Source organism: Photobacterium sp. GB-50, from assembly GCF_003026755.1.
Lineage (GTDB): Bacteria > Pseudomonadota > Gammaproteobacteria > Enterobacterales > Vibrionaceae > Photobacterium.
On sequence record NZ_PYNX01000001.1, the window covers coordinates 346,029 to 461,371 of the forward strand.

Annotated in this window: 108 protein-coding genes, 1 other RNA gene and 1 pseudogene (2 of these 110 cut by a window edge); 37 read left to right on the forward strand and 73 right to left on the reverse strand. The window is 40.6% G+C overall.

The genetic code is table 11. The features are described 5' to 3' along the window. Both znuB and C9J41_RS01480 read left to right on the forward strand, forming a co-directional pair. Nucleotides 1–549, forward strand: partial view of a zinc ABC transporter permease subunit ZnuB gene (gene znuB, locus C9J41_RS01475; RefSeq protein WP_105060634.1) — the 3' portion only. The gene continues 237 nt to the left of window position 1, outside the view; the window shows 549 of its 786 coding nt (coding positions 238–786); its start codon lies beyond the left edge, outside the window; its stop codon occupies nucleotides 547–549. A gap of 141 nt (nucleotides 550–690) precedes the next feature. After that, a complete protein-coding gene (locus tag C9J41_RS01480; RefSeq protein WP_107294118.1) occupies nucleotides 691–2,748 on the forward strand; it encodes a PhoX family phosphatase in 2,058 nt (685 codons plus the stop codon). A 71-nt stretch (nucleotides 2,749–2,819) separates the two neighbouring features. Here C9J41_RS01480 and sucD read toward each other — a convergent pair whose 3' ends face one another. From sucD to sdhC, 8 genes are all read right to left on the reverse strand, one after another. Continuing rightward, nucleotides 2,820–3,692 carry a succinate--CoA ligase subunit alpha gene (sucD, locus tag C9J41_RS01485; protein ID WP_005370551.1) on the reverse strand — a complete coding sequence of 291 codons (873 nt, stop codon included), beginning with the start codon at nucleotides 3,690–3,692 and terminating at the stop codon, nucleotides 2,820–2,822. Continuing rightward, the gene (gene sucC / locus C9J41_RS01490; protein ID WP_005370549.1) at nucleotides 3,692–4,858 is read right to left on the reverse strand and encodes an ADP-forming succinate--CoA ligase subunit beta; all 1,167 of its coding nucleotides are present in this window, start codon (nucleotides 4,856–4,858) and stop codon (nucleotides 3,692–3,694) included. Before sucC ends, sucD begins: the two co-directional genes overlap by 1 nt. A 147-nt stretch (nucleotides 4,859–5,005) precedes the next feature. Further along, nucleotides 5,006–6,211 (reverse strand): 2-oxoglutarate dehydrogenase complex dihydrolipoyllysine-residue succinyltransferase, encoded by a 1,206-nt coding sequence (gene odhB / locus C9J41_RS01495; protein ID WP_107205581.1) that lies wholly within the window; start codon nucleotides 6,209–6,211, stop codon nucleotides 5,006–5,008. A 27-nt stretch (nucleotides 6,212–6,238) separates the two neighbouring features. After that, nucleotides 6,239–9,070 carry a 2-oxoglutarate dehydrogenase E1 component gene (gene sucA / locus C9J41_RS01500; protein ID WP_107205580.1) on the reverse strand — a complete coding sequence of 944 codons (2,832 nt, stop codon included), beginning with the start codon at nucleotides 9,068–9,070 and terminating at the stop codon, nucleotides 6,239–6,241. Between the two features lie 117 nt (nucleotides 9,071–9,187). Further along, nucleotides 9,188–9,901, reverse strand: coding sequence for a succinate dehydrogenase iron-sulfur subunit (locus C9J41_RS01505; protein WP_005370542.1), 714 nt, complete (start codon nucleotides 9,899–9,901; stop codon nucleotides 9,188–9,190). A 15-nt stretch (nucleotides 9,902–9,916) separates the two neighbouring features. Next, nucleotides 9,917–11,683, reverse strand: coding sequence for a succinate dehydrogenase flavoprotein subunit (sdhA, locus tag C9J41_RS01510; RefSeq protein ID WP_107205579.1), 1,767 nt, complete (start codon nucleotides 11,681–11,683; stop codon nucleotides 9,917–9,919). Continuing rightward, nucleotides 11,684–12,031, reverse strand: coding sequence for a succinate dehydrogenase, hydrophobic membrane anchor protein (gene sdhD, locus C9J41_RS01515; RefSeq protein WP_045148138.1), 348 nt, complete (start codon nucleotides 12,029–12,031; stop codon nucleotides 11,684–11,686). Beyond that, nucleotides 12,025–12,426 carry a succinate dehydrogenase cytochrome b556 subunit gene (gene sdhC / locus C9J41_RS01520; protein ID WP_107205578.1) on the reverse strand — a complete coding sequence of 134 codons (402 nt, stop codon included), beginning with the start codon at nucleotides 12,424–12,426 and terminating at the stop codon, nucleotides 12,025–12,027. Before sdhC ends, sdhD begins: the two co-directional genes overlap by 7 nt. A gap of 390 nt (nucleotides 12,427–12,816) precedes the next feature. Between sdhC and C9J41_RS01525 the strand changes: the two genes are divergently transcribed. Continuing rightward, a complete protein-coding gene (locus C9J41_RS01525; RefSeq protein WP_107205577.1) occupies nucleotides 12,817–14,106 on the forward strand; it encodes a citrate synthase in 1,290 nt (429 codons plus the stop codon). 84 nt (nucleotides 14,107–14,190) lie between these two features. On the opposite strand, the gene C9J41_RS01530 is transcribed toward C9J41_RS01525, so the two are convergent. Together C9J41_RS01530 and C9J41_RS01535 are read right to left on the reverse strand one after the other, a co-directional pair. After that, a complete protein-coding gene (locus C9J41_RS01530) occupies nucleotides 14,191–14,949 on the reverse strand; it encodes a Nif3-like dinuclear metal center hexameric protein (protein WP_107205576.1) in 759 nt (252 codons plus the stop codon). 155 nt (nucleotides 14,950–15,104) lie between these two features. Continuing rightward, a complete protein-coding gene (locus tag C9J41_RS01535; RefSeq protein ID WP_107205575.1) occupies nucleotides 15,105–15,302 on the reverse strand; it encodes a DUF2517 family protein in 198 nt (65 codons plus the stop codon). A 127-nt stretch (nucleotides 15,303–15,429) separates the two neighbouring features. On the opposite strand from C9J41_RS01535, the gene C9J41_RS01540 reads away from it, so the two are divergent. Beyond that, the gene (locus C9J41_RS01540; RefSeq protein WP_107294119.1) at nucleotides 15,430–16,218 is read left to right on the forward strand and encodes a DUF1853 family protein; all 789 of its coding nucleotides are present in this window, start codon (nucleotides 15,430–15,432) and stop codon (nucleotides 16,216–16,218) included. 55 nt (nucleotides 16,219–16,273) lie between these two features. Here C9J41_RS01540 and pgm read toward each other — a convergent pair whose 3' ends face one another. Beyond that, entirely contained in the window at nucleotides 16,274–17,920 is a 1,647-nt protein-coding gene (gene pgm, locus C9J41_RS01545; protein WP_107259387.1) for a phosphoglucomutase (alpha-D-glucose-1,6-bisphosphate-dependent), read from the reverse strand. A gap of 37 nt (nucleotides 17,921–17,957) precedes the next feature. Continuing rightward, entirely contained in the window at nucleotides 17,958–18,503 is a 546-nt protein-coding gene (gene seqA / locus C9J41_RS01550) for a replication initiation negative regulator SeqA (RefSeq protein ID WP_107245703.1), read from the reverse strand. Between the two features lie 104 nt (nucleotides 18,504–18,607). Between seqA and C9J41_RS01555 the strand changes: the two genes are divergently transcribed. From C9J41_RS01555 to fldA, 3 genes and pseudogenes are all read left to right on the forward strand, one after another. After that, nucleotides 18,608–19,372 carry an alpha/beta fold hydrolase gene (locus C9J41_RS01555; RefSeq protein WP_107294120.1) on the forward strand — a complete coding sequence of 255 codons (765 nt, stop codon included), beginning with the start codon at nucleotides 18,608–18,610 and terminating at the stop codon, nucleotides 19,370–19,372. Between the two features lie 166 nt (nucleotides 19,373–19,538). Then, nucleotides 19,539–19,755, forward strand: a pseudogene (locus C9J41_RS21865) (DUF2788 domain-containing protein). 193 nt (nucleotides 19,756–19,948) lie between these two features. Further along, the gene (gene fldA / locus C9J41_RS01565; RefSeq protein ID WP_107205571.1) at nucleotides 19,949–20,476 is read left to right on the forward strand and encodes a flavodoxin FldA; all 528 of its coding nucleotides are present in this window, start codon (nucleotides 19,949–19,951) and stop codon (nucleotides 20,474–20,476) included. Nucleotides 20,477–20,549: 73 nt separating this feature from the next. Here the strand turns inward: fldA and C9J41_RS01570 are convergent, their stop codons facing one another. Beyond that, nucleotides 20,550–21,035, reverse strand: a complete 486-nt coding sequence (locus tag C9J41_RS01570; protein ID WP_107245705.1) for a DUF4442 domain-containing protein — start codon at nucleotides 21,033–21,035, stop codon at nucleotides 20,550–20,552. A gap of 192 nt (nucleotides 21,036–21,227) precedes the next feature. Here C9J41_RS01570 and fur point away from each other — a divergent pair, with 192 nt between their 5' ends. Both fur and C9J41_RS01580 read left to right on the forward strand, forming a co-directional pair. Beyond that, on the forward strand, nucleotides 21,228–21,674 hold the full coding sequence (fur, locus tag C9J41_RS01575) for a ferric iron uptake transcriptional regulator (RefSeq protein ID WP_107205569.1): 447 nt from the start codon (nucleotides 21,228–21,230) through the stop codon (nucleotides 21,672–21,674). 143 nt (nucleotides 21,675–21,817) lie between these two features. Next, complete coding sequence (locus C9J41_RS01580; RefSeq protein WP_107294121.1) at nucleotides 21,818–22,858, forward strand: linear amide C-N hydrolase; 1,041 nt, start codon at nucleotides 21,818–21,820, stop codon at nucleotides 22,856–22,858. Between the two features lie 93 nt (nucleotides 22,859–22,951). Here C9J41_RS01580 and glnS read toward each other — a convergent pair whose 3' ends face one another. The 3 genes from glnS to nagE form a co-directional block, all read right to left on the reverse strand. Beyond that, nucleotides 22,952–24,616: a glutamine--tRNA ligase gene (gene glnS, locus C9J41_RS01585; RefSeq protein ID WP_107205567.1), complete on the reverse strand. Its 1,665-nt coding sequence runs from the start codon at nucleotides 24,614–24,616 to the stop codon at nucleotides 22,952–22,954. A 284-nt stretch (nucleotides 24,617–24,900) separates the two neighbouring features. Further along, the gene (locus C9J41_RS01590) at nucleotides 24,901–27,564 is read right to left on the reverse strand and encodes a beta-N-acetylhexosaminidase (protein ID WP_107205566.1); all 2,664 of its coding nucleotides are present in this window, start codon (nucleotides 27,562–27,564) and stop codon (nucleotides 24,901–24,903) included. A gap of 170 nt (nucleotides 27,565–27,734) precedes the next feature. Beyond that, complete coding sequence (nagE, locus tag C9J41_RS01595) at nucleotides 27,735–29,225, reverse strand: N-acetylglucosamine-specific PTS transporter subunit IIBC (protein ID WP_107245595.1); 1,491 nt, start codon at nucleotides 29,223–29,225, stop codon at nucleotides 27,735–27,737. A gap of 257 nt (nucleotides 29,226–29,482) precedes the next feature. Between nagE and nagB the strand changes: the two genes are divergently transcribed. From nagB to asnB, 5 genes are all read left to right on the forward strand, one after another. Further along, a complete protein-coding gene (gene nagB, locus C9J41_RS01600; protein WP_107205564.1) occupies nucleotides 29,483–30,283 on the forward strand; it encodes a glucosamine-6-phosphate deaminase in 801 nt (266 codons plus the stop codon). A gap of 18 nt (nucleotides 30,284–30,301) precedes the next feature. Then, nucleotides 30,302–31,438, forward strand: coding sequence for an N-acetylglucosamine-6-phosphate deacetylase (gene nagA / locus C9J41_RS01605; protein WP_107294122.1), 1,137 nt, complete (start codon nucleotides 30,302–30,304; stop codon nucleotides 31,436–31,438). 2 nt (nucleotides 31,439–31,440) lie between these two features. Continuing rightward, nucleotides 31,441–32,655 carry an ROK family protein gene (locus tag C9J41_RS01610; RefSeq protein WP_107205562.1) on the forward strand — a complete coding sequence of 405 codons (1,215 nt, stop codon included), beginning with the start codon at nucleotides 31,441–31,443 and terminating at the stop codon, nucleotides 32,653–32,655. 115 nt (nucleotides 32,656–32,770) lie between these two features. Further along, complete coding sequence (locus C9J41_RS01615) at nucleotides 32,771–34,363, forward strand: cation:proton antiporter family protein (RefSeq protein WP_107245596.1); 1,593 nt, start codon at nucleotides 32,771–32,773, stop codon at nucleotides 34,361–34,363. A gap of 320 nt (nucleotides 34,364–34,683) precedes the next feature. After that, on the forward strand, nucleotides 34,684–36,354 hold the full coding sequence (asnB, locus tag C9J41_RS01620; protein WP_107205560.1) for an asparagine synthase B: 1,671 nt from the start codon (nucleotides 34,684–34,686) through the stop codon (nucleotides 36,352–36,354). A gap of 78 nt (nucleotides 36,355–36,432) precedes the next feature. Here asnB and C9J41_RS01625 read toward each other — a convergent pair whose 3' ends face one another. From C9J41_RS01625 to htpG, 4 genes are all read right to left on the reverse strand, one after another. Next, nucleotides 36,433–37,737, reverse strand: coding sequence for an inosine/guanosine kinase (locus tag C9J41_RS01625; RefSeq protein ID WP_107205559.1), 1,305 nt, complete (start codon nucleotides 37,735–37,737; stop codon nucleotides 36,433–36,435). 147 nt (nucleotides 37,738–37,884) lie between these two features. Then, nucleotides 37,885–38,862 carry a ferrochelatase gene (gene hemH / locus C9J41_RS01630; protein ID WP_107287078.1) on the reverse strand — a complete coding sequence of 326 codons (978 nt, stop codon included), beginning with the start codon at nucleotides 38,860–38,862 and terminating at the stop codon, nucleotides 37,885–37,887. A gap of 225 nt (nucleotides 38,863–39,087) precedes the next feature. Continuing rightward, nucleotides 39,088–39,732, reverse strand: a complete 645-nt coding sequence (gene adk / locus C9J41_RS01635; protein ID WP_105060657.1) for an adenylate kinase — start codon at nucleotides 39,730–39,732, stop codon at nucleotides 39,088–39,090. Between the two features lie 141 nt (nucleotides 39,733–39,873). Continuing rightward, a complete protein-coding gene (htpG, locus tag C9J41_RS01640; RefSeq protein ID WP_107205557.1) occupies nucleotides 39,874–41,775 on the reverse strand; it encodes a molecular chaperone HtpG in 1,902 nt (633 codons plus the stop codon). A gap of 193 nt (nucleotides 41,776–41,968) precedes the next feature. On the opposite strand from htpG, the gene C9J41_RS01645 reads away from it, so the two are divergent. Together C9J41_RS01645 and C9J41_RS01650 are read left to right on the forward strand one after the other, a co-directional pair. Then, on the forward strand, nucleotides 41,969–42,838 hold the full coding sequence (locus C9J41_RS01645; protein WP_107205556.1) for a transcriptional regulator: 870 nt from the start codon (nucleotides 41,969–41,971) through the stop codon (nucleotides 42,836–42,838). After that, on the forward strand, nucleotides 42,829–43,374 hold the full coding sequence (locus tag C9J41_RS01650) for a regulatory protein ToxS (RefSeq protein ID WP_107205555.1): 546 nt from the start codon (nucleotides 42,829–42,831) through the stop codon (nucleotides 43,372–43,374). The genes C9J41_RS01645 and C9J41_RS01650 overlap by 10 nt, the downstream gene beginning before the upstream one ends. 72 nt (nucleotides 43,375–43,446) lie before the next feature. Here C9J41_RS01650 and recR read toward each other — a convergent pair whose 3' ends face one another. The 5 genes from recR to C9J41_RS01675 all read right to left on the reverse strand — a co-directional run bounded on the left by recR (nucleotide 43,447) and on the right by C9J41_RS01675 (nucleotide 48,026). Continuing rightward, the gene (gene recR / locus C9J41_RS01655) at nucleotides 43,447–44,046 is read right to left on the reverse strand and encodes a recombination mediator RecR (protein WP_107205554.1); all 600 of its coding nucleotides are present in this window, start codon (nucleotides 44,044–44,046) and stop codon (nucleotides 43,447–43,449) included. A gap of 3 nt (nucleotides 44,047–44,049) precedes the next feature. After that, a complete protein-coding gene (locus C9J41_RS01660) occupies nucleotides 44,050–44,379 on the reverse strand; it encodes a YbaB/EbfC family nucleoid-associated protein (RefSeq protein WP_107205553.1) in 330 nt (109 codons plus the stop codon). Nucleotides 44,380–44,416: 37 nt separating this feature from the next. Beyond that, entirely contained in the window at nucleotides 44,417–46,639 is a 2,223-nt protein-coding gene (gene dnaX, locus C9J41_RS01665; protein ID WP_107205552.1) for a DNA polymerase III subunit gamma/tau, read from the reverse strand. A 276-nt stretch (nucleotides 46,640–46,915) separates the two neighbouring features. Then, nucleotides 46,916–47,461, reverse strand: a complete 546-nt coding sequence (apt, locus tag C9J41_RS01670) for an adenine phosphoribosyltransferase (protein ID WP_005370463.1) — start codon at nucleotides 47,459–47,461, stop codon at nucleotides 46,916–46,918. A 130-nt stretch (nucleotides 47,462–47,591) separates the two neighbouring features. Continuing rightward, the gene (locus C9J41_RS01675; RefSeq protein WP_107294123.1) at nucleotides 47,592–48,026 is read right to left on the reverse strand and encodes a YbaN family protein; all 435 of its coding nucleotides are present in this window, start codon (nucleotides 48,024–48,026) and stop codon (nucleotides 47,592–47,594) included. A gap of 571 nt (nucleotides 48,027–48,597) precedes the next feature. Here C9J41_RS01675 and C9J41_RS01680 point away from each other — a divergent pair. Beyond that, complete coding sequence (locus tag C9J41_RS01680) at nucleotides 48,598–48,945, forward strand: hypothetical protein (RefSeq protein WP_005370461.1); 348 nt, start codon at nucleotides 48,598–48,600, stop codon at nucleotides 48,943–48,945. Between the two features lie 78 nt (nucleotides 48,946–49,023). Here the strand turns inward: C9J41_RS01680 and C9J41_RS01685 are convergent, their stop codons facing one another. Beyond that, nucleotides 49,024–49,659 (reverse strand): DUF2057 domain-containing protein, encoded by a 636-nt coding sequence (locus tag C9J41_RS01685; protein ID WP_107294124.1) that lies wholly within the window; start codon nucleotides 49,657–49,659, stop codon nucleotides 49,024–49,026. Between the two features lie 131 nt (nucleotides 49,660–49,790). Next, nucleotides 49,791–50,756, reverse strand: coding sequence for a porin (locus tag C9J41_RS01690; RefSeq protein WP_107294125.1), 966 nt, complete (start codon nucleotides 50,754–50,756; stop codon nucleotides 49,791–49,793). Between the two features lie 699 nt (nucleotides 50,757–51,455). On the opposite strand from C9J41_RS01690, the gene dinG reads away from it, so the two are divergent. The 6 genes from dinG (at nucleotide 51,456) to C9J41_RS01720 (ending at nucleotide 57,711) form a co-directional block, all read left to right on the forward strand. Beyond that, a complete protein-coding gene (dinG, locus tag C9J41_RS01695) occupies nucleotides 51,456–53,534 on the forward strand; it encodes an ATP-dependent DNA helicase DinG (protein WP_107259378.1) in 2,079 nt (692 codons plus the stop codon). 21 nt (nucleotides 53,535–53,555) lie between these two features. Further along, a complete protein-coding gene (locus C9J41_RS01700; protein WP_158259263.1) occupies nucleotides 53,556–54,329 on the forward strand; it encodes a TSUP family transporter in 774 nt (257 codons plus the stop codon). 26 nt (nucleotides 54,330–54,355) lie between these two features. Further along, on the forward strand, nucleotides 54,356–54,907 hold the full coding sequence (priC, locus tag C9J41_RS01705; protein WP_107245602.1) for a primosomal replication protein PriC: 552 nt from the start codon (nucleotides 54,356–54,358) through the stop codon (nucleotides 54,905–54,907). A 2-nt stretch (nucleotides 54,908–54,909) separates the two neighbouring features. Then, nucleotides 54,910–55,818 carry a histone deacetylase gene (locus tag C9J41_RS01710; protein ID WP_107294126.1) on the forward strand — a complete coding sequence of 303 codons (909 nt, stop codon included), beginning with the start codon at nucleotides 54,910–54,912 and terminating at the stop codon, nucleotides 55,816–55,818. A 15-nt stretch (nucleotides 55,819–55,833) separates the two neighbouring features. Further along, on the forward strand, nucleotides 55,834–55,995 hold the full coding sequence (rsmS, locus tag C9J41_RS01715; protein ID WP_107205544.1) for a pleiotropic regulatory protein RsmS: 162 nt from the start codon (nucleotides 55,834–55,836) through the stop codon (nucleotides 55,993–55,995). 189 nt (nucleotides 55,996–56,184) lie between these two features. Beyond that, nucleotides 56,185–57,711, forward strand: a complete 1,527-nt coding sequence (locus tag C9J41_RS01720; RefSeq protein WP_233220289.1) for an EAL domain-containing protein — start codon at nucleotides 56,185–56,187, stop codon at nucleotides 57,709–57,711. Between the two features lie 82 nt (nucleotides 57,712–57,793). Here C9J41_RS01720 and C9J41_RS01725 read toward each other — a convergent pair whose 3' ends face one another. The 3 genes from C9J41_RS01725 to C9J41_RS01735 all read right to left on the reverse strand — a co-directional run bounded on the left by C9J41_RS01725 (nucleotide 57,794) and on the right by C9J41_RS01735 (nucleotide 60,923). Continuing rightward, nucleotides 57,794–58,282 (reverse strand): hypothetical protein, encoded by a 489-nt coding sequence (locus C9J41_RS01725; protein ID WP_005370451.1) that lies wholly within the window; start codon nucleotides 58,280–58,282, stop codon nucleotides 57,794–57,796. A gap of 362 nt (nucleotides 58,283–58,644) precedes the next feature. Further along, the gene (locus C9J41_RS01730) at nucleotides 58,645–59,559 is read right to left on the reverse strand and encodes a hypothetical protein (RefSeq protein WP_146151670.1); all 915 of its coding nucleotides are present in this window, start codon (nucleotides 59,557–59,559) and stop codon (nucleotides 58,645–58,647) included. A 47-nt stretch (nucleotides 59,560–59,606) separates the two neighbouring features. Next, entirely contained in the window at nucleotides 59,607–60,923 is a 1,317-nt protein-coding gene (locus C9J41_RS01735; protein ID WP_107205542.1) for a sphingomyelin phosphodiesterase, read from the reverse strand. 192 nt (nucleotides 60,924–61,115) lie between these two features. On the opposite strand from C9J41_RS01735, the gene C9J41_RS01740 reads away from it, so the two are divergent. Beyond that, nucleotides 61,116–62,498, forward strand: a complete 1,383-nt coding sequence (locus C9J41_RS01740) for a trypsin-like serine protease (RefSeq protein WP_107294128.1) — start codon at nucleotides 61,116–61,118, stop codon at nucleotides 62,496–62,498. Between the two features lie 104 nt (nucleotides 62,499–62,602). Then, a complete protein-coding gene (locus C9J41_RS21770) occupies nucleotides 62,603–62,959 on the forward strand; it encodes a hypothetical protein (protein WP_107205540.1) in 357 nt (118 codons plus the stop codon). A gap of 299 nt (nucleotides 62,960–63,258) precedes the next feature. On the opposite strand, the gene ffs is transcribed toward C9J41_RS21770, so the two are convergent. Beyond that, an RNA gene (gene ffs / locus C9J41_RS01750) (signal recognition particle sRNA small type) lies at nucleotides 63,259–63,355 on the reverse strand. Nucleotides 63,356–63,516: 161 nt separating this feature from the next. Continuing rightward, a complete protein-coding gene (locus C9J41_RS01755) occupies nucleotides 63,517–64,251 on the reverse strand; it encodes a hypothetical protein (RefSeq protein ID WP_107205539.1) in 735 nt (244 codons plus the stop codon). A gap of 67 nt (nucleotides 64,252–64,318) precedes the next feature. Between C9J41_RS01755 and C9J41_RS01760 the strand changes: the two genes are divergently transcribed. Next, the gene (locus C9J41_RS01760) at nucleotides 64,319–64,630 is read left to right on the forward strand and encodes an MGMT family protein (RefSeq protein ID WP_107205538.1); all 312 of its coding nucleotides are present in this window, start codon (nucleotides 64,319–64,321) and stop codon (nucleotides 64,628–64,630) included. A gap of 78 nt (nucleotides 64,631–64,708) precedes the next feature. Here C9J41_RS01760 and C9J41_RS01765 read toward each other — a convergent pair whose 3' ends face one another. Further along, nucleotides 64,709–65,131 carry a YbaY family lipoprotein gene (locus C9J41_RS01765; RefSeq protein WP_107205537.1) on the reverse strand — a complete coding sequence of 141 codons (423 nt, stop codon included), beginning with the start codon at nucleotides 65,129–65,131 and terminating at the stop codon, nucleotides 64,709–64,711. A gap of 125 nt (nucleotides 65,132–65,256) precedes the next feature. On the opposite strand from C9J41_RS01765, the gene tesB reads away from it, so the two are divergent. Beyond that, nucleotides 65,257–66,114 carry an acyl-CoA thioesterase II gene (gene tesB / locus C9J41_RS01770; protein ID WP_107205536.1) on the forward strand — a complete coding sequence of 286 codons (858 nt, stop codon included), beginning with the start codon at nucleotides 65,257–65,259 and terminating at the stop codon, nucleotides 66,112–66,114. A 72-nt stretch (nucleotides 66,115–66,186) separates the two neighbouring features. On the opposite strand, the gene C9J41_RS01775 is transcribed toward tesB, so the two are convergent. Further along, nucleotides 66,187–66,648: an Lrp/AsnC family transcriptional regulator gene (locus tag C9J41_RS01775; protein ID WP_107205535.1), complete on the reverse strand. Its 462-nt coding sequence runs from the start codon at nucleotides 66,646–66,648 to the stop codon at nucleotides 66,187–66,189. A gap of 161 nt (nucleotides 66,649–66,809) precedes the next feature. Here C9J41_RS01775 and C9J41_RS01780 point away from each other — a divergent pair, with 161 nt between their 5' ends. Together C9J41_RS01780 and queC are read left to right on the forward strand one after the other, a co-directional pair. Continuing rightward, nucleotides 66,810–67,880 carry a PLP-dependent cysteine synthase family protein gene (locus C9J41_RS01780; RefSeq protein WP_045148102.1) on the forward strand — a complete coding sequence of 357 codons (1,071 nt, stop codon included), beginning with the start codon at nucleotides 66,810–66,812 and terminating at the stop codon, nucleotides 67,878–67,880. 289 nt (nucleotides 67,881–68,169) lie between these two features. Then, nucleotides 68,170–68,865, forward strand: a complete 696-nt coding sequence (gene queC / locus C9J41_RS01785) for a 7-cyano-7-deazaguanine synthase QueC (protein ID WP_107205534.1) — start codon at nucleotides 68,170–68,172, stop codon at nucleotides 68,863–68,865. A gap of 91 nt (nucleotides 68,866–68,956) precedes the next feature. Here the strand turns inward: queC and prmB are convergent, their stop codons facing one another. Further along, the gene (prmB, locus tag C9J41_RS01790; protein ID WP_005370403.1) at nucleotides 68,957–69,889 is read right to left on the reverse strand and encodes a 50S ribosomal protein L3 N(5)-glutamine methyltransferase; all 933 of its coding nucleotides are present in this window, start codon (nucleotides 69,887–69,889) and stop codon (nucleotides 68,957–68,959) included. A 53-nt stretch (nucleotides 69,890–69,942) separates the two neighbouring features. Between prmB and smrB the strand changes: the two genes are divergently transcribed. Further along, the gene (gene smrB, locus C9J41_RS01795) at nucleotides 69,943–70,473 is read left to right on the forward strand and encodes an endonuclease SmrB (protein WP_107205533.1); all 531 of its coding nucleotides are present in this window, start codon (nucleotides 69,943–69,945) and stop codon (nucleotides 70,471–70,473) included. Nucleotides 70,474–70,530: 57 nt separating this feature from the next. Here smrB and C9J41_RS01800 read toward each other — a convergent pair whose 3' ends face one another. Beyond that, nucleotides 70,531–70,893 (reverse strand): hypothetical protein, encoded by a 363-nt coding sequence (locus C9J41_RS01800; protein ID WP_233217609.1) that lies wholly within the window; start codon nucleotides 70,891–70,893, stop codon nucleotides 70,531–70,533. Between the two features lie 37 nt (nucleotides 70,894–70,930). Beyond that, complete coding sequence (gene sixA / locus C9J41_RS01805) at nucleotides 70,931–71,401, reverse strand: phosphohistidine phosphatase SixA (RefSeq protein ID WP_107205531.1); 471 nt, start codon at nucleotides 71,399–71,401, stop codon at nucleotides 70,931–70,933. 339 nt (nucleotides 71,402–71,740) lie between these two features. Here sixA and C9J41_RS01810 point away from each other — a divergent pair, with 339 nt between their 5' ends. Next, the gene (locus C9J41_RS01810; RefSeq protein WP_107294129.1) at nucleotides 71,741–74,506 is read left to right on the forward strand and encodes an insulinase family protein; all 2,766 of its coding nucleotides are present in this window, start codon (nucleotides 71,741–71,743) and stop codon (nucleotides 74,504–74,506) included. A 192-nt stretch (nucleotides 74,507–74,698) separates the two neighbouring features. Here C9J41_RS01810 and fadJ read toward each other — a convergent pair whose 3' ends face one another. Together fadJ and fadI are read right to left on the reverse strand one after the other, a co-directional pair. After that, nucleotides 74,699–76,819 (reverse strand): fatty acid oxidation complex subunit alpha FadJ, encoded by a 2,121-nt coding sequence (gene fadJ, locus C9J41_RS01815; protein WP_107294130.1) that lies wholly within the window; start codon nucleotides 76,817–76,819, stop codon nucleotides 74,699–74,701. After that, a complete protein-coding gene (gene fadI / locus C9J41_RS01820) occupies nucleotides 76,819–78,129 on the reverse strand; it encodes an acetyl-CoA C-acyltransferase FadI (protein ID WP_107205528.1) in 1,311 nt (436 codons plus the stop codon). Before fadI ends, fadJ begins: the two co-directional genes overlap by 1 nt. 604 nt (nucleotides 78,130–78,733) lie before the next feature. Here fadI and C9J41_RS01830 point away from each other — a divergent pair. The 4 genes from C9J41_RS01830 to C9J41_RS01845 all read left to right on the forward strand — a co-directional run bounded on the left by C9J41_RS01830 (nucleotide 78,734) and on the right by C9J41_RS01845 (nucleotide 83,203). Beyond that, nucleotides 78,734–79,297 carry a sigma-70 family RNA polymerase sigma factor gene (locus tag C9J41_RS01830; protein ID WP_107205526.1) on the forward strand — a complete coding sequence of 188 codons (564 nt, stop codon included), beginning with the start codon at nucleotides 78,734–78,736 and terminating at the stop codon, nucleotides 79,295–79,297. Then, nucleotides 79,290–80,006, forward strand: a complete 717-nt coding sequence (locus C9J41_RS01835; protein WP_107245614.1) for a DUF3379 family protein — start codon at nucleotides 79,290–79,292, stop codon at nucleotides 80,004–80,006. The genes C9J41_RS01830 and C9J41_RS01835 overlap by 8 nt, the downstream gene beginning before the upstream one ends. 264 nt (nucleotides 80,007–80,270) lie before the next feature. Beyond that, complete coding sequence (locus C9J41_RS01840; RefSeq protein WP_107294132.1) at nucleotides 80,271–81,506, forward strand: outer membrane protein transport protein; 1,236 nt, start codon at nucleotides 80,271–80,273, stop codon at nucleotides 81,504–81,506. Nucleotides 81,507–81,859: 353 nt separating this feature from the next. Next, entirely contained in the window at nucleotides 81,860–83,203 is a 1,344-nt protein-coding gene (locus tag C9J41_RS01845) for an outer membrane protein transport protein (RefSeq protein WP_199190628.1), read from the forward strand. A 95-nt stretch (nucleotides 83,204–83,298) separates the two neighbouring features. Here the strand turns inward: C9J41_RS01845 and C9J41_RS01850 are convergent, their stop codons facing one another. The 10 genes from C9J41_RS01850 to ccmA all read right to left on the reverse strand — a co-directional run bounded on the left by C9J41_RS01850 (nucleotide 83,299) and on the right by ccmA (nucleotide 91,400). Further along, entirely contained in the window at nucleotides 83,299–84,099 is an 801-nt protein-coding gene (locus C9J41_RS01850; RefSeq protein ID WP_107290582.1) for a VacJ family lipoprotein, read from the reverse strand. Between the two features lie 68 nt (nucleotides 84,100–84,167). Next, nucleotides 84,168–85,457, reverse strand: coding sequence for a c-type cytochrome biogenesis protein CcmI (ccmI, locus tag C9J41_RS01855; protein WP_107205521.1), 1,290 nt, complete (start codon nucleotides 85,455–85,457; stop codon nucleotides 84,168–84,170). After that, nucleotides 85,454–85,969 carry a cytochrome c-type biogenesis protein gene (locus C9J41_RS01860; RefSeq protein ID WP_107205520.1) on the reverse strand — a complete coding sequence of 172 codons (516 nt, stop codon included), beginning with the start codon at nucleotides 85,967–85,969 and terminating at the stop codon, nucleotides 85,454–85,456. Before C9J41_RS01860 ends, ccmI begins: the two co-directional genes overlap by 4 nt. Continuing rightward, nucleotides 85,969–86,523, reverse strand: coding sequence for a DsbE family thiol:disulfide interchange protein (locus C9J41_RS01865; RefSeq protein ID WP_107205519.1), 555 nt, complete (start codon nucleotides 86,521–86,523; stop codon nucleotides 85,969–85,971). The genes C9J41_RS01860 and C9J41_RS01865 overlap by 1 nt, the downstream gene beginning before the upstream one ends. Continuing rightward, nucleotides 86,516–88,498 carry a heme lyase CcmF/NrfE family subunit gene (locus C9J41_RS01870; RefSeq protein WP_107245615.1) on the reverse strand — a complete coding sequence of 661 codons (1,983 nt, stop codon included), beginning with the start codon at nucleotides 88,496–88,498 and terminating at the stop codon, nucleotides 86,516–86,518. The genes C9J41_RS01865 and C9J41_RS01870 overlap by 8 nt, the downstream gene beginning before the upstream one ends. Further along, nucleotides 88,495–88,980, reverse strand: coding sequence for a cytochrome c maturation protein CcmE (gene ccmE / locus C9J41_RS01875; protein WP_107205517.1), 486 nt, complete (start codon nucleotides 88,978–88,980; stop codon nucleotides 88,495–88,497). The genes C9J41_RS01870 and ccmE overlap by 4 nt, the downstream gene beginning before the upstream one ends. Next, nucleotides 88,977–89,183, reverse strand: coding sequence for a heme exporter protein CcmD (gene ccmD, locus C9J41_RS01880; protein ID WP_045082746.1), 207 nt, complete (start codon nucleotides 89,181–89,183; stop codon nucleotides 88,977–88,979). The genes ccmE and ccmD overlap by 4 nt, the downstream gene beginning before the upstream one ends. A gap of 7 nt (nucleotides 89,184–89,190) precedes the next feature. Next, nucleotides 89,191–89,922: a heme ABC transporter permease gene (locus tag C9J41_RS01885; RefSeq protein WP_107259356.1), complete on the reverse strand. Its 732-nt coding sequence runs from the start codon at nucleotides 89,920–89,922 to the stop codon at nucleotides 89,191–89,193. 153 nt (nucleotides 89,923–90,075) lie between these two features. After that, complete coding sequence (gene ccmB, locus C9J41_RS01890; RefSeq protein ID WP_107205921.1) at nucleotides 90,076–90,744, reverse strand: heme exporter protein CcmB; 669 nt, start codon at nucleotides 90,742–90,744, stop codon at nucleotides 90,076–90,078. Nucleotides 90,745–90,752: 8 nt separating this feature from the next. After that, a complete protein-coding gene (gene ccmA, locus C9J41_RS01895) occupies nucleotides 90,753–91,400 on the reverse strand; it encodes a cytochrome c biogenesis heme-transporting ATPase CcmA (RefSeq protein ID WP_107205515.1) in 648 nt (215 codons plus the stop codon). 115 nt (nucleotides 91,401–91,515) lie between these two features. Between ccmA and C9J41_RS01900 the strand changes: the two genes are divergently transcribed. Beyond that, nucleotides 91,516–92,376, forward strand: a complete 861-nt coding sequence (locus C9J41_RS01900) for a hypothetical protein (RefSeq protein ID WP_107294133.1) — start codon at nucleotides 91,516–91,518, stop codon at nucleotides 92,374–92,376. Nucleotides 92,377–92,379: 3 nt separating this feature from the next. Beyond that, nucleotides 92,380–92,688, forward strand: coding sequence for an EscU/YscU/HrcU family type III secretion system export apparatus switch protein (locus C9J41_RS01905; protein WP_107294134.1), 309 nt, complete (start codon nucleotides 92,380–92,382; stop codon nucleotides 92,686–92,688). Between the two features lie 3 nt (nucleotides 92,689–92,691). Here C9J41_RS01905 and C9J41_RS01910 read toward each other — a convergent pair whose 3' ends face one another. From C9J41_RS01910 to fliH, 24 genes are all read right to left on the reverse strand, one after another. Beyond that, a complete protein-coding gene (locus C9J41_RS01910; protein WP_107205512.1) occupies nucleotides 92,692–93,126 on the reverse strand; it encodes a DUF2802 domain-containing protein in 435 nt (144 codons plus the stop codon). Beyond that, nucleotides 93,126–93,620 carry a chemotaxis protein CheW gene (locus C9J41_RS01915; protein ID WP_005370336.1) on the reverse strand — a complete coding sequence of 165 codons (495 nt, stop codon included), beginning with the start codon at nucleotides 93,618–93,620 and terminating at the stop codon, nucleotides 93,126–93,128. Before C9J41_RS01915 ends, C9J41_RS01910 begins: the two co-directional genes overlap by 1 nt. Nucleotides 93,621–93,644: 24 nt before the next feature. Continuing rightward, the gene (locus C9J41_RS01920) at nucleotides 93,645–94,595 is read right to left on the reverse strand and encodes a chemotaxis protein CheW (protein WP_107294135.1); all 951 of its coding nucleotides are present in this window, start codon (nucleotides 94,593–94,595) and stop codon (nucleotides 93,645–93,647) included. Then, nucleotides 94,585–95,364, reverse strand: coding sequence for a ParA family protein (locus C9J41_RS01925; protein ID WP_107259343.1), 780 nt, complete (start codon nucleotides 95,362–95,364; stop codon nucleotides 94,585–94,587). The genes C9J41_RS01920 and C9J41_RS01925 overlap by 11 nt, the downstream gene beginning before the upstream one ends. A 10-nt stretch (nucleotides 95,365–95,374) precedes the next feature. Beyond that, a complete protein-coding gene (locus tag C9J41_RS01930; RefSeq protein WP_107205509.1) occupies nucleotides 95,375–96,541 on the reverse strand; it encodes a chemotaxis response regulator protein-glutamate methylesterase in 1,167 nt (388 codons plus the stop codon). A gap of 76 nt (nucleotides 96,542–96,617) precedes the next feature. Further along, on the reverse strand, nucleotides 96,618–98,831 hold the full coding sequence (locus C9J41_RS01935) for a chemotaxis protein CheA (protein WP_107294136.1): 2,214 nt from the start codon (nucleotides 98,829–98,831) through the stop codon (nucleotides 96,618–96,620). 9 nt (nucleotides 98,832–98,840) lie between these two features. Then, nucleotides 98,841–99,560 carry a protein phosphatase CheZ gene (locus C9J41_RS01940; RefSeq protein WP_107205507.1) on the reverse strand — a complete coding sequence of 240 codons (720 nt, stop codon included), beginning with the start codon at nucleotides 99,558–99,560 and terminating at the stop codon, nucleotides 98,841–98,843. Between the two features lie 48 nt (nucleotides 99,561–99,608). Beyond that, nucleotides 99,609–99,980, reverse strand: coding sequence for a chemotaxis response regulator CheY (cheY, locus tag C9J41_RS01945; protein WP_199187030.1), 372 nt, complete (start codon nucleotides 99,978–99,980; stop codon nucleotides 99,609–99,611). Between the two features lie 64 nt (nucleotides 99,981–100,044). Then, nucleotides 100,045–100,767 (reverse strand): RNA polymerase sigma factor FliA, encoded by a 723-nt coding sequence (locus C9J41_RS01950; RefSeq protein WP_045082753.1) that lies wholly within the window; start codon nucleotides 100,765–100,767, stop codon nucleotides 100,045–100,047. Then, complete coding sequence (locus C9J41_RS01955; protein WP_005370324.1) at nucleotides 100,760–101,650, reverse strand: MinD/ParA family protein; 891 nt, start codon at nucleotides 101,648–101,650, stop codon at nucleotides 100,760–100,762. Before C9J41_RS01955 ends, C9J41_RS01950 begins: the two co-directional genes overlap by 8 nt. Continuing rightward, nucleotides 101,643–103,355, reverse strand: a complete 1,713-nt coding sequence (gene flhF / locus C9J41_RS01960; protein ID WP_107245623.1) for a flagellar biosynthesis protein FlhF — start codon at nucleotides 103,353–103,355, stop codon at nucleotides 101,643–101,645. Before flhF ends, C9J41_RS01955 begins: the two co-directional genes overlap by 8 nt. A gap of 50 nt (nucleotides 103,356–103,405) precedes the next feature. Continuing rightward, a complete protein-coding gene (flhA, locus tag C9J41_RS01965; RefSeq protein ID WP_107205504.1) occupies nucleotides 103,406–105,502 on the reverse strand; it encodes a flagellar biosynthesis protein FlhA in 2,097 nt (698 codons plus the stop codon). Between the two features lie 362 nt (nucleotides 105,503–105,864). After that, nucleotides 105,865–106,995: a flagellar biosynthesis protein FlhB gene (gene flhB / locus C9J41_RS01970; protein ID WP_107294137.1), complete on the reverse strand. Its 1,131-nt coding sequence runs from the start codon at nucleotides 106,993–106,995 to the stop codon at nucleotides 105,865–105,867. A gap of 23 nt (nucleotides 106,996–107,018) precedes the next feature. Further along, nucleotides 107,019–107,801, reverse strand: coding sequence for a flagellar biosynthetic protein FliR (fliR, locus tag C9J41_RS01975; RefSeq protein ID WP_107205503.1), 783 nt, complete (start codon nucleotides 107,799–107,801; stop codon nucleotides 107,019–107,021). Between the two features lie 20 nt (nucleotides 107,802–107,821). Further along, nucleotides 107,822–108,091: a flagellar biosynthesis protein FliQ gene (gene fliQ / locus C9J41_RS01980; protein WP_005370314.1), complete on the reverse strand. Its 270-nt coding sequence runs from the start codon at nucleotides 108,089–108,091 to the stop codon at nucleotides 107,822–107,824. Between the two features lie 33 nt (nucleotides 108,092–108,124). Next, the gene (gene fliP, locus C9J41_RS01985) at nucleotides 108,125–108,973 is read right to left on the reverse strand and encodes a flagellar type III secretion system pore protein FliP (protein WP_107205502.1); all 849 of its coding nucleotides are present in this window, start codon (nucleotides 108,971–108,973) and stop codon (nucleotides 108,125–108,127) included. Continuing rightward, the gene (gene fliO, locus C9J41_RS01990; protein ID WP_107205501.1) at nucleotides 108,960–109,409 is read right to left on the reverse strand and encodes a flagellar biosynthetic protein FliO; all 450 of its coding nucleotides are present in this window, start codon (nucleotides 109,407–109,409) and stop codon (nucleotides 108,960–108,962) included. The genes fliP and fliO overlap by 14 nt, the downstream gene beginning before the upstream one ends. Before the next feature lie 8 nt (nucleotides 109,410–109,417). Then, nucleotides 109,418–109,807, reverse strand: a complete 390-nt coding sequence (gene fliN, locus C9J41_RS01995) for a flagellar motor switch protein FliN (RefSeq protein ID WP_107205500.1) — start codon at nucleotides 109,805–109,807, stop codon at nucleotides 109,418–109,420. 16 nt (nucleotides 109,808–109,823) lie between these two features. Continuing rightward, nucleotides 109,824–110,873, reverse strand: coding sequence for a flagellar motor switch protein FliM (gene fliM, locus C9J41_RS02000; protein ID WP_107205499.1), 1,050 nt, complete (start codon nucleotides 110,871–110,873; stop codon nucleotides 109,824–109,826). A 7-nt stretch (nucleotides 110,874–110,880) separates the two neighbouring features. Then, nucleotides 110,881–111,363, reverse strand: a complete 483-nt coding sequence (gene fliL / locus C9J41_RS02005; RefSeq protein ID WP_107205498.1) for a flagellar basal body-associated protein FliL — start codon at nucleotides 111,361–111,363, stop codon at nucleotides 110,881–110,883. Nucleotides 111,364–111,416: 53 nt separating this feature from the next. After that, complete coding sequence (locus tag C9J41_RS02010; RefSeq protein ID WP_107294138.1) at nucleotides 111,417–112,868, reverse strand: flagellar hook-length control protein FliK; 1,452 nt, start codon at nucleotides 112,866–112,868, stop codon at nucleotides 111,417–111,419. Nucleotides 112,869–112,988: 120 nt separating this feature from the next. Beyond that, on the reverse strand, nucleotides 112,989–113,429 hold the full coding sequence (gene fliJ, locus C9J41_RS02015; RefSeq protein WP_045148062.1) for a flagellar export protein FliJ: 441 nt from the start codon (nucleotides 113,427–113,429) through the stop codon (nucleotides 112,989–112,991). 31 nt (nucleotides 113,430–113,460) lie between these two features. After that, a complete protein-coding gene (fliI, locus tag C9J41_RS02020; RefSeq protein ID WP_005370306.1) occupies nucleotides 113,461–114,783 on the reverse strand; it encodes a flagellar protein export ATPase FliI in 1,323 nt (440 codons plus the stop codon). Next, nucleotides 114,780–115,343: the 3' portion of a flagellar assembly protein FliH gene (gene fliH / locus C9J41_RS02025; protein ID WP_107205496.1), read on the reverse strand. 240 nt of this gene lie beyond the right edge of the window; only the last 564 of its 804 coding nucleotides appear in the window; its start codon lies beyond the right edge, outside the window; the stop codon is at nucleotides 114,780–114,782. The genes fliI and fliH overlap by 4 nt, the downstream gene beginning before the upstream one ends.

Consider the following 115,343-nt stretch of genomic DNA (forward strand, 5'->3'; position numbering starts at 1 on the left):
GTAGCCACAGATACTTTACTGGGTATCTTAGCCCATAGCGCTTTATCGCTAGGTCTGGTTGCAGTGAGCTTCCTCGACAATGTTCGTATCGATTTAATGTCATATCTATTTGGTGATTTATTGGCTGTAACCACTAACGATCTATTATGGATATATTGCGGTGGTGCTGTCGTTTTAGCTTTATTGATTTATCTATGGCGACCACTACTTTCGATGACTATTAGTGAAGAAATGGCTCAAGTAGAAGGCGTGAATGTCGATTTAATGCGCCTATTACTGATGTTAATGGTGGGTATGGTAATCGCTGTTGCGATGAAATTTGTTGGGGCATTGATCATTACATCATTACTTATCATTCCTGCCGCGACCGCTCGACGTTTTTCACACAGTCCAGAATCAATGGCCGTATTTGCGTCAATTATTGGCGCGATAGCTGTGGTTCTTGGTCTTGCAATGTCATGGCATTACGACACGCCAGCAGGCCCTTCTGTTGTTGTATCTGCCGCTGCAATGTTTATGCTTAGCCAACTAAAACGCACTGCGCGTTAACCTTATCTTCATTACTTGGGTAGCTGACAATATTATTTAAATATAAATTTCACAATAATAGATAAATTCTGTCACTACCCATTCTTACTATCTTTCCTGTTCAACTTATTAAATAAATAATAAACACAGGAAAGCAAAGCAATGAGTAAGGAAACGTTCGATCCTTCCCGCTATAACACCAGTAATAACAAAGCATTTGAAGATGTACTTCAAGCTAACTTGCAACGCCGAAGCATCCTCAAGGGTGGCTTAGGTATGAGTGCAATGTCAGCTCTTGGTGCATTAGGTCTTGCTGGTTGTAACTCTTCAGGTTCAACTGAAGCAACGTCTAAGGTAGCAGATCGTTCTCAAGCTGTTTTAAATTTCGATTCTATCCCTGGTTCGTTAACTGATGCCGTTTCTATTCCTTCTGGTTACACCGCACAAGTATTAGTCCCTTGGGGTACACCATTAAATGCGACTGCAAATGCATGGAAAAATGATGGTACAAATAACAGTACTGATCAGTTAAATGCATTAGGTATGCACCATGACGGTATGCACTTTTTCCCATTAAACGAACAATCTACTGATGGATTACTTTGTATTAACCACGAGTACATTGATCAGCAAGCACTGCACTCAAACTGGGACAAAGATGCCGAAAGAGCAAAAGAAGTACGTACTGATATAGACGAAATCCGCAAAGAGATAAACGCTCATGGTATTTCTGTTGTTCGTATCCAACTTGAAAATAACCAATGGAAGTTAATCGACAGCGACCCACTTAACCGTCGCTACACCGGTGCAACTGTAATGGATTTATCCGGCCCTCTCGCACATTCTGAGTTAACCGTCACTCGCTTCTCACCTGACGGTAGTCAAGCACGGGGAACACTCAACAACTGTGGTAACGGCTATACTCCGTGGGGAACTTACCTCACCTGTGAAGAAAACTGGCCGGGCTATTTTACTAATACTGGTACACGCACTAAAGAGCAAGATCGTATTGGTATTTCGGGCACAGGTAAGTATTTACAAGGTCGCTATAAGTGGGAAACGTTAGCAGGCCATAATGAAGAACGTCTTGATGAATTTGCTCGTTTTAATTTGGCACCGACAGGTACTTCATCACTTGACGATTATCGAAATGAAGCCAATGGTCATGGCTACATTGTTGAAATTGATCCATATACAAAAAACTCTCGAGCTAAAAAACGTACCGCGTTAGGGCGTTTCCGCCACGAAGGCTGTACCTTTGGCAAACTAGAAGAAGGTAAGCCTGTTGTGTTTTATTCAGGCCATGACTCACGCTTTGAGTACCTATACAAATTTGAGTCAGCAGCATTATGGGATCCCGCTGATGCTTCACCTTCAAACCGCTTATTAACCGGTGATAAGTATATGGATGAAGGCACACTATATGTTGCTCGATTTAATGAAGACAGTACCGGAACTTGGCTGCCGTTAACCCTTGATAGCCTCACAACTTCAGGTGATACACTGGCTTCACACTTTAACTCATTGGCTGAGATCATCATTAATACTGCAGGTGCCGCTGATTTAGTTGGAGCAACACCAATGGATCGTCCTGAATGGGCAGCAGTGGATCCATTTACGGGTTCTGTTTACCTCACCCTAACCAATAACACTAAACGTAAAGACAGCACTAACCCTGCCAACCCTCGCCTAAATAATAAATTTGGTCATATCATTCGCTGGGATGAAGGTGAAAATCCAACAGAGTTTAACTGGGATATTTTCGTTTTTGGCTCACCAAGTAATGGTGATGAAGAGACAAACCGCTCAGGTTTAACAGATCTAAATCAGTTTGCTAGCCCTGATGGATTAGCGTTTGATCAACGAGGTATTATGTGGATTCAAACCGATAATGGTGCTGATGAAGTTGAAGAGTACACCAATGATCAAATGCTTGCGGTAGTGCCATCTCAGTTACTGAATGAAGATGATAGTCAAACAGTTATTGCTAGCTCAAATCAGGCAGAGCTAAAACGCTTCTTTGTTGGTCCAAATGGTTGTGAGGTCACAGGTTTCACCATTAGCCCTGACTACAAATCTCTGTTTGTTAATATTCAACATCCGGGCAATTGGCCATATAGTGATAATGCCGCCGAAGCAGCACCTAGCGGTACAGAAGTTCGACCACGTTCATCAACGGTCGTTATTCGCCGTGAAGATGGTGGTGAGATTGGTGTTTAACGCTCTGTATTACTAATCAATAAAAAAGCCCTGCAAATGCAGGGCTTTCATTTTCAATGGGTAGGTAGAGATTACCAGTTAGTTACTTCACGTAACGCTTTACCGATATCTGCTAAACTTTTTACTGTCTTAACGCCAGCTTCTTCAAGTGCAGCAAATTTATCTTCAGCCGTACCTTTACCGCCAGAAATAATAGCACCTGCGTGACCCATACGCTTACCAGGAGGTGCGGTAACACCCGCAATGTAAGAAACAACAGGTTTTGTCACGTTCTCTTTAATGTAAGCTGCTGCTTCTTCTTCAGCAGTACCACCGATTTCACCAATCATTACAATCGCTTCTGTCGCTGGATCTTTTTCAAACATTTCAAGGATATCAATGAAGTTTGAACCTGGGATTGGATCACCACCGATACCTACACATGTAGATTGACCAAAGCCTTCATCTGTTGTTTGCTTAACCGCTTCGTAAGTCAATGTACCTGAACGCGATACGATACCTACTTTACCAGCCTTATGGATATGACCCGGCATGATACCAATCTTACACTCATCTGGTGTAATAACACCCGGACAGTTAGGACCAATCATACGAACGCCAGCTTCATCAAGGCGAACTTTAACATCTAGCATATCCAGTGTTGGAATGCCTTCTGTAATCGTTACGATAAGCTCGATGCCAGCATCAATTGCTTCTAAGATTGCGTCTTTACAAAACGGCGCGGGTACATAGATAACTGTCGCTGTTGCACCAGTCACTTCAACTGCTTCACGTACCGTATTAAATACAGGTAGACCTAGGTGTGTTGTTCCGCCTTTACCTGGAGAAACACCACCCACCATTTGTGTTCCGTACTCAATCGCTTGCTCTGAGTGGAATGTACCTTGTCCGCCAGTAAAGCCCTGACAAATTACTTTGGTATCTTTATTAATTAAAACTGACATTATTTACCCTCCGCTGCAGCAACAACTTTTTCCGCCGCTTCTGTTAACGAAGTCGCAGCAATAATATTAAGACCACTATCTGCAAGTTTCGCTGCACCTACTTCTGCGTTGTTACCTTCAAGGCGAACAACAACTGGTACTTTAACGCCAACTTCTGCAATAGCGCCGATGATGCCATCAGCAATCAAATCACAACGTACAATACCACCGAAGATATTAACCAATACGGCTTTTACGTTGCTATCAGAGAGGATAATTTTAAATGCTTCAGTAACACGCTCTTTGGTTGCACCGCCACCTACATCAAGGAAGTTAGCCGGCTGTCCACCGTGCAGGTTAACGATATCCATCGTACCCATTGCAAGGCCTGCACCATTAACCATACAGCCAATGTTTCCGTCGAGTGCAACGTAATTTAATTCCCACTGTGCAGCATGTGCTTCACGCTCATCTTCTTGCGATGGATCATGCATTTCACGGAGTTTAGGCTGGCGATACATTGCGTTAGAATCGATATTAATCTTACCGTCTAGGCACAATAGGTTATTATCACCCGTGATAACTAGTGGGTTAATTTCAAGCAATGCAAGGTCATATTCAGCGAACATATTTGCTAAGCCCATAAAGATCTTAGTAAATTGTTTAATCTGATCGCCTTTAAGACCCAGTTTGAATGCAAGCTCACGTCCTTGGTATGGCTGAGGCCCAACCAATGGATCAATTGCTGCTTTATGAATAAGTTCAGGTGTCTCTTCTGCTACTTTTTCAATTTCCACACCACCTTCAGTTGATGCCATGAAAACGATACGGCGAGAGCCACGATCAACCACTGCACCTAAGTACAACTCATTGGCAATATTAGATGCTTCTTCAACTAATATTTTGGTTACTGGCTGACCATTAGCATCTGTTTGGTAAGTTACTAGATTTTTACCTAGCCAGTTTTGAGCAAACTGTTTAATACCATCTTTGGTTTCATGTAATTCCACACCGCCCGCTTTACCGCGACCACCAGCGTGAACCTGACATTTAACTACCCACTTACTACCACCAATTTTACCTGCCGCTTCTGCCGCCTGTTGTGGCGTATCGCAAGCGTAACCTTCTGGTACAGGTAAACCATATTCAGCGAATAGCTGTTTTGCCTGATATTCGTGCAAATTCATGATGTTCTATCCGTTTTCTTATCCCTTTGGGACTTGTTATATCCATACGAGGTACTCTTGGGAACCTCTTCGTGATTAGATTTGGCAATTTGACTAACTGTCATTAACAGGCTGAATAATGAGCATTTATCCAGCCTATTTACCAAATTATACGTCTAGTAGTAGACGTGTTGGATCTTCAAGTAACTCTTTAATCGTTACTAAGTAACCCACTGATTCACGACCATCAACTAAACGGTGATCGTAAGATAACGCAAGGTACATCATAGGCAAGATTTCAACTTGTCCATTCACCGCCATAGGGCGATCTTGGATTTTATGCATACCTAAAATCGCAGCTTGTGGTGGATTAATGATCGGCGTCGACATCAATGAGCCAAACACACCACCATTAGTGATCGTAAAGTTACCACCTGTTAAATCTTCAACGGTTAACTTGCCGTCACGACCTTTAATTGCAAGTTCACGAATACCCTTCTCAATTTCAGCAAGGCTTAGCTTATCGCAATCACGTAGAACAGGCGTTACCAGACCACGAGGTGTTGATACTGCAATGCTTACATCAAAGAAGTTGTGATAAACAATATCATCACCATCAATAGATGCATTTACTTCTGGGTAACGCTTTAGTGCTTCAACCACAGCTTTTACATAGAAAGACATAAAGCCAAGACGAATACCATGACGCTCTTCGAAGATATCTTTGTATTGCTTACGAAGATCCATGATTGGTTTCATGTTCACTTCGTTAAACGTTGTTAACATCGCCGTACTATTTTTAGCTTCAAGCAGGCGCTCAGCTACACGCTTACGTAAACGTGTCATAGGCACACGTTTTTCGCTGCGGTGCGCTAGTGGCGTATCAACAACAGGTGCTTTTGTCACAGCTGATGCTGATTGATTCTTTAAGTATGCTTCTACATCTTCTCGAGTAATGCGACCACCAACACCAGAGCCTTTAACAGCACCTGCATCAATACCATGCTCACTTAACAAACGACGAACGGCTGGGCTTAATGCTTCACTTGTTTCTTCTGTTAAAGAGGCGGTGTTACGCTTATTCGGTGACGCTTCAGCTTCTGTTGGTACATCTTTTGTTGGTTCACCAGCAACTGCGCCAACTTTGATTTTACCAATCAACTGTTTAGTAAGAACAGTCGTACCTTCACCTTCAAAAATAGCTTCTAACACGCCATCTTCAGGAGCTGGAACTTCAAGTACTACTTTATCTGTTTCAATATCAACCAATACCTCATCACGAGATACGGCATCGCCAGGTTGTTTGTGCCAAGTGGCAACGGTTGCGTCAGCCACAGATTCCGGGAGGTCGGGAACCAGAATTTCGATTGTCATATCGGTTTTGTCCTTTTTGTTCCAGTTCTAATTATTATTTTGCTCTTGAGGAGCAATTGTTAAAGCGTCTTCTATAAGTGCTTTTTGTTGTTTCAAATGCACCGACATGTAACCTACCGCCGGTGAGGCTGATGCTGGACGTCCGGCATAACTTAAACGCGCACCTGCTGGTAACGCAGAATAGAAGTTATGTTGACTTGAATACCACGCGCCTTGGTTTTGCGGCTCTTCTTGACACCAAACAAAATCAGTTACGTGCTTATATTCAGCAATTGCAGCTTCAACGTCTTCTTTCGGGAATGGGTACAGTTGCTCGATACGAACAATCGCCACATCCTCTTGTTCATTCTTGCGGCGTTGCTCCAGTAAATCGTAATAAACTTTACCTGAACAGAAAACCACACGTTTCACTTTATTTGGTGCTAAATCATCAACTTCAGCAATCGCAGGTAAGAAAGTACCGTTAGCTAAATCGTCTAACGTAGATGTACATAACGGATGGCGCAGCAATGATTTTGGCGACATTACAATTAATGGTCGACGCATTGGACGAACCACTTGACGACGGATCATGTGGTAAACCTGTGCAGGTGTTGATGGAACAACAACTTGCATATTTTGCTCTGCACACAATTGTAAGTAACGCTCTAAACGTGCCGATGAGTGCTCTGGGCCTTGACCTTCATAACCATGTGGTAGCAGCATGGTTAAACCACACATACGCCCCCATTTTTGCTCACCAGAACTGATGAATTGGTCAATCACAACTTGAGCACCATTAGCAAAATCACCAAATTGCGCTTCCCATACCGTCAAACCACTAGGCTCAGCCGTTGCGTAACCATATTCAAAGGCTAATACCGCTTCTTCAGATAACACTGAGTCGATCACTTCAAACGGACCTTGTCCATTGTGAAGATTAGCTAACGGCACATAAGTACTAGCATCTTCTTGGTTATGCAGTACAGCATGACGATGGAAGAAGGTACCACGACCAGAATCTTGGCCTGTAATACGAATACGATTACCTTCGTCAACTAATGTGGCATAAGCCAATGTTTCAGCCATACCCCAATCAAACGCTTTTTCACCCGCAATCATAGCGACGCGATCGTTATATAGCTTTTGAACACGGCTCTGTAAAACATGACTATCTGGATATTGGCAAAGGCGAGCACCTAACTCTTTTAAACGCTCAACAGGCACTTTGTTATTCCAATCAACTGTCCAGTCATGGCCTAAGTACGGTGACCAATCAACTGTATGAAGATGCATTGGACGCCATTCTTTTACCACACACTCGCCACGATCTAACGCATCACGATATTCATTGACTAAGCTTGTTGCCGTATCTAAACCAAACACGCCAGTGTCGGTTAAGTAATCGGCATAAATCTTACGAGGCGTAGGATGCTTTTTGATCTTTTGGTACATAAGAGGCTGAGTTGCATTCGGCTCATCCGCTTCATTGTGACCATGACGACGGTAACAAACCAAATCAATAACAACATCACGCTTAAATTCATTACGGAAATCAAACGCAAGTCGAGTTACAAAAGCAACCGCTTCAGGATCATCAGCATTAACGTGGAAAATAGGTGACTGCACCATCTTAGCGATATCAGTACAGTATTCTGTCGAGCGGGTATCATTTGGATTAGAGGTCGTAAAACCAACTTGGTTATTGACGACAATACGAATAGTACCGCCAACACCATAACCACGTGCTTGAGACATATTGAACGTCTCAGCAACAACACCCTGTCCAGCAATCGCTGAATCACCATGGAGTGTAATAGGTAATACTTTAGAACCCGTATCATCACCTAAGCGATCTTGACGAGCGCGGACAGAACCCACAACAACTGGGTTTACAATTTCAAGGTGAGATGGGTTAAAGGCAAGAGCAAGGTGAACATCGCCACCTGGTGTAGCAAAATCTGCAGAAAAGCCTTGGTGATATTTTACATCACCCGTACCCCAGCTTTCGCCGTGCTTACCTGCAAACTCATCAAATAAGTCTTGTGGCTTTTTACCTAATACATTAACTAACATGTTTAGGCGACCACGGTGGGCCATGCCAATAACAACTTCGCGTACACCTTGAGAACCAGCGTGACGGATCAGCTCTTTCATCATTGGAATAAGTGCATCACCACCTTCTAATGAGAATCGCTTAGCTCCAGGGAATTTCGCGCCTAAATAACGCTCAAGACCTTCAGCTGCGGTCAATTCATCAAGAAATGAAAGTTGCTCTTCTTGTGAGAAGGAACCGTGCCCCATTACCGATTCAAGACGTTGTTGGATCCAACGCTTTTCCTCAGTATCTGTAATGTGCATGTATTCTGCACCAATAGAGCCACAGTATGTTTTCTTTAACGCAGCATAAATTTCAGAAAGCTTCATGGTCTCTTGACCAACAGCAAACGAGCCTACGTTAAATGTTTCATTAAAATCTTCATCAGTAAGATTATGGAATGCCGGATCAAGATCTGGAACTAAATCACGCTGCCATAATCCTAATGGATCAAGTTTTGCATTTTGATGCCCACGGAAGCGGTATGCATTAATCAGCTGCAATACCTTTACTTGTTTCGCATCTACATCTGGATCACTGACGGTAGCACTTAAAAAGTTGGTTTCTTTCGCTAAACGTCGGAAATAATCACGAACACGTGAGTGAGGTTGTTCTACAGCAGTCTCATTGACTACCGGTAATTCAACAAAAATATCACGCCATTGCTCGTCAACTAATTCTGGGTCGCTAAGATACAACTCGTAGAGATCTTCTACGTAAGTCGCATTGGCGCCAGCTAAATGTGAAGACTCAAGCCATGCCTTCATAACGCCGTTCTGCATTATTTTCCCTTAACCACTAGTTATCGCCGTTTACACCGATTGTTTAATCAGAGCATTAAGGCCGGATCAATTACTCATTCATTGAATTAACGTCACCGGCATATCGATATTATTTTTTTATACTGCTCGTTTAAGCAGCATTGATTTAATGTGACCAATCGCTTTTGTTGGATTTAGTCCTTTAGGACAAACATTTACACAGTTCATTATGCCATGGCAACGAAAAACACTAAATGCATCATCAAGATTTGATAATCGTTCATCTGTTGCTGTATCACGGCTATCAATTAACCATCGATATGCTGCCAATAAGCCTGCAGGCCCAATAAATTTATCAGGATTCCACCAAAATGATGGGCATGATGTCGAGCAACATGCACACATAATACATTCGTACAAACCATCTAACTGCGCGCGATCTTCAGGCGCTTGGAGGTTTTCACGAGCCGGTGGAACTGCTCCATCATCAATTAAGAAAGGTTTTACTTTTGCATAATTGGTGTAGAACTGTTCCATGTCGATAATCAGATCACGAACAACCGGTAATCCCGGTAAAGGGCGGATAACAATCGTGCTCTTATCCATTAAAGCTGATAATGGTGTAATACAAGCTAAACCATTTTTACCGTTCATATTAATGCCATCAGAACCACACACACCCTCACGACATGAACGACGGAAAGACAGCGTAGAGTCTTGCTCTTTTAACAGAATAAGTGCATCAAGCACCATCATATCTGAGCCTTCTGGCACTTCTAAGGTATACCCTTTCATGTGTGGTGCATTATCCACATCAGGGTTATAGCGATATATTGAGAAGTTGAGTTTCATCTTATCTATCCTCCCTTAGTAAGTACGTGCTTTCGGCGGGAAAGCTTCACGATGAACTGGCGACATGTTTACATCACGCTTAGACATAGCTTCTGTCTCAGGGTTGTAAATAGAGTGGCATAACCAATTAGCATCATCACGTTCAGGGAAGTCGAAACGAGCATGAGCACCACGACTTTCAGTACGGTAGTTAGCCGCGACTGCCGTTGCCATTGCTGTTTCCATTAAGTTTTCAAGCTCTAAGCATTCAATACGTTGTGTATTAAACTCAGAAGAAGTGTCATCTAAACGCGCATGCTTTAAACGTTCACGAATTTCTTTTAGCTCTGTAAGACCCGTTGCCATCGCATCACCTTCACGGAAAACCGAGAAGTTGTTTTGCATACAACTTTGAAGATCTTTACGAATTTGAACAGGATCTTCACCTTTTTGCGTAGTGTTCCAACGGTTAACACGGGCTAAAGAGGCTTCTATATCAGAATCTGTGGCAGGACGAGCTTCTGTTTGTGCAGCCAACGTTTCACCTAGATGTAAACCCGTTGCACGACCGAAGACGACCAGATCAAGTAATGAGTTACCACCTAAACGGTTAGCACCATGCACAGATACAGATGCGATCTCACCACAAGCGAAAAGACCTTGTACTTCTTGATCAACACCAGATGCTGTTTGTTTAAGGGCTTGGCCTGATACCTGAGTCGGTACCCCACCCATCATGTAATGACAAGTAGGAATAACTGGAATCGGCTCTTTAACAGGATCAATATGGGCAAAGGTACGCGATAATTCACAAATACCAGGTAGACGCGATTCAAGAACATCTTTGCCTAAATGATCAAGTTTCAATTTAATGTGAGGTCCCCATGGGCCATCGCAACCACGACCTTCACGGATCTCAACCATCATTGAACGTGCAACCACATCACGACCAGCCAAATCTTTAGCATTAGGTGCATAACGCTCCATGAAGCGTTCACCATCTTTATTTAAAAGATAACCACCTTCACCACGACAACCTTCAGTTACCAGTACACCCGCGCCAGCAATACCCGTTGGGTGGAATTGCCACATTTCCATATCTTGCATTGGAACGCCAGCACGAAGCGCCATACCAACACCGTCACCAGTGTTAATGTGCGCATTTGTTGTCGAAGCGTAAATACGGCCAGCGCCGCCTGTTGCAAGGATAGTAGCTTTAGATTTGAAGTAACAAATCTCGCCTGTCTCCATACACAAAGCAGTACAACCTAAAATTGCACCATCTTGGTTTTTTACTAAATCTAACGCATACCACTCAGAAAAAATCGTCGTTTGATGCTTAATATTTTGCTGATAAAGCGTATGAAGTAACGCGTGACCAGTACGGTCAGCAGCAGCGGCTGTACGCGCAGCTTGCTCACCACCAAACTCTTTAGACTGACCACCAAATGGGCGTTGATAGATAGTACCGTTGTCAAAACGCGAAAACGGTAGCCCCATTTTTTCTAATTCAATAACTGACTTAGGGCCATTTTGACACATGTATTCAATAGCATTCTGATCACCAATGTAATCAGAGCCTTTTACTGTGTCATACATATGCCATTGCCAATTATCTGGGTGTGAATTACCCAGCGCAACAGTAATACCGCCCTGCGCAGATACAGTATGAGAGCGCGTAGGGAACACTTTTGATAGCAAGGCACATTTTAGTCCTTGCTCTGAAATTTGTAATGCGGCACGCATACCCGCACCACCAGCACCGATAACAACGGCATCAAACTCACGAACTGCAATGCTCACTTACACACCCCACACAATAAAGAAACCCGCAAATAGGTAAACAAAAAGAATTGCTACAACAACAAACTGCAATCCCACTCTTAAAACGGCAGGTTTAATGTAGTCTGTTAACACTTGCCACAAACCAATCCAAGCATGTACAAGAATGGAAACCAAAGCCAACATAGTAAAAACTTTGGTACTGATTTGATTGAAGAATGCACTCCAAGTTTCAAACGTTAGCTCAGGGCCAAACGCAAAGAAACCAACCATATATACGGTGTAAAGGGTCAAAATGATCGCTGTAGCGCGGATCAGAATAAAATCGTGTATACCATTACGGCCGACGGAAGATACGTTATTTACCATACTAAGCCTCCTGCAAATACTGCTAGTACAGCGACAATTGCAAAACTAACTTTGGTACTTGCAATGCCTGTGTCCATTTCTTCGAAATAACCTAAATCCATCAACAAATGACGGACACCTAAAACAATGTGATAAAACAATGCGGTCAATACTCCCCACAGGATAAATTTCACAAAAAAGCTATCAGTAACACTAACAGCGGATGTAAAACCTTCAGGAGAAGATAAAGATAGGTTTAGCAGCCACAGCAAGATGGCAAGGGATACGAATGTAATCACACCTGAAACGCGGTGTAGGATTGACGCTATCGCAGTAAGCGGAAAGCGAATCGTTTGTAGGTCGAGATTGACAGGTCTTGGCTTTTTTACTTTCACGGTTTGCCCACTCAGCTCCATTGAAGCAATTTATTTTTTTATTAAATTCTCTGAGATATACGTACAAGCCAACAAACAAGTGCAACAAAAATTCAATATTAGGTTATTATTATGTTGAGCAGACGTTGTAAACGTCATTACCTAACTCTTAAAAATAAATGACACATGTTTGTAAAATCCTGGCGGGTAGTATAACCAGAGACCTTGCCTCACTATACGCCCCGTAACATTCAAAAACAATTCCAGTTACATGATGTCAAACACGATTCTCATAAATTAATACTTTTTGATTTAAAGTTATTAACAAGCGCACACAAAGAAGCACAATAATTGACAAAAGTTGCGCCTGACGGTACAACAAATGCACATCCGCATCGGATTAGGATTATAAAAATAGCAAAGGAGATTGTTATGGCAGATAAGAAAGCTACTCTTCATGTTGAAGGGAAAGCACCTATCGAACTGCCGATTATCGGGGGCTCTGAGGGCCAAGATGTAATTGATGTGCGTAAACTTGGTGCAAACGGCTTTTTTACATTTGACCCAGGTTTTCTAGCAACAGCCTCGTGTGAATCTCAAATTACATACATTGATGGCGAAGAAGGAATCTTGCTTCACAGAGGTTTCCCGATTGATCAATTAGCCAATAACGCAGACTATTTAGAAGTTTGTTTTGTCTTGTTATACGGTGAGGTCCCTACCCGAGCTGAATACGAGCAGTTTAGAACAACAGTTACACGCCATACCATGGTGCATGAACAAATCGCGAGCTTTTTCCATGGCTTCCGTCGTGATGCACACCCAATGGCTATAATGTGTGGTGTTGTTGGTGCTTTATCTGCGTTTTATCATGACTCTCTTGATATTAACAACGATACACACCGTGAGATTGCAGCATTTAGATTGTTATCTAAGATGCCGACATTAGCGGCAATGTGTCATAAGTACACCATCGGACAACCATTTATTTATCCTCGTAATGATCTTGATTACGCGGAAAATTTCCTTCACATGATGTTTGCAACACCTTGTGAAGAATATGAAGTAAGCCCTGTCGTTGCGCGTGCTATGGATAAGATCTTTACCCTACACGCAGATCACGAGCAGAATGCTTCAACGTCAACGGTTCGTCTTGCGGGCTCTTCTGGTGCTAACCCATTTGCTTGTATTGCGGCAGGTATTGCATCTCTTTGGGGGCCTGCGCATGGTGGTGCTAATGAAGCTTGTCTTAAGATGCTTGAAGAAATCGGAACTGTAGAAAACATTCCTGAGTTCATTGAGCGTGCAAAAGATAAAGATGACCCATTCCGCCTAATGGGCTTTGGTCACCGTGTTTACAAAAACTACGACCCTCGTGCAACCGTGATGCGTGAAGCTTGTCATGAAGTGCTTGAAGAGCTGAAGATTGAAGATCCATTACTAGATGTTGCAATGGAACTTGAGCGTATTGCGCTTTCTGATGAGTACTTTGTCAGTAAGAAATTATACCCTAACGTAGATTTCTACTCTGGTATTATTTTAAAAGCGATTGGTATTCCAGTATCAATGTTTACGGTGATCTTTGCGATGTCTCGTACCATTGGTTGGATTGCTCACTGGAACGAAATGCACAGTGATCCAACAAATCGTATTGGTCGACCTCGTCAGCTTTATACTGGTGAATCATTTAGAGAATTTAAGCCTCTTCATGAGCGCGAATAAATTTTCTTGAAAGTGATGATAAATAAAAAGGTTGAGTTTAAATACTCAACCTTTTTTATTTCATCTATCAAAAGACTAGCTAGCCTATACTGGGTTATCGATGTCGATAAACGCCACATCAAAGTTATATTCTTGTGCTAACCATTCACCTAATGCTTTTACACCATAACGCTCTGTGGCGTGATGACCCGCAGCAAAATAATGAATACCTAATTCGCGTGCAATATGCGTGGTTCTTTCAGATACTTCACCCGAAATAAAGGCGTCACAGCCTTGCTGAACGGCTAATTCAATATAATCTTGCCCGCCACCAGTACACCACCCCACTTTTTTTATTAAATGAGATGAACTCGGTGCGATATGTAATGGTTCACGTTGAAGTGCCATCGCAATTCTTGCCGCAAAATCCTCACCACAGATCGCTTGATCTAACTCACCATAAATAGCAACTGAACGAGGATTGCCTAACTCTAAACCACCAGTGATGTCTAAATCTAAACGTTGGGCTAACTGTACATTATTGCCAACTTGCGTATGTACATCTAATGGCAAATGATAAGCATATAAATTAATCCCATTTTCAATCAACGCTTTAATACGTCGATATTTCATACCACGAATTTCAGCAGGCTCACCTTTCCAAAAAAAGCCATGGTGGACAACAATTGCATCGGCTTTCTCTTCAATAGCTCTATCAATCAGTGCCTGACAAGCCGTTACGCCAGTAATAATTTTTTTAACGTCGGGTTTGCCTTCAACTTGTAACCCATTAGGACAATAATCTTTGATCAAGTGAGGAGAAAGAAACTCATTAAGTACGGTTTCTAAAGCAAAATTATTCATCTAATGTTGTCCTTAATCTTATAACTAAAATCTTTTTTAATACTACGATATTAGTTTACTAAAGCTATCTTTATATTAAGAGTTTTCTCTGTATTAACAGTAAATAAATGGTATAAAAAAAGCTGCCAATGGCAGCTTTTAATATTACATGGAAATTATTTTAAGCCTTGCTCAATTTTTTTAAGCCATACAGGCTGAGCGCTAGTTTGCACCCAGTAGCGATGTAAGAAACTACCCATACGCGTACGTTTATTGACAGGTAATAAAAGTAAAACAGGTAATGAAAGCAGTCCTGCTAGTACAACAAAAACGCGACGAAAAGTAATATTGAACTTTGAATACTGAGTGTACATAACAGAATCTCTTTATGACTAAATCTGTCACCACTTTAATCGAGTTTATGAAATATTACTACAGATTTTCGTGTAACTTTTCGTCAATATTGTGTCATACGCCTATATACAAGCGAGTTATGTAAGAATGTTACAAAAAGAAATAGATAAACAATTAACGAAGGATTATCTCGCTGCACTCAATATGCCAAATTTAATCTCATCATACGACTATGTCTGTGACGACACTTGGTTTGAGGTATTTAATCGCGACGCACAACTTCCCTGCATAGCGCCCTATACTGGAAATCGCCGCTTAGGGTTTTACTATCAATGGCTATGGCAGCAATTAATTATTTCTCACCCTCATTACGAATTGATGGAAGAAGAAGTCCAACTTCATTGGCATAAACAGACTGTTGGCTCTATTGATTTTCTGGTTAAAAACTTACGGACTGATGAAATTGAACATTGGGAAGTCGCCATCAAATTTTATCTCGCCTATAACAATAGCTGGCCAGGACCAAATGCTAAAGACAATCTCGATAAGAAAACCAATCGAATGATTGAACATCAACTCAGACTGAGTGAGCATGATGCATTTAAAACTACCTTTGATGAACAGCCAACCAAACGTCGACTCATCATGCAGGGGCGATTATTTCACGCTTGGCCTGAACCTCAGCAAGGCTCAACTATTATTATCAACCCAAAGGCTAACACAGGATTATGGTGTTATCAGTCTGATGCTGCACATCTAGTTTTGAAAGTATTGACGAAAAAACAGTGGATCGCGCCACCAGCTTTCGCTGAACTTGATGAGTACCTCTCCCCAAATAAAATCACGGTACCAACACAGGCTGTTGATAAAAAAGATAGAGTATGGTTTATCGTTCCGAATCACTGGCCAAAGCATAATAGTGAATTGAGAACATAAGCTTCATATATAAAAAAACGCCCATTGTGGGCGTTTTCTTTATCCATATAACAGGTTATAAACCTGCGTCGGCAAAGACTTTACTGACAATTTCCTGTGCTTCTTGCTCAATAAGCGCTAGATGTTCTTTGCCCTTAAAGCTTTCACAATAGATTTTGTAAATATCTTCTGTACCCGATGGACGAGCAGCAAACCAACCATTTTCAGTCGTCACTTTTAAACCACCAATCGCAGCACCATTACCTGGCGCATGAGTTAGACGTGCGGTGATTGGTTCACCAGCTAGTGTTTCAGCTGAAACCATTTCGGGAGAAAGCTTACTTAATACCGCTTTCTGCTCTTTATTCGCGACAGCTTGCAAACGAGAATATTCTGAACGTCCAAACTTATCTGCTAACTCTTCGTAATATTCTTGCGGTGTTTTACCTGTTACAGCAGTGATCTCTGCAGCTAACAAACACAGTAAAATACCGTCTTTATCTGTTGACCAAGGCGTGCCGTCTTTACGTAAGAAAGATGCACCCGCACTTTCTTCACCGCCAAAACCTAACTTACCGCTAAATAAGCCATCAACAAACCATTTAAAACCGACTGGAACTTCAACAAGTTCGCGGCCTAATGCTGCAACAACACGATCAATCAACGCACTAGATACTAGTGTTTTACCCACTGCAACTTGCTTAGCCCAATCGTTACGATGACGGAATAAGTAATCAATACATACGGCAAGATAATGGTTAGGATTCATTAAACCTGCAGGTGTTACGATGCCATGACGGTCGTAATCAGGGTCGTTACCAAACGCTAGATCGTAATTATCTTTGTACGCCAGTAACCCAGCCATTGCATATGGTGATGAACAGTCCATACGCACTACGCCATCTTTATCTAATGACATAAAACGAAATGATGGGTCAATAGATTCATTAACAAGTGTTAGATCTAGCGCATAATATGCGGCAATTTGACGCCAGTATTCAATACCAGAACCACCAAGAGGATCTACACCCAACTTCAGCTCTGATTTTTGAATCGCGTCCATATTTATAACATTTACAAGATCTGCGACATACGGTGCAACTAAATCTTGCTCAACAACAAGTTGTGAAGCTAAAGCGTCGACAATAGATACACGCTTAACATCTACCAAACCGTTTGCAATGATTTCATTAGCACGGCGTTCAATCGCTGTTGTTAATTCACTTTCAGCGGGTCCACCATGGACAGGATTATATTTAATACCGCCATCTTGAGGTGGATTATGTGATGGCGTGATAACAATACCATCAGCTTTATCATCATGTGCTTTGTTGTAACAAAGGATAGAGTGAGAAATGCCAGGTGTCGGGGTATATCCCTTACCTTGTTGAATAACAACTTGAACATTATTAGCAACAAGTACTTCTAATGTTGAAGTAAAAGCAGGCTCTGATAATGCATGGGTATCTTTTCCTAAAAAAAGTGGCCCCATCACTCCATTTTCAGCACGCACTTCAGCAATGGCTTGTGCAATGGCCCAAATATGATGCTGATTAAATGTGCCTTTATCTGCTGTTCCTCGATGACCTGAAGTACCAAACTCTACTTGCTGCGATACATCTTGAGCACTTGGCTCTATAAGAAAATAATTAGCGATAAGTGCTGGAATGTTATGCATATCTTCTTGCTGAGCTCGTTGCCCAGCACGAGGATGAATAGCCATAGTTTTATCCTTGTTATTTGACCTCAATATCTGACAATTAGATTTCGCCACATACCTTATCAATAATGTCTGAACCAAATCCCATCTTAGTCATCAGCTGGTCAATCATTTGACGCTTACGCTCAGTATTTGTATTTGTAATCACCCAGAATGGTGTTGATGGAATCGACTTAGGTTTCGTCGTTTTACCACTTGCTAGTAACGTTTCTTCATCATGAGCAAAGTAAACGCGGGTACGACCTTTAATTGCAGCAGCTTCAGCAAAGCCTTCTGCATCAATGCTATACAAAGAAGACAAGATCATCATAAAACGACCAATTGCTTTTTCTTGTGCGGCAAATTCATCAGAGATCAATACTGTTCGCATTTCTTTAACACGATCCATCGTTGGTACATTGCCAGCATCTTTACTAACAACGATCCCTTTCGGACGAACAGGCATTACCACAGCAGGCTGCTGTAGTAGTTGCTCTTCAGGCACCATAAGCAAGCGACGCAAAATATCAGAAGCACTTTCACCAATATGTTGAGTTTGGCTAGCAATATAACGATATAGTTCTTCGTCTACTTCAATAGTCTTCATCGTATTATTCATTATCGTTCCGTTAAAAAATCTGGCTACGATTATAGCTTGATCCGAGGTTATACTCTACGGTAAATACCACAACTAATTAGAGAAAATAGTCAGTGAATCTTCATTATCAAGTTGAAGGCGATGGAAAAACGATCATTTTGATCCATGGCTTATTCGGCAGTGCTGCTAATCTAGGGCTTTTAGCCAGATATTTGAAAAATAACTATAAAGTAATTAGCGTTGATCTTCGTAACCATGGATTGTCCCCACACAGTGATCATTTTACCTATCAGGATATGGCACAAGATGTGCTGAATGTGATCAACCACTTAGATATTGATCAATTTTCGGTAATTGGTCATTCAATGGGTGGAAAAGTAGCCATGGCATTGGCTGCATTAGCACCAAATCACTTAGAACATTTGGTTGTATTGGATATGGCTCCGGTTAGCTATCAAACACATCGGCATCAAAATGTGTTTAATGGTTTACAAGAAGTGAATAAACATACCATTACCAAGCGTAGTGAGGCCGAACAGTTTCTTGCTCAATATGTTGAAGACGCCAGTGTTAGACAATTTTTACTTAAATCTCTCGCCAAACAGGGTGAACATTACCAATGGCGATTTAATGTTGATGGAATTATTGCCAACTACAGCACCATTATGGGCTGGCAGCCTGCTGTTGAACCATTCAAAGGCAAAACATTATTTATTAAAGGTCAAGAGTCTGACTATATTGAGCCTAAATATCGCGATGAAATTATGCGTCAATTTCCTCAGGCCAAAGCACATATGGTGGCAAATACTGGACATTGGCTCCATGCCGAAAAACCTGAAACGGTGACCCGTATCATCACAAACTTCCTTGATAAATAACATGCTTATCTCGTTGTTAGCATGCTCATTAACAACGAGATATTGCATAACCACAATGTTAAATACTTTTTTAACTATGCTATAGTCTCATCAAATGGATATACCTGAATGACTTTAAATACCAAGTATTTTGAGGTTACTTGGGTATATATCAAAAGGATTTGTTATGCTTTATGGATACATAGACTTAATTAAATCTATTGGGCTGGATCTTGTTTTTACCACTATTTTTTCTTTCTCGGTATGGCAATAAAAGATGTCTTAAAACAAGGTAATGTCCATCCTTTTAGACAAAAAGTTGTTCGGCTAGTCTAATTTCTGGCTGTGCTGGATTTATAACCAAAGGCATTATTCAGCTAAGATGGGAAGATACTGGGATTTAATTATTAGCGTTAATTGTGTAACTTATGATGATTATATCAACACCTAAACACTTAGTTCTTGCGGGTAATGCTACCGTTTAGACGAAAAAATATACAAAACGTCAGTAAACAGTAATTATCATTGCACCGTTTCTACTGATTTCTGTAAACTGCGATGCAGCAGTTAACTATTTATATACGGGTAATCTCTACTATGGCAAGCGTTGGACTCTTCTTTGGTAGCGACACAGGTAATACCGAAGCTGTCGCTAAAATGATTCAAAAGCAACTTGGTGACAAGCTAGTTGAAGTAAAAGATATCGCAAAAAGCAGCAAAGAAGATATCGACAACTTTGATCTATTGCTACTTGGTATTCCTACTTGGTACTACGGTGAACCACAGTGTGATTGGGATGACTTTTTCCCAGAGCTTGAGCAAGTTGATTTTTCAACTAAACTTGTGGCTATCTTCGGTTGTGGTGACCAAGAAGATTACGCAGAATATTTCTGTGATGCGATGGGTACTGTGCGTGACATCGTTGAAGGTCGCGGTGCAACTGTTGTGGGTAACTTCTCAACAGAAGGCTTTGAGTTTGAAGCTTCAAAAGCACTTGTTGATGACAACCACTTCGTAGGTTTATGTATTGATGAAGATCGCCAACCAGAGCTTACAGCACAGCGTGTTAAGCAATGGGTTGAGCAAATTTATGATGAAATGTGCTTAGCAGAACTTGCTGATTAATCGCATTGAGATCATCAAAAAAACGCGCTTATCAAGCGCGTTTTTTTATACATCTTTTTAGCGATATTTTCACTCAAGATATCGCATTCGATTCCGTTCGATATTCTGGTTTTTTCCTTACATATAAGGTTCGCTCAACTTGAGAAACTAACTCCCCTCGACTATTTAATACATTGACCGTAAAAGAGGGAAAATACTTATCACCAGATTTTGTTACTTGCTTTATCTCTTCAATACACTGTTCAGAAATCACAAAATCAGCGGTTAAATCACTATCGCCCGGTTGAATAAAGTTGATATTTGCTTGTTTATCCCAGACATAATACTCACGTCCAAGTATGCCCATTAACATCAAAGAATAAACAGGATCTGTAAGTGAAAAAATACTTCCACCATACTGTGTACGGTTTGCATTCTTATTCCACCAGCGCAGCTTCAATTTTATACGAACATATCGAAAATCATCACTGATCGTCATAATCTTAATACCCGCCCCCCAAAAGGGTGGCCATAGATTCAGCGCACATTTCACAACACTTGGCTTATAAACGTTAAACAATATGAAAGCCCCCATCTGGTACGATGAGTTTATATTTACATAAATTTTACATACATTCAAACACTAGAAATTATACATATCTCCTAGTTTCCTCTGCTTTTAAGGTTTATTGTTATCGTTGCGTCACTTATAATAGTTAGAAATGAAAAAGACTACTGCAACACCTTTGCGGATAGCCAATAGGAAATTTTGATGTCAGATAATAATCATGCGCTAAAACAAGCAGGCTTAAAAGTTACTCTTCCACGCCTTAAAATTTTGGAAGTACTGCAAGAACCTGATTGCCAACACATCAGTGCTGAAGACTTGTACAAAAAACTTATCGATATTGGCGAAGAAATTGGCCTAGCTACAGTCTATCGCGTACTCAACCAGTTTGATGATGCAGGCATTGTCACACGACATCATTTTGAAGGTGGTAAATCTGTTTTCGAACTATCAACTCAACACCACCATGATCATCTAGTTTGTTTAGATTGTGGTAAAGTTATCGAGTTTTCAGATGACATCATCGAAGATCGTCAAAAACAAATTGCAGAAAGCTTCAATGTTCGCTTAACAAATCATAGCCTATATCTATATGGTCATTGCATGAAAGGCAATTGCGCCGAAGATGAAACTCTTCACGACCCAAAGTAATACTTTAAAAGAGCCAGTGTATTTCCACTGGCTTTTTTATTTGATACTTAGTTCACCTTTCAAACATTGTTACAAATAACCACATTACAAAATGGTGTTTTTTACTATATATCTATGCCAACTATTTTATATGGATGTTATAGATGAAAGTAAAACCATTAGTACTCGCATTAATCACCACCCTATCTCTTTCAAGCCTAATATCTAACGCAAATGCTTGTACTCGTATCCTTTGGCAAACAGAAGATCATGGTGTCTTTGTTTCTCGTACTATGGATTGGTCTGAATCCACAAACCCTTACTTAGCAAACTTTCCTCAAGGTTCAGAATACACAACGCACCTGAGTAATAAGAACCTTGTTACATCCAAATTTGCTGTCACGGGGATCACTGCTTACGGCGTTCTAATGGATGGTATTAACTCACAAGGGCTCAGTGGTAATATTCTTTATGATGGTGGAATGGATCTCGGCAAAGGGAATAATAAACAAACCGATGGCGCAATTACCTACCTTCGCCATATGTTGTCGCAACATAAAACAGTGAATGATGTTGTAAAAGCAGCCACCGCACTTGCCCCTAACGAAGAATTTATTGAAGGAATTCCTGTTCGCATTGCTCTGCATTTATCTTTCCAAGATCCAACGGGCGACAGCGCTATTATTGAATGGCGTGAGGGCAAACCTCAAATTTGGCATGGAAAACAATATACCGTCATGACAAATCAGCCTGGTTATGCCCAACACCTTGCGAATATTAAACGTTCTGCACGTGGATGGGGCGAACAAGATCAACAATGGAGCCAAACAAATTTAGGCACTGGCGGTAACACTAATCCTGAAGATCGTTTCGTTCATGCCACCTATTTTTCAGAGCACTTAAAAGAACCAACGAGCATCATCAATGGCATTTTAAAGCTCGAGTCAACGATGTTTCGTATTCCTCATGATGCGCCAAACCGCCCTATTAACGGTAAAATGACAGGTTACGCAACAGAGTATTCGGTAAATAGGCATTTACAATCAGGTGAGACTTTCGTTCGCTATCAATGGGGAGATATATTTAGTCAATTTAAATACAACACCCAAGATATTCAAAAATCAGGCAAAATGATTTTCTTCAAATTAAGCAATGCTGAGCTTGCGGGGAATATTACAGAGCAAGTCATTAACTCTGGACATTAATAGCCATGTTATATCATCGATTTAGATAGCTATTAATAAAAAACCGCATCACAAGAGCGATGCGGTTTTTATTAGCTGAAATCAGAGACTGAATTAGTCGCCAATTTTCGCCCAAGTATCACGAAGGCCGACTGTGCGGTTGAAGACTAAATGCTCAGGGCTTGAGTCTTTGTTATCTGCACAGAAGTAACCCATACGCTCAAATTGGTAAGCTTTTTCAGCTTCAGCAGCAACCAATGATGGTTCAACGAAACCGTTAACTACTGTTAGAGAGTCAGGGTTGATCACTGATACAAAATCATCTGCCGCACCAGGGTTTGGTACTGTAAATAGGCGATCGTATAAACGAATTTCTGCTGGAATACCCGCTTCTGCTGATACCCAGTGAATAACACCTTTTACTTTACGACCATCTGCTGGGTTCTTACCTAATGTATCTTTATCGTAAGAACAGAAAATTGTGGTGATATTACCTTCCGCATCCTTTTCGATGCGATCCGCTTGAATCACATAGGCGCCACGTAAGCGAACTTCTTTACCTAATACTAAACGCTTGTATTTCTTATTCGCTTCTTCGCGGAAATCTTCACGCTCAATGTATAGCTCGCGGCTAAATGGCACTTCACGCGAACCCATTTCAGGTTGATTCGGATGATTAGCGACAGTAAGCATTTCTGTCTCACCATCAAAGTTTTCAATCACAACTTTAACAGGATCAAGAACCGCCATTGCACGTGGTGCGTTTTCGTTTAGATCGTCACGAATACAAGATTCTAGTGAGCTGATCTCGATAGTGTTGTCTTGCTTAGTCACACCGATACGCTTACAGAACTCACGCATAGATGCCGGTGTGAAACCACGACGACGCAGGCCAGAAATAGTTGGCATACGTGGATCATCCCAACCATTAACCAATTTATCAGTCACAAGTTGGTTCAGCTTACGCTTCGACATCACAGTGTATTCAAGGTTTAGACGGCTAAACTCATACTGATGCGGTGTACAATCGATAGTGATGTTTTCAAGAACCCAATCGTATAGACGACGGTTGTCCATGAACTCAAGGGTACAAATAGAGTGCGTAATGCCCTCTAGCGCATCAGAAATACAGTGTGTGAAGTCGTACATTGGGTAAATGCACCACTTATCACCCGTTTGATGGTGAGTCGCAAAACGTACACGGTAGATCACTGGATCGCGCATAACCATAAATGGTGATGCCATGTCGATCTTCGCACGAAGACACATTTTGCCTTCTTCAACCTCACCGTTCTTCATTTTGTCGAATAGAGCTAAGTTTTCTTCAACGCTACGATCGCGGTATGGGCTATGCTTACCTGGCTCAGTTAATGTGCCACGGTACTCACGCATCTGCTCTGGACTTAGCTCATCAACGTACGCTAAGCCTTTATTAATTAATTCAATTGCGAACCCGTATAGCTTATCGAAGTAGTTTGATGAATAACAAATATCACCGCTCCACTCAAAGCCCAACCAGTTAACATCGTTCTTAATAGACTCAACGTATTCGATGTCTTCTTTCTCAGGGTTAGTATCATCAAAACGAAGATTACATTGACCCTGATAGTCCTGAGCAATACCGAAGTTCAAACAAATAGATTTAGCATGGCCGATATGCAGGTAACCATTCGGCTCCGGCGGGAATCGGGTATGTACGCTTGTATGTTTGCCACTTGCTAAATCCGCATCAATAATTTGGCGGATAAAGTTAGTTGGACGAGCTTCAGATTCACTCATCAATTACACCTCGTGTGCTTACAGGATTGAGAACTGTATATGATCCATAAATATGGCTCATGACTCAACAAATAGTATGCATTGTTTGTCGATATGGATAAAAAAGCCCCGTAATAACGGAGTTTGTATCCTACCACTATACATTAATGCCCTAATTAGGCGCATTAAAAACATGACCATTAATTTGATAGCCATGATTTTTATCTAACTTAATAAAAAAAGCCGATGAAGGTTTCCCTTCACCGGCTGATATTTTAACAGTTAAAGCGTGTTTACATCGTAACTTATAGTGATGTTACACGGCTGAAACGTTTACCGTCTGCGCTTACTGCACGGATTTCAACTTTACCCGTTACACTTGGTTGTGCTTTCGCATTGTAAGTGTTCCACGTTTTGCCTTCGTCCGTTGAGTATTGTAGTGCTAAGCCAGGCATACTTACGTTCATTGCAAGTTTACCATTTTCAATTTTTGCACCAGGTACTGGTACACGGTACTGAATACCTGCCGCATCAAGTTTAGCTAGTTCACGTTGACCAAGAACGTTAGCAAAACGCTCCCACTCGTTGTGAAGGGCTTTCTTGTCCACAAGGTTTGAGTCTTGTGAGTATTCAACACCTGCTTGGTACTCATTTTCCCACTCACCTTTGTGCCATGCACGCTCAGCCGCTGCTAGTACGCGAGGGAATACCATGTACTCGTATTGATCATCGTTACCTACAGTTTCACTCCAAAGCTGAGCAGACAGACCGTGGAAGCCTTTCGATTCAACCGTACCTTTACTTGCAAAGCCATTGCCATCACGATCGAGTGATGTTTCTGCGTTCTGAGGTAAGTTTGCAGGTGCAAAACCAAACATCTTACGTGTATCTGTTGCACGTGTTGCCCAGTAGTAACCGCGCTCTGATGGATCTACTTCATATGGCATATCCATGTATACGTAATCTGGGTTTGATACTACAACATCATAGCCTTTGTTAGCCCACTCGTATGCAGATGCACCACCACCCCAGTATAGAACGTCCCAGAAGTTCACACGTACGTTATCTGTGTCAAATGCTTTCGCATCTTTCGAGTACTTCAAGCCATCTTGCCATGCTTGGAAATTCTCAATACCCTTGCTATTAACCACAGCACTTACACGCTCAGCAAAGTAGCTTGGTAGACGATCGTAATCACTTACCACACCTTCTGCGATCAATTTCTGACACATTGGTGATTTTTGGTATGGCTTATCTTGCTTAGATTGATCAATTGAACCCGTCCAAGCTGTTTGCTCTGCAGCGTTAATATCTTGGAAGCCTGCATTTAACTTGATGTTCTTCGCTTCATCACCACCGAAATGCCATGTATTTAGCGGCATACCCGCGTCTTTATGCATTGCTTGAATTTCAGTAATGACTTTATCAACAAACTTTGCTGACGAATCCATACATGGGTTAATAAAACTACGCTTATCGTAGAACTGTACTGTCGTTACGTTTGACGTATCTTGTGGATCCATCAAGCGATATTCATTCGCTTCATCCATCTTGCCTTCAGCAGCTAGACGCTTGTAACGCGCTTCCATTGCTACCACCGCTGCACGCGCGTGAGCTGGCATATCAATTTCAGGGATCACTTCGATACCACGTGCTTTCGCATATTTTAGAATATCTAAGTAATCTTGCTTGCTGTAGAAACCTGAACCATCGTTCTCAGATGTTGGGCCTGAGCCTAGTTGAGGAAGAAGACAGCTTGTTTCTGATAAATCATGACAACGCTTACCACCGATTTCTGTCAATTCTGGAAGACCCGGAATTTCGATACGCCAACCTTCATCATCAGATAGGTGGAAGTGGAATTTGTTCATCTTGTACGCTGCCATTTGATCTAGCGTACGTAGGATCGCTTCTTTAGAGTGGAAGTTACGACCCACATCAACCATTACACCACGATAATCAAAACGTGGTGCGTCCAATACATTTAATGTTGGAATGCTGTTATCTGCACCGGTAGACATCAGTGAGATCAGAGACTGCATACCGTAGAACGCACCTTGGTTATCAAAACCAGTAACGGTGGCGCCCTTCTTAGTTACGTCTAGCTTATAAGCACCAACAATTTGCTGATCCTTCTTAAACGAACCCGGTAAAATTGTTACTTTTACTGGGTATTCACCCTGCGCGTTCACACCAAGCTGTGCTAAACGAGCCTCTACTGCAGCCATCATGTCAGCAGGTAGCGTTAGGTTGTCGATCTTAATACCGTTAGCTAGAGAAACAGTATCGCCAGTTAATTTAGTACTTAGCGGTGTAGGTAAAATAGTGCCAGCTACTTCTTCAGAAGCCACTAAGTTTACATCGCTGTTTTTCTCAAAACGTGTTTCTGGTGTCGCTAATACGTTATTATCCGCTTTAACACGCTTAAATTGATCGCCTTTTAATGGCGTTAAGTAATCTGCAGGGTTAGCTGTATCTGTGCTAACAATTGTTTTTGGTTCTGCATTACCTGCTGTTACATATGCACGAGGCATGTAATCATTTTCAAATAAAGTCCAATATTCACCGATGTAAGGGATAACAACCTTTTCACCTTCAGCAAAACCATCGAACTTATCTGTTGGCTCTAGTGTGTGTAGATCACCTGTTACATGAGTAACTTTGAATTGATCATTCTGCACTTCTAGGATTTGACGAATACTGCTGAAGTAAATTTTCCAATCTTTATTCGTCACCGCTGGACCTTTATTTTCCAGCGTTAAATTAATCAAATCACATGATGCCCATTCCGCACCCAGTGTTTTACATGGCAAGCCTTCTTCTGCACCGTGCTGAATAGCGACTTCGTAGTTAAGATCTAGGTTTGACGCTAGGTTATTTACTACAGTTTGATCATTGTTTCCTTTACTTGCACAACCCGTCACCGCTAATGCAATAAAAGATGCTAACGCCGTAAGTTTAATAGTCATGATATATTCCTTTCTCCCGATATCTCTCTAAAAAAGTGAAGAGAAAATCAATACGAGCCCAAACGTTGGGTACTCAAAATGCCGGCCCTATCATTCCATGTTTGAAAATAATAAGGCCGGTTTTATTAAAGGTCTTGCGGTATTACTTAATTACTGAAGAATTCAGGTAATTATGGAAGTTTTACAGAAGATAGATCTTCTGACGCTGGGATTTTCTTCATTTCGCCAGCAACAATTTCAGCTAGAGGGCCAAGGATAACCTGAAGGTTATTTGAACCTAGTTTAACTACACCCATCGCACCTAGTGCTTTTAACGTTTTCTCGTTAGCAAGACTGCTGTCTTTTAGCGTTAGGCGTAGACGTGTAATACAAGCATCAATGTTCTCTAGGTTACCGTGACCACCCAGTGCTTTTAAGTACTGCTTCGCTAGCTCGCTAGTTTCTGCAGAACCTGCAACTGATGAAGTCTCTTCTTCGTCGTCTTCACGGCCAGGCGTTTTAAGGTTGAACTTAACAATCGCGAAGCGGAATACAAAGTAGTAGATGAAGAAGAATGCAATACCTTGAACAATCAGCATATACCACTGAACAGCTAGTGGGTTGCGTGATGACAAGAACATATCAACTAGACCTGCAGAGAAACCGAAACCTGCAATCCACTGCATAGATGCTGCGATGTATACAGATAGACCCGCTAGTGCTGCGTGAATTACGTACAGTACTGGTGCTAGGAACATGAATGCAAATTCTAGCGGCTCAGTAACACCTGTGAAGAATGATGCAAAACCAGCAGCTAGTAGTAGAGATGCTACGCGCTCTTTATTCTTCGCTTTCGCAGTGTGGTACATCGCAAGTGCCGCACCTGGTAGACCAAACATCATGATTGGGAAGAAACCAGCTTGGTACATACCAGTGACACCTGGAGTTGCTGTACCTTCAGCGATTGATTTCGCGCCGCCTAGGAAGTTAGGAATATCGTTAATACCTGCTACGTCAAACCAGAATACTGAGTTTAGTGCGTGGTGAAGACCTACAGGAATCAATAGACGGTTGAAGAATGCGTATAGACCCGCACCTACAGAACCCATACCTTGGATGCTTTCACCAAAATGTACTAGACCGCCGTAAATTGATGGCCAAACAACCATCAAGATACCTGCAATAACGATACCAGCAATAGATGTTAGAATTGGTACTAAACGCTTACCACTAAAGAACGCTAGTGCTTTGTGTAGTTCTACGTTTGAGAAACGGTTGTACAACTCAGCTGATACGATACCGACTAAGATACCTACGAATTGGTTATTGATTTTACCAAATGCAGCTGGAACTGCGCTTGGGTCAATACCTTGGATTTGCGCGACTGCACCCGGTGCAAGAAGCGTTGTTACCACAAGGAAACCTACAAAACCAGAAAGTGCTGCTGCACCATCTTTATCTTTAGACATGCCGTATGCAACACCCACTGCAAACAGTACAGACATGTTATCAATAATTGCCGCACCAGCCTTGATCAAGAAAGCAGCTAATGCAGAGTTTGCACCCCAGCCGTTCGGATCAATCCAGTAACCGATACCCATTAAGATTGCCGCTGCAGGAAGTACTGCAACTGGCACCATTAATGCCTTACCTACTTTTTGAAAATATCCAAGAATATTCACCCTTAGTTCCCCCTATGGTTTTCTTAGATGTAATTAAATAACTGTTTATAAGCTATCTGTATTAAGTTATTCGCAGTTTAAGAAATTAATTTCGCCCCGCAAATTAAAAGCTCATCATTTGTGATCTCAATCACCGACGGAGGTTAGAACTGAGTGATTTTGCTAGCTCGATCATAAAACTTATTTTATCATTCGAAACAAAGGCGCTATGTCGCTAAGATTTTTCCTGTTTTAACTTTCTTCAACGAGGTATCAACGTGAGACTAATCCCGCTAAATAACGCTAAAGATGTTGGTTTATGGTCAGCTCGCTACATCGCAGATCGTATCAATAAATTCGAACCATCAGCTGAGCGTCCATTTGTATTGGGTCTACCAACTGGTGGTACACCACTTGCAACTTACAAACGTCTTATCGAGCTATACCAAGCTGGTGAAGTAAGCTTTAAACATGTTGTTACTTTCAACATGGATGAGTACGTAGGCATGCCTGCAGATCACCCAGAATCATACCGTAACTTCATGTACAACAACTTCTTCAACCACGTTGACATCCAAGAAGAGAACATTAACCTTCTTGACGGTAACGCAGAAGATCACGTTGCTGAGTGCCAACGTTACGAAGATAAGATCAAATCTTACGGTAAAATCAACCTATTCATGGGTGGTGTAGGCAACGACGGCCACATTGCTTTCAATGAGCCAGCATCATCATTAGCATCTCGTACACGAATCAAAACACTAACGCACGAAACGCGTATTGCTAACTCTCGCTTCTTCGATGGCGATATCAACCAAGTACCTAAGTACTCGCTAACTATCGGTGTTGGTACTCTGCTTGATTCTGAAGAAGTCATGATCCTTATCACTGGCCACAACAAAGCACAGGCACTACAAGCTGCGGTTGAAGGCAGTGTCAATCACCTATGGACAGTATCTGCACTGCAGCTACATCCTAAATCAATGATTGTTTGTGATGAGCCATCAACTCAAGAGCTAAAAGTGAAGACCGTTAAGTACTTCCAAGAACTAGAAGCGGAAAATATTAACCACCTTTAATCCTATTAAGGAATATTCATGTACGCGCTTACCAACTGTAATATTTTTACCGGTAGCGAAGTGCTGAATAACCACGCCGTCATTATTGACGGCGTGAACATTCATGCAATCTGCCCGATTAATCATTTACTCGATGGCATCGACACTATCGATCTTCATGGTGCAAACCTCTCTCCTGGCTTTATTGACTTACAATTAAATGGTTGTGGAGGGGTGATGTTCAACAATGAAACCACCGCCGAAGCCATTGATATTATGCACCAAGCCAACCTAAAATCAGGTTGTACTAGCTTTCTCCCTACGCTTATCACCTCCCCCGACGAAGACATGAAACGTGCAGTTTCAGCTATTCGTGACTATCAAGCAAAATACCACAATCAAGCATTAGGCCTACACCTAGAAGGCCCTTATATTAATGTTGTAAAGAAAGGGGTTCACCGCCCGGATTTCATTCGTCCAGCGAGTGACGATATGATTGCGTTCTTGTGTGATAATGCTGATGTTATTACTAAAGTCACTCTCGCACCTGAACTGAATTCACCTGAGCATATTGAGAAACTGATTGATTCAGGTATTGTCGTATCGGCAGGACACAGTAATGCGACATACGAAGAAGCAAGACAAGGCTTCGATCTCGGTATTAGTTTTACTACGCATTTATTCAATGCGATGAGTCCAGTAGAAGGTCGTTCGCCAGGTCTAGTTGGCGCTATTTACGATAGCAGTGAAATCTATACAGGCGTTATTGCTGACGGTTTCCATGTTGACTATGCCAATATCCGCATGGCTCATAAAATGAAGAATACGCGTTTAGTTTTAGTGACCGATGCCACAGCTCCAGCAGGTGCAAACATCGATAGCTTTCTTTTTACTGGGACAAAGGTATATTACCGAAACGGCATGTGTGTAACTGAAGAAGGCACACTTGGTGGTTCAGCACTGACAATGATTGAAGCAATTCAAAATAGTGTTGAACATGTAGGTATCGCCTTGGACGAAGCGATTCGTATGGCCACACTTTATCCTGCTCGCGCTATTGGTGTAGACAAGAAACTTGGGGCTATAAGAAAAGGCATGGTAGCAAATCTTACTGTGTTTGATCGCGATTATCATGTTCAGGCGACAATTGTTAATGGTGAATACAAACAGAGCTAATTATGACAGGCGGACAAATTGGTAATGTTGATCTCGTAAAACAGCTAAACAGTGCAGCTGTTTATCGCTTGATTGACTTGCAGGGCCCTATTTCACGTATTCAGGTGGCTGATGTTAGTCAGCTTGCTCCTGCCAGTGTTACTAAAATAACCCGCCAACTACTTGAGCGCGGCCTAATCAAAGAGGTCGCGCAACAAGCATCAACCGGCGGTAGACGGGCAATATCGCTGACAACTGAATCAGCAGCATTTCATTCTATTGCGGTGCGTATTGGTCGAAATTACATTGAAATAACCCTTTATGATTTAAGTGGTAACCATATAACAGGTACCGCTCACCCATTTTCTTATACCAGCCAACAAGCCTTAATTGATGGTTTACTTGAGCATATCCAAAATTTCATCAGTAATAACCAAAATGTAATGAAAGAATTGGTTGCATTTGGTATTACGCTCCCCGGCTTAGTGAACCCTGAGCATGGTATTGTGGAATATATGCCACATATTGAAATTGATGACTTTCCATTAGCTGACATTATTAAAAAACAATTCGGTGTTATTTGTTTTGTCGGTAATGATATTCGAGGCCTAGCGCTAGCTGAACATTACTTCGGTGCAAGCCGCGATTGTAAAGACTCAATTCTAGTCAGTGTTCACAACGGTACAGGTGCCGGTATTATTGTTAATGGTCAAGTATTCTTGGGCTTTAACCGTAACGTGGGCGAGATCGGCCATATTCAAATCGATCCTTTAGGCGATAAATGCCAATGCGGTAATTTTGGTTGTTTAGAAACAGTCGCAGCCGATCCCGCAATAGTTAAAAATGTTCAACATTTGCTCGACCAAGGCTATCCAAGTTCATTACAAGCGCTTGAAGATATAACAATGCTTGCGATTTGTAATGCGGCAAATGATGGTGATGAGTTAGCAACCCAAGCGTTGATAAAAGTTGGAAATCAATTGGGCAAAGCTCTTGCGATGACCATCAATTTGTTCAACCCTCAAAAAATCATTCTTGCGGGTAACATTACTCATGCCCAAGAGATTGTTTTTCCAGCGATTCGACGTTGTGTTGAAACACAATCACTCTCAAGATTTCATCATGACTTACCGGTTGTTGCATCTGAGCTTTATAACCAGCCGACCATAGGTGCATTTTCAATGATCAAACGCGCCATGTTAAACGGTGTATTATTACAGCTTCTATTAGAAGACTAATCACAGCACCATATAAATTCAGAGCAAAGGGGCGTATTGATTTAATACGCCCCTAATCTCATCAGCTTCACACTATTTCTCCAGATTGTTATCTTGCAAGGATGTTGTACAAGATATGGAATTTATCTACATACTTACCGCTTTTATCATTGGTTTTATTGCTCTACGTTGCAAACTCCCCCCTCTTGTGGGTTTTCTTGTTGCAGGCTTTAGTCTTAACAGTTTTGGCTTTACTTCTACACCTACTTTAGAAACCTTAGCTAACTTAGGGGTAACACTGCTTCTTTTTACCATTGGTTTAAAGCTGGATGTGAAGTCCTTACTTAAAAAAGAAGTTTGGGGTGGTGCTACCTTACATAATCTCTTATCAACAACCTTATTTACCCTCTGTTTATTGGTATTAAAACAGCTTGGTTTAACCATGTTCAGCGACATGGCGTTAAGCCAATTAATTCTTATCGGGTTTGCGCTGTCTTTTTCCAGTACAGTATTTGCCATTAAGCTGTTACAAGAAAAAGGCGAGTTAAATGCAAAGTACGGTACCGTCTCTATCGGTATTCTGGTCATGCAAGATATCTTCGCCGTTATATTCTTGACTATCTCAAGTGGAAAAATGCCAGAAGTGTATGCGCTTGGACTTTTCGCCCTACCGTTAATTCGCCCTATCCTATACAAGATCTTAGACAAAGCAGGTCACGGTGAAGTACTGGTACTCTATGCCATTACTCTTGCGCTAGTGCTCGGTGCAGGATTATTTAAACTGGTTGGTATGAAGCCTGATTTGGGTGCGCTATTGATCGGGATGCTAATGGCAGGACACAGTAAGTCTTCTGAAATGGCAAAATCACTCTTTAACTTTAAAGAGCTGTTACTTGTTTGCTTTTTCTTAAATATTGGCCTGTCAGAAACCCCGACGCTTAATGGGTTACTGATGGCATTTGTTTTACTACTCTTATTACCGCTTAAAGGCATGTTGTACTACGGCATATTCCATTTGTGTCGTTACCGTGTCCGTACCTCAATGCTCGCGACGTTAACACTATTTAATTACAGCGAGTTTGGTTTAATTGTCGGTGGTGTGGCTTATAAGCTAGGACTATTACCGGGTACTTTTTTAGTGGCTATCGCTATTGCCGTTTCTTTTTCATTTTTGCTCGCAGCCCCTCTCAACAGCGTGAGCCATAAACTTTATACAGAAGCATCAAAATGGCTAAAAGAATTTGAACCAGAAAAACTCAACGCCGATGACAAACTGATCGATCTTGGACAATCAAAAGTGTTAATTCTTGGTATGGGTCGAATAGGCACGGGGGCATATGATGAGTTACAAGCACGTTACGGCAAGCAAATCATAGGCGTTGAAACCCGAGAGGAATCCGCAGAGAAGCAACGCAAAGAAGGACGTAATGTTATTCAAGGCGATGCGACTGATCCTGATTTTTGGGCGCGGGTGATCAGCAAAGAACGTATAACTCTTATTTTATTAGCAATGCCTCATAGTCAGGCGAATGTTTATGCCTTGGAGCAAATTAAAGCTCGTCATTTCCAAGGTAAAATAGCAGCAATTGCTCAGTACAATGATGATGAAGAGTTACTGTATGAACAAGGTATTGATGCCGTCTTCAACATCTTCAATGAGGCTGGCAGTGGTTTTGCTCGTAATGTATGTGATCACTTAAAGCCAGACATAACAGCAATCAAATCATAATCCTATAAGTACGCCCCCTTATTTCGCAGCAAAAAATAAACAGTGGTAACAACTACTGTTTATTTTTTTTAAACAAAAAGCCAAACAAATTAGATTTAATTCAGTTAAAGGCGATTTTAATGAATGATATTCACCTAAGGCGTTTTATTTTAATGGATTGAAGATTTTTTATTGCAATTTACTTCAGAGTACGCAATTTTAACAATCAAAGAGAAACGCACATAAATAAAAAGTTTTATTTTCATTATATAAACCTTTCGGTTACATCTGTGTTTCTAAGATTTATGGATATAAAAAGATAACGTTGGAGTGGTATTACTATGTGTTCTGTATTTGGGATCCTAGACATTAAAAGCGACGCAGCAGCATTGCGTCCTATCGCATTAGAAATGTCGAAAAAGCTTCGTCACCGCGGCCCAGACTGGTCAGGTATTTATGCATCAGAACATGCCATTCTTGCGCATGAGCGTCTAGCGATTGTTGGCTTAAACAGTGGTGCACAACCGCTATATAGCCCAGATAAAAAATTAATTCTTGCGGTTAACGGTGAAATCTACAACCACAAAGAAATCCGTGCTCGCTATGAAGGTAAATACGATTTCCAAACAGATTCAGATTGTGAAGTTATTCTTGCGCTATACCAAGATATGGGCGAAGAGTTACTTGAAGAGCTTAACGGTATTTTCGCCTTTGTACTGTACGATGAAGAAAAAGATACTTACCTTGTAGGTCGTGATCACATTGGTATTATTCCGTTGTACCAAGGCTTTGACGAAAACGGTAACTACTATGTTGCATCAGAAATGAAAGCGCTGGTACCTGTGTGTAAAACAGTGAGTGAATTCCCTCCTGGTTGTTACTACGGTAGTGCTGATGCCGAGCCACAACGGTATTACACCCGTGATTGGAATGAATACGCAGCCGTACAAGGTAACTCAACCAGCAAAGAAGAATTAACTGAAGCATTAGAAGCCGCTATTAAGCGTCAGTTAATGACAGATGTACCTTACGGTGTACTACTATCAGGTGGTTTAGATTCATCAATTACATCAGCTGTGGCAAAACGCTTTGCTGCAATGCGTATTGAGGATAATGACCAATCTGAAGCATGGTGGCCTCAACTTCACTCTTTTGCCGTGGGTCTTGAAGGTGCCCCTGATTTAAAAGCAGCGCGTGAAGTTGCAGATAAAATTGGTACCGTTCACCATGAAATGACTTACACGATTCAAGAAGGTCTAGATGCTATCCGTGATGTGATTTATCACATTGAAACTTACGATGTGACAACCATTCGTGCTTCTACCCCAATGTTCCTAATGGGTCGTAAAATCAAGGCAATGGGTATCAAGATGGTACTTTCTGGTGAAGGTGCAGATGAAATCTTTGGTGGCTACTTATACTTCCATAAAGCACCGAACGCGAAAGAGTTCCATGAAGAAACTGTACGTAAATTGCTTGCTCTGAACATGTTTGACTGTGCACGAGCAAACAAATCGTTAGCGGCATGGGGTGTTGAAGGCCGAGTACCATTCCTAGATAAAGAATTTATCGATGTGGCAATGCGTCTGAACCCTGAAGATAAAATGTGTGGTAACGGTAAGATGGAAAAACACATCTTACGTGAGTGTTTTGAGCACTACTTACCAGAATCTATCGCATGGCGTCAAAAAGAGCAGTTCTCTGATGGTGTAGGTTACAGCTGGATTGATACGCTAAAAGAAGTGGCTGAAGAAAAAGTAACGGATCAACAGCTTGAAACAGCGGCTTACCGCTTCCCTTACAACACACCAACAACCAAAGAAGGTTACGCATACCGTGAGATCTTTGAAGAGTTGTTCCCGCTAGAAAGTGCGGCAAAATGTGTACCGGGTGGTCCATCGATTGCTTGTTCAAGTGCAAAAGCGATTGAATGGGATGAGAGCTTTAAGAACGCAGCAGACCCATCAGGTCGTGCAGTAGCAGCTGTACATAACGAAGCTTATAAAAAATAAGTTTGCTCTAAACTGCAGCTAATAAAAAACCGCCAAGCACTAAAATGTGTTGGCGGTTTTTTTATATCTATATGAAACTTAACGTTCCCAGTATGCTTCTTCCAAACTATCTTCACGCTCTGGCAGACCACGAGATAAACGTGGAGAATACTGAGCCAAGACTTCGTAGCTTACACGGTTTGAATATAAACAAACCTGTGAGAACGATGAATAAGTTAGGAAAGAATGTTGGTGCTTACTCGAGTTCGGCACGTTTTCTTTATGGTAGCGGTTTGCAGACATATCATGCAGTAATGCTGAAAGTGCACCATCACCAGCACCGTTAGTATTCTTAATACGCTCAGGACCGCCCATATAAGGAGCAATATGTGAATACGCCTTAATTGGATTCTCACACGCCGTTTTAAGCATTGGTCGGCTAAATTCATAGCGGTTAAACTCAGCAATATCACCTGGAAGTAACGGTAAACTTGTTTCACGCTTAGCGTTATCATCAGTGTAACCTGCGGTATATAAACCTACAGGGCCTGCAGTACAAAGAACAAGATCAACCCATTCTAATGCTTTATCAGCTGCTACAAGCGGATCAGACTCACCAGTTAACGCTTCACCTTCATCTTCATTCATTGCAACAACTGTTACATGATCACGAAGGAAGTCGCGCCACCATTGTGGATCGTCTTGAATAACGAACTTTGTACCTAATGTTAATACCACGGGTACATCGTATTTTTTCGCATATTCAATGGCGCGCATTGTTGCCGCTGGCATAGGATCGCCAGGCTTACAACGCACTAAATACGCCGTTAACACAAGTGCAGACGCATTTTCAAACACATGTTCAGGAATGCTATCAGGTTCAAGTTGGTTCATCTTACCTTCGTTGATAGCGAAGGTACGTTCACCGTCTTTTGAAATAAGAGCAAAACAACGACCAATAGGACCGTCAACAGGTTGAAGGTAGTTCATATCCATGCGGCTTGATGTATTACAAAGGTAACGGTACGCGTAGCTACCGATCTCAATGTCTTTACTCATCACGCCTAAAAGAACAGATTTATCATCCGCTAACACAGAATAGTTGTGTAGCGTATTACCAATCGTGCCACCAGCAAACTCGTGAGTAACAAGGTTGTTCTCTTTTAGCTCTTGATATAGCGCTTCTGCTTTTTCATCAGTAATAACCAAAGAATGGCCTTTACTTAACTCATAGCGTTCCAGGAATTCATCATCCACATAAGCTTCAATATCTACCAATGTTTGGTCAATACCTACAACATGAGTACGTGCTAGACGCTTCTCTTGTTTCGTTTGACTTAAAAGTGGATCGCGAGCATGTACCGGAAAGTAATGCTTAGATTTTCGTTGGCCTGGAAATTTCATGTCTATGCGCTATCAAGTTGTAAATTTTGCGAATTCTATCACAGAATATAGAACATAAAAGCAAAAGCTCTCATTGGTTTTGAGATATATCAACACAAATGAGAGCGTAAACGTTATCGTCAATGTAAGTTACAGAATAAAAACTGACTATTCCCAACCTTGAACATGTTGTTTCACCAAGTTTTCCATCATTGTAATATGTGCCTGGCTATCATTAAGGCAAGGGATCAAATTAAATTCTACCCCACCCGCTTCAATGAACACTTCTTTGCACTGCTCTGCAATTTCTTCAAGGGTTTCTAAACAATCAACAGAGAACGCAGGACACATAACATCAAGGCGTTTTACGCCTTTCTCAGCCAATGATTTTATCGTGCCTTCCGTATACGGTTTTAACCATTCTTCTCGTCCAAAAATAGACTGATAGCTCATGCTCATTTTTTCACGCGGCATCTCAAGCATCTTCGCTAATAGCTCCGTTGTACCATTACAATGATCGGGATACGGATCGCCATTATCAGCATAACGTTTAGGAATACCGTGATATGAACATAATAAGTAATCAGGCTCGCCTTTTTCTGCCCACACCGTTTTAGCCGTCTCGGCTAACGCTGAAATATAATCAGGGTGATCGTAATAATGATTAATAAAGCGCAACTCTGGGATATACGATATGGACTTTAAGTCTTTCGCAATACGATCAAATACAGCAGCTGTGGTAGTACCTGAATACTGAGGATATAACGGTAAAACTAAAACCTTATCACAACCTTGCTGCTTTAGACGCTCCAAACCAGCCTGAGTACTCGGGTTACCATAAGTCATACCCAGTTCAACTGGGGCTTGAAGTATCTCTGTTAATGCTTTTTGTTGGCGTTTTGAATACACCATCAATGGTGAGCCATCTTCCATCCAAACAGATTGATATAATTTAGCAACTTTCGGTGAGCGAATCGGCAAAATTACGCCGTGTAAAATGGGGCACCATAACCAGCGAGTCATATCGACGACACGGTGATCGTGTAAAAATTGAGATAGAAATTGTTTCACCCCAGCCGCCGTCGGTGCATCAGGCGTACCTAAGTTAACTAACAATACACCGTATTTTTTATTGTCTTTATTCATCGGTTTTCGCTCTTATCTGTCCTAAACCAAGCTTTCTGATCAAAAAATATTAATCATGCAACCGAAGCTAAACGAAGGCTGATCGCTTTTAGATCACTTTGATCAGAAAAAGACGTATCCCGCCTTTATTAACCCCTATTTAAACCATAAAAAAACGGACTATACCAATAGGTAAGCCCGTTTTTTTTCATTGTTACAAGCTATCTAAAACAGCCTATATCAATATTAAGCTAATGCTTTTTCTAGCTCAGCGCTCACTTCAGCAACAGGAAGTGTACCATCAAACTTAAGGTATTTCGTGTTACCCGCTGCCGCTTCTTTACCATAGTACTCGATAAGAGGTGCAGTTTGTGTGTGGTAAACATTTAGACGTGCACGAACTGTTTCTTCTTTGTCGTCTTCACGGATAACAAGATCTTCACCTGTTACGTCATCTTTACCTTCAACCTTTGGTGGGTTGTAAACAGCGTGGTAAGTACGACCAGAAGGAAGGTGAGCACGACGACCCGCCATACGCTCAACGATCACATCGTCAGCCACATCAAACTCGATAACGTAATCAACGTTAACACCGTTTTCTTTTAGACCATCAGCTTGAGGAATTGTGCGTGGGAAACCATCTAGTAGGAAGCCTTTTGCGCAATCATCTGCCGCAATACGCTCTTTTACAAGACCAAGAATGATATCGTCAGATACCAATTGACCTGCATCGATCACTGATTTCGCTTGCTTGCCTAGTTCAGTACCCGCTTTGATAGCTGCACGTAGCATGTCACCAGTTGAAATTTGAGGAATACCAAACTTTTCCATGATGAATTGAGCTTGAGTACCTTTACCTGCACCTGGAGCGCCCAGAAGAATGATGCGCATTGTGATCCCCTTTAATAGAGTGGAATTTTTGCAAAAAAGTGAAAATACACTGAATAAGCGAGACTCGCAAGCCCAGTACAATGACTGGGCTTGGTTTACATGCTTTATCAGAATAGTATTTGATACAAGCAAGTTATTTGGTTATTTAATCAGCAACTTGTTAATTGCAGCAAGGAACTGAGAAGGATCTTCCATCGTACCGCGTTCAGCTAACATCGCTTCACCGAGCAAGAATTCAACCCAACGACCAAACACTTCTTCATCTGCTTCATCTGCCATTTTCTTAACCAATGCATGCTCAGGGTTTAATTCAAAAATGTATTGAACCTCTGGCGCATCATGACCCGCTGCTGCTAGCAGTTTCGCCATTTGGGTACCCATTTCGTTTTCATCTGTCACAACAACTGCTGGTGTGTCATGAAGTTTGAACGTTGCACGTACATCTTTTACACGTGTGCCTAAGTAACCTTTTGTTCGCTCAGTCACTGAAGCAAACTCTTTTTCCGTCTCTTTTTGCTTCTCTTTCACTGCTTCATCGTCAAAGCTTGAAAGATCAAGATCAGATTTAGTAATCGCTTGGAACTGCTTGCCTTCAAATTCTGGCAAGTGCCCCATTAGGTACTCATCAATACGATCGTACATCAAAATCACTTCCAACCCTTTAGCACGGAATTGCTCAAGGTGTGGGCTATGTTTCGCTGCATTAAAATTATCTGCGGTTAGATAATAAATCTTATCTTGGTTTTCTTTCATGCGGCTCACGTAATCGGCAAGCGATACTGTTTGCTCTTGTGAGTCATTTTCTGTTGAGCTAAAGCGTAGCAAGTTGGCAATTTTGTCACGATTCGCAAAATCTTCAGCTAACCCTTCTTTTAATACCTGACCAAACGCTTTCCAGAACGTCTGATACTTCTCAGCATCATTTTTTGCCATACGCTCAAGCATTTGCAACACACGCTTGGTACACGCTTTACGTAGCGCTTGAGTTACCTTGTTATCTTGTAGAATTTCGCGCGATACGTTCAGTGGCAGATCGTTTGAATCAATTAAGCCGCGCACGAAGCGAAGGTATGTCGGCATAAACTGCTGTGCATCATCCATAATAAATACACGTTGTACATACAGTTTTAAGCCATGCTGACCATCACGATTATTCAGATCCCAAGGTGCCGTCGACGGGATGTAAAGCAGACTAGTGTAATCTTGCTTACCTTCAACGCGGTTATGTGACCATACCAAAGGCTCTGCGTAATCATGCGCAACGTGATTGTAGAATTCTTTATATTCTTCCTCACTGATGTCGGACTTATTACGTGTCCACAATGCTTGGGCCTTATTGATCTGATCCCACTTTGTTCCTGTTACTTTACCTTCTTCGTCTTTTTCTTCGGTTTGAATAAGAACAGGAATACCAATATGGTCTGAATACTTACCCACGATTTCACGTAAGCGATACTCATTTAAAAACTCTTTATCATCTTCACGTAGATGCAAGATAATATCAGTACCACGATTCGCTTTAGTGATAGTTTCAATACTGTAATCACCTTCACCAGCAGACTGCCAACTTACCGCTTCATCAGCCGCAACATCAGCTGCACGTGTATTAACCGTTACCGAATCTGCCACAATGAATGCTGAGTAAAAACCCACACCAAACTGACCAATTAATTGCGAATCTTTACTTTCATCTTCTTTTAGCTGAGAGAAGAATTCTTTCGTACCTGATTTAGCAATTGTGCCTAAATGCTCAATCGCCTGCTCACGAGTCATACCAATACCATTATCACTAATAGTTAATGTACCCGCTTGCTCATTGATTGATAACTTAACGCATAGGTTAGAATCGTCACCATACAAATCAGACTGTGATAAGGCTTTAAAACGTAGCTTATCTGCCGCATCAGACGCATTTGAGATCAATTCACGTAAGAAAATCTCTTTATTCGAGTAAAGTGAATGGATCATTAGGTGAAGTAATTGTTTTACTTCCGACTGAAAACCACGAGTTTCCTTATTTTTATCAACTACTTGCTCGCTCATCTCTACTCCATTGGAAATTGTTAGGTGTTATTTTTAAGATAAATATGGTCAAACGGTATAATTTCAACCTAAAATAACACGATTTTTATTTTTTATATTTTTTCAGATTCCGTTTTATATTTTTAGATTAAGAAACCATTCAGCAAACTTATAGAACAATGAATAATTAGAAGATCATTGCTAAGGTTAAAAAATGCCCACACACGCAAAAAAGTTTTTAATCGGACAACGATTCATTTTTGATCCAAACGATAACAGTTTAATTGATAAACTAGAAAATAATGAGTTAATTCGTTTAGGCAGTAATGAAAGCCGCGCCTTGAGTCTTCTAATCGAAGATCCAAGCCTCATTATTACTCGCCAGCGTATTCACGATTATGTTTGGCGCGAACAAGGCTTTGAAGTCGATGACTCAAGTTTAACACAAGCTATTTCAACGTTGCGTAAAGCACTAAAAGACTCAACTAAGTCGCCTGCATTTGTAAAAACTGTGCCCAAACGTGGTTACCAAATCATTGCCACTGTCGATCCCTATGTCGATGAAGAAGGCATGGATTCTAATGTTGCAGCCCAAGAAACTTTACCGCATCCAGAACATATTTCCCCTCTTGATACACCAAGTGTTGATGTTACAGATAGCGAGATCGTTGAACAAATAACAGAGGCTGAATCATCGATACCACCCTCGATAGAAACCAAACCGAAGATAACATGGCTTGGTTGGATAGCACTGGCGATCGCTTTAATATTACCGGTTGTTGTTAATTTAAGTATGCCTCCAAAATCGGCTGCTTTTCGTCCACTTCTTCAAGTTGAGGGCGTAAAAATTTATACGCCAATTAGTAATCCAGTGATGAAAGATTGGAACAATATGATCAGTAGTTGCGTCAGTGATTATTTGAAAAATCATCAGGATGAAGGTAAACCAACCGAAGTCATCGTCACTGGTGGACAAAATAATCAACTGTATTTGAATTACTTACATAGCAGCAGTGTACCAATGGAAAACATCACCTTACGTTTACTGACTAGCCATGAGGATAATGTGAAATTATGCCAGTAAATTCTCCTATTACCTTCTCGCATATTATTCGTAAGTATTGGCCTTTTGGGATCCTTGCTATTTCTATCACTGTTTGTAGTTGGGTTTATTTTTCAACAGATTACAAACAAGAGCAGCTACTAATGTCGCGAGAATGGCAAAGTACGACATTTAGTCGCATTGAGCCAACACAACTCGATAATTTAGGCACACTACGTAAAGTAAAACAAAGCAGTAATATGGTGTATTTGCCTAACCATACCTATTCACGTATTACGACGTTAGAGCTGTATAGTGAGAAAGCAACGCCCGTAACGATTCATATTTCTGAATCCGGTCAATGGGATGTCAGTGGTGGCTATCTGCTTACTGAGCCCACAGAGTTTAAAGACGTAACATCTGGTACAAATATTGATTTTGATGATAAGCAACTTAATGTTGTAAAAGATATTTTCAGAATGAATGCGCAAGAAAGCCGTCGGATTGATGTGATAAACAAAAATTCACTGTTATTAACCAGTTTGACCTACGGCTCTAATATTCTTTACTCGCTGTAAAAAATACAGGCTTTAAATAACACATAAAAAAACCGCGCTATATGAGCGCGGTTTTTATTTATTCTCGCCAGACTATAAACGCTGACGCCCTGCTAATGAGTGCGATAGCGTTGTACCATCAACAAGCTCTAACTCACCACCGACAGGAACACCATGAGCAATACGGCTCGCCGGTACATCATATTCATGACATAACTCAGCAATGTAATGCGCTGTGGCCTCCCCTTCAACCGTAGGGTTAGTTGCAAGAATTACTTCACTGATATTTTCATGCTGTAATCGATTTTCAAGACGATCAAGACCAATATCAGAAGGTCCAATACCATCAAGTGGTGACAAGTGCCCCATCAATACAAAATAACGGCCAGAAAATTGTCCTGTTGCTTCTACTGCGACAATATCCGCAGGACTTTCAACAACACAAATTAATCCGTTTTCTTGGCGGCGAGGATTTTCACAAATGGCACAAACATCATCTTCAGTAAATGTTCGACAATCACGGCAATGTCCAATTTCAGTCATAGCCTGACTCAGTGCATCTGCAAGTTGTAAACCACCTTGGCGATTACGCTGTAGCAAACTAAAAGCCATACGCTGTGCTGACTTAGGACCAACCCCCGGTAGACAGCGTAAAGCTTCCATTAAATGCTCCAGTAAGTGACTGGTACGCATTAATTAGAATGGCAGTTTAAAGCCAGCAGGTAGGTTCATACCGCCAGTAACTGAAGCCATTTTTTCTTTTTGTGCTTCTTCGATACGACGAGAAGCATCGTTAAATGCTGCTGCGATAAGATCTTCTAGCATGTCTTTGTCGTCTTCCATTAGACTTTCATCAATTTCAACACGACGAACACTGTGGCTACCAGTGATAGTAACTTTAACAAGGCCAGCACCTGATTCACCAGTTACTTCCATGTTTGCTACTTCTTCTTGCATCTTCTGCATACGCTCTTGCATCTGTTGCGCCTGCTTCATCATGTTACCCATGCCACCTTTACCAAACATATCTTTTCTCTCTCTATCTTGGTCTGGTTAAAAACCTTTAAATTGGTCGAACACTGTCTTCATCCAGTTGAGCGGCAAAACGCTGACAAATAAACATCACATTTTGATCGTTATCTAAGCTCTGTTTTGCTTGTAACAGCTTTTGTTGATACAGCTCTTCACGTAATTCTAACGGTGTTTTTCCTTCTTCACCCAGTACGATATTCAACATGACTGAGTGTCCTAATACGGAACTTAATGCACTACATAATTGTTCTTTCGCACGCTCACCATTTAAATGCTGTTGCGCTGCGCGTAAATGCAATGTGATTTGATCACCTTGCTGCTCAAAAGAAGAGTTCAAGGCTAGCTGTTGGATTAATTTACCCACATCCAACTGCGTCACTAAGTTTGCCCAACTATCCTGATTTGCTGCTTCATTGACAAGTATTTTTGTCATTTCAGGTGTTTTTTCGTGCTCTAGTGCTTTCTTTAAAACACGTGGAGCAACATCGACTTTTTTAGCCTCTTCAGCATCCGGTTTTGCTGTCGGTTTCCAGCGGTATTCTTGATCTTCTTTCTCTTGTAGCTGTTGTGCTGGGAGATTCGACGTCGGCATCGCACGTGAAACACTCGTAGGTATCGCTTTTTGCTTATTCGCAACACGATCTAATACGGAAGTAGCGACTTTTTTAGCTGACGTCGTTGGCGTCTTTTTTACCGATGAAACCTGTGCATCATCATGACCACGCTGTTTCTGGCTGCGTAACCTATTACGTGCCGCCAATAACCCACTAGCTGGCGAGCCTGAACGTGATGTTTCAGCAGGTGCCGCTGGCATTTCAGGTGCACTCATCGGTTGCGATGCCTGTGATACTGGCTCCTGAGAACGTTGTGGCGCAGCAGGTTGTGATTGAGCACTTGACTGAGCTGGTCCCACTTGAGGTTCTGGCATCACAGAATGAGGTGGCATTGGCGCCATATTCATCTCTGGATTAATAGCAACATTAGATTGTTGTATTTGATGCGGTGCGACTGGAGATACAGGCTCCGTATGCGTGGCTTGCATCTGCGCTTTTAACGCTTGTACGCGTGAAACACCTTGTTGCCCAGTAGGGTTTGGATTCGCCGCTGGTACTGCCGCGACTGGCTGAGTGCTAGGAACATTGATCGCTTGTGGCTGGATCCCTGATGAAACAACAGGTCTAAATGCCAACATACGCAATAGCACCATTTCAAGTCCAGTTCGACCATCAGGGGCATAGCCTAAATCTTGTCGACCTTGCACCGCAATTTGATAGCATAGCTGCACATCTTGTGGCGTCATCAATTGGCTTAACAAACTGATACGCTCAGCGTCAGGCAAGGCTTCATCTAAACTCGCAGGTAAAGCTTGATACATGGCTACACGGTGCAATTGACAGGCTAATTCACGCAGTAAGCTGTCCCATTCAACGCCAATATTCGCCAGTTCTTGTAAACTGTTCATCGCAATATTTGCATTTGCTTGCGCAACAGCTTCAAGTAAAAATAACGCTTGATCTGTATCTAATGTGCCAAGCATTGTCGCGACATTATCAATGCCAACTTGGCCGTTTCCCAAAGCAATCGCTTGATCCGTTAAACTTAACGCATCACGCATACTGCCTTCTGCAGCGCGCGCTAATAAACTCAATGCTTTAGCTTCATACTCTACTTTTTCTTCTGTGAGTACTGTTTCTAATTGCGTTTGAATTTGTTGATGATCAAGGTGCTTTAAATGAAACTGCAAACAACGAGATAAAATCGTAACCGGCAACTTTTGAGGATCCGTTGTCGCTAAAATAAATTTAACGTACTCCGGTGGCTCTTCTAACGTTTTGAGTAAAGCATTAAAACTGTGGCGAGATAACATATGTACTTCATCAATCAAGTACACTTTAAAGCGTCCACGAGCAGGCTTATACTGAACATTATCGAGCAATTCACGAGTATCTTCTACTTTGGTACGAGACGCGGCATCTATCTCTAATAGATCAACAAAACGTCCTTCGTCAATTTCACGACACGTTGTACATTTACCACAGGGGGTTGCAGTGATCCCTTCTTCACAGTTTAGTCCTTTGGCGAAAATGCGCGCGATGGTTGTTTTACCCACACCACGAGTGCCACTGAACAAGTAAGCATGATGAAGGCGATTTTGCGTTAACGCATTGCCTAAGGCTGTCAACACATGTGACTGACCAACCACATCAGAAAACTGAGATGGACGCCATTTACGGGCCAGAACCTGATAACTCATTAATAACTACCTTACTCTATCTAGACAGCGTCTTATGAATACACTCGCTTCTATTTCTATTATTCTCTAAACCTTATTTTAGATACCCATAAAACAAATAGTTCGTAGAAAATAAGAGAAATACTAAGACATGGTGTATTGATGGTGAAACCTGCGCTAATGCTAGCATATTGCGTATTTTGGAGCGAGAGAAGAGATAATTGAGAGAGCAATCATTAAGCAAATAAACAGTAAGTAAACATCTGGCTTACTTACTGTTCAATATTCTATTTATACTTAGTGGCCGGGGAAGTCACAAATAGCATATACATTTAAGCCTAAGCCTTGCAGGCGTGCTTCACCGCCGATATCTGGCAAGTTAATAACAAATGCAGCATCATCTACAATACCACCTAAACGACGCACTAAATTCGTTGTCGCTTCAATGGTGCCACCTGTTGCCAATAAATCGTCTACAAGCAATACGCGATCACCAGGTTTAATTGCATCTTTGTGAATTTCTAATGTGTCTTTGCCGTATTCTAACTCGTAACTTTCAGCAATCACTTCACGCGGTAATTTACCTGGCTTACGAACAGGCACAAAACCAACGCCAAGTTCTAATGCTAATGGCGCACCAAACAGAAATCCGCGCGCTTCAGTACCGATAATTTTGGTAATACCTTGATCTTTATACTTTTCAGCTAAAATAGCAATTGTTGCACGGTAAGCTTCAGGCTGCTCCATCAAACTCGTCACATCACGGAATAAGATCCCCGGTTTTGGGTAATCTTGAATTGATTGAATACTATTTTTAATCAAGTTAAGTGTTTCTTGGTTCATAATCGTTTCCGTGCTTTCACAATGCTGATAAGTATCAAGCGAGAAATAAAATGCCTACTCAATCGCAGGCAATATCATCAACTCCGGCAGATAAATATCAAAATTATCTGTCATGAATTATTGTTGCAGTTTATTGGTTTTCCTGCTTGTCAGCAACTAGCTCTGCAGCCATAGTTTTATCAATTACTGTCAACCTATTAAAGAAAAAGAGCAATGTCATCGCCATCACCAACAACATCAATTTATGCCACCATAACGGCACAAGAAAAATAGACAGTGCAAAACTGCACGCTATCATGATGTTACCACGACGTTTTACGGTAGAAGAGACAGCACGATGCTGGTACCAATTATCTAAAATCGGTCCAAAGGTAGGATGATGACGTAGCCAATGATTTAAACGTGGTGAACCTCGCATAAAACACGCACTGGCTAGCAGTAAAAATGGGGTTGTTGGCAACAGTGGTAAAAAAATCCCTATCACACCTAAGACAACACAGGTGGCTCCTGTAACCACATATAAAGATGAGACAACTCTTGTTTTTAAATTGGCATTCTGTCGCATTATCATGCTATTCCTTGTGTCCATTGCTACCTCCATATTGAAGCAAGATATAAGGTTAGTATAGCGATGATTAAAACTTATAAATCAAATAATAAGTAACAAAACAAATTAATCATATGACTAACCTAGTTTAATATAATCCCAAGAGAAGTGAGGTTCGCAGGCAAAGTCGGTAGAGCAATTAATAACAACAGTTCACAGAAATACTTCACGCTAAACGGGTCTTCAAATTCATGATCCATCTCTACTTCTTTATATAAGATAATTGACAGTGCTGTGACGAAGATACTGAACTTGTTTTTTTTTCTTTATATTTGTTAAAAAAAAATTCTATCTGATAATTTTTTTAGCAAAAACCGAAAGAAAATAGGGTTATTGATATAAATTTACACTAAGACTTGATTCAAATCACAACTCAAAAATGAATATCACCTAAACTAAAAATGAACTTGGGAGGATTCGTTAATATGTAAAATTTCTCGCAACTCTCTTGTTTCATATCAATCCCCATAATTAATGACAGTGATGTTTAATTTTCTCTATTGAATCAATCATTACGGCAATGGTAGACATGAATTATCAACAATTTCAGAGCCCGCTAAATACAGAATTTTTAACCCTAGCGGAAGAATTAAAAAATAAAATACAGCTCAATAGCCTAGTTACTGATCCTGCAAAGATTAATGATGCAGAACTTAACGACCTGATTGCGATGGCGAAAGCATCATTCATTCCTGCTCTTTTTGATACTGCAATTCGTCTTGAAAAAGTAGATGCCGCAGTCTGTTCATTTAAACTCGGTATGTATGGTTTATGTACTGATTGTGAAGAAGAAATTGAATACAGTGATTTAGAACAAGATCCAGCACAACCTCGCTGTAAAGCATGTCGTGAACATAGCCGTTATCACCACGACTGATCTTCATTAATAAATGACATATATAGAAAAAGGCAGCGATAGTCGCTGCCTTTTGCTTTTTACAATGTAGCGCAAGTCTTAATTAAAATCGTGCTCTGCCATCCAAATTTTAAACGCTTTTTTATCGTCTTTAGATGCCTTGCTATACCATAACTTTAATTGCGTTAACGCATCACCCGTGATCTGAACTTTTCCTGTTTTATCATCAACTTCTACCACTGTTTTTTGTAAATCGACAGGGTTACCGTTTTCAATAATGATACCGTTGTTTTTATTATATTCAGCCACAAGAGCAGGCATGTCACTGTAAGCACCTAAACCATCCCCGATCAATTCAACCGCAGACAATGTTGTTACACCTGTCTCTGTTTCAAGTGTCCACTGAGGATCACGCGCAAAGTATGCTTTCGCTTGTGATTCTGTCGTTAAACGTGGCAAGGTGATTTCTGCATCTTGCGAGGTCATATTGACATCAAAAAGATAAGGACGCGTTGTATAAATGACTTTCTTTGAACCACGCTTTACCTCACCATCAAAGCGAACAACGACTTGGTGTTTACCTTCTGTTAATTCAACGCTTTCAGCATGTGAGAAACGACCTGATTTTACTTCCTTGCCATCTACAACCAACAGCTCAAGATTATTACCTACCGATAAGGTTGCCGCATTAACAGCACCAGAAAATAATGCTGCGAACAATAAGATTTTCTTCATTATATATCCCTACTAACTACGCATTAAGCCATGTCGATAATGATCACAAACCATAATCGTTATAGAAACGACTTAATTAAATAATAAAAAAGCCGCCAAAAGCGGCGGCTTCTTAACAGTTAATTCTAAAATTAGAACTTAACTTCTAAACCAGCAGTGTAGTTTAGGTCAAAGTCATGAGACTTATGGTTTGCTTCTAACCAACCTAGCTCTGCATATACTTTTACATTACTATGTAGTTGTTGAGTAACGTTAGCGTATACGTTGTCAAAATCAACTTTATCACTATTAGTTAGTTGACTACCTACTAAATCATCAGTGATGTGGTTGTAACCTAGAGCAAACGTTGTTTTATCTAGCGTGTAAGAACCCGCTAGAGAAAGTTGCGTTACTTTACCTTGAACATGATCAACTTCACCCTGGCCGTAAGAAGCAGCTAAAACAAATGCATCTAGTGCATATTCAGCTTCTAGGTTCCAAATTTGCTCATTAGAGTAATCAATGTAGTAAACACGTGCATCAAGACCTGCAACACGGAAACCTAAACGACCATCAGTAACTGAATTATCCTTAGTACCTTTAGCTGAATCATCAAACTTATGAGAAACACCAGCGTAGAACATACCGTTATCGTATGTGTATTTAGCAATGTTATCGAAGTTAGTTGCAGCATCTAACACTTCTTTATTTGCTTGAGATAGACCAATACCAGCTTCGTAGTCCATGCCAATACCAACATCATCAAATACTAAGTATTGACGACCGAAAGTTAATTGACCGAAATCGCCATTAAACCCTGCGTATAACTCGTAGTTCTTAACACGGCTACCATCTGTATCGCCATCTTCGTTCTCGTACTCAAAGCTAATTTTAGCTAGTGCATTTAATTGTTGAGAAATTGCTACAGAAGTGTCGAATGAAAGATCACCATCATCAAGACGGATATCACCTTTAGAGTCTTTATCGTAACCGTGATGGTACTGAACTTCAGCTGCACCAGATAGGTCAACTTTAACACCGTTTGCGTCATATAGGTTGATGCCAGCATTTGCAGAACCAGCTGTTAGTACAGCAAGAGCTAAAAGAGTTTTTTTCATGATAAGTCCACTGCCTTTCTTTATCTTATTTATGGAGAACCATTCCCGGCACTCCTGTTTATTTTCTCCTTGTTATGCAACAGTTCTAAAAATAAAAAACTAAAATAACAAGGAGTTGGTGTTCGTGGCTCGCATCCTGACAGAAGTTCAATATTTTTGTCAAATTTCATAAAATAAATATAAAAAAATATAAAACGATCATAATTTTCAATCAGTTACAGCAAAGAAATACAAATAACAAACACTATCAAATGGCGCTTTTCCTTTTATTTAAACCATTAAAAAGTGTAAATAAACAGAATAAAAAACTAAAAACAAAACATAAAAATAGACATTTTAGCTATTTAAACTTTAAAAAACATTTTGAATGGACGATCGTTTCCAGTCGTCATTTATGGTATTTAATATTACAGTTTTCTATTCGCAATCGTGATCCAAAGCACAATACAACTATTATTTTGTCTCCGTATATCGCTCCTATCACTCAAATAAATTCCTTATAAACACCTTTCCTGTCATTCCACCTTTAATACTTGATGAGATTGTTATCTTTGTTTCTTAAATGTCAGTACTAAAACAAACACATGACTTATTATGCACCGTTCAACGCTCTGAATTTCACCTCACTCCACGTTATTCACTTTGAACACCGACACTTCATGCTACAATGCCGTCCCCTGCCATTATGAAATTTCAGCCATGTTACACAGCCAAGTAAAAACCGATATCAAGCAGTGCTATGAGAATTTAGGAAAACAGCTAGATAACTTTATTCCGCGTCGCGCACAAAACTATTTGGTGTCAGAAATAGCAAAAACGCTGGCTGGGGAATACCACAAAAAAAATCGAATGTTAGTGGCTGAGGCTGGTACAGGGATCGGTAAATCTTTAGCCTATTTACTCGGTGGGATCCCTTTCGCGTTATTCAATAATAAAAAGCTATTGATCTCGACAGCAACCGTTGCGCTGCAAGAACAGCTAATCAACAAAGATCTCCCGTTGTTTAATCAAATTTTCCCAAAGGAATTCAGTTTTATTCTCGCCAAAGGGCGTCAACGCTATTGCTGTAACCATAAGTTAGAAGCATGCTGTTCACCTGATGGTGATCCTCAACTCGCCATGTGGGAAGAAAAACCTAAAAAATCTGATCTCGATCTGCTAAAACGAATGCTAAAGGCAACCGAGCAAAAGAAATGGGATGGCGACAGAGACAGTTGGCCAACAACAATTCCTGATCGTGTTTGGATGCAAATTATGGCAGATAAACATAGCTGTCATGCTGGTATGCCTAAACATCGTACATGCCCTTTTGCTAAAGCACGTGAGCACTTAGATAAAGCGGATGTTATTGTGGCTAACCATGCTTTGTTAATGGCTGATATTGAACTAGGTGGTGGGGTTATCTTACCTGAGCCAGAGCAAACCATTTATGTGATTGATGAGGCCCACCACCTGCCACAAGTCGCACGTGACTTCTCATCTGCCGCTGCGAGTTTGAAAGGCGCAGCAAGTTGGCTTGAAAAACTCAATCAAAATGTAAGTAAATACGCAGAGCTCGCTGACTATCAAAAAGCTAATCGCTTTCAAAATGCAATACAAGATAACATCCAGCACTTAATTCCAACATTGAGTCAGATTGCCAATAATATTGATCCCGCTATTTTTAATAAAGATGGCGTGTATCGTTTTGAACATGGTGAATTACCACAATGGTTAGAAGAAGAAGCGAAAGGCTGTAAAGAAGCCAGTAAAAAAGTCATGCAATCATTGGGTAAGATCCAAGATTTAATCTCCGAGCGTACGAAAGAAAACGAAATTATTCCTCGATTAGGTGAGCAAGCACTTACTGAAATCGGTTTTTATCTTCAGCGCGTGGAAAACCTTGAAAAAGTCTGGACACTGATGGCGCAGCCAAACAATAAAAAAGGGGCTCCGTTAGCTCGTTGGATAGAAAAAAGTCCCGAACGGGAAAATGACTACATTATTGAAGTTTCGCCACTTGAAGTCGGCTATCGGCTAGATCAGCTACTTTGGAGTCGCGCAGCAGGATCTATTTTAGTTTCAGCAACCTTGCGTGCTTTAAACCAATTTAACTTCTTCTGCCGTCAGGCTGGTGTTTCAGAAACGGATGGAACACGCTTTTTAGCACTCGCATCTCCATTTGATTATCAAAATAATGCGCGATTAGTGATCCCCTCTTTAAAAATGGAACCACAAGCCGAAGCATTTACTGACTTATTAATTGAAATATTACCTGAATACCTTGAAGGTGAAACTGCAAGTTTAGTGTTGTTCTCTTCCTATTGGCAAATGAATAAAGTCGCCGATGCATTACGCCCACTAGCGAAAAAGAATAAATGGGAATTATTGGTACAAGGCGAAGAGTCACGTAATGAAACCCTAAAAAAACATAAAGAAAACTGTAAAAGCGGTAAAGCTAGCATCTTATTTGGTACCGGAAGTTTTTCTGAAGGTCTTGATTTACCTGGTGATTTACTAACGAATTTAATTATTACCAAGATTCCATTTGCTGTACCCACATCACCAGTAGAAGAAGCCCACGCTGAATATATTGAAAGCAGAGGCGGAAATCCCTTCTTACAAATATCAGTACCAGAAGCCAGTAAAAAGCTTATTCAATCCGTCGGTCGCTTACTGCGAAAAGAGCAGGACTCTGGTAGAGTAGTGATTCTTGACCGTCGAATTATTACCCGTCGATATGGAAAATCATTATTAGACTCTCTGCCTCCTTTTAAACGGGTTATTGAATATAACTAAATGAATAAAAAAGAATAATTAATGATTGAAATGATAGAACCGAGTACCTTACTGATACTCGGTATTATTGCCCTTGCCGCTGGCTTTATTGATGCGGTTGCAGGCGGTGGCGGAATGCTCACTGTCCCTGCCTTGCTATCACTAGGGTTACCGCCACATATTGCTTTAGGTACCAATAAACTTGCTGCAAGCTTTGCCTCTGCAACAGCGGCTTGGACTTATTATAAAAAAAACCTATTCTCACCACGTTTTTGGCTTGCTTCCTTTATCGCTACATTTATTGGCGCAATAACAGGTACCTTAATTGTTAATCTAGTTAGTAGTGAGTGGCTAGAAAAAGGCTTACCTCTGCTTATCTTTGCCGTGGCTATCTATACTATTTGGCATCCCCAGCCAAAAGAAGAGCAATACGTATTACCATCAGTCACCCCTATGCTAAAACTTAAGCAATGGCTTCAAGGAACAAGTATCGGCTTTTATGATGGCATTGCAGGCCCTGGCACAGGCGCTTTTTGGACAGTTTCTAGCATGATTTTATATCGGTTAGACATGCTCCGTGCTTGCGGCCTTGCAAAAGCGATGAATTTCACCAGTAACATTACTTCATTAGTTACTTTCATTGTCTTAGGGCAAGTCAATTTTGCACTAGGTTTAACAATGGGGATATGTTTAATGCTAGGTGCTTACATTGGTGCTCATTCTGCAATACGCTTTGGCGCAAAGTTTATTCGACCTGTTTTTGTCACTGTTGTTTTAATTTTAGCAATTAAATTAGCTTGGCAAGCTTGGTTCTAACTTAGCTTGTAATACAAGGTTTCTCTATGATTGACTTATCTCGTCTTATTTCACTGATTGAACAATTAAAACAACAAACAGCTGACGTTGACCGTAAACGTGGCGAATCCTTTAAGCCTCTGTTTGACGAAACGCTATTTAAAACACGTAGTAAGTTGCTTACCCCTTGCGTCAATGAAGTCCATAATGAGCTCCAGTTATTACAAAAAGAGCAACAAGCCGGACGTTTATTACCCGCAAGAACACAGCATCTCTGTGAAAAAATTGTGAGCCAAATTCAAGCTATCCAGCGTGAACTAGCCACACAAAACATTCGTAAAAAAGAGCCGAAAAATCAAGCTGTCTGGCGCAGACCAATTAATGAAATATATCAAGATCTTAATCAACATAAAGATTGGGAACGCCGTTTAAAAGCCATGCTTCGTGATAAAGAGTTATTAATTAGTCGTTGTGCTTCACAATTTGAGCAGCAACAGCTTCAAAAAGAAATTCTAGCCCTTGAAGGTAGGATAAGTCGCTGCCAAGCTGCTTTGATAAAAATTGAAACTGACATCAGTAACAGAGAGAGAAAAGGCTAACAATGCTTCCTCTGATTTACCATTCTCAATACTCGGCTCTAACCTTGCCAGAAAAGCATCGTTACCCTATTAATAAATACCGACTGCTGTTTGAGGCTATTTTTCACTCAGAATTAAGTAACAAGGTAAGTATTCACCAACCTAATAGGGCTGATATTGCCAAAATTAAGGCCATTCATAATAGTGAATATGTTGATAACTTACTCTTTAATAGATTGCCAGCAGCAAAAATGCGCCGTATCGGGTTCCCTTGGAGTAATGAATTAATCACTCGAACCCTACTCTCAACAGGTGGCACTCAATTAACGGTTGATTTAGCACTTGAGCACGGTATAGCCATTCATTTAAGTGGTGGTTATCATCACGCCCATCATGATTTTGGTAGTGGTTTTTGTCTATTTAATGACTTAGCCATCGCAGCTAAGCATGCTTTATCTTATTCTCATATCGACAAAGTCATGATTATTGATTGTGATGTACATCATGGTGACGGCACAGCAACACTACTTACCAATGATCCCAACATCATTACTTTTTCTGTTCATTGTGATAAAAATTTCCCAGCTCGTAAGCCTGATTCAGATATTGATCTTGCTTTAGAAAGAAACACTTCAACAGATGATTACCTCACGGCATTGCAAGGTGTTCTCCCTCTTCTGCTTGCTCAGCACCAACCCGATTTGGTCATATACGATGCCGGCGTTGATATCCACCAGCATGATGAACTGGGATATTTTGATGTTTCTAAACAAGGTTTATACCTACGAGATCATTATATTTTAACCCAATCTAAAGCGCAGAATATTCCTGTTGCCGCAGTCATCGGTGGTGGATATAGAACAAATCATCAAGATTTAGTCGAGCTACACTTACAACTTATTTATGCAGCATTATTCGTACACAACAAATAGCGATAAAGAGAAATTATGCCTGATAACCAAATAACAACAAATACATTAGAAAATGCACCGGAAGAAATAAAGCTCGCGGTAGATTTAATTTATTTATTAGAGAGTAATGACATTGCCCCAGAGATCGTACTTTCCGCTTTAGAAATTGTTCGCAAAGACTTTGAAAATAAAGCATAGACGCCATATTTTTAAAAAATTAGCTCAATTCTCACCAAAAGATAAAAGATACAACTTTTCACCATTAGTATCTTTTATCGACTCAACCAAATATTTAAAATGGCAATAACATACTATAGAGGTATACTTTTAATTGGCGTTATTTAACAGTATGAAACAAACTTCATTATGTCATTTACAGTAAAAAAAATGTTTCAACTAGCTTTGTTAGCTATTTTAATTGCTACGCCTATTACCTTTACATACTTAAATATTCGGTGTAGTAATTTAAGTAAAGATATTGCGAGCGCATTAAATAAAACGTTAAATAAACGTATTTCTAGCGTTTTAGATCTACCAGAGAACCAACCAGACGCTAAAAGTATGCATGATTTGGTGACATTGGTTCTTTCTTCTCGCTCTCTACGAAGTGTTGCCTACTTTCAAAACAATCATTACATCTATTCAGATCGTAATGCCTCTTTGCATACTCCAATTTCACCTAGCCTGATTGAACGATTAAAAAAGGATAAATTACCACTACTTTATCGCAAACGTAGCTCACTTGATCAGATCGATGAATTACATCTTGTCGTTAAAGGTAAAAAGGGCTTTTATCAGTTATTTATAAACGCACCTTATATGGATGACTGGTTAACTAATGCGGATGAGTATTTACGAGGTTATGTCGTTACCAATAGCGGGAATATATTAATTAATCATAAGAGAAACTATTTATTCCATAAGTCATACCATTCAACTCAATTTCCTTTTAAAGTGATTGTTGGTGCTAAACCTTCTCAGGTGTTATTGAGTATAGCTGCATTGTCTGCTTTTATTTTTATTTTGTGCATGTTCATTATCCTTATTATTAATTACATTCAAACTAATAACTTCTCATTTAAAAAGGATATAGACAGAGCAATAAAAAATAATGAGTTTATTCCTTATTATCAACCTATTGTGTGTAATAAAACTCACCAGATCATTGGAGCCGAATTACTCTGTCGCTGGCTATATCGTCATGCCAAATTGATCACCCCAAACCAATTTATTACAAAAGTAGAATCGAATGGGCAAATAAAACCGATAACGTTACAATTATTAAAACAGCTTTCAATTGATAAGCCTTTAATAGCTCATTCAAATAAAGATTTTTACGTTTCGATAAACGTTACTCTATCTATGCTCAACGATCCCAAATTTGTTGATGATGTCATATTGTTAATTAAGCAGAACCCGTCATTACAACAAGGCTTAGTCTTTGAAATGACAGAAAGAGAAAACACAACCAATGCATTTATCAAATTAGATAACATCATGCAGCGTTTTCGTAGCTTAGGTGTTCGTTGGGCTCTTGATGATTTTGGAACGGGTTTTTCCAGCCTATCAAGCTTAAAAGAGCTCAATTTTGATATTATTAAAATTGATAAACTGTTTGTAAATTCTGCTGATACAGATGCAGTCACAAGCTCAATTTTGAATAACATCGCTTCACTCGGAAAAGAGTTAGAATGTAAGTTAGTCGCAGAGGGTGTAGAGACAGAGACGCAGTTAAATACCCTAAAATCGTTGCTGATTGACTATACACAAGGCTTTTACTTTAGTGCTCCAACTAGCCGTTGTGGTTTTATCGCGTTTAAAATAGAGCATAATGAACTGATTCTAAAAACAATGGATAAATGCACAAAGCGTTGCGTTACATTGAACTATCATAGCCCTTCTATTGATATTTGACCCGTTAAAAATTTATCGTACTGCGTCACAATAAAAAAAGGGCTGATAATAATCAGCCCTTCGTATATATATTAAGTATCAATTAGATACCAGCACGCTTTAACAAGCCAGCCATTAATGCTGAGCTTGATTTCACTTGCTTAGACTTATTTTTAAACTCTTTAGCCAATGACACATCTTTAATTTCATTAGCAATATAAATCATAGAGTTGTACATATCTTTTGGCGTTTTTACACGATCTTTATCATTCAAAGGCTTCAACAACGTCACAACGTCTGCACCTTTCATTTTATTTTCAGTCGTGTATGCAAGCATTGATTCTAGTAGCTTATCCATATCTACCATAAACTCAGAGTTTTCAATGCCCTGCTTTTTCATTTCTTTCAGGTTTTTCTTACGTACCTGCTTAATCACAAATGCAGGTTGGTTAATTTTCTTATAACCATAAATACCGGCAATGATTAATAAAACCACGCCACCTGCTACATAACCCCACACTGAACCTGAAGACTCAGCAACTGGCTGAGCGACAGCAGCAATATTTGCAACAGACTCTGGTACATCAGACATATTTGTAACCTTTTTACTTTAGGAATTCGGAATGCGGCGAGACATTATCACCAACTCGGTAAACAACAATGTGTTTTATGAAAATTCAATTCAAATAGAGTGACCGAGTTCAAATGTGAGGCCATTCTGCCGTTTTCACTGACAAAAATAAAGCATTAATTGCACGCTTTTTAACCACATTTTGTTAACTAGTTGTCTCACCACAAAAAGTTCGCACTATTATCTCATGCTATTTGTTATTTGCTATGAATAATTACCATGAAATATAAATTACCAATACAAATCGTGATCTTATCAACATTACTTTCAAAAATGCTCTGTCGGTGTGTGTTGCACAATTTATATAGCACATAAGTTATATATCATTGATAGTCAAAAAATCTCTTTTTAAATTCCCCGATCCGATCCTGGTATACCCTCTGCCACTCATTATCAGATAACGTTCTATATTCATTATTACGCATACTTTCCAAACTCTTTTTTAACTCAAAAAGCTGTTTCTGGTATGTTTCAACTTCTTTCCTTTGATTTTTTATTTGCAGATCCCTTCTGTAAAAATCGGTTGTTTCTTGTTCATTTAAATAAAGCAAAGAAAGCTCTCTTACGAGCAATGCTCGCTCTTCCTCACTGTATGTATTAGGTATATTCCTTAGAGCATAATCAAATGTGGCACTTTTTGATTGAAAAAACATATCAAGGTTTGTCGCTGCCTGTTGTTCAAATATCCGGTTTAATTGTTCTATATATTCAGAAGGCGGGACTTGTTGCAATATCCTGCTTTCGGATCTAAAACGATAATATTTAAACTCTTCCTCAAATAAAAGATCAGTATATTCCCCCCAGACAGTCTCGTATTGCTGTCTAACTTGATTGACTTTTTCGTTAAAGGGAATTTCTATAGGAATACTTAGAGAAGCTAACAACCACTCATCTCTAAGTGATTCAAAATCACTCAACAGCTTAAATAACGAGTAAGGTAATTGTTTTTCTAATTCTATTAATTGCCCATCGCATGTATGGGTCGACTTGCATTCAACCCAAAAATTGGTCATTTTATTTAATAACGCATTTCCCTTTAGTGATTGCAATTCGTCGCTGAGTACATGTATGCGCATAATCTTTTCATCAGTGCTCTCTTCAACCTTCTTCAATTCAAAATTATTGTGCTCATTTAAGGCTATTTCAGGTTCTATCAATTCGTTTACGTGGCTTTTTATAAGCCTGTCTGCTTTAACCGTTTTTGGCTCTATAACTTTTGCAGGAGTGATCAGCGTCATATAAACGACGCTGATAAGAAAAATTACGAAAACAAGCGCGAGCCATCTCATTGTGCAATTGTCGCCACAACAGGAAAGTGATCTGATAAATCCCAGTGATACCACAAACCAGAGGACGTAGAACGTGGAATATCAACCCTATTTGTATTTGATTCAACCTGACCATATTCAGTACTTACGACTACGTAGTCTAAATATTCAGAACTTGAGCTCGCATAGCTATTTATTGTCGGATCATAGGTTGCAGATGTATATCCGGTATAAGTAGGCTCATTTGCTCTCAATAGCATATGCATCCACTGGTAATCTTGTGTAAAGAATTTATTTTTATTTACATTAAAATCACCACTATAGATAACGACTTCATTATTTGGAATATTTTGCTTTCTAGCAAAACTATTAATTTCAGAGAATTGATAAATACGATCAACTCTAGCATCAATAGAATCAGTTGAAGCTGCATGAGTCGCAAATACATGATATGACTTACTACCTTTAACTACTTCAGCATAAACAGCACCTTTATCTGCTAAGCAATCTGTTCCGCTACAACGCGAGAATATATGGTAATCTGTTGCAACAATTGGATATCGGCTAACAATAATCACTCCTCCATCCATCGCATTAAATCCTGGAGCATCTAATACTTCGGTTTGATAAGGATATTCTGATGATAACTCTTGCAAGAAAGAATATCTTTCTCCAGAAAAAACTTCTTGGAAAGCAATAACATCATAATCTGATAAAAATTCTGGTAAGGCGTCTAATCTATCTGAAATATGAGAAGCAATAAATGGTAGAGCCCATATATTATAAGTCATCAACTTGAGGGAAGAGTCATCAGTAATTAGAGGTTCAGAGTGTTTAACTGGCGTTATAGTGTAATAAATATCGTCATAACCCGATGTTCTCTTAGCACGAAAAGCTAATTCAGCCGATAAGTCACTATAATCATGAGATGTAAATCTATAAATTGAATAACCAGATTTGTAAGAAGTATTTACATCAGCAGCACTTAGTTTGTATTTGAGAGAAGATCCCCACCAACTGCCTCGCATATATTGCTGTAAATTTACTTGTTTACCACTTTCGGAAGTGACTGATGTTGTAAAATAATATTTCTTTTTATTCTTAACGCCCCAGTTTCGATTAAAGCTTAATACTTTTTTCGTTTCCCATGGCATCAATGTTTGTGCATCCTGAGTCCATTCACTTCCTTCTCTTAATGTATCTCCTTTACCACTGTGACTGACATTTATGCTAAGAGTTTCAGATGAATTATTAGTAATATATATATAGGTATCTGAATAGCAATAGCTTGAAAACATTGCAAGTAAGGTAAATAAATAGGATTTAATGTTCATTGTTAACATCTCGTAGATGAAGACGGAATGTTGTTTAATTATAGTTCATTTAAAAAAATGACAATTAATCATATTAAAAAAACAAGTGTTATAAACATCTAATTTTATTAAATAAAAAAATAAAATTATTTTTTGAAATTATAAATCGAATAACACGGTCTTATTTAAGATATCCTAAAAAGGTTAGAAACAATGAAATTTTTAATTGTCTTATCAATGCTTCTTACTATTTCAACATCTCATTCAATTATTCTCTCTGAAAGCAAGTTTCAAGAAATTGGTGGAAATATTCATAATATCCCAGAGAGTATCAAAGTAGACAATGAGATACTTAGAGAAATGAGTTTACACCCTGAATATTTAACTGTAGGAAGTATAAGTTCTAAAAAAGGTCGATGTACTGCAACGTTATTAGGACAAGACAATAATGGATTTTCATATATTTTCACTGCTGCACATTGTATGAAATATAATAAAAACAAACAACAATCAGATATTAATGCAACATTTACATCTTGGAATAAAAAAATAATTGCAAAGGGGAGAGGTAAAATTTTTGTACCTAAACCACTAATTAGAAAACCATTATCACACAAAAATGATCACATCTATTATGATATGGCAATATTGAAACTACCGACTGTTGACATTTTATTAGATCAATTTGGTTTTCCTGTACCCTCTCCAATACTTAACGATAATTTTCTGAAGAAGAATGCTAAAGTGAGCTTTGTCGGTTACGGTTTATGGGGGGTTGGGAATGACATATCAAACGATTACAAACCTGCATATGGACAACAACGTCGTTTATATGGTGAAAATATTGTAACGCATATCATATCTCAACATGCCTTTCTGATATGGCTAGTAAACAACAATAGTAACAAATGGGCCCTGCCAACCACAGGTGATAGTGGTTCCGCTTGGTGGTATAAACATAAAGGCTTAAATGTTATGGTAGCCATTACGACTAAAGGCAAAGATAATCTTGCCTTGGGATCCAGTCTATCAAAGAAGATTGACTGGATTAAGAGTGTTTATAGCGATGTAAAACTTTTAAGTAGAACATTTCTGACCATAAAAAAAGACAATAATGCAGGAGAAGTTGGAGATTATTACCAGGTGAAAAAACAAGATGGTTGTTATAACTATTATGAACTATCTAAAATAACGAATGATAGCTATCGTAATCTGCCTGACTCCAATAATGACAATTCAAATTGGCAATTCAGAGGCCCATTTTTTGAACATAATAAACAAGACTTAGTTATGGGAGATATTTTCCTTTACGACAACTCTGAAAGTGGTGAACTAGAACTATTTAAACTCATTTCTCCCAATATTAACAATATAACAAAAACCATCCCAAAAGATCGTAGCGATAACAATTCTTGGATCTACATGAAAAAAGCGGATATAGAGTATAGCCAGTTAATTAACTGTTCTACATACAAAGATACTGTCTACAAAGAACCAACGTTAGAAGAAACATTAGCTGCCTTATCTGAGCTTCAAGAACTATTCAGTAATATTGTTTTTTTAGAGCAATTAGCGAATATGTACGATAATAACTAATAGGTATTATGAGTCTCTCAATGTATAAATATTGATCAAAGCCACCTTTATAATATTCATGAGTAGGCTAGCCTTTAAATAACTTCTATTTTTTAAGGATATTTATGAAATTGGTTTATATTTATTTATTTCTCTTTTCTGCTGCTTCATTTTCAAAGGATACGATAAAAAAGACCTTTAACTTTAAAGAAAACAGGAGTGATATTATAGAAGAGTGCTTTAAAGCGCATACTAATGACGTTCTGCATTTTGAATTCAACAGCTTAAAAGATATTGATTTTAATATTCATTGGCATAAAAACGACGATATTTACTTTTTAGAAAAAATTTCTTCAATCAAGACGAACCTGAATAATTTTACAATACCTGAAGACGACTCTTACTGTATTATGTTCAAGAAACGAGGAGAAGCGAATAACGAAATTCTATTGCAGTACTACATCGAGCCGTATAAAGCATAAATATTGATATTCATTCATCATTTTTAAACGTAAAGATAGTATAAACCTTCTGGCTACGCCTCTATAAAAGAAATATCTGGCGAGCATTCAAGATGGAAACAGGTATCAAACTCTAATCTTGATTCTACAGTTAAGACCTTATTCATCTTAGAGCTAACAAATTTGAAGATGTTTTTAACGCGGGAATGTCTTAGATTTCGCCTGTACATAACAACGCTCTTTTTTGTAGCTAAACTACAACAAAAATAGGTTATGCAGAGGTATGGTGTAAACAACAGGAATAGCAGATGGGTGGAAGCCCCCACCAGCCACATCCCGGCACACACATCGCCTGCTGCGGTTGCTCCCTTCCGGGCCTGGCCGAGTTCACAAGTTAGTGTTGCGGGAGGACCAATGGGGGCCTCCATAGATTCTTTGTCTCTTGCGAGAACGGAGAAGATTATCTATTAAGCGCATCGATATTGCAAGTTGTTATATAGCAACAATAGTTCAAGTGTGTGTTATTTATCCAAACACTAAGATATTGAAAATAAAACCATCGCCTTGCTTCATTTAACTTACTCTTCTTCCTCGGGATCGTCTAATAAAGATTCACCAAGTAGCCCACCACCCAGTACCAGTAGCCAAGACACTAATATCGGATTAGCAACATCAAATTGCGGCATGATGACTAGCGTGGCAAAACCAACAGCAGGTAATACACAAGCCAATTTAGGGATCCATTCATCAAGATGTAATTTATTTAAAGACTGAAGTGCCGCAATAATACCGGTAACACTTAAAGCCAATAATGCAGCATGCTCCATGCCACCAACCCATAAGGGAACCACAAGTAAAAGCGGCCACCATGTATTGCCTTCAACAGGCCGCCAACTTCTAGCAGCAAACCAAATAATGGCAATACCAATAATTTGAATAATAGTCGCACCAATAGAGCCCGGCAGTTTACCCTCCGCTTGTAATGCCATTAAACCTGCATTCATGGCTAATACAATGGAGATCATCAATGAACCTAACTGCCAACATCCCTTAGGCGATGTGCAAATCATCAAAATCGGTAACATCATAAATAAGCTGACAGACAACGCGACTGGTTGTTCTGGCAATACATAACCAAATACACCTAGTCCAAACAATAATAGCCATGCCGCAACACCGCCCTGAGGTAGCAGCCATAATGCTGGGATCGCAAGGGCAAGAATAGGTAACTCTCCCTGACTATGCGCCAAGGCATTAACCCCTAATACGGTCAATAATAAAGTGACAATGATTAGTAATGTTTTATACAACATGGCAACACCTCCTTGCGTTATCCTGTTGTTTAAGAAAAGATGGTTTTTTTTATCTCTAATTATAAATATGGACGATTTTTCTCAGCAAATCTACAGCCAAGTGCATCAAATACCTATTGGTAAAATATCGACTTATGGCGATATTGCAAAATTTTCAGGATTTCCTGGCTATGCACGTCAAGTAGGCCGCTTACTCTCGAACCTTCCCCAAGGTTCAGCGTTGCCTTGGCACCGTGTTATTAATAGCCAAGGAAAGATCTCAATATGTGATAACGGTAGAGCTCGCCAAATAGCAGCATTGCGTAATGAAGGGATTATTGTGACGGAACAAGGACGAGTAAGCCTTAAAACATACCGTTGGGATGGGTACCCTGAATAGCAAAATGCCCGACTATCTTATTCAATCATAATAAATAGAATAAATCGGGCATTACTAATATTGTATAAAACGATTGGATTACACTTTCACCAATGGAATATCTAGGTGTGTGGTTTTTAACGGTTCAATGCTTAAATCTACTGTTGATTGATTACTGAACAATACTTCATCATTGATTTCAATCTTAGCAATAACACGATATGAGGTATCTGGCTTTAATTTACTTTTCACATAATTCAACGTGAAAGAAACAGGTGGCTGTTCACCTTCAGCTAAAAATGAATGTTGGCTGATAACTTTACTCGCACTATGATCAGCTTGAGTAGACTGTTCAACCAATGACACTATAATGCGTGCATTATTCGGTAACACTACACGCTCACGATAACTTACTGTTCCACTTAATGTTCCAACATCATTATCGGTCGGCATCAAGTTAGTACAAGCCGTGATCACTAATGCCGCAATCAAAACCCCAAACCATGCAAAAGAATTTTTCATATTCTTCTCTATTAATCCCTAATCTATATTGCTATAAAGCTCAAATATAATAAAACCAATCCAATCTCTATTTGAACTTGATTTCCCTAAATCGTACTGATAGTAACATAATTAATGGTGCTTAGATGAGTAAAGAACTGAATGAACTTCTCAATCTTCTACAATTAGAACAACTTGAGCTTGATCTTTTCAGAGGTCAAAGTGAAAACCTTGGCCTACCGCAAGTATATGGTGGACAAGTGATTGGGCAGTCCTTATCCGCAGCTAAGCAAACGGTTGAAAAAGAACGCTACTTACACTCCTTTCATAGCTACTTTTTACGCCCTGGTAATTCTGAAAAGCCAATTATATATGATGTAGAAAAACTACGTGATGGTAAAAGCTTTAGTACTCGTCGTGTAAAAGCAATTCAGAATGGTGAGCCTATTTTTTTCTTAACGGCTTCATACCAAGCCAATGAAGAAGGGTTTAACCACCAATCAACAATGCCCAATGTAGTAGGGCCTGAAGGTTTAGCATCTGAAACTCAACTTGTTGATGCCATTGCGCAATATCTACCACCTAAAATAGTGGAAAACTTTGGTAAGAAACGCCCAGTTGAAGTGCGTCCAGTAACTATTATTAATCCATTAAAGCCAACCATTGCTGAGCCTAAACAATATTTATGGATTAAAGCCAATGGCACAATGCCTGAAGATCTTAATATCCATCACTACCTATTGGCGTATGCATCTGATTGGGGATTTCTTGTCACATCAATGCATCCACATGGTGTGACGTTATTTAGCCCGAATATGCAAGTAGCAACCATTGACCATTCAATGTGGTTTCACCGTCCATTTAAGATGGATGAATGGCTGCTTTATGCTATTGATAGCCCATCAGCAAGTGGCTCTCGCGGTATTGTTCGTGGTGAGATTTATAACCAAAAAGGCGAACTTGTTGCATCGGCAGTACAAGAAGGCTTGATCCGTCAACGATAAACTTATCGGCTGAATGTTAACGCAATCAAGGCAGCCACTAGTAATAAATAGTGGCAGCCTTGATTATATAACCTATACAGGTAATGCCGTGGTGTACTTAAGGGGTTCCATTGCAAATGTCGATGTTACATTCGTCAGTCCCTCAATGCTGTTCACCAATTTCTTATAAAACAGATCAAAAGCCTGCATATCTGCTACTTGTACTTTCATCATGTAATCATAATCCCCCGCCATACGGTAAAATTCCATGACTTCTGGGAACTCTTCAACCGTATGAACAAAACCGTTATACCACTCTTTAGAATGATTACTGGTTTTAATCTGTACAAATGCTATAAAAGATAATCCTAGTTTTGCCGCATCTAATAGCGCAACACGTTGACGTAATATGCCATCTTCTTCTAAACGCTTTAGCCTTTTCCAGCATGGCGTGGTCGTTAAATTAACAGCTTCTGCTAATTCAGATAACGCTAGCGTTGCGTCTTGTTGCAACAAACGCAGTAATGTTCTATCTACAGCATCTAAACTTGACATCCCATACCACCAATAAGCAATTAAGTAGAAATATTTTCTAAATTTTATCGTTTTTTTGCAAAACAAAGCAAAGACTTTTCTCTGTAACTTGGTAATATAATTGTTAAGCAGTCAACATAAATACAACAACAATAATAAAATCAATACAGTGGAGTCACGCTATGACACAACAACTAAACAATCAATGGGTTAATAACGCCATTCGTAAAATTGATGCTGATTATCAACGCTCAGCAGACACCCACTTAATTAAATTAGAGTTACCTAGCCTAGACGGTATTGATATTTATCTTAAAGATGAAAGCACGCATCCAACAGGAAGCTTAAAGCACCGTCTTGCTCGTTCGTTATTCCTATATGCTTTATGTAACGGTTGGATTAAAGAAGGTACACCGATCATTGAATCATCATCAGGTAGTACCGCCGTTTCTGAAGCATATTTTGCACGTTTACTTGGGTTACCATTTATTGCTGTCGTGCCACGTAAAACAGCGTGTAAAAAAATAGAACAAATTAAATTTTATGGGGGTAGCGCCCATTTTGTTGACTCTCCTGCTGCAATTTATGACGAATCTCGCCGTTTAGCAAAAGAGTTAAATGGTCATTACATGGATCAATTTACCTATGCTGAACGTGCCACCGACTGGCGTGGTAATAACAACATCGCTAACAGTATTTTTGATCAAATGAAGTTAGAGCGCTTCCCTATCCCAAGCTGGATTGTAATGAGCCCTGGTACTGGTGGGACATCAGCAACAATTGGTCGTTATATTCGTTACCAAATGCAACCAACACAACTGTGTGTGGTTGACCCAGAGAACTCAGTATTCCACGACTACTTTATGCAGCGTGATAATACGATTACTGGCAACACAGGCAGCCGTATTGAAGGTATTGGTCGTCCTCGAGTTGAGCCAAGCTTTATTCCTGATGTGATTAATGAAATGCGTAAGATCCCAGATGCGGCAAGTGTTGCCACTGTTCACTGGTTAGAAAAAATTATTGGTCGTAAAGCCGGTGCATCAACAGGTACAAACCTATTTGGTGTATTGCAAATCGCGGCTGAAATGAAACAACGAGGCGAAACAGGCTCTATCGTTACGCTATTGTGTGATAGTGGCGAGCGTTACCTCGACACCTACTACAACCCTGAATGGATCAGCGAAAATATTGGCGATTTATCAGCATATACCGAACAGTTAGAACAATTGGAAAAATTCGGTCAATGGTAAGTATCACGCTTCAATGAACAACCCCTTGGGGAGGTTAGCCACAGCGCCTCCCCCCTCTATTAAACTTTGTGTCTGTGTACGTTGAACGTTGATAAACCAAGTACTGCCTTAACTTGGATAATCTTTAAACGCGATACGTTATTTTGCCGTACTTTATGTACGGCTTTTTTTCGTCTATTACATCTAAAACTTTGCAGCGGACAACAGCTGAGTTAGCATAGATAGACGTTCTAAAGAATGTCTATCTACCGACTGTTTCTCGGTAATTTTTCAAAAAAGGAACACCTATATGTCAAAAGCAGTTGTTGTTTTCAGTGGCGGTCAAGATTCGACTACGTGCCTTATTCAAGCTCTGGCGCATTACGATGAAGTGCACTGTATTACATTTGATTATGGCCAACGCCATAAATTAGAGATTGAAGTGGCAGAAGCTATTGCCAAAGATCTTGGCGTAACAGCACATAAAGTAATGGATGTCGGCCTATTAAATGAATTAGCCATTAGTTCACTAACACGTGACAATATTGCTGTCTCTCATGAACTACAAGAAAACGGATTACCGAACTCCTTTGTTCCTGGTCGTAATATTCTATTTTTAACCTTGGCTGGTATTTACGCCTACCAAATTGGTGCTGAAACCGTTATCACCGGTGTATGTGAAACTGACTTTTCTGGCTACCCTGATTGCCGTGATGAATTTGTTAAATCATTAAACCAATCATTAGTACTCGGGATGGATCGCCCATTAACGATTGCAACACCATTAATGTGGCTAAATAAAGCAGAAACATGGGCGCTAGCAGATCAATACCAAAAACTAGACTATGTTCGTGAAAAAACACTGACTTGCTATAACGGTATTATTGGTGACGGTTGTGGTGATTGCCCATCTTGTGATTTACGTCGTGCAGGACTTACTGATTACTTAGATCATAAAACCACTGTGATGAATGCTCTGAAAGCAAAGCAAGCGCAGCAAGCATAATAACCACTGAGTGACCTATAAAAACGGCATGATGGTACAGAGAAAGTAACCATCATGCCGTTTTTCTTAATCGTGTTTAACTGCGCTTTAATTAGTCGCGAAAAGCCGCAAAATCATCTGCACAATCAACAAGCTGATCACGTGTTAACAAAAACACACCATGACCACCATTTTCAAACTCTAACCAGGTGAATGGAATATGCGGATATTGATCTTCCATGTGGATCATGGAGTTACCCACTTCACAGATCAAGAAGCCATCATCTTTTAGGTAATCGGGTGCATTGGCTAAAATACGACGCACTAAATCTAAACCATCAAACCCTGCCGCAAGACCGAGTTCAGGCTCGTGACGGAATTCATCTGGTAGACTATCCATATCTTCTTGATCCACATACGGTGGATTAGACACGATAAAGTCATACTTATCTTTTGGTACATCACGAAGCAAATCAGAACGAAGTGGGATCACTTGTTGCTCTAAGCCGTGATCAGCGATATTCTGCTCAGCAACAGCCAGTGCCTCAGGTGAAATATCAACGATATCCACTTCTGCTTCTGGGAACATGTGCGCACACGCAATACCAATACAACCACTACCCGTACATAAGTCCATAATACGTGTAGGCTCTTGGTTTAAAAGTGGCTCAAAACGGTTTTCAATCAATTCGCCAATCGGAGAACGTGGAATAAGAACACGCTCATCAACGAAGAATTCCATACCACAGAAATAAGCAATATTTGTTAGGTATGATACGGGTGTACGATCGTCGATACGGCGAATAACGCGCTCAACAATACTCTGACGCTCACTACGAGTTAAACGAGAATCTCGAACTTCAGGTGGAACATCTAACGGTAAATACAATGTAGGAAGAACAAGCTGAACCGCTTCATCCCACGCATTATCGGTACCGTGACCATAAAATAGACCTGCGGCATTGAAACGACTTACCGTCCAACGTAACATGTCTTGCAATGTATGAAGTTCGTTGACAGCTTCGTCGACAAAAATCTTATCCAAAATAGCCTCCGAAAAACGCGACATTACCGCTATATAGTTGTTGGAATTTCATTATGAGTAAAAAAGATCCAAACCTTGATGAAGAGATGGCTCTCTTCAAAGATGCGATAAAAGGCGTAAAAAAGTTTTCGCATGATACCATAATCACGCCACGCAAACAGACTACAAAAGCTGATAAAGCAAAAGTCATGGGCAAAGAAAGTCAAAACCATGAATTTTATTTCTCAGATGAATTTGAGCCTCATCTTAATGAAAATGGCCCTGTGCAATATGCACGCGACGGCGTTTCTAAGTATGAAGTAAAAAAGTTACGTCGGGGTGTTTACGTACCTGACATTTATTTAGATATGCACGGTATGACGCAACAAGAAGCCAAGCGAGAACTCGCCGCTATGATTGCAGCCTGTATAAAAGAGAATGTGTCTTGTGCCTGTGTAATGCACGGTATTGGAAAGCATATTTTGAAACAAAAAGCGCCGATGTGGTTGGCACAACATCCAGATGTACTCGCTTTTCACCAAGCTCCCCTTGAATTTGGTGGGAATGGCGCACTACTCGTGCTTATCGAAATACCTGAAAGATAAAAGAACATCGAGTAAGCAAAACGCGCATCGCAATATCACTTACTCGGTTGTCCTATTTTAATAGCTTGGTTTTACTATATGTCCAACCTTCACTACTTTACCGTGATTAAATAGCGTCACTTCTCCAGTGGCGCATATTTTTAAACGTCGTTTAATCACGGTTTCATCGTAAAAGTATTCACAGTCATCATTTCGTGCACTATCAATACGCGCAAAAATACGAATAGGCCCTTCACCGATCGCATTGGAATAATTAGCAAAGGTTAATGTGCTTCCCGTACTCGATACATGCATGCCTTCTTTTCGTCCATCTGACCACTTGATCATACCATTTGCTGAAATACGAACAGGCTCAGCGGTAGAAGCGCAGCCCATTAGCAATATCGAAGTGAGAAAAGAAATTAACGATACTCTTACCATAACCAGCACTTACCTATTGTCCGTCATCAAAGCCATATTATTGTGGTACGTTTTGCCAAACCAATTCTGCATTATCCATGTCAGGATCGTAATCAATAGCAGCAATGGCCGAAGTACTAAACATAGGGGGCTGTATGCCTGCCACCAACTCTGAGGTTAAATATCCCACCAGAGGTAGATGTGAAACTAATAGAACCGATTGTGGCTTTTCAACCCCAATCATTGCTTTTAAATAATCGACTACCGTTACAGCATCACCATAAGGGGTGATCTCATCACTCACTTGAACATTTGCAACCCCCGGTAATACACTTTCCATACATTGCCATGTTTGTTGCGCGCGTAAATACGTACTCACCAGTACAGTGTCTAATGGTTGATTTAATTGCTGGGCTAGCATTTCCGCCATCTGTTTTGATTGGCGTGAACCGCGCTCTGTCAACGGGCGCTCTGCATCACTCGCCGCAAAATTTTCAGCTTCACCGTGACGCATAATATAAATTCGCATAAGTTTCCGTTTCTCTTCGTTAAACAGGTCGTTCAATGAGTTGTGATAATGAGGCTTATTTTATTACTAATTGACATGCTAATGCATTTTTTTCAACGTATCTCTCTATCATGCTAGCAACTCCCTTTCATATCGCATACTCCTTACGCAAATTTGATAACGAATCCGTGACAAGGTTAGCCAACCTGAACAAATCATTTATTAAAATAGGATTAAGCCTTGACGTTGGGTTTTCATATCACGCTCATAACTACGTAAATAAAGTTAACTATCAGTTTGCCAGTCTGTGTATTGGAGGTCATAATTGATCCAATTCTCCTTTAAAAATAGGCTCTTCCTGTGCATATAAGCCCAAATGATCACAAGCAGTATCGCTATCTTACTTTAGCGAATGAACTACGCGTATTGCTGGTTCATGATGCTGAAGCGCCTCGCTCCGCTGCTGCCTTATCCGTCGAAATTGGTCATTTTGACGATCCTCTTGATCGTCAAGGTATGGCGCACTTTCTCGAACATATGCTGTTTTTAGGTACTGAAAAATATCCACGTGTTGGGGAATTTCAAACCTTTATCAATCGCAGTGGCGGCAGTAACAATGCATGGACTGGAACAGAAAACACGACGTTTTTCTTTGAAGTCAGCCCCCATGCTTTTAAAGAAGGATTAGATCGTTTTGGGCAGTTTTTCACTGCACCATTATTTAATGAAGAAGCCGTTGATAAAGAAAGACAAGCTGTTGATTCTGAATATAAATTAAAAATAAAAGATGATGTCCGCCGCCTTTATCAAGTACAAAAAGAAACCATTAACCCAGTGCACCCTTTTGCTAAGTTTTCAGTCGGTGATCTTACGACACTAGACGATCGTGATGGCAAATCTGTACGAGATGATTTAATAGCTTTTTACCATCAACATTATTCAGCGGATGCGATGGGTCTCGTCTTATTAGGCCCCCAACCATTAGATGAATTAGAACAATTCACGAATGACTTTTTTAGCCATATTCCAAAAACAGATGTTGTAAAAACACCGCTTACTACGCCGTTTGTGACCGAAAAACAACAACAACAATTTATTCAAATTGAACCAATTAAAGAACTACGAAAGTTAACGCTGTCATTTTCTTTGCCGTGTGTAGATGAGTTTTATACCGCGAAACCCTTATCTTATATTGCCCATTTACTAGGCAATGAAGGTCAAGGTAGTTTGATGTCAGTTCTCAAAAAACGGGGTTTTATTAATACCTTAACCGCCGGTGGCGGCGTTAGCGGCAGTAATTTCAGAGAATTTACCGTAGGTTTGAATTTAACGCCGAAAGGTCAAGATCACATTGACGAGATAGTCACTAGCGTTTTTCAGTGCCTTAAACTCATTAAGCTACATGGCTTAGCTCAATGGCGACAACAAGAGAAGAAAGCTGTACTTGAAATGGCTTTCCGCTATCAAGAAAAAAGCCGTCCATTAGATACTGTCAGTTATTTGGTTTTAAACCTGTTGCATTATAAACCGGAAGATATCATCTACGGTGATTATATGATGGAGCAATACGATCATACCTTAATCGAGCAGATCTTAGATTACCTTGAGCCGACCAATATGCGATTAACCTTGGTTGCTCAAGGTGGCCATTATGATCGCACAGCACAATGGTATGACACGCCTTACTCAGTAACACCATTTACCGCGGAACAAAAAGCGTTATGGCAAGATATTGAACTGGATCCTGAGTTAACACTACCCGAGCGCAATATATATCTTTGTGATAATTTTGAGCCTTTACCACTTGAACCTGGCTCAGAATTACCTCCTCAGTTAATTCAAGATTTACCTGGGTTTCGTTTATGGCATAAACAAGAACATGATTTCCGCGTACCTAAAGGTATAGTTTATGTTGCCATTGATAGCCCGCATGCGGTGAGTTCACCACGTAATATCGTAAAAACTCGCCTATGTGTTGAAATGCTATTAGAAGCGATAAATGAGACCGCTTATCCCGCTGAGATTGCAGGTATGTCGTATAATCTTTATGCTCACCAAGGGGGAGTGACGCTTCAGTTATCAGGCTTTAGTGAAAAACAACCTTTGCTTATGACGCTGATACTTGAGCGCTTTGCTGGGCGAAAATTTGATCACGATCGTTTCACCAATATCAAAGCACAAATGCTACGTAATTGGCGTAACGCAGCTGAAGATAAACCAATTTCACAATTGTTTAATCAGCTAACAGGATTACTACAACCCAATAATCCACCCTATCCTGTCATGATTGAAGCGTTAGAATCAATCGAGTTAGATGAGCTACCAAGCTTTGTTGATGAAATGTTCGCAGAGCTTCATATTGATACTTTTGTATATGGCAACTGGCTTAAAAAAGATGCGTTAGCATTAGCTGAAATATTAAAAGATGCATTCCGAGTGACTGACCAACTTTATGGTGAATCACAACGTCCGCTGGTACATTTAGACAATGCGGGCACATTAACGTATGAGTTAGATTGTAATCATGAAGATTCAGCAATCTTAATGTATTACCAATCTCAGGAAACCACACCTGAGCAAATTGCGATTTATACGTTAGCTAATCATTTAATGTCGACCACGTTCTTCCATGAGTTACGCACGAAACAACAACTGGGTTATATGGTAGGAACGGCCAATCTACCGCTTAATCGTCATCCAGGGTTGATCTTATATATTCAATCACCTGTTGCCGATCCAAGTTACTTATCAGAGGCAATTGATGATTTTACCAATGCTTTTGCACTTGTATTGCTCGAATTGAATGAAGCGCAATGGCAAGACAGTAAGCAAGGTTTAATTGCTCAAATTTCAGAGCCAGATACTAATTTACGATCTCGTGCTCAACGGTTTTGGGTAAGTATCGGCAATAAAGATGAAACGTTCCAACAACGTCAGCGTGTTGTTGATGCGCTTAAACAATTAGATCGTGTAGATATGATCAAATTTGTTGTTGATACCATTAAACCAAGAACAGCGAATAGATTAGTCATGTATTACAAAGGCAAAGCGCATAGTGATTACGCACCTTTAGAGATAGGTCAACCAATTGAATCAGTCACAGAATTTCAAGATAATGCTTATTAAGCTGGCATGACTCGTCTAACAATTAAGACGACCGTCTACATAACGAGCCATATTTACAAATAAGTGTTAAATATGGCTTTTTGTCTATTGTCATTCGTTGTGTATAACATTTATTAAGAGAATTAAGGCTTTATTGAATAGCAAAAAAAACCGATGGCCTAAGCTCATCGGTTTTTTTCATTAATCTATTGGCTAATAGAACGTTTTCTCTTCTTTGGCCATATCAAGTAATCGCTCGCACGGTTTAAAACGATCACCATACTTATCTGTGTACTCGTTTAGCATATCAACAACACGCGTTATCCCAATATGATCCATATAACGGAATGGCCCGCCTAGGAACGGTGGGAAGCCGATACCGAAAATAGCGCCAATATCGCCATCTCTTGCCGAACGGATCACACCTTCATCTAAACACCTTGCTGCTTCATTCAGCATCATTAAACTACAACGAACCGCGATTTCAGTTTCAGATTCTTTAATCTTTGGTTCCAACTCAAGAAGCTTATAAACCGACTTATCGACTTCTTTTTTCTTGGTATTATAACGATAAAAACCTTTACCGCTTTTACGTCCCTTGCGATTATCCTTCAGCAATAAATCAAACACATCTGGTGCTTCAAATCGTTCACCGAGTTCAGCTAACAGAATAGGACTTATCTTCGCGCCGATATCAACACCAACTTCATCCAATAATGTGATTGGCCCAACAGGGAAACCAAAGTTAAGTAAAGCTGTATCTATATGTTCAATCGGCTCACCACTAAGAAGTACGCGTGCCGCTTCATTCATATAAGGCGCTAGTATACGATTAACATAGAAGCCTGCTTTATCACCGACCACTATCGGGGTTTTACCTTGTTTTTTCGCCAAGGCTACAACCGTTGCAATCGTCTCTTCTGACGTTGCACTCCCTGTTTCCGTGCCTTGATGTGGAATTACCTCAACCAATGGCATTTTTTCTACAGGACTAAAATAGTGAAGACCAACAACATTCTCAGGATGCTCTGCCGCTTGTGCTATTTGATTGATCGGCAATGAGGATGTATTCGTGGCAAAAATTGTGGTTGGTTTTACATGCTCTTCAACATCTTTTACCATTTGATGTTTGAGCGCTAAATCTTCAAATACCGCTTCAATCACGACATCGGCCTGATTAAAGCCAGTAAAATCAGTCCCACCTGTTATCGTTAGCATTTGTTTTTGTAATGTGGCTTTCGAGATAATTTTACGCTTACGTTTTTTCTCAAGTAGCTTGAAATTGTACGCTAGCGCATTTTGGATACCATCATTACTAATATCTTTGATCCGTACCGGATAACCTGCTTTCGTTGCTGTAACATGACTAATACCGCCGCCCATTAAACCGCCACCCAATACAGCGACTCGTTCGACAGTTAATGGATCAGCCTCTGAACCCGTTTCTTTTTTCATTGCTGTTGTGGCAAAAAAGATACTACGAAGCGCGGCTGATTCCGGTGACATCACCAATTCACCAAATACTTTAGCCTCTTGTTCTAACCCTTTTTCCATCCCATGCTGTAAGCCATATTTCACAACTTCTAAAATGGCATCAACAGCAGGATAATTCCCACGTGTTTTCTCATGTGCTTTTTTCGCCGCTTGATCAAACACTACTGAGCGACCTAATGGATTTCCGCCCAATGCCCAATTTTGCATGGATGATTTGCGGCTAGGTTTTGGCGATAAAGCCATTTGCTCGGCAACATTTAATAAAATACTTTCAGGGACAACTTGATCAATCACCCCCAATTTCACTGCTTTTTTCGCGCGTAATTGCTTACCCGATAAAATCATGTCAAGCGCATTAGCTACGCCAATCAAACGAGGTAAACGCTGAGTACCGCCAGAGCCCGGGAGTAATCCCAACTGTACTTCTGGTAAACCTAATCGGGTTTTATCACCATCACTACAAACTCGGCTATGGCAAGCAAGAGCAAGCTCTAAGCCGCCCCCTAAACATGGGCCGTGAATCGCTGCAACCACATGAAAAGGCAGTTGCTCTAACTGTGAAAATAAAACCTGTCCTTTTACAGCTAAGGCTTGTGCCTCTTGTGCTGTTTCACAGGCTGACAACATGCGAATATCAGCGCCAGCGACAAAGTTATCAGGCTTACCTGAATAGACAACAAGCCCTTTAATATCAGAACGTGCTTTAAGCTCTGCGAGCACTGATGTTATTTGCTCTGAAAATTCAGCTTGTAAGGTGTTCATTTTCTCGTTTGGCACATCTATTTTTAGCCAAGCAACACCATTATCTTTGTACGATAAACTAAATGCAGATTGCGTCATTATTCAGCCTCCAAAATCATTGCCGCACCTAAACCACCAGCTGCACATGCCGTATTCAATGCAAAGCCACCACCACGACGTTTTAACTCACGCAAAGTTTGGGTGATCATACGTGCGCCTGTTGCTGCAAATGGATGCCCGTAAGCCAATGAGCCACCTAACACATTGAATTTATCCATATCAACTTCACCAATCGCATCAATACGGCCTAACTTTTCACGCGCAAACTTAGTAGAAGCAAACATTTTTAAATTTGCTAATGTTTGGGCAGCAAAAGCCTCATGCATGTCAATCAAGGTAAGATCAGATAAATTTAAACCTGCACGTTCCAGTGCAACAGGTGTCGCGTAAGAAGGTCCCATCAGCATATCGCTTTCAACCCCTATTGCGGAAAACGCGTAGGAACGAATATACCCTAATGGTGTTAGTCCTAATTCCTTAGCTCGCCCTTCTCGCATCATCAGTATTGCGGCTGCGCCATCCGTTAATGGGGTCGCATTTGCTGCTGTGACTGAGCCATATTTACGATCAAAGGCTGGTCGTAATTTGGCATAAGATTCAAGAGTCGATTCTTCACGAATGTTGTTATCTTTATCTATCCACTGGCGATAAGGTTGTGGGAATGCCGTCATCACTTCATCACGGATCAATCCATCTCGCCATGCTTGTGCCGCTAATGTGTGTGAACGGTGAGCCAATGCATCTTGCTCTTCACGACTAATACCATGTGTTTTTGCCATCTGCTCTGCGGTTTGTCCCATGCTCAATCCTGTTGAATATTCAGCAACGGCAGGCGGCACAGGCATTAAATCTTTCATGTTAAGCGAACTTAATAACTTAAGCCGTTTTGACATGGTTTTCGCCTTGCTAAGTGCAAGTAATGTAGCAGCCATTTTTTTACTTACGCCAATGGGTAATACCGATGATGAATCAGCACCACCTGCGATACCAATATCGATCGTGCCTGAAATAATACTTTCGGCAACATTCGCAGCGGCTTGAAAACTAGTGGCACAGGCACGGGTAACACTGTAAGCATCAGTATGAATGTTCATACCAGTACCCAATACAATCTCACGCGCGATATTTGGCGCTTCTGGCATTTGTACCACTTGCCCAAACACCACTTGATCAATAAGCATCGGATCAAAATCAAGCGTTTGTAGCATATCATTGACAACCAGCTTTCCGAGATCCAAAGCAGGAACACCATCGAAAGCGGTAGATTGACGAGCAAATGGAGTACGTAAACCGCTAACAACGGCAATACGTTCCCCTTGACGAGTAGTAAGATTTTGGAGACGTGTCATCGCAACTCCTTTTGATAATTTGGCTTACAGTAAGCCGTTTGGCACACCGTGCACTAGAGGTCAGACCTCACAATTGTAAGCCAAATGTTACCAAATTCAATCAAGTGTTTAAATTTAACGGAAGAAGTGTCAAAGATTGTGATCTATCCTCTCAGTTTTAAAACGATATTAAGCGAAAAAATGCAGATAATTAGAGAGAGAATTAGAAAAGATGTAAAAATAGAGGTCAACAAAGATAAAAAGGCAAAAAAAAACCATACCTTATAAGGTATGGTCATAATTCACGCGGAAAGCAATCTGCGTAATGAATAAGTCAATCAACATAAAGCTAATTGCAAATCAGGAAAACCTGATAGGAGAAAGTAAAGTCAGCCTTCAAAAGGAAGTTGTCATCTTGCTCAACAGATAGCATTACAATAGCCGGTTTTGCAACCCACCATCTCGCTATCAGATGACGCAGTCACTATAACGCGCTGCTGGAATCAAATTTTGAACCAGATCAATTTTAGTGTGAATTATCAGTTTAATTATAAAAAAGAAAGGTAAACACCTTATAGCTTTCTTTATTCATAAGATTTTTGTAAGGACAACGACGGATATTGCCATGTTCAAAAATTTTTTTGGTAAGAAAAAACACGATCCCTCGGTCTCTTTAGATATGGACAAACAAAGAAAATACGAGGCCCTTGTTAGGGCTTGGCATCGGGATCTCTACCGTTACGCATATTGGTTGTGCCACGACCAGCATATTGCTGAAGACTTGGTACAAGAAACATGCTTACGCGCATGGCGTTCCCTTGATAGCCTACAGGATGATAAAGCTGCTAAGGCATGGTTAATTACCATACTTAGGCGTGAAAACGCACGTCGGTTTGAAAGAAAACGATTTGATTTGGTTGATATTGATGACCATGCAATTGCTGATTCCACACCCAGTGTTGAAATGAATACTGAGCAACATATGCTTCAACGTTTGATCATGAATTTGGCACCGGAGTATAGAGAACCACTCATTTTACAGGTCATGGCTGGTTTTAATGGTGATGAAATTGCAGAGATCCTTGAACTTAACCGAAACACTGTGATGACTCGCTTATTTCGAGCCCGTAACCAATTAAAAGAGCAACTTGAAAATAAAGAGTCAAAAAGGGGGAATCAGAATGGATGAACTAGAATTTAGACGGAGATTATTAGCTGATCCACATGATAATGATCCCACTGTAACGGCATGTAAACATCAATCGATCGCAAATAAAAAGTTTTCCGATGAATTACAACAGCTTGATATCCAATTAGAGCAAGCGCTTAAAGTCGATGTACCCGATGATCTGGCGGATAAAATTTTATTTCAACAAGCTGGAGAAGAAACCAGCAAGAAAGGCATTAATCGCTATTGGTCTTATGGCCTCGCCGCCTCTGTTGCTTTTGCTATTGGTCTCTTTGTTGGGCAAATGAATTTGCTACCAAGCCAACAGTTACCAATCAATAGCCTTGCCAATGTCGCACTTGAACATGTTTCTTATGAAGCAAAATTTGTCGATAACATCGATGAAAAAGCAACGTTGCAACAAGTGAATGCAAAGCTGCAACCTTTTGGTTCGGAAATGAAAGATTTACCAGGGCACATTTATTATGTGAACTATTGTGGCTTTGATGGCAAACGCTCATTACATATGGTGATGGATACACCTCAAGGTAAAGTCACGGTATTTGTTGTTCCAACCCCAAGCCATGCTATTTCTAACTCAACAGACAATAACAATGAAAGTTTAGTCGTACCGATCAGAGAAGCAAGTTTGATTATTGTTGGCGATAAGGGTCAAAACTTAATGCCAGTTGCGAGTAAAATCAAAAACGACCTTAGCTGGGAAATCTAATTTTCCTACTGATTTTTAGTCCTTCTTAATAACGGCAACACACGCTATGTTGCCGTTTTTCACATCTGATATTTGTCGTTAAAACAACCTAAAACATCGACATTTGATACCAAAATCACTATAAGTTTCGTTAAAAAGTATTTTTACTTAGACATAACACTGGTCAGATTTGATTAAGTCAGTACACCCCCTACAATCATCGAAAATTAGCCAACATAGGCTAATAAAAAACAATAATATATATAATTAGGAATTATTCTAAGCATGAATAAGAAGCAAATTTTTACACGCTCAGTGATTACTGCTGCTATCGCCTTAGCTTCATCACAATCTATGGCAGCGGGCTTTCAGCTGAATGCACAATCTGCAACCGGTCTTGGCCGTGCATTTTCAGGTGACGGTGTTATTGCTGACAACGCATCAACAATGGCAAAAAACGCTGCATCAATGACATTATTTGATGCACCTGCACTGTCTCTTGGTATTATCGCCATTGATACTGACGTTAAAGTAAAAGATGCAACATACAATGGTTATCAGATCCCTGATGATCAAATTGGTGGTACTAGTTATGCGCCAAACATCTACTACATTCAGCCTATCAACGATAAATTCGCTGTAGGTGCATCACTTTACTCAAACTTCGGTACTAAAACTGAGTTTAGTGATAACTACGCTGCAAATGTATTTGGTGGTTTAACTGATGTAAAAAGTGTGAACTTAGGTTTAAGTGCTGCTTACCGCATTAACCAGCAACTAAGCATTGGTGGTGGTTTAGACGTAATTTACGGCAGTGGTAAACTAAATCGCTATATACCTGCAGGAAAAATTCCAACACCTAATGGTGCGATCAATACACCAAAAATTGATTTACTTGATGTTGATGCCGATGGTGTAGCACTTGGCTTTAACCTAGGTACTATCTACGAACTCGATCAAAACAACCGTTTTGGCTTATCTTACCGCTATAGCCCAACATTAGAAGCTAAAGGTGATATGCACTATGCGGGCAACGACCTTAGCGATCAGAAGCTAAAAATGCCATTACCAGATATGGCAGAATTTTCTGGTTTCAATAAGCTAAATGATAAATTTGCGGTTCACTACAGCATTCAATGGATCCGCTGGAGCGAGTTTGACGTTCTAGAAACAACTGGTGGCGTTAAATTAAATGATTACCAATGGCAAGATGGATGGCACTACTCTATCGGTGGTACTTACTACCTAAACGATCAGTGGACACTTCGTGCCGGTTACATGCATGACACTAGCGCACAGGATTCAAAAACGTCTATTTCTGTACCTGATTCAGATCGTAACTGGTTATCTGGCGGCTTTAGCTACCACCTAGACAGCAAGTCTACCATCGACTTTGGCTTAACTTACCTTATTGGTAAAGATGTTAAAGCAGATGAAACCAATCCGCTCGGTATGTCGGTTGACGCAACTACTCGTGCAAATGCATGGTTGTACGGTCTACAATACAGCCGTTCATTCTAATTTCAGCGTACACTTGAACGCTAAAATGATTAAAAGGAGCCGTTTGGCTCCTTTTTTAATCTTTTCACTACCACTTCCACCTCACTTTCCTTTCATTAATTCACTCGACACGTTCAAAATTTGTATAAATAACAATCAGAACAATACAACAACTGGTACATGTGTACGCTGAAAATAGATCAGATCAGAACAGCACGAACAAAAAGTAACGGATATAATTCCAAAATAAACAAATCAAAGGAATATTACTTCAATAAGTAGAATTTATAGCGATAAATTGTCACGCTATTAATTGTTAAGGGTATTATTCGCGACTTAGTTTCAGCGAACAATTAGCGATTAATATTAAAATGATGAATAAAAATAAAATTACATTATCTTTAACGGCTGCATTAGCATTAGGCATGAGCTCTAACGCCCTAGCTGCAGGATTCCAATTGGCTGAATATTCAGCAACAGGTTTAGGCCGCGCATTTGCTGGTGAAGCAGCAATGGCTGACAATGCCAGCGCCCAATTCCGTAACCCTGCAATGCTGACATACCTTGAAGGTACGCAAATATCAGTCGGTGCAATTTACGTTGACCCAAACATTGATGTTAAAGGGAATCTACAACTTAATGATCAAACCATAGATCAAACTGAATCTCGTGATATCGCTAATAGTGCCGTTATTCCCAATTTTTATATTTCTCGTCAATTGAACGATAAAGCAACATTAGGCCTAGCATTTGGTACAAACTTTGGTATGCGTACCGAACTTGGCACCCAGTTCACTGCCTCTCTTTTCGGTAATCAAGCGGAAGTACACACCGTTGAAATCAACCCTAATCTTGGTTACAAAATTAATGACCAATTTAGTGTTGGTGCCGGTGTGCGTTATATTATGGCAAAAGGCCACTTCGGCGCAGCACTGCCAAGCGTACTACCAGCCACTGTTTCTGGAATGTTGTCACCACAACAGAAATATATTTATGATCAAGGCTTAGCGGGTAAAAATCTTAAATATATGGAAGGAGAAGATAATGCATGGGGTTGGCAAGCAGGTGCTGCATGGCAAATTAACCCAGCAAACCGTATTGGCGTAAGCTATCGCTCAGCTGTTGACCTAAACCTTAGCGGTCACGCTAGCGGCCTTGCATACAACAACCAAACTTTACCCGGTTCATTACCGCTTGAGCTTCCAGCATCTGCAGAGATTGCAACCTTCCACCAGTTAACCGATCAATGGGCTATTCATACCAGCATCAACTGGACAGATTGGAGCAGCTTTGAAAAATTAGAAGCGAATATTCCGGCTCTTGGTTCACACAGTAACGATCTAATTAAAGAAGAAAACTGGAAAGACAACTACCGTTTTGCTATTGGTACCACTTACCAAGCAACAGAAAAGTTAGCACTTCGCTCTGGTATTGCCTATGACATGGCTGCAGTTGATGAAGCCCACCGAACTCAAACGATCCCTGAAACTGATCGTACTTGGTTAAGTCTTGGTGCGGGTTACCAGTGGTCTAAGAATTTAACATTAGATGCAGGCCTGACCTACGTTTATGCGAAGAAAGCGCACCTAAACGAAACAGATAAGAGTATTAATGGCCTAGCTAGCGGCCTACTTCAACAACCAACTAAACTCTCTTTCGCTGGTACAACATCTGGTGATGTATGGTTAGCGGGTGTACAAGCAAGCTACCGTTTCTAAGTAAAATAAAATTTATTTAGAAAAACAAGCTCGCTACAAACTATACCACATATAAAAAGACCTCCTTATTGGAGGTCTTTTTTAGTTAAGTAATATTACTGATCATCAATTTCATCAAGATAACTATCATCAAAACTATCTGCTTGTTGCTCTTGGTCAACTTTACCGTCACTGGCGATAAAGTCTTTATATTGAATATATGCATCACGAGTAAATACATATGGATCGGGTGATTTTTCTAGCATCGCTTCTTGTTGTGCTAATGCAGCACGATCTTCCATCCCCTGAAAAAGCCATTTACCTAGCCCTTCCCAAATATTTAATAAGCTGAACATTGGGTAGAGTTCATCAGCCGCATCACCAAAACCTCGGAACGTCACTGGGCCATAAACTGGTAACATCAAATAAGGACCATTTGGTACACCATAATAACCTAACGTGTCACCAAATCGTCGATCCGCAGGTTTATTTATGTCAGCCGCAGATGCGATATCGATTAAACCACCCAATCCAAAAATTGTATTAATCCAAAAACGGTTAAAATGGGTGACCGCAGCTTTGCCATTTAACGACAGTAGGCTATTAACCATACTTGCAGGCTCATCTAAATTTGATAAAAAATTCATGATGCCTTTACGAACAGGGGTTGGCGTGTAATTAACATATGCCATTGAAACTGGACGGGCTACGTACGGGTCTAAATAGTTAAAATTAAAATCCCACATAGCACGGTTAAACCCCTCAAATGGGTCATAAACGCCATTACTATCACTGTCAGCATCAATATGATCAGTAATATTGTTAGAGGTAATTTGTTTTGACGGTTCATCTGGTGTTTGCGCACAACCGACTAGCCCCAGAGAAAGCCAAATTATTAGTAAGAAAATTCTATTCAAAACATATATCCAATAGAAAGCAGGCTGGACAATAATATCCAGCCTGCTCTATTTGTTCCAGTATTGAATTAATATTGTTTATTAATTAATACTTTTGTATCACCACCAAGCATCACTTTCTGGCTTTCACCATACCAATCACCTTGTTTCGTCATGACGTTACCATCACTATCAATACGAGCACGGACAATCATTTCAGATAATGACGATAGCTTGCGCTGCGGCATCATGCTGTCTTTATCCGTTAACGTAATGGTTAATGGGAAAGACGTTGTCAGTGGTAGCTTTACAGCTGCAATTGGCATTGGTGCGCCATCAGCGCTATGAACAGAGACAATAATATCGCCCTGCTTTGGCATCACGACGTTTGGCGCTAATGAAATTGTCGCCACTATCTGCTGTTTTGCTTGTTCAGCACTGACTTTTGGCGCAGTTTCTGCCGCAGCTGCAGCAGAACCATTGACTAATGCCTTCGCTTTGTCATCAGCATTTAAACGTGCTTGTGCGCGTTCAATACTTCGATCAAGCATCGGTGCACGCGAATCATCCGGTCCGATAAGCTTTTTCATCATCGTCCAATAAGCGATCGCTTGTTCAAACTTGTTTTGCTCAAACGCATCGAAAGCGAGTAGCGATAATGCTTGCACGTTAGTATGATCTTTCTTAATGACATTGCGTAATAAGTTACGTGCCATGTCACTTGCGCCCGGCTTACCACTTAGCATTAATGACTGTGCATAACCTAACTGAATATCCTCATCAACAGGGTTTAAGTCATAAGCTTTTTTCATTGCCATTTCAGCGGTTTCACCATCACGGTTTGCCATTGCGATACGACCTAACAATAACCACCCCATAGGATCATCACCGTCATCGTGCAATTTAGTACGTAATGCTAAAGTCAGATCAGACATATCTTGATCAGACAGCGGCTCATTAGCGGCATTATCACCCAGTAAGCGTTGAGAAAGTTGAGGCAGACGGTTTACCGCATCATGCCACGCTTCTACTTTCTGAATACCGCCCACAGAGGCGTACATGCCATAGCTCACACCAACAATTAAGATAATGCCAGGTAGCAACATCCCAGCACTAACATGAGTAGATTTCTTCTCTTTACTTTCAGGTATATCATCTAGCAATGACTGTTGAAGCTCAGAAACTAATTCTTGGCGATTCTCAACCAAGCCTTCTTCTGATTCGTGTTCCAGTTCATGAATACGATCTTTAAAGAATGCTTTGTTTAATTCATCTCGGCTTGCTACATCATCGTATTCTTTACCATACAACATAGGTACAGCAAAAAATGCTATTGCAATAAGCACTAAGACAGCAGTTATAATCCAAAACAGCGTCATTTGTTTACCTTTGATTGAGTATCAACACTTTTAGCATCTTGCTGTTCCATCTCTGCAAGCAGTGCTTTTAATCGTTTAGCTTCTTCCTCATCTAATTGAGCCTGCTCAACTTTTTCACCGTTTTTACGCGTACGATAAACCAGAACAGTAAAGCCAATAACGATAAACAGAATAGGACCAACCCATAAAATTGCAGTCGAAGCTGTCATCGGTGGATTGTACGTAACAAAGTTACCGTAACGCGCAATCATGTAATCAATAATTTGCTGACTGGTTTTGCCTTCTTGAAGAAGCTCAAATGTTTTCTGTCGCATATCTTGCGCTAAGGTTGCATTTGAATCAGCAATATTATTGTTCTGACACTTAGGGCAACGTAATGTTGCCGTTAGCTCTTGAAACTGCTTTTCTTGTTCCGCATTTTTAAAGTCATAGACATCAATCGATGCAAATGCTGGTAACGCCGCGGTTAGCGCAATCGTTGCAGCTATAACAAGGGCAAATAAACGTTTCATTAACCTTTTGCCTCCGCTTTTAGCTTGTTGTACAACGGCTCAAGCGTTTTTTTCCAATTTTCAGGATTAACGTCACCCACATGGCGATAACGAATAATGCCGTTAGCATCAATAATGAATGTTTCAGGTGCGCCATACACACCTAAATCCATACCTAACATACCGTTACCATCATAAAGTGTATGCAAATAAGGATTACCCAATTCAGTTAACCAACCAATCGCTTTCTCACGTTGATCTTTGTAGTTCAGACCAATGATCTTAACGCCTTGTTTCGCTAACGTATTTAAGTATTGGTGTTCTGCATAACATGTCGGACACCATGTCGCCCACACGTTAAGCAATAATGGTTCACCTTTGAAAATCGTTTGTTGATACTCTTTTCCTGGTTGGAATAGATCTTCTAATTTAAAGGTCGGTACAGGTTTACCTACCAATACCGATTCTAATTTTGTTGGATCATCACCATCAGCATTGCGGGTTAACTGCACCATAAACATAATAACCAGTGCAATGAACAAGACTAACGGAATAAAGAGGAACTTCTTATTCATGGGTTAATTTTTCCTCTGACGATTTATTACTCAGTTTTGCAGGAGTGCGGAATCGGTAACGTTTATCGCTGATCGCCAATGCACCACCTAACGCCATTAAAAATGCACCCGCCCACATCCAGTTCACAAATGGTTTGTAGTAAATACGAACAGCCCATGCACCATCACCAAGCTTCTCACCCATAGCAACATATAAGTCACGAGTAATCCCGCTATCAATTGCCGCTTCTGTCATCATAGAGCCAGCCACACTGTAGAAACGTTTTTCAGCATGTAGTGTTGTTACATTAATACCACGACGGCTAATATTGAAATCAGCTATATATCCATCATAGTTAGGACCATCTGCATCACGTAATCCAGCAAAGTGGAAATCATAGCCTTTCACATTAACAGATTGACCCGGCGCTAAACGTAAATCACGTTCGATATCGTAGTTAGAGACTAGCGTGATACCAATGATAGATATCGCTAAACCAATATGGCCTAACACCATCGCCCAATGGCTACGACCTAATTTACCTAAGCCATCAACAAAAGTATGACGGTGTGTCGCACGCTCGAATAACTCAAAACCATGCATCACAATGATCCACACCGCCATCATCATCCCTAACACCGCAAGCGGTTCAACCACACTTGCCGTAAAGTAAATAACAAGGTATGAAAATGGAATCGTGATCAGTGCTGAGATAATCATTGGCTTGCGAACATGTTTGAAATTATCGCGTTTCCAACGAACAAGAGGACCAACACCCATAATAAAAGCAAACGGGATCATCAACCATGTAAATAGCATGTTGAAGAAAGGTACACCGATAGAAACAGAACCTAAACCAATTTGCTTATGTACCAATGGTAATAATGTACCAATAAGTACAACTACTAAGCCTGCAACAAGTAAAATGTTGTTTGCTAGTAACAGGTTTTCACGTGAGAACAAGCTGTAGTTACCACGAGAACGAATTTGACCACCACGTAATGCATACAGCAGTAAAGAACCACCGATAACAACCACAAGGAAACCAAGAATGAACATACCGCGAGCCGGATCTGACGCAAATGCATGCACAGAAACCAATACGCCAGAACGCACTAAGAACGTACCTAATAAACTTAATGAGAAGGCAGAGATCGCAAGCAGTACAGTCCATGCTTTAAATGTGCCACGCTTTTCTGTTACTGATAGCGAGTGCATTAACGCCGTACCTGCAAGCCATGGCATAAATGATGCGTTTTCTACTGGATCCCAGAACCACCAGCCACCCCAGCCAAGTTCGTAGTAAGCCCACCATGACCCTAGTGCGATACCTACCGTTAGGAATGACCATGCCGCGATTGTCCATGGACGAGACCAACGTGCCCAAGCGGTATCTAAACGACCAGTCATCAAGGATGCAATGGCAAAAGAGAACGCAACAGAGAAGCCAACGTAGCCCATGTAAAGCATTGGCGGGTGAATAATTAGACCCGGATCTTGCAATAATGGGTTTAGATCACGACCTTCGACAGGGAATACCGGTAGCGTACGTAAAAATGGGTTAGAAGTAATGATAATAAACAGTAAGAAACCCACTGCAATCATCCCCATTACCGATAAGACACGAGAAACAGATTCAAGTGGCATATCACGGCTAAAACGCGCCACAGCAGCAGCCCAACCGGCTTGGATAAGTACCCAAAGCAGCAATGAACCTTCGTGCGCGCCCCATACCGCTGTAATACGGTAATACCACGGTAATAAACTTGTCGAGTTACTGGCTACATACGCAACAGTAAAATCATTGTTATAGAATGACCAACATAAAATAACAAAAGATAACGATATAAAAGCAAAAATACCGTATGCCAATGGTCGTGCCATACGCATCATTGCTTGGTTACCGACTGCAGCACCATATAGCGGATAAATACTGGCCAGTACCGATAAGGCGAGGGCAGTAATAAGGGCAAAATGGCCTATTTCAGGGATCATTGAGCACTACCTTGTAGTTGTTCTTCAGTATATTGAAGTTTTGAGTGATTTTTCTTCATCGCATCAGCGACTTCAGGCGGCATGTAATTTTCATCATGCTTAGCCAGTACTTCGTGTGCTTTTATTGTTGTTGGGCCAACGAGTACACCTTGCGCGACAATACCCTGCCCTTCACGGAAGAGATCAGGCAAAATACCATCATACGTGACAGTCACTGAAGGGCCGACATCAGCAACTTTAAAACTCACTTCTAAAGATTGAGGATCACGCTTCACAGAGCCTTTCACCACCATGCCACCAATACGTAAACGTTGACCAACTTCTGGTTTGGTGCCATCAGGCTTACCATTAACCAGCTCTGTTGGTGTGTAGAATAAATCCATATTTTGGTTTAACGCATAGAGCACTAAACCAATGGTAGCACCCAGGCCTAAAACGAGCGCTAAAACTAAGGCGAGACGCTTCTTACGTCTTGGGGTCATAGCGTATTCTCCATCTTTTTCGCATCTTTAATACGTTGTTCACGTGCGATTTTATTTTTAATGTCACCTAACACGCGACGATGAGTAGCCATGCTAGAAAAGAGGATCCATAGCATCGCTACAAATGAGATACCAAACGCACTCCAGACATAAGCAGCATAACCACCCATGGCAAAAAAGTCGCTCATAGAATCAAAATGCATACCAACCTCACTTCACTAGCTCACGCACCCAAGGGCGGTGACTTTCGCGGATAAGAATTTCATTACGTAGACGGATCATAGTCACCGTACCGAAGAAAAAAGCAAAACCAACAATACCAATCAGCAACGGCCATAACATATCTGTTGACATAGAAGGCTTGGCAAATTTAGTAATGGTTGCCCCTTGGTGAAGGGTATTCCACCACTCGACAGAGAAGTGAATAATAGGAATATTGATCACACCAACAATCGCTAAAATACCCGCCGCTTTGGCTGCTGTTTTTTGATCATCAAAAGCATTATACAATGCAATAACACCAAGATATAAAAATAGAAGAATGAGTTCAGATGTTAAACGTGCATCCCACACCCACCATGTGCCCCACATTGGTTTGCCCCAAATCGCACCAGTGATCAATGCCATAAAGGTAAACACTGCACCAACTGGCGCCATTGCAGCTGCGGCCATATCCGATAATCGAATCTGCCACACTAAACCAATGAATGCGGCAATAGCCATTGATACATAAGCACCCATCGACCAGATTGCAGCGGGAACATGCAAGTAAATAATTCTAAAGCTGTCACCCTGTTGATAATCCGCTGGCGCAAACATTAAGCCCCAAATAGAACTGACAACAATGGCAATTAAGCTAATCATGGCAAACCAAGGCAGTAACTTACCGCACAAGCGATAGGTATTCTCGGCTTTAGCGTAGGGATGTAACCACTTCCACATAATGCTCTCTACTCGTTATATAGTTATAAATACGTCATGAAAACCAAGTTCAGTCACAAAATAATAGGATTTTGTGTCATCCCTTAACCTTATAAATCTCTACTGGTTGGATAAATAAACAAAATGGAAGACATCATCGCTCCCACTCTTTATTTAATTCACACTGATCCTTAGCGATGCCGCAACCGCAAACGGTGCTAACGTTAAAGAGGCCACCAACATTGCCGCCATTAATGCTAATTGCCCGTTATATGCCATCCCTAGGCCTGCAGCTTCTATTGCAGAGGTTGCGAATATAAGCACAGGTATATATAACGGTAATATGAGCAAGCTCAATAAAACGCCACCTTTTCGTAATCCAACCGTTAAAGCGACACCAATTGCCCCTAAAAAGCTTAATGTTGGCGTACCTATTAGCAATGTGAGTACAACGGCTACCCATGTATCCCAATTTAGGGATAATAAAATCGCTAATAAAGGACTAATTAATATCAGCGGTAAACCTGTCAACAACCAATGCGCAAGCATTTTAGCAAAGGCAGATACCGCTAATGGTGTCGGCATTAATAACATTTGCTCCAGCGAGCCATCGGCGTAATCATCACGAAAGAGGCGTTCCATTGATAATAACGCTGCTAACAATGCCGCCACCCAAATGATCCCAGGAGCAATACGTGCAAGCAATTTAGGCTCAGGACCGATACTTAATGGAAATAAGGTGATCACAATAATAAAGAACCACAATGGGTTCATCACATCGGCACGTCGACGAAAAGCAATTAACAATTCACGACGAATAATTTGAATAATAGAATTAAACACCGTGAGCACTACCCTAACTTAATTTTTCGTAAATGATTACTATCGGTAAACATATCTTGGTGGGTGGTTAATAACACCATGCCACCACGTTCAACATGAGATAAAAACAAGTTTTCAAGCACCTTGACACCTTGCTTATCAATCGCCGTTAATGGCTCATCAAGCACCCATAATTTATGATTACTTAACCATAGACGCGCTAATGCAACACGGCGTTGCTGACCTGCTGAGAGTTGCCCGGCTGGTACATCTTCACGCCCCGCTAACCCAACATGTGCCAATGCTTGCCATAATGCGTCCTCACCCATAACTTGTGGTGAACCCTTGAGATCTGAGCCTTGATTGCATTTATGCATGGCTTGAAAAAAAGCCAAGTTCTCAAAGGCGGTAAGTTCGCGCTTTACGCCAGTTTGATGACCAAGAAACAACAGCTCTTGATGATAATCTTCTCGTGCAACCTGAATATCTTCTTGATTCCAATAAACTTGCCCACTATCAGCCCGGCCTAACCCAGCAATAATACGTAACAGTGTGGTTTTACCAGCGCCATTATGGCCTTCAATTTGAACTAACTCGCCACTTGATATAGTGAAACTGAGTTCGTCAAACAATAAACGTTCATCACGAACGCAGCTTAAATCTGCTACTGACAACATATAAATGATGTATCCTAGGTGTCACAAATCAGTCCGCATGATACCACAATGGCAAATAATTTAGCTAAACTACGGACATCTTCATCGTTAACTAACGTAAGTAAATGTGAAATATATGCGTATCAATTTAACGCCCTCTCACCCCCATAGCGCAGCAAAAACTGCTCAAATTGAAAAACCTTTATCGGATAATCGAAAGAGCCAAGCGGCATTATTTACTCGCTCAGGAGGAAAAGAGCAAAACCTCATTTCTCAATTACCGCAATTATTGTTATCCATAAACAGCTTGCAACGTTTAGTTACACTTTTGTCTAACCCGTTAAACTCCGGTACAGCTAAATTAGCCACAACGCCCTCTAACAACCTAAATACTATTTTCCAGCAGCTCTTTGCACCACAAAATCAAACCAGCTTAATTGCTTGGTTACAACAAGGTGGAGAACGAAAACCTTTAGCGCAGTTATTACAGCAACTACCTCAACCACAAAGCCAGTTAAACCAATGGTTAAAAACGTTAAGCCCTGAGCAACAACAAGACATTCCCGCGCTATTAAGGCTTGCCGCTGAACAACGAGGGCCTGAAACACAACGTACACAAGATACCAGTAGCATTTATCTGCAATGGCCGATAAATAACAACCAATCTATTGATATTAAAATAAAAAATGAGCCCGAGGATTCAAAATCAAATGCCGACAAGAGTATCAATTCCTGTTGGACGGTCAAATTGGCATTACCTATTGGTGCAATAGATATACTTAATGTTACAGCCCAATGGAAAAACAGCACATTAACAACGGTATTTGAAACCGTTAATCCACTGTTGTTACATAAAATAGAGCAGGTCTCACCGCTACTTTTTTCTCGTATGGCACAGTTAGGTATTAACTGTAAATCTCCTAAATTTCTGCAAGCTCAAGATAAAGAGTCTAATGACCCTCTAGCCTCTACTAATGGCTTATTGATTAAGGTCTGAGTGATGACTACAGATAATAAAACAACCTCGCATGCAGTTGCACTTAAATATGATGGTGAAAAATCCCCTTATATTATAGCCAAAGGCCACCAGCAATTAGCTGAACATATTATTGAACAAGTGAAACTGCAAGGTGGCTTAATACATCAAGATCCTGTATTGGCACAATATCTAAATAGCTTTGATGTCGGTGATGAAATCCCACAAGAGTTATACTTGATTATTGCCGAACTGATTGCCTTTTCATGGTACTTAAACGGAAAAACCCCTCCGGGGTGGGAGGGGCTTGAAGATATTGATATATCAGTATAACGATTAACGTCGACGGTGTTTTTGCATCGTCTGCTGTAAGCGAAGCAGAAGTTCAGCTTCAGCTTTAGGTAAATCACACTCATTCATCAATTCATGTACATCTGCGCCCAACTCGACCATTTTACTGGCGCGACTATATAAACGTCCTTCAGGATCGTTCATCATGATCTCTGTTTGACGATCTTCAACCACTTCTAACTGATGTGACATATCCGCCAGTTTGTGACTCATACCCATTGTTCCTGCCCGCAATTCATTGAACTCTTTATTCAAGCGTTCATTTTGTAAGCGGGCATTTTTCAATACAGTTTCAATAGCGGCAAATTTTGTTTCTAAACTCCGTCGCGCTTTACGCTCGCGAAGCAATAACACAGTAAAGATTAAAACCGCCAATACACTAATAACAGTAGGTATCCACTGGAGCAGAATAGTATTCATTACAAGTACGCCATCTCATCCCATTCTTCATCAGATAGCAGCTTATTAAGATCAACTAAGATAAGTAATTGTCCTTCGCGATTACTTACACCTTGAATAAACTTCGCACTCTCTTCGGTACCCACACTTGGCGTGCTATCAATTTCAGAACTACGTAGATAAACCACTTCAGCAACACTATCGACAAGAATACCAATCACTTGTTTTTCTGCTTCAATGATAACAATACGTGTATTGTCAGAAATCTCACCCGGAGCTAAGCCAAAACGAGAGCGAGTATCGATAACAGTAACGACATTACCGCGAAGATTAATAATACCGAGCACATAATCAGGCGCACCTGGCACTGGTGCAATTTCTGAATAGCGCAAAACCTCACGGACTTGCATAACATTTATACCGTAAGTCTCATCTTCTAGCTGAAATGTCACCCATTGCAGAACCTGATCATTCGCTCCGTCTTTTTGGATCTCAGCGATATTTACCTGTGACATGCTATTCCCTCTTAAGGTCCTGTATTACTCAATACTATTTACATCCAATCCATTGTTTAGCATTGCGATCAACGCATCGACATGGATAAGTGCACACATTTTATCTTTTACCATACCCGCAAGCCAAGGGCGTTTTCCTGCCTTCTCTCGCCAGCGAATATCATTGCCATTCAGCATTTTGGTGCCATGCAGTTTATCGCTAGCTAGCCCCCATTGGCTATCGCCAAGCATCACAATATAACGATAATTATCACGATACTCATCACCAACTAGCTTCTCTGGCATTACCCAACGTGCAGTATCAACTACATCTAACTTTTGCTCGCGTGTTGACTGTAGACCCAAATACCAATTAGGACGCCCAAGTAAACGGTTAAGCTCGCCAAGTTGATGAATACCACCCAATTGCGTGAGCGCAACAGCAAATGTCACACCATTAACTTCAAAAAATAGCGCTTGAAACGCTTGTTCCATCCCATGATGTGTCCACTGCTCTGGCGGAATTAACCCTGCATCTTCAGCAATTTCAGCGGTTTTGATAACCTCCGTTTCAACGGTATCTTCCGCTATATTTTCAGTACTCGTACACCTAGGTTCAGCTTCTTTAATAGAAGTTAGTTGCTCTGGTATGACGTATTCTGTTTCTGAAAAAATTTGTTGTGGATTTGCAGTTTGTATAACATTTTCTTGAATATCATCAACATAATTTTCATCAACTTGACTCAATAGTCGTGCTATATCTTGTCGATTTGACGGCTCTGCATAATCAACAGCAACATAAGGCTGTGGCTTTAATACATTTAACTTAGGTTGAAGTAACGTAGACGCGACTTCAACATTTCCAATACTTGGTTTATCGACATCTAAAATGGGATCTTTAATCTCCGCAGGTACAGCAACTTCATTTGATTCTTCTAATAAATCAAAAAAATAATCATCTAGGGCTTGATCACTTGAAAGTGGCTTACTTTGCATGATTGTCTAACCGTTCTACATATTTTAATAACGTTTTGTAAGCAAACACACCACGACAGTTTCGGGCATATAATGATGGTGGCATATGTTTAATACTGGCATCACGGAACTTTGTATCAATAGGTACCGCAGACGCCCAAACTTGTTCAGGGAAACGAGCCTTGAGTTCTTGCAACGTTTGGAGTGATGCGCGTGTTCGTTTATCGTACATAGTTGGAACAATCGTGACATTAAAACCAGACGGCTTAGAACGCTGCATAATTTGTAACGTCCTCATCATTCTTTCCAAGCCTTTCATGGCTAAAAACTCGGTTTGTACTGGTATAAGAATGCGATCGCTCGCCGCCAATGCATTGACCATCATCACCCCCAAAATCGGTGGGCAATCTATCAGTACGTAATCATAGTCATCAACTAAACTATGCAGCGCTTTTTTTAACACTAACCCCATACCACTACGATTTCCCATTACACGATCAAGTGTTGCCAGTGACATATGGGCAGGAATAATATCAATATTATTAAATGCTGTTTTAAGAATAAGTGGTTTTACACTGGCTTTATTCACTACGGGTAATTGAAACAAATCAAATAAACTCGCGGGTACTTGCTCTGAATCAAAGTTTAAATACGTTGTTAACGATGCGTGTGGGTCGGTATCAACTAATAAAACACGTTTATTTTGCTCACTCAGCAATCCGGCTAATGTAATTGTGGTTGTGGTTTTCCCCACCCCACCTTTTTGATTAGCAATACTCCAAACAATCACCCCTTGATCCTCACTGTAAACCTAGTTCTATTAACATACATTCAGCAATACGATCTAAAGGTAAGTCGTGGCTTGATATACCCGCTTTAGCAACGGCTTGAGGCATACCGTATACCACACAACTGTCTTCATCCTGCGCCCAAATAGTTGAACCACTATTTTTTAGCATTCTTGCGCCATCTCGACCATCAGCGCCCATACCGGTTAATACCATTGATAGGACTTTGTCTTGATAGACTTTAGCCGCAGAACCAAATGTTACATCAACACATGGTTTATAATTCATGCGCTCACCGCTATCAATAATACGTAACCTTGATGCGCCAGGTCGACCATCAAGCATCATTTGTTTACCGCCAGGAGCAAGATACGCCATACCCGCTTTCAACATATCCCCATTTTCCGCTTCTTTCACTCCAATTTTGCACAGCTGATCTAATCGTGCAGCAAAAGCGGCGGTAAATGTCGCAGGCATGTGCTGAATAAGCACTATCGGATAGGGAAAATTAGCAGGTAGCTGAGTCAATATTTTTTGTAATGCGACAGGGCCACCAGTCGATGTGCCAATTGCAACAATCTGGTATTTTTTTCCTGACGCTTTAAAACGTAATGCGGGTTTGACAACAGATGCACGCGCAGCTCTTGAAGATGAGACAGATGAAGGTTCAGCCTGCAAGCGTGACGTTAGCGTTGGTTTCGTCGTCGATGTATGAGTGCTTGTTAATGGCGAAGAAGGAAGAGATGTTGAACGCGTCGTCGCACTTCGGCGCATAAAAATACGTTTACGTGCAAGCTCTGCAACACGTTTTTGAAGCAGTTCAACGGCTTCATCACGATTACGCGCAATATCTTCAAATTTCTTTGGCAAGAAATCTAATGCACCAGCATCAAGGGCATCAAGCGTCGCCTTGGCACCATCATGAGTTAACGAAGAAAACATTAAGATCGGAGTTGGTGACACTTTCATGATCTCGCGAACGGCTGTAATACCATCCATTACGGGCATTTCGATGTCCATTGTGATCACGTCAGGTTGCAGTTTTTGGGTTAACTCTACCGCTTCTTTGCCATTAACGGCATTGCCAACAACTTCCAACCGACTATCAGCATTAATTATTTCACTTACTCTTCGACGGAAAAAACTTGAGTCATCAACTACTAATACTTTAACTGCCATGTTACTTTCATCCCGTTGAAACGCTTAAACAAAGGGGGTCATCGCCCCCCTCTTTTATTATTATTTGTCGTGCTAATTAATGACCAGCGTAGTGTTTTAATAAGCTTGGCACATCAAGAATTAATGCAATATGACCATCACTGGTAATAGTTGCACCTGCCATACCTGGCGTACCTTGAAGTAAGCTATCTAGTGGTTTTATCACGACTTCTTCTTGACCAATTAAGGTATCAACCACAAAACCAATTCGCTGATGGCCAATTTGAACAATAACGACATGACCATGGCCACGATCTTTATTCGTACCGCCAGTCATATTTGACAACCAATCTTGTAGATAAAACAGGGGTATCGCTTTATCACGAACAATAATTGTTAACTGGCCATCAACAGTATTGGTTTTATTCAAATCAAGGTGGAATATTTCATTCACACTCGCTAATGGCAATGCAAATGGTTGTTCACCAACACCTACCATTAATGTCGGTAAAATAGCCAACGTTAACGGTACTTTAATGTCAATTCGAGTGCCTTTACCTAGCACTGAATCAATATGAATTGAACCATTAAGCTGATTAATCCCTGTTTTTACAACATCCATTCCTACACCACGACCAGAAATATCAGAGATTTCTTTTTTGGTCGAGAAGCCAGGGGCAAAAATGAGATTATACGCTTCATTGTCAGTGATACGAGAAGCGGCATCTGCATCCATCACACCGCGTTCAACAGCAATGCTGCGGAGCTTTTCTGCATCCATACCTCCACCATCATCTTCGATGGTAAGTAGAATATGATCGCCTTCTTGTGATGCTGATAATAAGACAGTTCCCGTACGAGGCTTACCTACCTGCTCACGAACATCCGGCATTTCAATACCATGATCTACAGAATTTCGTACTAAGTGAACCAGAGGATCAGCAAGAGCTTCCACTAAGTTTTTATCTAAATCTGTTTCCTCACCGCGCATTTCCAGTACGATTTCTTTCTTTAAGCTACGCGCTAAATCACGTACAACACGAGGAAAACGACCAAATACTTTCTTGATTGGTTGCATGCGAGTTTTCATCACAGCGCCTTGAAGATCTGCCGTTACAACATCAAGATTTGAGACCGCTTTCGACATTTCTTCATCATTGGTGTTTAAACCAAGACTAACTAAACGATTTCGTACTAAAACCAACTCACCAACCATATTCATAATGGTATCAAGGGTTGAAGTATCAACACGTACTGTCGCATCCGCTTGTGGTTTTGACTTCTCTTTGACCGCAACAGGTTTCGCTGAGCGCTCTACTGGCGGTTGATGTGCCGCAGAAGCAGGTGGAGTGACCATTGCTGTTGATTGAGTCGAACTAACAGCAACTTCAACTTCGGTTAAATCATTCGCTGTAGATTGTGCAGCAGACGCTTGTTCTTCTAAAGATGGGCTTTTACCTGCACCATGTAATTCATCAAGCAGACGTTCAAATTCATCATCTGTCATCAAGTCATCACTATCACCGGCACCAGTATCTTCTGGCACGGTAGATGATAGGGTTACTGACGATGATGGTGTTGTAATACTTGCCGCAGGCGTATCACTATTTCCCGGCCCTTTGCCAGAACCGTGTAGTTCGTCTAACAAACGTTCGAATTCATCATCAGTAATATCACCGCTATCAAAATTTAATTGTGCTTCTACATTATTTTGCTCAGTTGGCTTGGATGGGCTTTGTCCAGTACCATGAAGTTCATCAAGTAAACGATCAAACTCATCTTGAGTCATATCATCAACACTGTCACCAGTGGTAACATTCTCACTACTTGACGTACTCGCAGGTTCTGGTGTCACCTCTGCAATAACATCAACCGATGGCGCTTCAACGGGCTTAGAAATAGGAGCGAGTTCATCTGCTGTTGCAGGCTGGCTGTAATAATGTAAGGCATCTAATAAACGTTGATCAGCACGATCAAGAGGCTGATGTTCTTTCACTTGTTCAAACATCACATTAATACAGTCAAGCGCTTCTAAAATCACATCCATCAACTCAGATGTTACGCTACGCTTGCCTGTTCGCAGCAAGTCAAAAACGTTTTCTGCACCGTGACAAGCATCAACCAGTTCGGTTAAAGAAAGAAATCCTGCGCCACCTTTTACCGTATGAAAACCACGGAAAATAGCATTCAATAACTCAGAATCATCGGGGCTTCGTTCAAGCTCTACCAATTGTTCAGAAAGCAATTCAAGAATTTCGCCTGCTTCTATTAAAAAGTCCTGCAGGATATCTTCGTCTAAATCAAAGCTCATAAATTTCCCCTAAAATCCAAGACTCGAAAGTAAATCATCAACATCATCTTGTGATTCAACAACATCATTACGTTGCTCTGGATTGATGATTGGCCCTTCAGGCTTTAAGGCGTCTTTTTTATCATCAATCACAGTATTCGCGTCTTGTTCCATGCCAAAAGCTTTAAGAATTTCAACTAACCTATCTTCAACTTCATGAACTAACTCAATGACACGTCGAATGATTTGTCCAGTGAGATCTTGGTAGTCCTGAGCCATAAGGATATCGGTAAGGTGGGTACGCAGTGTGCTGCTATCACCTTCAATTTGAACAAGCAATAAATCAATATCGTGACACAATGTTTTAAATTCAGTAAGACCAATCTTACCTGCCATTAAACGCTGCCACTGAGGATGCACTTGCAATAACGTATTATGCAGTTTATCCGCAATAGGTAGCGTGCTTTCAACTGCGTCCATCGTTTTATTTGCGGCTTGCTCCGTTTTATCGATAACATAAAGCAATCGTTCACGAGCATCAGGAATATCAGTTTTCGCTAAATCATTAACCCGAGGGTCAAGGCGAAAATTAATTAAAGAATCATGCAACTGGCGAGTAATTTTACCCACCTCTGCAAACATTGGTTCATGGCTATCGGCAACTAATGTTTGTACAAGCGAATTGGCTTCAGCTTGTTGTCCATTTTCTAGCAAGCTGACAAGCTGTTTTGCCTGTTCAAGTGAAATCATGCTTCTTTATCGTCCTTATGCACTACTGATGGTTATTGTTAGTAATCGTTACTGCAAACGTTCGAAAATTTTATCCAATTTTTCTTTCAACGTTGCTGCGGTAAATGGTTTAACGATATAACCATTAACACCTGCTTGTGCCGCTTCAATGATCTGCTCACGCTTTGCTTCTGCAGTGATCATCAATACTGGCAAGTGCTTCAATTGTTCATCAGAACGAATATGACGAAGTAAATCAATACCTTGCATTCCTGGCATATTCCAATCCGTTACAACGAAGTCGAAATCACCCTTTTTAAGCATTGGTAAAGCGGTTAATCCATCATCTGCTTCTAAGGTGTTGTTAAAACCCAAATCACGAAGCAGGTTTTTAACAATACGGCGCATTGTTGAGAAGTCATCAACAATGAGAATTTTCATGTTTTTATTCAAGTTTGCCTCCACTGAGAGCCAGTGTTCTTCTAGTTCTAAAAATAAATAATTATTAAGCAGTCCATGCTGTTAATTTTGCACGTAATCGCTGCATTGCTTGGCTGTGTATCTGACAAATTCGTGATTCACTAACACCGATTACCGCACCAATTTCTTTTAAATTAAGCTCTTCGTCGTAATAAAGTGATAACACTAACGCCTCTCGTTCTGGGAGGGTTTTTATCGCTTCAGCCAATGACGCACGAAAGTTATCATCAACAACACCTTGAAAGGGTGTGTTTTCACCGATACTTTCTTCATTAGCGACGGTATCTTCTGCCACTCCAAGATCACTAATACCGACTAAGCGTCCACAATTAACATCATTTAGTGCTTGATGGTACTGTTCTAACGGCATATCGAGATATTGCGCAATTTCTTGGTCATTAGGATCGCGTCCTAATTCATTTTCAAGGTGAGATATTGCTTCACTTATCTTTCGGCTATTTTTATATACTGAACGAGGGACCCAATCACCACGACGAATATCATCAAGCATTGCCCCACGAATACGAATTCCAGCAAACGTTTCAAAGCTTGCCCCTTTCGTAGGATCATAATTTTGTTGCGCTTCAAGTAAACCTATCATGCCTGCTTGAATTAAATCTTCCACTAAGACACTCGGCGGTAAACGAACCATTAAGTGATGAGCAATGCGTTTAACTAACGATGAGTATCGTTCGATAAATGCTTGTGGACTCTGCTGATATTGACCATAAGCCATCGCTTTATTCACTGTATGGCACCTCCATGGCCTGAGAACGTTTGATCAATAAACGCTCAACAAAAAACTCAAGATGTCCACCTGGGTTATGCGGAATAGGCCAAGTCATTGCTTTGGTTGATAATGAATTCAACGCCAATGCAGCAGGGCTACGAGGGAAAGCTTCGACCACTATCTTCTGACGTTTAACGGCTTGGCGGACATTATCATCAAGCGGAATACATGCCACGAGCTCTAAATTAGCATCTAAGAATCGTTCCGTAACACGCGTCAATTTGGTAAACAGATCGCGTCCTTCACGATAACTACGCACCATATTGGCAACAATTTTAAAGCGTTGAACATCATATTCACGACTTAAGATTTTAATCAATGCATAAGCATCTGTAATTGATGTTGGTTCATCACAGACAACAACCAGCACATCTTGCGCAGCGCGAGCAAAACTAAGCACCATGTCTGAAATACCTGCTGCGGTATCTACCAGTAGAAAATCAAGATCGTCTTGTAAATTACCAAAAGCACGAATTAACCCAGCATGCTGCGCTGGTGTTAACTCTGCCATATTTTGAGTGCCCGAGGCAGCAGGAATAATTTTTAACCCGTATGGACCTTCAATAATGATATCTTCCAGCTCACAGATACCCGCTAAAACGTGAGATAAGTTACGCCCTGCACGAAGTCCTAGCATCACATCAACGTTCGCAAGGCCTAGATCAGCATCCAATACCATGACCCGCTTACCTTGACGTGCCATCGACATCGCCATATTTAGCGTAACATTGGTTTTACCGACACCACCTTTACCACCGGTTACAGTAATCACTTTGGTTGAGGTTAACTGAGTCATTCGACGTAAACCGCTTGCTTGATCGTACATTCTGCTCTCAATCATAATAATCTGCCGCCTTATTATCTGAACTATCACTAGACCAGAAATGTGATTGCTGGCTTATCTCTATCTCCAATAATTCATTAGCACGTGACACTAGGTAGTTCCCCGATGCTATTTTGATATCTTCTGGTACACGCTGGCCATCCGCTAAATAAGCGATAGGTAATGCATTTTGAATCGCCACGCAGATGATCTCTCCTAAACTTAATGACTCATCAAGCTTTGTTAATACGCAACCAGAAAGTGGAATACGACGAAAATGTTCAATCGTTTCCTGCAGCACTCGACGCTGTGATGTCGCTGGCATCACTAAGTAGCTTCGAATATGCGCTCCGCTGTTTTTCATTAAAGTGTCTAGCTGTTCAGATAACCGAATATCACGCTGCCCCATCCCTGCGGTATCAAGCAATACCAATCGGCGATGTCGCAACTGATGTAAGATATCGGCAAGTTCTTCAGCATCTTTAGCAACTCTTACCGGACAGCCCATAATTCGACCATAAGTCGCTAATTGCTCATGAGCACCAATACGATATGTATCTGTCGTCACTAGAGCAATTTGATCTGGACCAAACTCCATTGCCGCGCGAGCAGCTAACTTGGCAATTGTCGTGGTTTTACCTACACCTGTTGGGCCTAATAAAGCCACCACACCGCCCGTATCTAAAATACAATCGTCGGTAGTAATAATTTGATCCGATAACAAATCAAGTAAAGCCGGCCATGCTTCATTGGGTTGAATATCTTCAGGGATATAACACGCTAATTGATCGGCTAATTGCTCTGATAATCCCATTTTTTCAAGACGTTTGATCATCATGGCGCGCATTGGTTCGCGGCGTTCAACTTCTTGCCACATTAAGCCAGATAGCTGATGTTCTAATAAGCGACGTATCGAGATCATTTCAGATCGCACTTGATCCAGTTCATCTTTACTCGGTTGGGCTTTAGATTCGTAACGAGAAGGATCTAATCGTGGCTTTTGCGGTGAATGCTCACGTCCATTCATACCATGATCATGCTGAGGGCTATCAAATAACCCACGACCAACGGATAAATCACGTTCATATTGTTTTGATGATGGACGACGGTAATCGCCGATATCTAAATCATGCTTATTGGTTTCAGGTTGACGACGCTGAAATAGTGGTGATGTTGATGATGAACGGTTATCACGTGATGAAGGAGTATCTGCATAATGTTGGTCAGAATAACGAGAGTAACCACTAGCCTTTTGTTGCGATGCGCGTTCATTTTGCGGACTGTATGCTGGCTTGTGGTCATGTCGAAATGCATTCGCTTCTGAATATAAGCTGTGACTATCCCCTTGCTCGCGCAATTTAGATTGGCGATCAAGTAATGCACTAAGTGAATCAACCTCGTTAGGTTGCTCATTTTGCTCTTGGGTTGAGGCATAGTTTTGTAATACGCTAGCAAATTTCTGCGCCGTGGATTGGTTCAACTGCACCTTGTCATCAGCAAGTTTACGTCTTGCTTGATTTAACCCTTGAGTAACTTCGTCACGAGAGCGAGGCTGAGTATTTGGAGCTGCTGGAGGCGTTGTATCGACATCCACCGCTGCCACAATCTCAACACCACCAGAAACTTTCTTATTCGACATAATGACGGCATCAGGCCCAAGCTCTTCTTTGACTTCGCTAAGTGCCGTTCTCATATCCTTGGCAAAAAATCGTTTAATTTTCAAAATATCGTCCTATATCAGAAAGGGCTTAGGCGCATCTACAACCACTAACATTAATTACCTACCGCATTCACAATTCGAATTTGTTTTTCATCAGGCACTTCCTGATATGACAATACCCGTAAACTTGGGATCGTATTTTTAACAAATTTAGCTAATGTTGAACGCAACACACCTGAGGTCAATAATACCGCAGGCTCACCTTTCAATTCTTGCTGCTGAGTCGCTTCTGTTAATGAACGTTGTAAACGTTCCGCTAATCCAGGCTCAATACCTGAAGATTCACCACCAGCAGATTGCATAGTTTGATGCAATATTTGTTCCAATTCAGGGACTAGGGTAATCACTGGCAACTCAACTTCTATTCCATTGATTTCTTGACAAATTAATCGTTTCAGACCGATACGAACAGCGGCGGTTAATATGTCAGGATCTTGACTCTTACTGGAATACTCCGACAAAGTTTGGACAATGGTTCGAATATCACGCAGTGGAATAGCTTCATTTAATAAGTTCTGCATTACTTTCACCACAACCCCTAGAGGTAATTGATCAGGAACAAAACCATCAACCAATTTAGGTGTCGTTTGACCTAACATTTCTAATAGGTTTTGTACCTCTTCATGACCCAGTAACTGCGATGCATGATTTGTCAGTAATTGGCTTAAATGAGTCGCCAGTACTGTTGCTGAATCAACCACGGTATAACCTAATGCTTGCGCATGTTCACGTTGTGAGTCTTGTACCCAGACCGCTTCAAGACCAAACGCAGGATCGGTTGTCATTTCACCATCAATAGAACCGAAAACTTGGCCAGGGTTAATCGCCAGATCCATTTTGGGGTGAATATTTGCTTCGCCACAGGCGACGCCCATCAAACTAATGCGGTAACTATTCGGTGGCAGCTCTAAGTTATCGCGAATATGAACCGGTGGGATAAGAAAACCAAAGTCTTGTGATAACTTTTTACGAACACCTTTCACGCGCTCTAGCAACTCACCACCTTGATCTTTATCGACCATTGAAATTAAACGGTAACCCACTTCTAAACCAATGGTATCAACAGGCTGTACATCATCCCACGATAGTTCTTTTAGCGGTTGGGTCGGTGCTAACTCTGTCGGCGGCGCTTGCTTTTCAACAAGTGCTTCTGCTTTCTCTTTCTTTATTCGCCAATAAGCGACACCACCAATAATGGCGGCAAGCAATAAGAAAGGAATATGAGGCATACCAGGAACAATACCCATAACAAATAGAATCATACCGGTGATGATCAGCGCTTGAGGATTGTTAAACATCTGAAAATACATTTGCTGCCCCATGTCCTCGTCAGTATTTTGACGAGTTACCATCATTGCCGCACCGATGGATAACAGTAGCGATGGGATTTGAGCAACAAGACCATCACCAATGGTCAATAAACTGTAAATTTCGAGGGCTTCACCAAATGTCAGACCATGCTGACCCATACCAATGATTAAACCACCAATGATATTGATAAAGAGGATCAAGATACCGGCAATGGCATCACCTTTAACAAACTTAGACGCACCATCCATAGAACCATAGAAGTCGGCTTCTTTTGTTACTTCAAAACGACGAGTACGCGCTTGCTCTTGATCAATAAGCCCTGCGTTTAAATCAGCATCAATAGCCATTTGCTTACCCGGTAAGGCATCAAGGGTGAAGCGAGCACTAACTTCTGAAATACGACCTGCACCTTTGGTTACTACCATAAAGTTAATGATCATCAAAATAAGGAAGACCACTAAACCCACCGCATAGTTGCCACCAATAACAACCGAGCCAAATGCATCAATAACTTGTCCTGCCGCATCAGGCCCTTCATGACCGTGCAATAAAACAACACGAGTCGATGCAACGTTTAGTGCTAAACGTAATAGCGTGGCAATAAGTAGTACGGTAGGAAAAGCAGCAAAATCAAGCGGACGACGGGTATATACCGTCACCAATAACACCACCAGTGAAAGCGCGATATTAAAGGTAAACGTCATATCCAATAGCAACGGCGGCATTGGTAAAATGATCATTGCTAACATTGCCAATACCATTATAGGCGCACCTATTGATGGCATAGACTTGATACTGGCTAACGGCAATCTATCTGCAAAGGGAATTGAAAGCTTCATTCTGTCTAGTGATCTATTCTTTTATTATTGGTATCAATGTTCGTTTTATAAACAAAAGAAGATAATTAAATAGTCCGTTATTTAATAAAGACGATGAACCATGAATGCATAAAATAAGGTAAAGCAATTATCATGCCTTACATATTAGTCATTTTTTTGACAGTGCGAAAAGACTATCAAATTAATAACAGAAAGCTAAAGATAAACGCTATATTTGTGACTTCCTGTCTAATATAAACATTTAATTAAATAACGCCCCTAATAGACTTTATTCCAAAAAAGAATTAATGATTAATATATAAACAATAAATTTTCAGCCACAATATACTTAATTATCATTTCAATAATCATGTACCTAAACATTAATGGCGTAATTCTTCAGGTATATCCATTGCAGCTTTAGATAGTGTTGGTTTTTTGCCTTTACCTTTGCGGTATTCTTTTAACTGAAACACATAAGCTAATATTTGAGCAACGGCAACAAATAAACCATCTGGAATTTGCTGTTCTAATTCAGTCGTATAATAAATAGCACGAGCTAATGGCGCGGCAGGTACAATATCAATATTATGTTTATTGGCTATCTCTCTGATCTTAAGCGCTAAATGATCGCCTCCTTTCGCAATAACAACGGGCGCAGAGTCCAACTTAGGATCGTAGCGAAGTGCGACAGAGAAGTGCTCAGGGTTAGTAATTACCACGTCAGCTTGCGGCACATCTGCCATCATACGTCGCTGAGCCATTTCACGTTGCAGCATTCTAATACGCCCTTTTACTTCAGGCTTACCTTCCGAATCTTTATATTCATCTTTAATTTCTTGTTTGGTCATTTTTAATTGCTGATTAAAATTCCAAATTTGAAATGGCACATCAATGGCAACAATAATAAGCAGTGAGCAACAAATTAAAAGAACAAAGTTTAGTAATATATCGATAGCATGAAAGTAATTGGCAGGAAAAACCTCATTACTGAGTTGGAAAAAGTCTTCTAAACTCGAAAATATCAAGTAGCAAGCAATACTCCCCACCAGCCCAACTTTTAAAATAGACTTAATTAACTCAACCCAACTTTGCATACCAAACATCCGCTTTATTCCACTGAGCGGATTCATTTTTGATAACTTAGGCATTGCAGCTTGAGTGGAAAAGCGAACACCACCGACACCAGCAGCTCCAATAAAAGCAGCAACAAACAAAAAAATGAGTACTAAAAATAAAGGCGCGAGAATATAAACAATCGCATCTAAAATAATAACGAATAAACGATCAAGATCGAATATATCGTCGCGCGTTAAGCTAAACATTGCTGTCATGATATGACTCAGTGCTTTACTTAACCCTTCTCCAAACCACATTAACCCAACAGCACCAGACACTAATACCGCAACAGACGCTAATTCTCTTGAGCGCGGAACTTGACCTTTCTCTCGCGCCTGCTCAAGCCGTCTGGGCGTGGCGTCTTCGGTACGTTCTTGACCATCTGAATCAGACATACTGATTTACTCCCAGTCTTAACTTAACAATCAATTCGGATCAAACTACACACTTGATCTAAGCCAACTTGCCATATCGCTTCATATTGCGGCACGATACCGAGTACAATAAACCAGCTAATTGCCAGACCGAGTAATAACGCAAATGAGAAACCTAACGAGAAAATATTTAGCTGTGGTGCTGCTCGAGTCATTACGCCAAACGACAAATTCACCGTTAGCAAAGCAATCACCCCTGCTAACGCCATATTCACGCCCGCTTTAAACATATGCCCAAACCAACCTGCAAGCTGATAGTAATCTTTTTGCTGTAGCATAGCCTCACCTATCGGCAAGGTTTTAAAGCTCACAACAACAGCATTTAACATCTCTAAATGCCCATCTGTTGCTAAGAACAATAAAATGGCCAAAAACATATAAAACTGTCCCAATACGGGCGTATTCTGACCATTCGCAGGATCAACCATTGAAGCAAAACCTAAACTCGATTGCATACCTAATATTTGCCCAAGTAAGACAAATATTTGAGTAATAAACTGTGTCACTAATCCCATTGCTACACCAATGATTAGTTGCTGAGTAGTAACAATAAATCCAGCTAAAGAAAGTAACTCAATATCTTGTGGGACTTTAGGTAAAACAGGCAAGACCGCAAATGTGATCGCTAAGGCTAAATATAAGCGAATTTTAGGTGAAACAAAGCGCGCCCCAAAAAACGTCATCGCCATCATCATTGATGAGATACGTGTAAAAGGCCAAAAATAATTCGCTATCCAATCAAGTAAAAGATTTGCGGTGTAATGCATAATCGACGGCTGCTCGTTTGCTAATAAAGCAACTGTGGGATTTGATCAATAATGCGATAGAAATAATCCATCAGCATTTGCGTCATCATATGACCAAAAAACATCAACGCGAGTAACGTCACCACTAAACGGGGTAAGAAACTCAATGTTTGCTCATTGATTGAGGTGGCCGCTTGAAATACCGCAACAACTAAACCAATTAACAGCCCTGGAATGACAATCGCGCACACCATGATAAGTACCATGTATAGCGCTTCTTGAAATATCTCAACAAAAGCTTCTGGCGTCATAAAAGCATCCTTTTTATCCGATGTTTATTCACATTAGGTGCCAAAACTACCTGCCAGTGTGGATAAGATCAGGTTCCAACCATCAACTAAAACAAACAACATTAATTTAAACGGTAACGATACAATCATAGGTGAAAGCATCATCATACCCATCGCCATTAAGATCGATGCAACGACCAAATCAATAATCAAAAATGGTAAAAACAGCATAAAGCCGATTTGAAACGCCGTTTTTAGCTCTGAAGTAATAAACGCAGGGATCAATACCGTTAACGGCACCGTCTGCGGATCATCAGCCGTTGAGCCAGACATATTCACAAACGTTTCTAAATCTTTTACCCGGGTTTGTTTTAGCATAAATTGGCGCATCGGATCTTCCGCTTTTGCCAACGCTTCTTTCGCCGTGATTTGCTCATTAATATAAGGCTGAACGGCATCTGCATTGATCTTATCAATCACCGGAGACATCACAAAAAACGTTAAGAACAGCGCTATGCCGATAATCACTTGGTTAGAAGGTGTTTGCTGTAAACCCATCGCTTGACGCAGGATCGACATTACCACCACGATACGGGTGAAAGAGGTCATTAAAATAACCATCGCAGGCAAAAAGCCCAACGCGGTCATTAACGCTAAAATTTGCAGGGTGACAGAATAATCTTCACTACCATCAGGGTTTACTGTCACCGATAATGCCGGTATTCCCCCACCATTACGGGCTGCTTGCATGTGACCTGAGGTTGTTTCTGCACTCATTGCTGTCGCCGTCGTACTATTAGCCACGTTCGCTTCAACCGCATGCGCTATATTGATTGACGATAACAACACAGAGATAGCAAGAAAAGCCATCCAAGTGATAAGGGTGAATTTATTTTTTAACATTATTTTTCATTAGCTTGCTAAGCTGAGAAGCGAAATCTCTGCTTGGCGATTCGTCCATGTTTAAAGGCTTATCCAATTTACTTAGCAAAGAAATATTATGTTGAGTAATACCCACCAACATTTGCTCTTCACCGACTTGCAATAGCACGACTCTTTCTCGTTGCCCGACTGCCAGCTGTGTAATTACTTTTAAACCCGAATCATTACCACTGATCCCAGCCACCCGCATACGTTTTAATAACCAAGCTAAGAAAACAATAATCGCAATCACAAGCAGTAAAGAAGCCAGAGTGGTTGCGATATTTAAGTCAGGTGCTTGTCTTAATGGCGGCGGCGCTTTTTCAATCGTTTTCTCAACCGCTGTTTGTGCGAAACAGGACAGTGTGAAAAATAATAGCGATAATACTGTAACTATCTGGCCTATAATCCTTTTCATGGCCAGCCTTAACGTAACTTTTTAATACGCTCAGTTTGGCTGATCACATCAGTCAAACGAATACCAAATTTGTCATTGACCACAACCACTTCACCATGTGCAATAAGGGTCCCATTAACCATCACATCTAATGATTCACCCGCAATACGATCAAGCTCAACCACTGAACCTTGGTTTAATTGCAGTAGGTTACGAATACTGATTTGCGTACGTCCGACTTCCATCGAAATGGTAACCGGAATATCCATAATAGTATCAAGCTTACGACGTTCATCATCGGTGATCGGTACCGTTTCATCAGTCAGCTCTTCTAGTGGTGCTGGTTGTACATCATCAATTTGCTCTGCTAATGCTGCAGCCCAATCATCTGCCATTTGTTGGTCATTATTATTTGACATTGTCATCGTCCTTTTCTTATTCGTTACTATCGCGATTAATATTAAGTAATGCCGTGCCTAGCTCATCACGGTCGAGAAACGCCAAATCCGTTTTAACCATATCGGGACGTTGTAGTTTCTCACTAATTTTCAATGCTACATTGTCACCAGAGCGACCCATTTTGGCGTGATAAGTCGGTAAATCTTCCACAAAAATGGTCGCTTGCTCAGGCATATCAATAGGGATCACATCGCCAACTTGTAGCTCCATCAAATCACGTAACGATAAATCCACATCCAGTAATTTGGCGCGAAGATTAACGGGTACATCCATGATTTCATCACGCAATGCTTTACTCCAACGCACGTCGGTGTCCATCTTGTCACTTTGTACACCCGCATCGAGTAATTCACGGATTGGCTCAACCATCGAATATGGCATGACGACATGAAAATCACCGCCGCCACCATCAACTTCAATATGAAATGAGCTCACCACTATCACTTCTGTTGGGCTCACAATATTTGCCATGGTCGGGTTCACTTCTGAGTCTAAATATTCAAACTCAACCCCCATCACCGGAGACCATGCTTCGCGGTAATCTTCAAACACAAGTTTGAGTAGCATTTGAACAATACGGCGTTCGGTAGGAGTAAATTCACGACCTTCAATTTTGGCGTGAAAGCGACCATCGCCACCAAAAAAGTTTTCAACCAGAATAAAGACGAGACGCGCTTCCATCGTAATAAGCGCGGTACCTTTTAATGGACGAAAGCGCACCATATTTAAGCTTGTTGGTACATACAGTGTATTTTGGTACTCACCAAATTTAATCATCTGTACGCCATTAATAGACACTTCCGCCGTTTTACGCAGCATATTAAACAGGCTGATACGCATATGGCGCGCAAAACGCTCATTGATAAGCTCAAGTGTCGGCATTCGACCACGAACAATGCGGTCTTGTGATGAAAAATCAAAGGTAGCAACATCACTCGCGACCTCGTGATCATGAAGTTCATCTTCTGGCTCATCGACACCATGAAGTAGCGCATCAATTTCATCTTGGGTTAATAAATCACTCACTGTAAACCTACTGCATTACAAAACCAGTAAAAAGAACCCGCTCAACTGCAGGTGTTCCAGCCACTTTAACCATTGCCGCTTTCACAGCTTCAAGCGCTTGTTGGCGTAACTGATCACGGCCATTAGGGCTACGTAATTGCTCAACGGTTGCGACCCCGAATGCTTGAAGAAGAGTACTTTCAATTAACGGTATGTGCTGTTTCGCCAAGGCTTCATTTTTATCGCCACGTACCATTAATTGCACTTTAATTTGAACCACTCTATCTCGTGTATCACCCGTAACATTGAAAGTAAAAGGCTGAGGTAATACAACATAGTAAGCAGACATTACAGATGCTGGTGACGTTGTACTTTCTTGAACCGTTGCAGCCACTTGTGGCGACTCTTTAGCGTCATCGCCATTTAGCAACCAAAAGCCAATGCCTGCCGCCAATATTACAATGACGGCTACTGCACTTATTAACATCAGCTTTTTCTTGCCCATCGCCATTTTTATTCCTTTTTGTCTTTATTTTCATTAATTAAATTATTAGCAATTGTTAATTACGCATAGTAATCAACCCGATCTTTATTGTTTGTTACAAACATCTCAATCGCATCAAGATGTTTATCTGAATTAGTCTCATTAGTGCCTGCCAAAGATTCATCATGGGCAGTACCTGATGATTGCTCCCCTGAATGATGCTGTGAGAACTGCTGCGCAAATTGATTTGAACTGTCTTGCTGCACAGAGCCTTGCGCTAACTGCAAGCCTTGTTGCTGCATCATCTCACGTAGCCTTGGCATTGCTTGTTCAACCATATCCCGTGTTTGGCTATTATTAACGGTAAATTGCACTGAAGCTTGATCTTGATTCAAGGCTAATTTGATTTGAATTTTGCCAAGCTCTGGCGGATCTAATCGGATATCAATTTGCTTTAAATTCTTAGCCATCATCATATTAATCCGCTCAGAAACTTGCTCTCCCGCCTGCTCTTTTGTCAGCAGTAATGGCGACTGAACCTGTGTATTTGCATGTTGTAAGTCCATTTTCATCGCATTGGTTTGCTGGTTACTCATTAGTGCCGATAATGGTTGTGAAGAGATAGTGTCTTGCTCTTGTTCCTGACCATCAACCAATGTTTTTCTAACAGCTTCCATCATTCCATTGGTTGCGATCAGTTCAGAATTTTTTTCACCAGAAAGAAACGCATTCACGATACCATGTTCAGCTTTTACACCAGATAGTGTTGATTTTAATTCAGGATCGATTGTGGGTTGAGAAAGCAGTGTCGCTTCATCACTTTTTTCCGCTTTCACTGCAGCGGTTGCAGCGTGCCAGCCCAGTTTTAACTCACTCGGTTTCACATCCGCTTGTAGTACTTTCTCTTTTTCAGTTAGCTCATTTTGCTTGATTGAAGTGATTTCAGAGCTATCTAATACAAATTTGTCACTAGAGAGCTCTGGTTTCACATCTAAAGACGCATCTGATGATGGCATTTGCTCTGACTGTGGCGGCAAAGCTTTGCCCCCACCTGAAGATTGTTGACTAAGCTGCTGATTTGATTGGTTCAAACGTTGAAGGAAATCCGCACCTTCAAACATCATTTTTTCGACATCAGCAATACTTTCGCCATCATCAACATTATCAACACTGGTGATATCCTCACTATCATCAATAGATACAACGCCACTATCAACAACAGATACCATCTCATCTGAAACAACCTCATCAGAGACTACCTCAGCGTTAGATTCAGTGTCGATAACTAAATCATCAGAGACAATAACAGCATTATTGTTCGCTTCTTCACCAGCTTCAACATCTGTCGATTTTTGTGTTTTTTGTTCTATTTTTAAATCGCTTACCGATGTTTTCTCTGTTGATGCTGCTTGTAACTGAGAATCAAACGAAGCATCTTTGTCACCTTCATTTGTTTCTACCGTTTTAGTATTTGAAGATCCCGCAGGTGTGGCTTTTACGTGCGGTGTTGATAAGGGATTTAATAGATTCATAGCCAATTCAAACCTAGTACTGGGCGTGGAGAAAACAAAACGTAACCATTTGATCTTCCGACGACAAAAAGAGATAAGCTGGAGTAATGCAAAAACTAAACCAGTTACTCATCAATAAGGTTATTGTTGTAACCTTCGCGCAAATTGCAATGTAACAAATTCATCCATCATTTTTTGCTCTTGCTTATCAAGCCACTGTTTATGCTCACGTTCGCGTTTTTCCACCAGCCATTCAACCGAACGTCTTTTTTGTTGCATTTCTTGCCAGTGCTGGGAGCACTTTTGAATTTGTTCTTCAAAGTACCCTCCCGCTTGCTTTTGCTTTTCTAATGTTTGATCCAGTTGCGTTAAGAATTTCTGTAAATGACTATATTGACTTGCGGTTAAACCTTGTTGGCCCCTAACAGATAACTGATTGAGATAATCCAATCGATATTTTTCAATCTGCGCTAATTGCTGTAAGTAATTTTGTTGCTCAATACGGGCTTGGTTTAACGCTAAACTGGCTTGATGCTCTTGCTCTTTCGCTTGCTCGATGATTAATCCTAGCGCGTTAGACATACTTAATTTCCTTATCCATGATCACCTGCAATTAACCACCTAATGTTGAGCGCAACATATTGACGCACATCTCATAGGGCACTGACTCTTTCATTTCTTGTTGCAGATAAGCGTCTAATTTCGGTTTAAAACTAAAAGCTTGATCAATCGTATTATCCGTTCCGGGTTTATAAGCACCAATGGAGACTAAATCTTGATTTTTACGGCATATAGAAAGAATTTGACGTACCGCTTTTGACATCAACATATGCTCTTCGCTCACAATCGCAGGCATAACACGACTCACCGAACGTTCGACATCGATCGCAGGATAATGTCCAGCGTCTGCCATCTCACGAGATAACACAATGTGACCATCTAAAATCGCACGAGAGGCATCTGCAATAGGATCTTGCAAGTCATCACCTTCACTAAGAACGGTAAAGAAAGCCGTTATAGAACCTTGATTTTCATTACCATTACCCGCACGTTCCACCAACGCAGGTAACTTTGCAAATACCGAAGGTGGATAACCTTTGGTTGCTGGCGGCTCACCAACAGACAATGCGATTTCACGTTGTGCTTGTGCAAAACGGGTCAGAGAATCCATCAGCAGTAATACATCAAAGCCCTGATCGCGGAAATACTCAGCAATCGTCAATGAGGTTTGACAACCTTTTAAGCGCATTAATGGTGATGCATCAGCAGGTGCCGCCACCACCACAGATCGCGCACGGCCTTCAGGCCCTAAGCTTTCTTCAATAAACTCTTTAACTTCACGACCACGCTCACCAATAAGACCAACCACAACAATCTGGGCACTGGTGCCACGAGTCATCATGCCTAAAGTCACAGACTTACCAACACCCGAGCCTGCAAACAGACCAATACGCTGGCCTTTGCCTACCGTCAAACAGCCATTGATCGCTTTAATACCCACATCGAGCGGCTCTTTGATTGGTTTACGGGCGAGAGGATTGATAGGAGTGGCATTAAATGAAGCTCGATGCTCGGTAAAAATAGGCCCTAAGCCATCGAGCGGATTACCCACCCCATCAATAACCCGACCTAATAATTCAGGACCAACGGGTAGACCACTATTGTGCAGAATTGGCGTGACTTTAGCGCCTGGCATCACCCCAAGCAGCTGTTCACTCGGCATGAGAAACAAGGTTTCACCTGAAAAGCCAACCACTTCAGCTTCAAGTTCACCATTTAATGTTTCTACTTTACATAAGCTACCAACAGGAGCACGGCAACCTATTGCTTCAAGTGTTAAACCAACAACTCGCACTAAACGTCCAGAAGCAACAGGCTTACACCCCGTCCCTTCCGTTTTATATTGACTTAACCGTTCGGCTAGTGAGGCTGTCATTTAGATTGATCTCGAATACTACTATTAACCGCTTCAAAGCTACTTAAAGAGTGACGAATACGATCTTCGATAAAATAATCAACCGAAGTATCATGGCTATTTAATTGCAGATCACCTCGATTTAAACTTGGCTCAGCAATAAGTTTCCATTTACGCTCTAACAAGTCATCGTCACTAAAATTTTGTTTTATTAGGGCTACATCTTCAGGATGAAGATTCATCGTAATATCACGATTGGCAACCGGTAACGTCGCCACCACTTCACGAATCGTATTTAAAATCACTTGTGGGTTCGTTTTCACTTCCACTCGGATCAACTCTTTCGCTAAACCTAAAGCAAGTTGCATCACCTGCTCTTCAACGTCACGATCAACTTGTGCAATTGGCGCTAATAACTTTTCAGCCACTGACGCCAAATGATTCACTTGTTCTGTTATTTGTTGTTGGGCTTGCTCTAACCCCTGTTGTAACCCTTGCTCTTTGCCTTCAACAAGACCAGATTCAAGCCCTTCAGCGTGACCGGTTTTAAACCCTTCACTGTGTCCAGCTTGTCGTCCTTG

Excerpts from the sequence above, each read along its gene's own strand:
- C9J41_RS01480 (WP_107294118.1), top strand. The coding sequence starts at position 691 with ATGAGTAAGGAAACGTTCGATCCTTCCCGCTATAACACCAGTAATAAC.
- sucD (WP_005370551.1), bottom strand. The coding sequence starts at position 3,692 with ATGTCAGTTTTAATTAATAAAGATACCAAAGTAATTTGTCAGGGCTTT.
- sucC (WP_005370549.1), bottom strand. The coding sequence starts at position 4,858 with ATGAATTTGCACGAATATCAGGCAAAACAGCTATTCGCTGAATATGGT.
- odhB (WP_107205581.1), bottom strand. The coding sequence starts at position 6,211 with ATGACAATCGAAATTCTGGTTCCCGACCTCCCGGAATCTGTGGCTGAC.
- sucA (WP_107205580.1), bottom strand. The coding sequence starts at position 9,070 with ATGCAGAACGGCGTTATGAAGGCATGGCTTGAGTCTTCACATTTAGCT.
- C9J41_RS01505 (WP_005370542.1), bottom strand. The coding sequence starts at position 9,901 with ATGAAACTCAACTTCTCAATATATCGCTATAACCCTGATGTGGATAAT.
- sdhD (WP_045148138.1), bottom strand. The coding sequence starts at position 12,031 with ATGGTAAATAACGTATCTTCCGTCGGCCGTAATGGTATACACGATTTT.
- sdhC (WP_107205578.1), bottom strand. The coding sequence starts at position 12,426 with ATGGAGCTGAGTGGGCAAACCGTGAAAGTAAAAAAGCCAAGACCTGTC.
- C9J41_RS01525 (WP_107205577.1), top strand. The coding sequence starts at position 12,817 with ATGGCAGATAAGAAAGCTACTCTTCATGTTGAAGGGAAAGCACCTATC.
- C9J41_RS01530 (WP_107205576.1), bottom strand. The coding sequence starts at position 14,949 with ATGAATAATTTTGCTTTAGAAACCGTACTTAATGAGTTTCTTTCTCCT.
- C9J41_RS01535 (WP_107205575.1), bottom strand. The coding sequence starts at position 15,302 with ATGTACACTCAGTATTCAAAGTTCAATATTACTTTTCGTCGCGTTTTT.
- C9J41_RS01540 (WP_107294119.1), top strand. The coding sequence starts at position 15,430 with ATGTTACAAAAAGAAATAGATAAACAATTAACGAAGGATTATCTCGCT.
- pgm (WP_107259387.1), bottom strand. The coding sequence starts at position 17,920 with ATGGCTATTCATCCTCGTGCTGGGCAACGAGCTCAGCAAGAAGATATG.
- seqA (WP_107245703.1), bottom strand. The coding sequence starts at position 18,503 with ATGAAGACTATTGAAGTAGACGAAGAACTATATCGTTATATTGCTAGC.
- fldA (WP_107205571.1), top strand. The coding sequence starts at position 19,949 with ATGGCAAGCGTTGGACTCTTCTTTGGTAGCGACACAGGTAATACCGAA.
- fur (WP_107205569.1), top strand. The coding sequence starts at position 21,228 with ATGTCAGATAATAATCATGCGCTAAAACAAGCAGGCTTAAAAGTTACT.
- C9J41_RS01580 (WP_107294121.1), top strand. The coding sequence starts at position 21,818 with ATGAAAGTAAAACCATTAGTACTCGCATTAATCACCACCCTATCTCTT.
- glnS (WP_107205567.1), bottom strand. The coding sequence starts at position 24,616 with ATGAGTGAATCTGAAGCTCGTCCAACTAACTTTATCCGCCAAATTATT.
- C9J41_RS01590 (WP_107205566.1), bottom strand. The coding sequence starts at position 27,564 with ATGACTATTAAACTTACGGCGTTAGCATCTTTTATTGCATTAGCGGTG.
- nagA (WP_107294122.1), top strand. The coding sequence starts at position 30,302 with ATGTACGCGCTTACCAACTGTAATATTTTTACCGGTAGCGAAGTGCTG.
- C9J41_RS01610 (WP_107205562.1), top strand. The coding sequence starts at position 31,441 with ATGACAGGCGGACAAATTGGTAATGTTGATCTCGTAAAACAGCTAAAC.
- C9J41_RS01615 (WP_107245596.1), top strand. The coding sequence starts at position 32,771 with ATGGAATTTATCTACATACTTACCGCTTTTATCATTGGTTTTATTGCT.
- asnB (WP_107205560.1), top strand. The coding sequence starts at position 34,684 with ATGTGTTCTGTATTTGGGATCCTAGACATTAAAAGCGACGCAGCAGCA.
- C9J41_RS01625 (WP_107205559.1), bottom strand. The coding sequence starts at position 37,737 with ATGAAATTTCCAGGCCAACGAAAATCTAAGCATTACTTTCCGGTACAT.
- hemH (WP_107287078.1), bottom strand. The coding sequence starts at position 38,862 with ATGAATAAAGACAATAAAAAATACGGTGTATTGTTAGTTAACTTAGGT.
- adk (WP_105060657.1), bottom strand. The coding sequence starts at position 39,732 with ATGCGCATCATTCTTCTGGGCGCTCCAGGTGCAGGTAAAGGTACTCAA.
- htpG (WP_107205557.1), bottom strand. The coding sequence starts at position 41,775 with ATGAGCGAGCAAGTAGTTGATAAAAATAAGGAAACTCGTGGTTTTCAG.
- C9J41_RS01645 (WP_107205556.1), top strand. The coding sequence starts at position 41,969 with ATGCCCACACACGCAAAAAAGTTTTTAATCGGACAACGATTCATTTTT.
- C9J41_RS01650 (WP_107205555.1), top strand. The coding sequence starts at position 42,829 with ATGCCAGTAAATTCTCCTATTACCTTCTCGCATATTATTCGTAAGTAT.
- recR (WP_107205554.1), bottom strand. The coding sequence starts at position 44,046 with ATGCGTACCAGTCACTTACTGGAGCATTTAATGGAAGCTTTACGCTGT.
- C9J41_RS01660 (WP_107205553.1), bottom strand. The coding sequence starts at position 44,379 with ATGTTTGGTAAAGGTGGCATGGGTAACATGATGAAGCAGGCGCAACAG.
- dnaX (WP_107205552.1), bottom strand. The coding sequence starts at position 46,639 with ATGAGTTATCAGGTTCTGGCCCGTAAATGGCGTCCATCTCAGTTTTCT.
- apt (WP_005370463.1), bottom strand. The coding sequence starts at position 47,461 with ATGAACCAAGAAACACTTAACTTGATTAAAAATAGTATTCAATCAATT.
- C9J41_RS01675 (WP_107294123.1), bottom strand. The coding sequence starts at position 48,026 with ATGCGACAGAATGCCAATTTAAAAACAAGAGTTGTCTCATCTTTATAT.
- C9J41_RS01680 (WP_005370461.1), top strand. The coding sequence starts at position 48,598 with ATGAATTATCAACAATTTCAGAGCCCGCTAAATACAGAATTTTTAACC.
- C9J41_RS01685 (WP_107294124.1), bottom strand. The coding sequence starts at position 49,659 with ATGAAGAAAATCTTATTGTTCGCAGCATTATTTTCTGGTGCTGTTAAT.
- C9J41_RS01690 (WP_107294125.1), bottom strand. The coding sequence starts at position 50,756 with ATGAAAAAAACTCTTTTAGCTCTTGCTGTACTAACAGCTGGTTCTGCA.
- dinG (WP_107259378.1), top strand. The coding sequence starts at position 51,456 with ATGTTACACAGCCAAGTAAAAACCGATATCAAGCAGTGCTATGAGAAT.
- C9J41_RS01700 (WP_158259263.1), top strand. The coding sequence starts at position 53,556 with ATGATTGAAATGATAGAACCGAGTACCTTACTGATACTCGGTATTATT.
- priC (WP_107245602.1), top strand. The coding sequence starts at position 54,356 with ATGATTGACTTATCTCGTCTTATTTCACTGATTGAACAATTAAAACAA.
- C9J41_RS01710 (WP_107294126.1), top strand. The coding sequence starts at position 54,910 with ATGCTTCCTCTGATTTACCATTCTCAATACTCGGCTCTAACCTTGCCA.
- rsmS (WP_107205544.1), top strand. The coding sequence starts at position 55,834 with ATGCCTGATAACCAAATAACAACAAATACATTAGAAAATGCACCGGAA.
- C9J41_RS01720 (WP_233220289.1), top strand. The coding sequence starts at position 56,185 with ATGTTTCAACTAGCTTTGTTAGCTATTTTAATTGCTACGCCTATTACC.
- C9J41_RS01725 (WP_005370451.1), bottom strand. The coding sequence starts at position 58,282 with ATGTCTGATGTACCAGAGTCTGTTGCAAATATTGCTGCTGTCGCTCAG.
- C9J41_RS01730 (WP_146151670.1), bottom strand. The coding sequence starts at position 59,559 with ATGACGCTGATCACTCCTGCAAAAGTTATAGAGCCAAAAACGGTTAAA.
- C9J41_RS01735 (WP_107205542.1), bottom strand. The coding sequence starts at position 60,923 with ATGAACATTAAATCCTATTTATTTACCTTACTTGCAATGTTTTCAAGC.
- C9J41_RS01740 (WP_107294128.1), top strand. The coding sequence starts at position 61,116 with ATGAAATTTTTAATTGTCTTATCAATGCTTCTTACTATTTCAACATCT.
- C9J41_RS21770 (WP_107205540.1), top strand. The coding sequence starts at position 62,603 with ATGAAATTGGTTTATATTTATTTATTTCTCTTTTCTGCTGCTTCATTT.
- C9J41_RS01755 (WP_107205539.1), bottom strand. The coding sequence starts at position 64,251 with ATGTTGTATAAAACATTACTAATCATTGTCACTTTATTATTGACCGTA.
- C9J41_RS01760 (WP_107205538.1), top strand. The coding sequence starts at position 64,319 with ATGGACGATTTTTCTCAGCAAATCTACAGCCAAGTGCATCAAATACCT.
- C9J41_RS01765 (WP_107205537.1), bottom strand. The coding sequence starts at position 65,131 with ATGAAAAATTCTTTTGCATGGTTTGGGGTTTTGATTGCGGCATTAGTG.
- tesB (WP_107205536.1), top strand. The coding sequence starts at position 65,257 with ATGAGTAAAGAACTGAATGAACTTCTCAATCTTCTACAATTAGAACAA.
- C9J41_RS01775 (WP_107205535.1), bottom strand. The coding sequence starts at position 66,648 with ATGTCAAGTTTAGATGCTGTAGATAGAACATTACTGCGTTTGTTGCAA.
- C9J41_RS01780 (WP_045148102.1), top strand. The coding sequence starts at position 66,810 with ATGACACAACAACTAAACAATCAATGGGTTAATAACGCCATTCGTAAA.
- queC (WP_107205534.1), top strand. The coding sequence starts at position 68,170 with ATGTCAAAAGCAGTTGTTGTTTTCAGTGGCGGTCAAGATTCGACTACG.
- smrB (WP_107205533.1), top strand. The coding sequence starts at position 69,943 with ATGAGTAAAAAAGATCCAAACCTTGATGAAGAGATGGCTCTCTTCAAA.
- C9J41_RS01800 (WP_233217609.1), bottom strand. The coding sequence starts at position 70,893 with ATGGTAAGAGTATCGTTAATTTCTTTTCTCACTTCGATATTGCTAATG.
- sixA (WP_107205531.1), bottom strand. The coding sequence starts at position 71,401 with ATGCGAATTTATATTATGCGTCACGGTGAAGCTGAAAATTTTGCGGCG.
- fadJ (WP_107294130.1), bottom strand. The coding sequence starts at position 76,819 with ATGACGCAATCTGCATTTAGTTTATCGTACAAAGATAATGGTGTTGCT.
- fadI (WP_107205528.1), bottom strand. The coding sequence starts at position 78,129 with ATGACACGTCTCCAAAATCTTACTACTCGTCAAGGGGAACGTATTGCC.
- C9J41_RS01830 (WP_107205526.1), top strand. The coding sequence starts at position 78,734 with ATGTTCAAAAATTTTTTTGGTAAGAAAAAACACGATCCCTCGGTCTCT.
- C9J41_RS01835 (WP_107245614.1), top strand. The coding sequence starts at position 79,290 with ATGGATGAACTAGAATTTAGACGGAGATTATTAGCTGATCCACATGAT.
- C9J41_RS01840 (WP_107294132.1), top strand. The coding sequence starts at position 80,271 with ATGAATAAGAAGCAAATTTTTACACGCTCAGTGATTACTGCTGCTATC.
- C9J41_RS01845 (WP_199190628.1), top strand. The coding sequence starts at position 81,860 with ATGAATAAAAATAAAATTACATTATCTTTAACGGCTGCATTAGCATTA.
- ccmI (WP_107205521.1), bottom strand. The coding sequence starts at position 85,457 with ATGACGCTGTTTTGGATTATAACTGCTGTCTTAGTGCTTATTGCAATA.
- C9J41_RS01860 (WP_107205520.1), bottom strand. The coding sequence starts at position 85,969 with ATGAAACGTTTATTTGCCCTTGTTATAGCTGCAACGATTGCGCTAACC.
- C9J41_RS01865 (WP_107205519.1), bottom strand. The coding sequence starts at position 86,523 with ATGAATAAGAAGTTCCTCTTTATTCCGTTAGTCTTGTTCATTGCACTG.
- C9J41_RS01870 (WP_107245615.1), bottom strand. The coding sequence starts at position 88,498 with ATGATCCCTGAAATAGGCCATTTTGCCCTTATTACTGCCCTCGCCTTA.
- ccmE (WP_107205517.1), bottom strand. The coding sequence starts at position 88,980 with ATGACCCCAAGACGTAAGAAGCGTCTCGCCTTAGTTTTAGCGCTCGTT.
- ccmD (WP_045082746.1), bottom strand. The coding sequence starts at position 89,183 with ATGCATTTTGATTCTATGAGCGACTTTTTTGCCATGGGTGGTTATGCT.
- C9J41_RS01885 (WP_107259356.1), bottom strand. The coding sequence starts at position 89,922 with ATGTGGAAGTGGTTACATCCCTACGCTAAAGCCGAGAATACCTATCGC.
- ccmA (WP_107205515.1), bottom strand. The coding sequence starts at position 91,400 with ATGTTGTCAGTAGCAGATTTAAGCTGCGTTCGTGATGAACGTTTATTG.
- C9J41_RS01900 (WP_107294133.1), top strand. The coding sequence starts at position 91,516 with ATGCGTATCAATTTAACGCCCTCTCACCCCCATAGCGCAGCAAAAACT.
- C9J41_RS01905 (WP_107294134.1), top strand. The coding sequence starts at position 92,380 with ATGACTACAGATAATAAAACAACCTCGCATGCAGTTGCACTTAAATAT.
- C9J41_RS01910 (WP_107205512.1), bottom strand. The coding sequence starts at position 93,126 with ATGAATACTATTCTGCTCCAGTGGATACCTACTGTTATTAGTGTATTG.
- C9J41_RS01915 (WP_005370336.1), bottom strand. The coding sequence starts at position 93,620 with ATGTCACAGGTAAATATCGCTGAGATCCAAAAAGACGGAGCGAATGAT.
- C9J41_RS01920 (WP_107294135.1), bottom strand. The coding sequence starts at position 94,595 with ATGCAAAGTAAGCCACTTTCAAGTGATCAAGCCCTAGATGATTATTTT.
- C9J41_RS01930 (WP_107205509.1), bottom strand. The coding sequence starts at position 96,541 with ATGGCAGTTAAAGTATTAGTAGTTGATGACTCAAGTTTTTTCCGTCGA.
- C9J41_RS01935 (WP_107294136.1), bottom strand. The coding sequence starts at position 98,831 with ATGAGCTTTGATTTAGACGAAGATATCCTGCAGGACTTTTTAATAGAA.
- C9J41_RS01940 (WP_107205507.1), bottom strand. The coding sequence starts at position 99,560 with ATGATTTCACTTGAACAGGCAAAACAGCTTGTCAGCTTGCTAGAAAAT.
- cheY (WP_199187030.1), bottom strand. The coding sequence starts at position 99,980 with ATGAAAATTCTCATTGTTGATGACTTCTCAACAATGCGCCGTATTGTT.
- C9J41_RS01955 (WP_005370324.1), bottom strand. The coding sequence starts at position 101,650 with ATGATTGAGAGCAGAATGTACGATCAAGCAAGCGGTTTACGTCGAATG.
- flhA (WP_107205504.1), bottom strand. The coding sequence starts at position 105,502 with ATGAAGCTTTCAATTCCCTTTGCAGATAGATTGCCGTTAGCCAGTATC.
- flhB (WP_107294137.1), bottom strand. The coding sequence starts at position 106,995 with ATGTCTGATTCAGATGGTCAAGAACGTACCGAAGACGCCACGCCCAGA.
- fliR (WP_107205503.1), bottom strand. The coding sequence starts at position 107,801 with ATGCATTACACCGCAAATCTTTTACTTGATTGGATAGCGAATTATTTT.
- fliQ (WP_005370314.1), bottom strand. The coding sequence starts at position 108,091 with ATGACGCCAGAAGCTTTTGTTGAGATATTTCAAGAAGCGCTATACATG.
- fliP (WP_107205502.1), bottom strand. The coding sequence starts at position 108,973 with ATGTTAAAAAATAAATTCACCCTTATCACTTGGATGGCTTTTCTTGCT.
- fliO (WP_107205501.1), bottom strand. The coding sequence starts at position 109,409 with ATGAAAAGGATTATAGGCCAGATAGTTACAGTATTATCGCTATTATTT.
- fliN (WP_107205500.1), bottom strand. The coding sequence starts at position 109,807 with ATGTCAAATAATAATGACCAACAAATGGCAGATGATTGGGCTGCAGCA.
- fliL (WP_107205498.1), bottom strand. The coding sequence starts at position 111,363 with ATGGCGATGGGCAAGAAAAAGCTGATGTTAATAAGTGCAGTAGCCGTC.
- C9J41_RS02010 (WP_107294138.1), bottom strand. The coding sequence starts at position 112,868 with ATGAATCTATTAAATCCCTTATCAACACCGCACGTAAAAGCCACACCT.
- fliJ (WP_045148062.1), bottom strand. The coding sequence starts at position 113,429 with ATGTCTAACGCGCTAGGATTAATCATCGAGCAAGCGAAAGAGCAAGAG.
- fliI (WP_005370306.1), bottom strand. The coding sequence starts at position 114,783 with ATGACAGCCTCACTAGCCGAACGGTTAAGTCAATATAAAACGGAAGGG.